The sequence below is a fragment of the Kribbella catacumbae DSM 19601 genome (genome assembly GCF_000372465.1).
Classification (GTDB): Bacteria; Actinomycetota; Actinomycetes; order Propionibacteriales; family Kribbellaceae; genus Kribbella; species Kribbella catacumbae.
In genome coordinates this window covers 1-115,343 of record NZ_AQUZ01000006.1, presented here as the reverse complement: position 1 = coordinate 115,343, position 115,343 = coordinate 1, and the positions used below count along the sequence as shown (strand labels likewise).

At 67.5% G+C, this 115,343-nt stretch carries 103 protein-coding genes; 64 read left to right on the top strand and 39 right to left on the bottom strand.

All coding sequences use genetic code 11. The annotated features are described in order from the left end of the window. Positions 1-58: 58 nt before the first annotated feature. Together glmS and A3ES_RS0108730 are read right to left on the bottom strand one after the other, a co-directional pair. On the bottom strand, positions 59-1,879 hold the full coding sequence (glmS, locus tag A3ES_RS0108735; RefSeq protein ID WP_020386417.1) for a glutamine--fructose-6-phosphate transaminase (isomerizing): 1,821 nt from the start codon (positions 1,877-1,879) through the stop codon (positions 59-61). A gap of 34 nt (positions 1,880-1,913) precedes the next feature. Beyond that, positions 1,914-2,189 carry an HU family DNA-binding protein gene (locus tag A3ES_RS0108730; protein ID WP_020386416.1) on the bottom strand — a complete coding sequence of 92 codons (276 nt, stop codon included), beginning with the start codon at positions 2,187-2,189 and terminating at the stop codon, positions 1,914-1,916. Between the two features lie 268 nt (positions 2,190-2,457). On the opposite strand from A3ES_RS0108730, the gene A3ES_RS51095 reads away from it, so the two are divergent. After that, entirely contained in the window at positions 2,458-4,344 is a 1,887-nt protein-coding gene (locus A3ES_RS51095; RefSeq protein WP_020386415.1) for a M4 family metallopeptidase, read from the top strand. Here A3ES_RS51095 and nucS read toward each other — a convergent pair whose 3' ends face one another. Then, positions 4,345-5,004, bottom strand: a complete 660-nt coding sequence (gene nucS, locus A3ES_RS0108720; protein WP_026162686.1) for an endonuclease NucS — start codon at positions 5,002-5,004, stop codon at positions 4,345-4,347. It abuts the gene before it with no gap. A 74-nt stretch (positions 5,005-5,078) separates the two neighbouring features. Here nucS and A3ES_RS0108715 point away from each other — a divergent pair, with 74 nt between their 5' ends. The 4 genes from A3ES_RS0108715 (at position 5,079) to A3ES_RS0108700 (ending at position 8,737) form a co-directional block, all read left to right on the top strand. After that, positions 5,079-5,402: a hypothetical protein gene (locus A3ES_RS0108715; protein ID WP_020386413.1), complete on the top strand. Its 324-nt coding sequence runs from the start codon at positions 5,079-5,081 to the stop codon at positions 5,400-5,402. A 5-nt stretch (positions 5,403-5,407) separates the two neighbouring features. Continuing rightward, complete coding sequence (locus A3ES_RS0108710) at positions 5,408-6,280, top strand: class I SAM-dependent methyltransferase (protein WP_237744899.1); 873 nt, start codon at positions 5,408-5,410, stop codon at positions 6,278-6,280. Continuing rightward, the gene (locus A3ES_RS46645) at positions 6,277-6,729 is read left to right on the top strand and encodes an NUDIX domain-containing protein (protein WP_020386411.1); all 453 of its coding nucleotides are present in this window, start codon (positions 6,277-6,279) and stop codon (positions 6,727-6,729) included. Before A3ES_RS0108710 ends, A3ES_RS46645 begins: the two co-directional genes overlap by 4 nt. A 229-nt stretch (positions 6,730-6,958) precedes the next feature. Further along, complete coding sequence (locus A3ES_RS0108700) at positions 6,959-8,737, top strand: 3-hydroxyacyl-CoA dehydrogenase family protein (RefSeq protein WP_020386410.1); 1,779 nt, start codon at positions 6,959-6,961, stop codon at positions 8,735-8,737. Positions 8,738-9,161: 424 nt separating this feature from the next. Here A3ES_RS0108700 and A3ES_RS0108695 read toward each other — a convergent pair whose 3' ends face one another. Continuing rightward, on the bottom strand, positions 9,162-9,950 hold the full coding sequence (locus tag A3ES_RS0108695; RefSeq protein WP_020386409.1) for a phytanoyl-CoA dioxygenase family protein: 789 nt from the start codon (positions 9,948-9,950) through the stop codon (positions 9,162-9,164). Positions 9,951-9,999: 49 nt separating this feature from the next. On the opposite strand from A3ES_RS0108695, the gene A3ES_RS0108690 reads away from it, so the two are divergent. The 4 genes from A3ES_RS0108690 to A3ES_RS0108675 are packed head-to-tail and all read left to right on the top strand — an operon-like array spanning position 10,000 to position 13,257. Further along, the gene (locus A3ES_RS0108690) at positions 10,000-10,824 is read left to right on the top strand and encodes a helix-turn-helix domain-containing protein (protein ID WP_020386408.1); all 825 of its coding nucleotides are present in this window, start codon (positions 10,000-10,002) and stop codon (positions 10,822-10,824) included. Then, on the top strand, positions 10,821-11,681 hold the full coding sequence (locus tag A3ES_RS0108685) for an ABC transporter substrate-binding protein (protein ID WP_026162684.1): 861 nt from the start codon (positions 10,821-10,823) through the stop codon (positions 11,679-11,681). The genes A3ES_RS0108690 and A3ES_RS0108685 overlap by 4 nt, the downstream gene beginning before the upstream one ends. A gap of 35 nt (positions 11,682-11,716) precedes the next feature. Continuing rightward, positions 11,717-12,529, top strand: a complete 813-nt coding sequence (locus A3ES_RS0108680) for an amino acid ABC transporter permease (RefSeq protein WP_020386406.1) — start codon at positions 11,717-11,719, stop codon at positions 12,527-12,529. Next, positions 12,526-13,257 (top strand): amino acid ABC transporter ATP-binding protein, encoded by a 732-nt coding sequence (locus A3ES_RS0108675; RefSeq protein ID WP_020386405.1) that lies wholly within the window; start codon positions 12,526-12,528, stop codon positions 13,255-13,257. Before A3ES_RS0108680 ends, A3ES_RS0108675 begins: the two co-directional genes overlap by 4 nt. 106 nt (positions 13,258-13,363) lie before the next feature. Here the strand turns inward: A3ES_RS0108675 and A3ES_RS0108670 are convergent, their stop codons facing one another. From A3ES_RS0108670 to A3ES_RS0108655, 4 genes are all read right to left on the bottom strand, one after another. Further along, positions 13,364-14,215: a DUF559 domain-containing protein gene (locus A3ES_RS0108670; protein ID WP_020386404.1), complete on the bottom strand. Its 852-nt coding sequence runs from the start codon at positions 14,213-14,215 to the stop codon at positions 13,364-13,366. A gap of 156 nt (positions 14,216-14,371) precedes the next feature. Then, positions 14,372-14,785: a YciI family protein gene (locus A3ES_RS0108665; RefSeq protein WP_020386403.1), complete on the bottom strand. Its 414-nt coding sequence runs from the start codon at positions 14,783-14,785 to the stop codon at positions 14,372-14,374. Between the two features lie 68 nt (positions 14,786-14,853). After that, positions 14,854-15,501, bottom strand: coding sequence for a response regulator (locus A3ES_RS0108660; RefSeq protein WP_020386402.1), 648 nt, complete (start codon positions 15,499-15,501; stop codon positions 14,854-14,856). Beyond that, positions 15,453-16,748: a sensor histidine kinase gene (locus tag A3ES_RS0108655; protein WP_020386401.1), complete on the bottom strand. Its 1,296-nt coding sequence runs from the start codon at positions 16,746-16,748 to the stop codon at positions 15,453-15,455. The genes A3ES_RS0108660 and A3ES_RS0108655 overlap by 49 nt, the downstream gene beginning before the upstream one ends. A gap of 236 nt (positions 16,749-16,984) precedes the next feature. On the opposite strand from A3ES_RS0108655, the gene A3ES_RS0108650 reads away from it, so the two are divergent. From A3ES_RS0108650 to A3ES_RS0108590, 14 genes are all read left to right on the top strand, one after another. Next, entirely contained in the window at positions 16,985-18,040 is a 1,056-nt protein-coding gene (locus A3ES_RS0108650; RefSeq protein ID WP_020386400.1) for a fatty acid desaturase family protein, read from the top strand. 84 nt (positions 18,041-18,124) lie between these two features. Then, positions 18,125-19,516 (top strand): M20/M25/M40 family metallo-hydrolase, encoded by a 1,392-nt coding sequence (locus A3ES_RS0108645; protein ID WP_040454267.1) that lies wholly within the window; start codon positions 18,125-18,127, stop codon positions 19,514-19,516. A gap of 31 nt (positions 19,517-19,547) precedes the next feature. Next, complete coding sequence (locus tag A3ES_RS0108640) at positions 19,548-19,847, top strand: hypothetical protein (RefSeq protein WP_020386398.1); 300 nt, start codon at positions 19,548-19,550, stop codon at positions 19,845-19,847. Between the two features lie 18 nt (positions 19,848-19,865). After that, positions 19,866-20,630, top strand: a complete 765-nt coding sequence (locus A3ES_RS0108635; RefSeq protein WP_020386397.1) for an alpha/beta fold hydrolase — start codon at positions 19,866-19,868, stop codon at positions 20,628-20,630. Positions 20,631-20,755: 125 nt separating this feature from the next. Continuing rightward, a complete protein-coding gene (locus A3ES_RS56685; protein WP_272944604.1) occupies positions 20,756-21,142 on the top strand; it encodes an exo-beta-N-acetylmuramidase NamZ domain-containing protein in 387 nt (128 codons plus the stop codon). Continuing rightward, positions 21,115-21,846 (top strand): exo-beta-N-acetylmuramidase NamZ family protein, encoded by a 732-nt coding sequence (locus tag A3ES_RS46640; protein ID WP_272944603.1) that lies wholly within the window; start codon positions 21,115-21,117, stop codon positions 21,844-21,846. The genes A3ES_RS56685 and A3ES_RS46640 overlap by 28 nt, the downstream gene beginning before the upstream one ends. Continuing rightward, complete coding sequence (locus A3ES_RS0108625; protein ID WP_020386396.1) at positions 21,843-22,805, top strand: GNAT family N-acetyltransferase; 963 nt, start codon at positions 21,843-21,845, stop codon at positions 22,803-22,805. Before A3ES_RS46640 ends, A3ES_RS0108625 begins: the two co-directional genes overlap by 4 nt. A 7-nt stretch (positions 22,806-22,812) precedes the next feature. Further along, positions 22,813-24,081, top strand: a complete 1,269-nt coding sequence (locus A3ES_RS0108620) for an ABC transporter substrate-binding protein (protein ID WP_020386395.1) — start codon at positions 22,813-22,815, stop codon at positions 24,079-24,081. Continuing rightward, entirely contained in the window at positions 24,078-25,022 is a 945-nt protein-coding gene (locus A3ES_RS0108615) for a carbohydrate ABC transporter permease (RefSeq protein WP_020386394.1), read from the top strand. The genes A3ES_RS0108620 and A3ES_RS0108615 overlap by 4 nt, the downstream gene beginning before the upstream one ends. After that, positions 25,019-25,888 carry a carbohydrate ABC transporter permease gene (locus tag A3ES_RS0108610; protein ID WP_020386393.1) on the top strand — a complete coding sequence of 290 codons (870 nt, stop codon included), beginning with the start codon at positions 25,019-25,021 and terminating at the stop codon, positions 25,886-25,888. Before A3ES_RS0108615 ends, A3ES_RS0108610 begins: the two co-directional genes overlap by 4 nt. Positions 25,889-25,916: 28 nt before the next feature. Further along, positions 25,917-26,609: a PIG-L deacetylase family protein gene (locus tag A3ES_RS0108605; protein ID WP_020386392.1), complete on the top strand. Its 693-nt coding sequence runs from the start codon at positions 25,917-25,919 to the stop codon at positions 26,607-26,609. A gap of 274 nt (positions 26,610-26,883) precedes the next feature. Continuing rightward, positions 26,884-27,012, top strand: coding sequence for an NUDIX hydrolase (locus tag A3ES_RS55435; RefSeq protein WP_202806465.1), 129 nt, complete (start codon positions 26,884-26,886; stop codon positions 27,010-27,012). 424 nt (positions 27,013-27,436) lie between these two features. Continuing rightward, positions 27,437-28,363 carry a GTP-binding protein LepA gene (locus A3ES_RS0108595; RefSeq protein ID WP_237744889.1) on the top strand — a complete coding sequence of 309 codons (927 nt, stop codon included), beginning with the start codon at positions 27,437-27,439 and terminating at the stop codon, positions 28,361-28,363. 148 nt (positions 28,364-28,511) lie between these two features. Beyond that, positions 28,512-30,356, top strand: coding sequence for a S8 family serine peptidase (locus tag A3ES_RS0108590; RefSeq protein ID WP_040454266.1), 1,845 nt, complete (start codon positions 28,512-28,514; stop codon positions 30,354-30,356). A 47-nt stretch (positions 30,357-30,403) separates the two neighbouring features. On the opposite strand, the gene A3ES_RS0108585 is transcribed toward A3ES_RS0108590, so the two are convergent. From A3ES_RS0108585 to mce, 5 genes are all read right to left on the bottom strand, one after another. Next, the gene (locus A3ES_RS0108585) at positions 30,404-31,750 is read right to left on the bottom strand and encodes an AI-2E family transporter (RefSeq protein ID WP_020386388.1); all 1,347 of its coding nucleotides are present in this window, start codon (positions 31,748-31,750) and stop codon (positions 30,404-30,406) included. Next, positions 31,747-33,414, bottom strand: a complete 1,668-nt coding sequence (locus A3ES_RS0108580; protein WP_020386387.1) for a coiled-coil domain-containing protein — start codon at positions 33,412-33,414, stop codon at positions 31,747-31,749. The genes A3ES_RS0108585 and A3ES_RS0108580 overlap by 4 nt, the downstream gene beginning before the upstream one ends. A 222-nt stretch (positions 33,415-33,636) precedes the next feature. Further along, positions 33,637-34,974 (bottom strand): crotonyl-CoA carboxylase/reductase, encoded by a 1,338-nt coding sequence (ccrA, locus tag A3ES_RS0108575; protein ID WP_020386386.1) that lies wholly within the window; start codon positions 34,972-34,974, stop codon positions 33,637-33,639. A 169-nt stretch (positions 34,975-35,143) separates the two neighbouring features. Beyond that, positions 35,144-36,106 (bottom strand): sensor histidine kinase, encoded by a 963-nt coding sequence (locus A3ES_RS0108570; RefSeq protein WP_157630401.1) that lies wholly within the window; start codon positions 36,104-36,106, stop codon positions 35,144-35,146. A 118-nt stretch (positions 36,107-36,224) separates the two neighbouring features. Beyond that, positions 36,225-36,659 carry a methylmalonyl-CoA epimerase gene (gene mce / locus A3ES_RS0108565; protein WP_020386384.1) on the bottom strand — a complete coding sequence of 145 codons (435 nt, stop codon included), beginning with the start codon at positions 36,657-36,659 and terminating at the stop codon, positions 36,225-36,227. A 93-nt stretch (positions 36,660-36,752) separates the two neighbouring features. Here mce and A3ES_RS0108560 point away from each other — a divergent pair, with 93 nt between their 5' ends. The 4 genes from A3ES_RS0108560 to A3ES_RS0108545 all read left to right on the top strand — a co-directional run bounded on the left by A3ES_RS0108560 (position 36,753) and on the right by A3ES_RS0108545 (position 40,228). After that, positions 36,753-37,970 (top strand): acetyl-CoA C-acetyltransferase, encoded by a 1,218-nt coding sequence (locus A3ES_RS0108560; protein ID WP_020386383.1) that lies wholly within the window; start codon positions 36,753-36,755, stop codon positions 37,968-37,970. 60 nt (positions 37,971-38,030) lie between these two features. Beyond that, complete coding sequence (gene meaB / locus A3ES_RS0108555) at positions 38,031-38,987, top strand: methylmalonyl Co-A mutase-associated GTPase MeaB (RefSeq protein WP_020386382.1); 957 nt, start codon at positions 38,031-38,033, stop codon at positions 38,985-38,987. Between the two features lie 252 nt (positions 38,988-39,239). Then, positions 39,240-39,398 (top strand): hypothetical protein, encoded by a 159-nt coding sequence (locus tag A3ES_RS54985; protein WP_020386381.1) that lies wholly within the window; start codon positions 39,240-39,242, stop codon positions 39,396-39,398. Positions 39,399-39,505: 107 nt separating this feature from the next. Beyond that, positions 39,506-40,228: a PH domain-containing protein gene (locus A3ES_RS0108545; RefSeq protein WP_020386380.1), complete on the top strand. Its 723-nt coding sequence runs from the start codon at positions 39,506-39,508 to the stop codon at positions 40,226-40,228. Between the two features lie 125 nt (positions 40,229-40,353). Here the strand turns inward: A3ES_RS0108545 and A3ES_RS46635 are convergent, their stop codons facing one another. Further along, positions 40,354-41,295 carry a type IV toxin-antitoxin system AbiEi family antitoxin domain-containing protein gene (locus A3ES_RS46635; protein WP_083933291.1) on the bottom strand — a complete coding sequence of 314 codons (942 nt, stop codon included), beginning with the start codon at positions 41,293-41,295 and terminating at the stop codon, positions 40,354-40,356. A 192-nt stretch (positions 41,296-41,487) separates the two neighbouring features. On the opposite strand from A3ES_RS46635, the gene A3ES_RS0108535 reads away from it, so the two are divergent. The 4 genes from A3ES_RS0108535 (at position 41,488) to A3ES_RS0108525 (ending at position 43,388) form a co-directional block, all read left to right on the top strand. Continuing rightward, complete coding sequence (locus A3ES_RS0108535; RefSeq protein ID WP_020386378.1) at positions 41,488-41,946, top strand: helix-turn-helix domain-containing protein; 459 nt, start codon at positions 41,488-41,490, stop codon at positions 41,944-41,946. Position 41,947: 1 nt separating this feature from the next. Further along, positions 41,948-42,499 (top strand): PIN domain-containing protein, encoded by a 552-nt coding sequence (locus A3ES_RS0108530; protein WP_020386377.1) that lies wholly within the window; start codon positions 41,948-41,950, stop codon positions 42,497-42,499. Positions 42,500-42,601: 102 nt separating this feature from the next. Beyond that, a complete protein-coding gene (locus A3ES_RS53880; protein WP_157630400.1) occupies positions 42,602-42,796 on the top strand; it encodes a hypothetical protein in 195 nt (64 codons plus the stop codon). A 244-nt stretch (positions 42,797-43,040) separates the two neighbouring features. After that, the gene (locus A3ES_RS0108525) at positions 43,041-43,388 is read left to right on the top strand and encodes a VOC family protein (RefSeq protein WP_020386376.1); all 348 of its coding nucleotides are present in this window, start codon (positions 43,041-43,043) and stop codon (positions 43,386-43,388) included. A 34-nt stretch (positions 43,389-43,422) separates the two neighbouring features. Here A3ES_RS0108525 and A3ES_RS0108520 read toward each other — a convergent pair whose 3' ends face one another. Then, the gene (locus A3ES_RS0108520; RefSeq protein WP_040454305.1) at positions 43,423-44,160 is read right to left on the bottom strand and encodes a maleylpyruvate isomerase family mycothiol-dependent enzyme; all 738 of its coding nucleotides are present in this window, start codon (positions 44,158-44,160) and stop codon (positions 43,423-43,425) included. A 120-nt stretch (positions 44,161-44,280) separates the two neighbouring features. On the opposite strand from A3ES_RS0108520, the gene A3ES_RS0108515 reads away from it, so the two are divergent. The 7 genes from A3ES_RS0108515 (at position 44,281) to A3ES_RS0108485 (ending at position 52,235) form a co-directional block, all read left to right on the top strand. Continuing rightward, positions 44,281-44,784, top strand: a complete 504-nt coding sequence (locus tag A3ES_RS0108515; protein WP_026162679.1) for a MarR family winged helix-turn-helix transcriptional regulator — start codon at positions 44,281-44,283, stop codon at positions 44,782-44,784. A gap of 99 nt (positions 44,785-44,883) precedes the next feature. Continuing rightward, a complete protein-coding gene (locus A3ES_RS0108510) occupies positions 44,884-46,557 on the top strand; it encodes a coenzyme B12-dependent isobutyryl-CoA mutase large subunit (protein ID WP_020386373.1) in 1,674 nt (557 codons plus the stop codon). Further along, positions 46,478-48,322: an NAD-binding protein gene (locus A3ES_RS0108505; protein ID WP_040454264.1), complete on the top strand. Its 1,845-nt coding sequence runs from the start codon at positions 46,478-46,480 to the stop codon at positions 48,320-48,322. The genes A3ES_RS0108510 and A3ES_RS0108505 overlap by 80 nt, the downstream gene beginning before the upstream one ends. A gap of 34 nt (positions 48,323-48,356) precedes the next feature. Beyond that, complete coding sequence (locus A3ES_RS0108500) at positions 48,357-49,322, top strand: tetratricopeptide repeat protein (RefSeq protein WP_020386371.1); 966 nt, start codon at positions 48,357-48,359, stop codon at positions 49,320-49,322. A gap of 162 nt (positions 49,323-49,484) precedes the next feature. Further along, on the top strand, positions 49,485-49,844 hold the full coding sequence (locus A3ES_RS0108495) for a YciI family protein (protein WP_020386370.1): 360 nt from the start codon (positions 49,485-49,487) through the stop codon (positions 49,842-49,844). Positions 49,845-49,906: 62 nt separating this feature from the next. Next, on the top strand, positions 49,907-50,794 hold the full coding sequence (locus A3ES_RS0108490) for a MurR/RpiR family transcriptional regulator (RefSeq protein WP_020386369.1): 888 nt from the start codon (positions 49,907-49,909) through the stop codon (positions 50,792-50,794). 256 nt (positions 50,795-51,050) lie between these two features. Further along, on the top strand, positions 51,051-52,235 hold the full coding sequence (locus A3ES_RS0108485) for a hypothetical protein (RefSeq protein WP_020386368.1): 1,185 nt from the start codon (positions 51,051-51,053) through the stop codon (positions 52,233-52,235). On the opposite strand, the gene A3ES_RS0108480 is transcribed toward A3ES_RS0108485, so the two are convergent. Further along, positions 52,228-53,385, bottom strand: a complete 1,158-nt coding sequence (locus A3ES_RS0108480; protein WP_020386367.1) for a citrate/2-methylcitrate synthase — start codon at positions 53,383-53,385, stop codon at positions 52,228-52,230. The genes A3ES_RS0108485 and A3ES_RS0108480 overlap by 8 nt on opposite strands. Positions 53,386-53,460: 75 nt before the next feature. On the opposite strand from A3ES_RS0108480, the gene A3ES_RS0108475 reads away from it, so the two are divergent. Further along, positions 53,461-54,624, top strand: coding sequence for a citrate/2-methylcitrate synthase (locus A3ES_RS0108475; RefSeq protein WP_020386366.1), 1,164 nt, complete (start codon positions 53,461-53,463; stop codon positions 54,622-54,624). Between the two features lie 58 nt (positions 54,625-54,682). Here A3ES_RS0108475 and A3ES_RS0108470 read toward each other — a convergent pair whose 3' ends face one another. Both A3ES_RS0108470 and A3ES_RS0108465 read right to left on the bottom strand, forming a co-directional pair. Further along, the gene (locus tag A3ES_RS0108470) at positions 54,683-55,594 is read right to left on the bottom strand and encodes an alpha/beta hydrolase (protein WP_020386365.1); all 912 of its coding nucleotides are present in this window, start codon (positions 55,592-55,594) and stop codon (positions 54,683-54,685) included. A gap of 18 nt (positions 55,595-55,612) precedes the next feature. After that, positions 55,613-57,106 (bottom strand): flavin-containing monooxygenase, encoded by a 1,494-nt coding sequence (locus A3ES_RS0108465; RefSeq protein WP_040454261.1) that lies wholly within the window; start codon positions 57,104-57,106, stop codon positions 55,613-55,615. Positions 57,107-57,210: 104 nt separating this feature from the next. Here A3ES_RS0108465 and A3ES_RS0108460 point away from each other — a divergent pair, with 104 nt between their 5' ends. Then, positions 57,211-57,588 carry a YciI family protein gene (locus A3ES_RS0108460; RefSeq protein ID WP_020386363.1) on the top strand — a complete coding sequence of 126 codons (378 nt, stop codon included), beginning with the start codon at positions 57,211-57,213 and terminating at the stop codon, positions 57,586-57,588. A gap of 186 nt (positions 57,589-57,774) precedes the next feature. Here A3ES_RS0108460 and A3ES_RS0108455 read toward each other — a convergent pair whose 3' ends face one another. Further along, positions 57,775-60,105, bottom strand: coding sequence for an ABC transporter permease (locus A3ES_RS0108455; RefSeq protein ID WP_020386362.1), 2,331 nt, complete (start codon positions 60,103-60,105; stop codon positions 57,775-57,777). Continuing rightward, a complete protein-coding gene (locus A3ES_RS0108450; protein WP_026162678.1) occupies positions 60,102-60,809 on the bottom strand; it encodes an ABC transporter ATP-binding protein in 708 nt (235 codons plus the stop codon). The genes A3ES_RS0108455 and A3ES_RS0108450 overlap by 4 nt, the downstream gene beginning before the upstream one ends. 139 nt (positions 60,810-60,948) lie before the next feature. Between A3ES_RS0108450 and A3ES_RS0108445 the strand changes: the two genes are divergently transcribed. From A3ES_RS0108445 to A3ES_RS0108425, 5 genes are all read left to right on the top strand, one after another. Then, positions 60,949-61,746, top strand: coding sequence for a sensor histidine kinase (locus A3ES_RS0108445; protein ID WP_202806464.1), 798 nt, complete (start codon positions 60,949-60,951; stop codon positions 61,744-61,746). Next, positions 61,743-62,399, top strand: coding sequence for a response regulator (locus tag A3ES_RS0108440; RefSeq protein ID WP_020386359.1), 657 nt, complete (start codon positions 61,743-61,745; stop codon positions 62,397-62,399). Before A3ES_RS0108445 ends, A3ES_RS0108440 begins: the two co-directional genes overlap by 4 nt. Before the next feature lie 271 nt (positions 62,400-62,670). Beyond that, positions 62,671-63,906: an RNA polymerase sigma factor gene (locus A3ES_RS0108435; RefSeq protein ID WP_083933308.1), complete on the top strand. Its 1,236-nt coding sequence runs from the start codon at positions 62,671-62,673 to the stop codon at positions 63,904-63,906. A gap of 144 nt (positions 63,907-64,050) precedes the next feature. Continuing rightward, the gene (locus tag A3ES_RS0108430) at positions 64,051-64,419 is read left to right on the top strand and encodes a DUF4870 domain-containing protein (protein WP_063745928.1); all 369 of its coding nucleotides are present in this window, start codon (positions 64,051-64,053) and stop codon (positions 64,417-64,419) included. A gap of 4 nt (positions 64,420-64,423) precedes the next feature. Continuing rightward, positions 64,424-65,317 (top strand): aminoglycoside phosphotransferase family protein, encoded by an 894-nt coding sequence (locus A3ES_RS0108425; protein ID WP_020386356.1) that lies wholly within the window; start codon positions 64,424-64,426, stop codon positions 65,315-65,317. Here A3ES_RS0108425 and A3ES_RS0108420 read toward each other — a convergent pair. Beyond that, a complete protein-coding gene (locus A3ES_RS0108420; protein WP_020386355.1) occupies positions 65,286-66,338 on the bottom strand; it encodes an NUDIX hydrolase in 1,053 nt (350 codons plus the stop codon). The two genes, A3ES_RS0108425 and A3ES_RS0108420, sit on opposite strands and share 32 nt — an antisense overlap. Positions 66,339-66,539: 201 nt before the next feature. After that, entirely contained in the window at positions 66,540-68,789 is a 2,250-nt protein-coding gene (gene glgB / locus A3ES_RS0108415) for a 1,4-alpha-glucan branching protein GlgB (protein WP_020386354.1), read from the bottom strand. A gap of 98 nt (positions 68,790-68,887) precedes the next feature. Here glgB and A3ES_RS46630 point away from each other — a divergent pair, with 98 nt between their 5' ends. Beyond that, positions 68,888-69,196: a ribbon-helix-helix domain-containing protein gene (locus A3ES_RS46630; RefSeq protein ID WP_202806463.1), complete on the top strand. Its 309-nt coding sequence runs from the start codon at positions 68,888-68,890 to the stop codon at positions 69,194-69,196. Here A3ES_RS46630 and A3ES_RS0108405 read toward each other — a convergent pair. The 6 genes from A3ES_RS0108405 to A3ES_RS51085 all read right to left on the bottom strand — a co-directional run bounded on the left by A3ES_RS0108405 (position 69,164) and on the right by A3ES_RS51085 (position 76,926). Continuing rightward, positions 69,164-72,079, bottom strand: coding sequence for an ATP-binding protein (locus tag A3ES_RS0108405; RefSeq protein ID WP_020386352.1), 2,916 nt, complete (start codon positions 72,077-72,079; stop codon positions 69,164-69,166). The genes A3ES_RS46630 and A3ES_RS0108405 overlap by 33 nt on opposite strands. A gap of 96 nt (positions 72,080-72,175) precedes the next feature. Continuing rightward, positions 72,176-73,588, bottom strand: a complete 1,413-nt coding sequence (locus tag A3ES_RS0108400) for a maltokinase N-terminal cap-like domain-containing protein (protein WP_020386351.1) — start codon at positions 73,586-73,588, stop codon at positions 72,176-72,178. Beyond that, positions 73,585-75,309, bottom strand: coding sequence for a maltose alpha-D-glucosyltransferase (gene treS / locus A3ES_RS0108395; protein WP_020386350.1), 1,725 nt, complete (start codon positions 75,307-75,309; stop codon positions 73,585-73,587). The genes A3ES_RS0108400 and treS overlap by 4 nt, the downstream gene beginning before the upstream one ends. A 346-nt stretch (positions 75,310-75,655) precedes the next feature. Then, positions 75,656-76,003: a type II toxin-antitoxin system HicA family toxin gene (locus A3ES_RS51090; protein ID WP_020386349.1), complete on the bottom strand. Its 348-nt coding sequence runs from the start codon at positions 76,001-76,003 to the stop codon at positions 75,656-75,658. Then, a complete protein-coding gene (locus A3ES_RS0108385) occupies positions 76,003-76,212 on the bottom strand; it encodes a hypothetical protein (RefSeq protein ID WP_020386348.1) in 210 nt (69 codons plus the stop codon). Before A3ES_RS0108385 ends, A3ES_RS51090 begins: the two co-directional genes overlap by 1 nt. 54 nt (positions 76,213-76,266) lie before the next feature. Beyond that, on the bottom strand, positions 76,267-76,926 hold the full coding sequence (locus A3ES_RS51085; RefSeq protein ID WP_020386347.1) for a sunset domain-containing protein: 660 nt from the start codon (positions 76,924-76,926) through the stop codon (positions 76,267-76,269). Between the two features lie 223 nt (positions 76,927-77,149). Between A3ES_RS51085 and A3ES_RS0108370 the strand changes: the two genes are divergently transcribed. Next, complete coding sequence (locus A3ES_RS0108370) at positions 77,150-78,343, top strand: RNA-guided endonuclease InsQ/TnpB family protein (RefSeq protein WP_026162673.1); 1,194 nt, start codon at positions 77,150-77,152, stop codon at positions 78,341-78,343. Between the two features lie 57 nt (positions 78,344-78,400). On the opposite strand, the gene arfA is transcribed toward A3ES_RS0108370, so the two are convergent. Continuing rightward, complete coding sequence (gene arfA, locus A3ES_RS0108365; protein WP_020386344.1) at positions 78,401-79,588, bottom strand: channel-forming protein ArfA/OmpATb; 1,188 nt, start codon at positions 79,586-79,588, stop codon at positions 78,401-78,403. Positions 79,589-79,780: 192 nt separating this feature from the next. Here arfA and A3ES_RS0108360 point away from each other — a divergent pair, with 192 nt between their 5' ends. The 3 genes from A3ES_RS0108360 (at position 79,781) to A3ES_RS53875 (ending at position 82,361) form a co-directional block, all read left to right on the top strand. Then, positions 79,781-81,058, top strand: coding sequence for a glycoside hydrolase family 18 protein (locus tag A3ES_RS0108360; protein ID WP_020386343.1), 1,278 nt, complete (start codon positions 79,781-79,783; stop codon positions 81,056-81,058). Positions 81,059-81,401: 343 nt separating this feature from the next. Beyond that, the gene (locus tag A3ES_RS0108355) at positions 81,402-81,956 is read left to right on the top strand and encodes a winged helix-turn-helix domain-containing protein (RefSeq protein ID WP_020386342.1); all 555 of its coding nucleotides are present in this window, start codon (positions 81,402-81,404) and stop codon (positions 81,954-81,956) included. Between the two features lie 231 nt (positions 81,957-82,187). Next, positions 82,188-82,361 carry a hypothetical protein gene (locus A3ES_RS53875; RefSeq protein WP_157630398.1) on the top strand — a complete coding sequence of 58 codons (174 nt, stop codon included), beginning with the start codon at positions 82,188-82,190 and terminating at the stop codon, positions 82,359-82,361. Between the two features lie 455 nt (positions 82,362-82,816). On the opposite strand, the gene A3ES_RS0108345 is transcribed toward A3ES_RS53875, so the two are convergent. Beyond that, positions 82,817-87,190: a S8 family serine peptidase gene (locus tag A3ES_RS0108345; RefSeq protein WP_020386340.1), complete on the bottom strand. Its 4,374-nt coding sequence runs from the start codon at positions 87,188-87,190 to the stop codon at positions 82,817-82,819. A 331-nt stretch (positions 87,191-87,521) separates the two neighbouring features. On the opposite strand from A3ES_RS0108345, the gene A3ES_RS0108340 reads away from it, so the two are divergent. Genes A3ES_RS0108340 through A3ES_RS46615 form a run of 3 tightly spaced genes read left to right on the top strand, consistent with a single transcriptional unit; the run spans position 87,522 to position 89,792 of the window. Continuing rightward, a complete protein-coding gene (locus tag A3ES_RS0108340; protein ID WP_020386339.1) occupies positions 87,522-88,154 on the top strand; it encodes a winged helix-turn-helix domain-containing protein in 633 nt (210 codons plus the stop codon). A 15-nt stretch (positions 88,155-88,169) separates the two neighbouring features. Further along, complete coding sequence (locus A3ES_RS0108335; RefSeq protein WP_040454260.1) at positions 88,170-88,598, top strand: MarR family winged helix-turn-helix transcriptional regulator; 429 nt, start codon at positions 88,170-88,172, stop codon at positions 88,596-88,598. An 18-nt stretch (positions 88,599-88,616) separates the two neighbouring features. Further along, positions 88,617-89,792 carry a threonine synthase gene (locus A3ES_RS46615; protein ID WP_040454259.1) on the top strand — a complete coding sequence of 392 codons (1,176 nt, stop codon included), beginning with the start codon at positions 88,617-88,619 and terminating at the stop codon, positions 89,790-89,792. Here A3ES_RS46615 and A3ES_RS0108325 read toward each other — a convergent pair. Both A3ES_RS0108325 and A3ES_RS0108320 read right to left on the bottom strand, forming a co-directional pair. Next, on the bottom strand, positions 89,789-90,172 hold the full coding sequence (locus A3ES_RS0108325; RefSeq protein ID WP_020386336.1) for a hypothetical protein: 384 nt from the start codon (positions 90,170-90,172) through the stop codon (positions 89,789-89,791). The two genes, A3ES_RS46615 and A3ES_RS0108325, sit on opposite strands and share 4 nt — an antisense overlap. A gap of 42 nt (positions 90,173-90,214) precedes the next feature. Continuing rightward, complete coding sequence (locus A3ES_RS0108320) at positions 90,215-92,203, bottom strand: alpha-1,4-glucan--maltose-1-phosphate maltosyltransferase (RefSeq protein ID WP_020386335.1); 1,989 nt, start codon at positions 92,201-92,203, stop codon at positions 90,215-90,217. 292 nt (positions 92,204-92,495) lie between these two features. On the opposite strand from A3ES_RS0108320, the gene glgP reads away from it, so the two are divergent. Further along, positions 92,496-95,093, top strand: a complete 2,598-nt coding sequence (gene glgP, locus A3ES_RS0108315; RefSeq protein ID WP_020386334.1) for an alpha-glucan family phosphorylase — start codon at positions 92,496-92,498, stop codon at positions 95,091-95,093. Positions 95,094-95,486: 393 nt separating this feature from the next. On the opposite strand, the gene A3ES_RS0108310 is transcribed toward glgP, so the two are convergent. The 3 genes from A3ES_RS0108310 to A3ES_RS0108300 all read right to left on the bottom strand — a co-directional run bounded on the left by A3ES_RS0108310 (position 95,487) and on the right by A3ES_RS0108300 (position 100,449). Beyond that, positions 95,487-95,831 carry a hypothetical protein gene (locus A3ES_RS0108310; RefSeq protein ID WP_020386333.1) on the bottom strand — a complete coding sequence of 115 codons (345 nt, stop codon included), beginning with the start codon at positions 95,829-95,831 and terminating at the stop codon, positions 95,487-95,489. Next, positions 95,828-96,313, bottom strand: coding sequence for a hypothetical protein (locus A3ES_RS0108305; RefSeq protein ID WP_020386332.1), 486 nt, complete (start codon positions 96,311-96,313; stop codon positions 95,828-95,830). Before A3ES_RS0108305 ends, A3ES_RS0108310 begins: the two co-directional genes overlap by 4 nt. A 1,391-nt stretch (positions 96,314-97,704) precedes the next feature. Then, positions 97,705-100,449 carry a glycoside hydrolase family 30 protein gene (locus A3ES_RS0108300; RefSeq protein ID WP_020386331.1) on the bottom strand — a complete coding sequence of 915 codons (2,745 nt, stop codon included), beginning with the start codon at positions 100,447-100,449 and terminating at the stop codon, positions 97,705-97,707. A 251-nt stretch (positions 100,450-100,700) separates the two neighbouring features. Between A3ES_RS0108300 and A3ES_RS0108295 the strand changes: the two genes are divergently transcribed. From A3ES_RS0108295 to A3ES_RS0108285, 3 genes are all read left to right on the top strand, one after another. Beyond that, positions 100,701-101,282 (top strand): dihydrofolate reductase family protein, encoded by a 582-nt coding sequence (locus A3ES_RS0108295; protein ID WP_020386330.1) that lies wholly within the window; start codon positions 100,701-100,703, stop codon positions 101,280-101,282. Positions 101,283-101,519: 237 nt separating this feature from the next. Next, positions 101,520-102,125: a transposase gene (locus A3ES_RS46610; RefSeq protein WP_020386329.1), complete on the top strand. Its 606-nt coding sequence runs from the start codon at positions 101,520-101,522 to the stop codon at positions 102,123-102,125. 87 nt (positions 102,126-102,212) lie between these two features. Next, complete coding sequence (locus A3ES_RS0108285) at positions 102,213-102,500, top strand: DMT family transporter (protein WP_020386328.1); 288 nt, start codon at positions 102,213-102,215, stop codon at positions 102,498-102,500. On the opposite strand, the gene A3ES_RS0108280 is transcribed toward A3ES_RS0108285, so the two are convergent. Continuing rightward, entirely contained in the window at positions 102,475-103,347 is an 873-nt protein-coding gene (locus A3ES_RS0108280) for a transglutaminase domain-containing protein (protein ID WP_020386327.1), read from the bottom strand. The genes A3ES_RS0108285 and A3ES_RS0108280 overlap by 26 nt on opposite strands. Beyond that, entirely contained in the window at positions 103,344-104,195 is an 852-nt protein-coding gene (locus A3ES_RS0108275) for a MerR family transcriptional regulator (protein WP_020386326.1), read from the bottom strand. The genes A3ES_RS0108280 and A3ES_RS0108275 overlap by 4 nt, the downstream gene beginning before the upstream one ends. Positions 104,196-104,483: 288 nt before the next feature. Between A3ES_RS0108275 and A3ES_RS46605 the strand changes: the two genes are divergently transcribed. After that, positions 104,484-104,903, top strand: coding sequence for a PadR family transcriptional regulator (locus A3ES_RS46605; RefSeq protein WP_020386325.1), 420 nt, complete (start codon positions 104,484-104,486; stop codon positions 104,901-104,903). Between the two features lie 575 nt (positions 104,904-105,478). Continuing rightward, on the top strand, positions 105,479-106,834 hold the full coding sequence (locus A3ES_RS46595; protein ID WP_157630397.1) for an aspartyl protease family protein: 1,356 nt from the start codon (positions 105,479-105,481) through the stop codon (positions 106,832-106,834). Here the strand turns inward: A3ES_RS46595 and A3ES_RS51080 are convergent. Next, positions 106,831-107,649, bottom strand: coding sequence for an SGNH/GDSL hydrolase family protein (locus tag A3ES_RS51080; RefSeq protein WP_020386323.1), 819 nt, complete (start codon positions 107,647-107,649; stop codon positions 106,831-106,833). The two genes, A3ES_RS46595 and A3ES_RS51080, sit on opposite strands and share 4 nt — an antisense overlap. Before the next feature lie 127 nt (positions 107,650-107,776). After that, entirely contained in the window at positions 107,777-109,873 is a 2,097-nt protein-coding gene (gene glgX, locus A3ES_RS0108255) for a glycogen debranching protein GlgX (protein ID WP_020386322.1), read from the bottom strand. A 182-nt stretch (positions 109,874-110,055) separates the two neighbouring features. Here glgX and A3ES_RS0108250 point away from each other — a divergent pair, with 182 nt between their 5' ends. From A3ES_RS0108250 to A3ES_RS0108230, 5 genes are read left to right on the top strand one after another with little or no spacing between them, the layout of a single operon-like run. Next, the gene (locus A3ES_RS0108250) at positions 110,056-111,348 is read left to right on the top strand and encodes an ABC transporter substrate-binding protein (protein ID WP_020386321.1); all 1,293 of its coding nucleotides are present in this window, start codon (positions 110,056-110,058) and stop codon (positions 111,346-111,348) included. Continuing rightward, positions 111,345-112,229, top strand: a complete 885-nt coding sequence (locus A3ES_RS0108245; RefSeq protein ID WP_020386320.1) for a carbohydrate ABC transporter permease — start codon at positions 111,345-111,347, stop codon at positions 112,227-112,229. The genes A3ES_RS0108250 and A3ES_RS0108245 overlap by 4 nt, the downstream gene beginning before the upstream one ends. Further along, entirely contained in the window at positions 112,222-113,061 is an 840-nt protein-coding gene (locus tag A3ES_RS0108240; protein WP_020386319.1) for a carbohydrate ABC transporter permease, read from the top strand. The genes A3ES_RS0108245 and A3ES_RS0108240 overlap by 8 nt, the downstream gene beginning before the upstream one ends. Positions 113,062-113,070: 9 nt before the next feature. After that, positions 113,071-114,120: a Gfo/Idh/MocA family protein gene (locus A3ES_RS0108235; RefSeq protein WP_020386318.1), complete on the top strand. Its 1,050-nt coding sequence runs from the start codon at positions 113,071-113,073 to the stop codon at positions 114,118-114,120. Continuing rightward, positions 114,117-115,160 (top strand): Gfo/Idh/MocA family protein, encoded by a 1,044-nt coding sequence (locus A3ES_RS0108230; RefSeq protein ID WP_020386317.1) that lies wholly within the window; start codon positions 114,117-114,119, stop codon positions 115,158-115,160. Before A3ES_RS0108235 ends, A3ES_RS0108230 begins: the two co-directional genes overlap by 4 nt. Positions 115,161-115,343: the final 183 nt, after the last annotated feature.

Genomic DNA, 115,343 nt, shown 5'->3' with positions numbered 1-115,343 from the left:
TCCGGGTCTCGATGTCTTCGCCCATCGAAACCCATCCCCCAAAACGCCAGGTGAACAGCTACTCGACGGTGACGGACTTCGCCAGGTTGCGGGGCTTGTCGACGTCGTGGCCGAGGGCGACGGCGGCGTAGTACGCGATGATCTGCAGCGGGATGGTGAGCAGGATCGGGTCGAGCTCCGGTTCGTTCTTCGGGACCTGGATCACCGCGGCGGCGCCGGCCGGGACGTCGACGCCGGGGTGGGTGATGACGTACAGCGGGCCCGAGCGGGCGGCGATCTCGTGCAGCGCGCCGATGTTGCGGTCCAGCAGTTCGTCCTGCGGAACGATCGCCACGCTCGGGACGTCCGGCGAGATGAGCGCCAGCGGGCCGTGCTTCAGCTCGGAGGTCTGGTACGCCTCGGCGTGCCGATAGGAGATCTCCTTGAGCTTCTGCGCGCCTTCGCGGGCCACCGGGTAGCCGCGGGTGCGGCCGACGTAGAAGACGCTCTCGTGCTGGGAGAGCCGGCCGGCGATCTTGCCCAGCTCCTCCTCCTGGTCCACGATCGTCTGGATCTGGGCCGGGATCTTCTTCAGGCCCTCGATCAGCCGGCGGCCGTCGGCGGGGGAGACGTCGCGGATCCGGCCGAGGTGGATGCCGAGCATCGCGAACGCGACGGCCATGTTGGTGAGCGCCTTGGTGGACGCGACCGAGACCTCCGGGCCGGCGTGCAGGTAGACGCCGCCGTCGACCTCACGGGCGATGCTGGAGCCGACCGCGTTCACCAGGCCGATCACCCGGCCGCCCTTGCGCTTCAGTTCCTGTACTGCGACCAGCGTGTCGAGCGTCTCGCCGGACTGGCTGACCGCGACGTACAGGGTGTCGCGCTCGACCACCGGGTTGCGGTAGCGGAACTCCGACGCGGGCTCGGCGTCGGCGGGGATCCGGGCCACCTCTTCGATGAACTGGGCGCCCATCTGGCCGGCGTAGTACGCCGAACCGCAGCCGAGGATCTTGACCCGCTTGATCTCGCGGGCCTCGCGGGCATCCATGTTCAGGCCGCCCAGGTGGACGGTGTGGAAGCGCTCGTCCAGGCGGCCGCGCAGGGCCCGCTGGACGGCTTCCGGCTGCTCGTGGATCTCCTTCATCATGAAGTGCTCGTGCAGGCCGCGCTCGTACTCGTCGGCGCTCCACTCGACCGTCTTGGGAGTGTTGGTGGTCGGCGAGGCGTCCTGGGTGAAGGTGCGGTAGCCGTCCGCCTTGACAGTGGCCAGCTCGCCGTCGGCCAAGTAGACGACCTGGCGGGTGTAGCGGATCAGCGCGGCCGCGTCGGAGGCGACATGCATCTCGCCGTCGCCGATGCCGAGGATCAGCGGGCTGCCGTTGCGGGCGACCACGATCCGGTCGGGGAAGTCCAGGTCGACCACGGCGATGCCGTAGGTGCCCTCGATCCGGCGCAGGGCGGCCATCACCTTCTCCTCGAGGGTGGCGCCGTCGGATTGCTCGATCAGGTGCGCGAGGACCTCGGTGTCGGTCTCGGAGCGCAGCTTGACGCCGGCGTCCTCCAACTGGCGGCGCAGTACGCCGGCGTTGTCGAAGATGCCGTTGTGGACGACCGCGATCCGCTCGTTGCCGCTGGCGTGCGGGTGCGCGTTGTCCTTGCTCGGGCCGCCGTGCGTGGCCCAGCGGGTGTGGCCGATGCCGAGCTTGCCGCCGAAGCGCTTGGGCAGCGAGGCCTCCAGCTCACGGACCCGGCCGGCGTCCTTGTGCACCTTCAGTTCACTCGACCCGAGGACGGCGACGCCGGCCGAGTCGTAGCCGCGGTATTCCAGCCTGGCCAGGCCGTCCACCAGGATCGGCGCGGCCGGTTTGGTGCCGACATATCCGACGATTCCGCACATGGGGAGGGTGTTCCTTTCGCGAGGTTTGGTGTGGTCAGCCGTAGACGATGCGCCGCAGCTGGCGGGCCGACAGCTCGGGTGAGCGCACCGGCCAGTGCCGGAGCTCGGTGCCGAGCCGGGCGAAGATCTCGTCGTTGCGGGCGCCGTAGGTCTGCAGTTCGCGGTGCCGGCGCCGGACGTACTGCTCGGTCGTCTCGGTGAAATAGGCCAGGACGTCGGCGACCACCCGGCGGGCGTCTTCCGGTGTCAGGCCGGTGGTGCGGCTGATCTGCTCAACGAGGTCCTCGCTGGGATCTGCCGCCTCACTCATCACGCAACAACTGTGCAGTGAAACCAGGGCCAAAGCCAAGAATCTGCCCGAAATCGGGCACGCTTCACGGTTTCTTGGCATGCCGAGGTAGACCAGTGGCGCGGCTGGACACTACTCCGATCGCTCCCCGCTGTCGAAACCGGCTCACCCCTTGCAGCGCGGGTTCGCCGGGCGTACGACTATTTTGTACGGGGCGACTCTCGGGGACCTGGAGGTCGGCCGGCCCGTTGCTTGTGGCCGTGCCGTCAACCCCGGAGAGGTCCCTGCCATGAATCGCCCAGCAGTCATCGCCGTACTCGCGGCCGCCGCGCTGGTTACCGCCAGCGGGTTCACCGCAAATGCGCAGCCGTCATCCCAGGCAGCCTCGATTTCGACCGGCTCGTTCGCTCGGGGTGGTTCCTTCACCCTGACCGGAGCCGATGCCCGCGCCTTCGCCGTACCGAAGGATGTGGTGAAGGTCTGGTCGGCCAAGCTCGCAGGAGGAGCCACGCAGACCCGTTATCAGCAGTTGGTCGCTGGGGCCAAGGTATTCGGTGGTCAGCTGACTGTGCTGGCCGACAAGTCCGGGCGTACCACGGCAGTGGTCGGCGCGTACTTCCCGGGTCTGAAGGCCAAGAACAGCACGGCCGTGACCCCCGCCGGAGCGCGCGGAGTGGCCGCCAAGCGGATCGGCAGTACCGGAAAGTGGTCTTCGAGCCTCCGCATCGATCCGCGGGACGGCCGGATGTTCCACGAGGTCCTCAACCAGCGACTCGATCACCGCTGGGTGCACTGGGTCGACGCCGGCAGCGGAGCCGTGAAGAAGCAGTACGACGCGGTCGCGCACGGCGATGGAACCGGCGTCAAGGGCGACACCAAGACGCTGGACACCACGCGGATCGGCAGCACGTTCTTCCTGCGCTCCAGGGATCTGCGGCAGGAGACGTACGACGCGAAGAACAAGGCCGTGCTGCCCGGCACGATCATGACCGATACCGACGACCACTGGAATACCAATCTGCCGAACCTGAAGTCTCCCAGCCAGGCGCCGGGTGTGGACGCGCACTACTACGCGAACGTGACCGACGACTTCTACGCCGACAGCTTCGGGCGCGACAGCCTCGACGACAACGGCATGCAGATGATCTCGACCGTGCACGTGCTGAACCGTTTCTGCAACGCGTTCTGGAACGGGGAGCAGATGGCCTACGGCGACGGCGACAGCAAGACCTGTATCTCGCTGTCCGGCGGCCTGGACGTGGTCGGGCACGAGCTCACCCACGGCGTCACGCAGTTCACCTCGAACCTGATCTACGAGAACGAGTCCGGTGCGCTGAACGAGGCGTTCAGCGACATGATGGGCAACACGATCGAGTTCTACGCCGCGGCCGGCGGGCTCGACCCGGCAGCGACTCCGGACTGGCTGATCGGTGAGGACATCATCCTGTCGCCCGACGTCGCACCGGGATTCCGGAACATGGGTGACCCGCAGGAGGATCTGGATCCCGACCACTACAGCGAGTTCATCGTCACCACCGCGGACAACGGCGGCGTGCACTCCAACAGCGGTATCCCGAACCACGCCTACTACCTCGCCGTCAACGGCGGCAAGAACGCCGGCTGCGACGCGGTCGGATCGAGTGGACACCAGCACACGCTCGACTGTGGCGTGACTGTTCCGGCACTGGGGCTGGCACAGGCGGCACAGGCCTTCTACACCGCTTTCACCAGCCTGCCGGAGTTTGCGAACATGTGTGACGCGCGAAACGCCACAGTGGTCGTCAATGCAGGCACGGCGGCGGCCTGGGACGCAGTAGGCATCCACTCCGGCTGTACTCCGGGCGTGCCGCCGCCTCCGCCGTGTGTCGGCGACCCGGATGCTCAGATCCCCTTCGAGTCGCCACATCCCTACGGCAACAACGGCGACTGCACGTGGATCTATGACAACGGCACAGGTGGCTTCGCGTTCCACTTCAGCCTGCTCGACACGGAGAAGGACTTCGACTACGTGATCGTGTCGGATGGGAACGGCAACGAGCTGATCCGGTACACGGGTCTGCAGCGCCGCGGCGCGACCTCGCCATGCATCGGCACCAGCACCGGCTCGGTCCGGCTGCTGACCGATTCATCGGTGGTCGCACAGGGCTTCATAGTCGACGCGGTGGTGCCCTGCTGATCAGAACAGGCGCAGTACGTCGGATTCCATGCCTCGGAGTGCGTCATAGTCGACTGTGACGCACTCCAGGCCACGATCGGTGGCGAGGAACTGGGCCTGGGGCTTGATCAGCTGCGCCGCGAAGATGCCGCGAACCGGCGAGAGCAGCGGGTCGCGGTTCAGCAGTTCGACGTACCGGGTGAGCTGTTCGACGCCGTCGATCTCACCGCGACGCTTGATCTCGACCGCGACGTGCTTGCCCTCGGCATCACGGCAGAGCAGGTCGACCGGCCCGATCGCGGTCGGGTACTCCCGCCGTACCAGCGTGAACCCGTCACCGAAGGTGTGCACGTGCTCGGCGAGCAACTCCTGCAGATGCGCCTCGACGCCGTCCTTGATCAGCCCGGGATCCAGCCCCAACTCGTACGACGAATCGCTGAGCACCTCCTCGAAGGTGATCCGCAGTTCTTCGCCTGCCTTGTTGGTGACGCTCCAGATGCCCTCCTCCTCCGTCAGCTTGCACGGCGGAGACATCCAGTTGAGCGGCTTGTACGACCCGCCATCGGCATGGATCAGCACGGACCCGTCCGCCTTCACCATCAACAACCGAGGCGCCATCGGAAGATGAGCAGTCAGCCGTCCGGAGTAGTCCACTGAACAACGAGCAATCACCAGGCGCACGACACAGCACCGTAGTGCACCCGGGATCCATCGTGCATGGCGCCTGGCGGTGTGGCGGTGAGAGGCTGGTCGGTATGAAGCCCAAGATCAGTTTGAAGACGCGGCTGGAGTATGACGCGGTCGCCAAGGGGCTGGCCGACGCCGGGGTGGTCGAGGGGAGCATGTTCGGCATGCCTTGCCTGAAGATCGAGAAGAAGATGCTGGCGGGGTTGTTCGGGGATGCGATGACGTTCAAGCTGCCGCCGGAGCCTCGGGAAGAGGCCTTGAAGCTGAGCGGTGCCGAGGCGTTCGATCCGGGGATGGGGCGGCCGATGAAGGAGTGGGTCCTGGTTCCGCTGGAGCACGCCGACACCTGGCCCCGGTACGCCGAGCAGGCGCTGGAGTTCGTCCGGCCGTGAACCTGATGTGCCCAGCCCGCCTGATCCTGCTGCCACCCGGTTCGCGCGACCGCCTGACGGGTGAGCGGGTCGCCATGGTCTACGCGAGCCCGGCCGTCGAGGAGGCGGCTGCGCGGCTGGCGGAGGAGCTGAGCGCCGGGCTGACCGTAGTACCGGAGTTGGCGGAAGCGGCTGTCCAGGAGATCGCCGATCAGCATCGGGGCGAGACGGTGGTGCTGGTCGCGCCGGAGCTCGGGATCGCGTTGCCGGCAGTCATCGAGCATGAGGGTGACGGCTGGACCGTGCAGCCGAGTCCCAACGAGGTCACGCTGGCCACCTACGAGGAAGCCGCCGAGCAGTTCCGTGACTCGATCCCGCGCGGCCCGAACGCCTTCCTGATCGAGTTGTTCGACCTGATCGACGACCATCTCCGCTCCGGCGGGTCGGTGCTCGAGCTGGGCAGCGGCACCGGGCGCGACGCGGTCGAGCTCGAACGGCGGGGTCATCGCGTACGGCGTACTGACGCCGCGCAGTCCTTCGTCGAGATGATCCGCGCCAACGGCTACGAAGCCGACCAGCTCAACGCGCTGACCGACGACCTCGGGGGACCGTACGACCTGGTCTTCGCGGATGCCGTCTTCCTGCACTTCACCCCCGACCAACTAGCCGCCGTACTCCGCAAGGCCCACGATGCGGCCGAGCTCATCGCCTTCACCACCAGTGAAGGCGACGGCGACGAGTGGTCGACGCGCTACCTCGACCTCCCACGCCACTTCACCCTGTGGCAGGAGCAACCCCTCCGCGACCTCCTCGCCCACTGCGGCTGGACCGTCCTCGCCTGGCAACGCGGCCAGGCGACGCGCGGCGGCTGGTACTACGTGCTGGCCCACCGCACGTGATCCGCGCAGGCATCGTCCTGCTCACCGACCTCGGGGTCGCTGCGATCGAGCGGGTGCGGGACGGCATCACGTACTACGTACTGCCGGGCGGCCAGGTCGACGAGGGGGAGTCGGTGGTCGAGGCCGCCGTGCGGGAAGCGCATGAGGAGCTCGGTGTGCTGGTGAAGATCCGAGGGCTGGTCGGGGTGGTGAATTTCGGACCCAGTGCTCAGCACTACTTCTGGGCCGACCCGGTCGGAGGCGAGTTCGGCACAGGCACTGGGGAGGAGATGTCGAGCCCGGCCGCCTCGGAGCGGGGGAGCTATCGGGCCGTTCACGTTGAGCGGCGGCAGCTCGCAGTACGGGATGTGCGGCCGCAGTCGATCGCTGTAGCGCTGGCGGCGGCTGCAGAGCCAGAGCGACTGCTGGAGGCCTGGTTGCAGACCCCGCTGGTGGTCGACGAGGTGTGAGGTTCCACTCGCGAGTGCCCCGTGTCGGCCGATCCGTTGCGCTACCGGCGCCCAGGCACGCACCTCGCGGCAGCGGAGAAACGGCCACGATGGAAAAACATCGAGGCCGCTCCTCCGCCACCACGAGGCACGCACCTGGACACCGCTATCGCTAACGGATCGGCCGACACGGGGCACTAGTGACACAGCTCATGTGCGGACCAGTGTGCTGACTGGCACACTTCGAGCCATGGCTCGCGAACTGAAGACGGTGGGAGTTGTCGGTCTCGGCACGATGGGTGCCGGTATCGCGGAGGTGTTCGCCCGGCACGGGCTGAGCGTCGTCGGCGTGGAGCGCGACGAGGAGGCGGTCGAGCGCGGCCGCGGGCACATCCAGCACTCGACCGACCGGGCGGTGAAGCGCGGCAAACTGTCCGTCGAGGACCAGCAGGCGCTGTTCGACCGGGTCACGTTCGCGACCGAGATCGAGGCGCTGGCCGACTGCGACCTGGTGATCGAGGCCGTGATCGAGCGGCTGGAGCTGAAGCGCGAGATCTTCTCCGCGCTCGACAAGGTGGTCCGCGAGGACGCCATCTTGGCCACGAACACGTCGAGCCTGTCCGTCACCGAGATCTCCGTCGCCACCCAGCGTCCGCGCCGGGTGGTCGGCATGCACTTCTTCAACCCCGCACCCGTGCAGGAGTTCGTCGAGGTGATCAAGACCGTCGTCACCGAGCCGGACGTGGTCGAGGACGTGCTCGCCCTCGCGCGCCGGCTCGACAAGGTCCCGGTGGTCGCGGCCGACCGCGCGGGCTTCATCGCCAACGCGCTGCTGTTCGGCTACCTGAACCACGCCGTCTCGATGGTCGAATCGCGCTACGCCACCCGCGAGGACGTCGACGCGGCGATGCGGCTGGGCTGCGGCTACCCGATGGGCCCGCTGGCGCTGCTCGACCTGATCGGCCTCGATACGACGTACGAGATCCTCGACACGATGTACAAGCAGGGCCGCAACCGGCTGCACGCGCCGGCGCCGATCCTCAAGCAGATGGTCACCGCCGGGCTGCTCGGCCGCAAGACGGGCCGTGGCTTCTACACCTACGAATCGCCCGACTCGCCGGTCGTCGTCGCCGACGGCCTGACCCCCTCGGCCGTGGACGGCGGGCCGGCCGTGCGGTCGGTCAAGCAGGTCGGCGTGGTCGGTTCCGGCACGATGGCCGTCGGCATCATCGAGGTCTGCGCCAAGGCCGGGTACGACGTCCTGTACGTCGCTCGCGGCACCGAGAAGGTCGACCGGGTCCGCGCGGCGCTCGAACGCTCGCTGGAGAAGGGCGTCCAGCGCGGCAAGCTCTCGTCGGAAGAGCGCGACGGAGCGCTTCAGCGGATCACCGGAACGGCGAAGCTCGACGACCTGGCCACCGCGGACCTGGTGATCGAGGCGGTCGTCGAGGAGCTCAGCGTCAAGCAGGCGCTGTTCGAGACGTTCGACGAGATCTGCAAGCCGGGCGCGATCCTGGCGACGACGACGTCCAGCCTGCCGGTGATCGACCTGGCGATGGCGACCAAGCGGCCCACGGACGTCGTCGGCCTGCACTTCTTCAACCCCGCGCCGGTGATGAAGCTGGTCGAGGTGGTCAGCACGGTGAGCACGTCGCCGGAGGTCGCCGACACGGTCGCCGCCGTGGCAGTTGCCGCCGGCAAGCACCCGGTGCGCTGCGGCGACCGGGCCGGGTTCATCGTCAACGCGCTGCTCTTCCCGTACCTGAACGACGCGGTCCGGATGCTCGAAGCGCACTACGCCGGCGTCGACGACATCGACGCCGCGATGAAGCTGGGCTGCCGCCTCCCGATGGGCCCGTTCGAGCTCCTCGACGTGGTCGGCCTGGACGTCTCCCTGGCGATCCAGCGGACCCTGTACCTGGAGTTCCGCGAGCCCGGCTTCGCACCGGCCCCGCTGCTCGAGCACCTAGTCACCGCCGGCTACCTCGGCCGCAAGACCGGCCGCGGCTTCCGCGACTACAGCAACTAACCCGGCCCCGGCGGGACAGGTACCTCCCTGCCCGGCTCCGTGCATCCCTGTGATCATTCGCCGCCTTTTCACCCCCGCGCCCCAGAACCCCAGGCCGGATCGGTCGCTTGGAGGGTGAAAAGGGGCGAATGATCACAAGGTGAGGGGCGGCCGTGGTGACGGGGCTGGCGCAGGTACCACCTCGGATAGCACTCCGCTGGATTCGGCTTTGGTGATGGCGGGTGGGGAGGATATTCGCCGGGCTTGGGGCGGATCTTGGCCCAGTTCGGGAGTATTTTCCTCCCCGGTCGGCGAGGATGGCCGGCTTTGTGCATGACGTGAGTGACCTGGGCGCCTTGGAATTTGCTCAGGTGGTGCACAAGGTCGCGAGACGGCCCGGTGGTGGGCGGCGCCCGGCCGGCCCGCCAGGTGGTACCGGCGCGGTTTACGGTTCGGCGGTGGCGTAGTCGCCGCAGGGGCCGCCGCCGATGGCCTCGCTGATGACGGTCGTCCTGCGGTCCGGGCGGACCAGCGGGTTGTAGAAGGCGGCGATCTCGGTGCTCTCTTCGGGGATGTAGTGGAAGATCAGCGAGCGGCGGAAGCGTTCCGCGCTGGTGTTCGGCCGGGAGCCGTGGACGACGCTGCCGTGGAAGAAGAGCACGTCGCCGGCCTTCATCCGGGTCTGCACCTTGCTGAGCCCGTCGGGAATCGGTACTTCGGCATTGGTGAACGACTCGCTCAGATCAGCCTGCTCGGGGCAGACGAGCTCGATCTCGTGCGAGCCGGGAACCACCGCGAGCCCGCCGTTCTCCGTGTCCACGTCATCGATCGCGATCCAGGCCGCGAGACAGGTCTCCGGGTGCGCCCGCAGGAACGTGTTGTCCTGGTGCATCGCCTGCCCACGTGCACCGGGCGGCTTGAAGTAGAACATCGACTGAGCCCCCAGCGCGGGGCCGATCAGGGTCTCGACGACATCGAGGATCCGGCTGTCGAGCATCAACTCCAAGGCCAGCCGGCCGGCCTCCACCTCGGTCCGCCGATGCGGGTGGACGAACCGCGGGTACCGCGCGAGCGGGTCCTCCGCGGGGACGTTGTCGTCGATCGCCAGGGAGTGGTCGACCGCGACCTGAGTCATGTAGGCAGCCTTGATCTGGTCGACCTCGGCCGGACTGAGCAACCCGGGGACCTGCACGATCCCGTCCCGGTCGTATACCTCTGCAACTGTGCTGGTCATGTCTCCAGGATCTGTCGGCTAGGGTGATCTGTGGATAACCTATCGAGCTGTGAACCTTCGAGATCCTGCTAGATCGGATTCCTTCACGCCGACCGTACGGCGACTGCTGGCCGGCGAGTTCGACGAAGGCCCGAGCTACACCACCTACCGCCGTCGCGGTACGACGGACTGGCTGCTGATCCATACCCTGGACGGTCTCGGCAGCCTCGGTGGCGGGATCCACGCCGGCCCAGCCGTGACCTCGTTGATCCGGCCCGGCACCTTGCAGGACTACGGGACGGCCGGCGACCGCTGGCATTTCCTCTTCGCCCACTTCCACCCGAGACCAGACTGGCTACCCCTCCTCGACTGGCCAGCCGTTGCCCCAGGCATCCTTCAGTTGCAGCCCAGCCCGAGCGCGGCCGACCGCATCACTCAGGCGCTCTCCGAGGCGGTCTGGCATCAGGACAGCGTCCTGCCGCAGGGAGAGCTGCTCAGCTTCAACGCGCTCGAAGCCGCGCTGCTCTGGTGCGACACCCAGAACCCCAAGGCCGCCCAGATCGACGACCGACTGCTCCGCGCCATCGAGTACGTCGACCGCAACCTGCGCGGCGACCTGTCGATCACGGTGCTGGCTCGCGCGAGCAACTTGTCGATCTCCCGCTTCGCTCATCTCTTCCGCGCCCAACTGGGCGTCACCCCGCAGCAATTCGTCGAACGCCGCCGCCTCGACGCCGCCAGCCGCTTGCTCGAACTCACCAGCCGCCCCGTCGCCTCGATCGCCGCGGACGTCGGTTTCACCAACCCGCTGTACTTCTCCACCCGCTTCCGCGTCCACACCGGCCACAGCCCCACGCAGTACAGGCAGCAGTTGGGCTCTACGCTGCTGCCATGACTGCTCGTTCAGCCCTGGTTGTGGTGGCCGCCCTTGCTGTTGTCGGGCTTGCTGCTTGCGCTCCCGAAGAAGACTCCGCCGGTACTGCGTCGTCGCCGTCCTCGGCGGACGCGTGCGGCAAGGACAAGCTGGCGTTGAAGACCGCCGGGACGTTCACGGTCGGCACCGACAAACCGGCGTACGAGCCGTGGTTCTCGGGTGATGACCCGGCCAACGGCAAGGGGTACGAGTCGGCCGTGACCTACGCCGTCGCCGAGAAGCTGGGGTTCGCCAAGGCCGAGGTGAAGTGGCTGACCGTGCAGTTCAACAACGCCTTCGCGCCCGGGCCGAAGAAGTTCGACCTGGACATCAACCAGGTGTCGATCTCCGAGGACCGCCGCAAGGCCGTCGACTTCTCCACCGGGTACTACGACGTCCGGCAGACCGTGATCACCACGGCCGGCAGCAAGATCGCGAACGTGACGTCGGTCGCCGGGCTGGTCGATGCGAAGCTCGGCGCGCAGGTCGGGACGACGAGCTACACCTCGCTGCGCGACGTGATCAAGCCGAAGCAGCAGCCGGCCGTGTTCGACTCCAACGACCTGGCCGTGCAGGCGCTGAAGAACAAGCAGATCGACGGGATCGTCGTCGACCTGCCGACCGGCTTCTACATGACCGCGGCGCAGCTCGACCAGGGCAAGATCGTCGGTCAGTTGCCGGCGACGGACAAGCCTGAACAGTTCGGCTTCGTGCTGGAGAAGGGCTCGAAGCTCACGTCGTGCGTGTCGCAGGCGGTCGACGCGCTGCGCGCCGACGGCACTCTGGCCAACCTCCAGAAGCAGTGGCTCACCGCGGAAGGCGCACCGGAACTCTCGTGAGCGACTGGCAACCCTCGGCACTTCAACAGGAAAGATTGAAGTATCGCCGGCAGCGGACGATTCGGTCCGGGCTGATCGCTGGTATCAGCACTGTGGTGCTGGTCGCTTTGGTGGTCTTCGGTGTCGGCTCGACGCCGGGCTGGCCGCGGGTGCGGGCGACGTTCTTCGACTTCGATCGCGGCTGGGAGGCGTTGCCGGTCGTTGCCCAGGGCCTCTGGCTGAACGTCCGGGTGATGCTCGTCTGCGCGGTACTGATCGTGCTCTTCGGCCTGACCCTGGCGATCATGCGCACGCTCCGCGGGCCGATCTTCTTCCCACTCCGGATGTTCGCCGCCGCCTACACCGACATCTTCCGCGGGCTGCCTCTGCTTCTGGTGATCTTCCTGCTCGGCTTCGGCGTACCGGCTCTGCAGTTGCGCGGTTTGCCCAACCAGGCAGTGATCTGGGGAGGCGCCGCGTTGGTGCTCACCTATTCGTCGTACGTGGCTGAGGTCTTCCGCGCCGGGATCGAGTCGATCCACCCGTCCCAGCGAGCCGCGGCACGGTCCCTCGGGCTGTCCCACCAGCAGACGCTGCGCTTCGTCGTACTGCCTCAGGCTGTACGCCGGGTCCTGCCGCCGCTGCTGAACGACTTCGTCTCGCTGCAGAAGGATTCGGGGTTGATCGCAGTACTGGGTGTCATCGACGCGATCCGCGCGGCGCAACTGGAGACGGCGGAGGACTTCAACTTCACCCCGTACGTCGTGGCCGGGTTGCTGTTCGTCGCGCTGACCATCCCGCTGACCCGGTTGACCGACTGGGTCGCCCGGCGGCAGGGCTGGTACGGCGCCGGGGGAGGTGTGGTGTGAGCCTGCTGTCCATCCGCGACGTGCGGAAATCGTTCGGGAGCAATCTCGTGCTCGACGACTTCAGCCTGGAGGTCGAGGCGGGGGAGTGCGTCGTCCTGATCGGCGCGTCCGGCTCCGGCAAGTCCACTCTGCTGCGCTGCGTGAACCTGCTGGAGACGGTCGACGACGGCGTGATCGAGCTGGACGGCACCGACATCACCGACCCACGCATCGACACCGACCGGGTCCGCTCCGGCATCGGCATCGTCTTCCAGGCCTACAACCTGTTCCCGCACCTCTCGGTACTGGACAACGTCACCCTCGCACCGATCCGCGTCCACGGGGTACGCCCGGCCGTCGCACGCACCCGGGCACTGGAGATGCTGGACCGAGTCGGCCTGGCAGCGAAGGCAACCGCCAAGCCCGACGAACTCTCCGGCGGCCAGCAACAACGAGCAGCCATCGCCCGCGCCCTGGTCAACTCCCCGAAACTCATGCTCCTCGACGAGATCACCTCAGCCCTAGACCCCGAACTAGTCGGCGAAGTCCTGGACCTCCTCGGCGACCTCAAGTCCGAAGGCATGACCATGCTCATCTGCACCCACGAAATGACCTTCGCCCGCTCAGTAGCCGACCAAGTCTGCTTCCTTCACAACGGCCGCCCCCTGGAAGTCGGCCCACCCTCCCAAGTCCTGGCCAACCCCCAGCAACCCCGCACCCAGGACTTCCTCCGCCGCATCCGCCTCTGATTTTGTCCCGACCGACAGGACATAGTCGTCGCCGAGCCTGCCCGCCACGCTCACGGAGGCGGCTGGAAAGCGCAGTCCGGGGACTATGTCCTGTCGGTCGGGACGGTTACCGCCTCTGCGCAAGCGCCTCCCTGATCGTGGCGATCACCCAGGCCGGCTCATTCAGCACCTGGTGGTAGGTGAACCTCAGCACCAGCCAGCCCTCCGCGACCAGTTCGTCGTAGCGGTGGCAATCGGCAGCGAAGTCCCTACTCGATCCGTGGAACTCGTACCCCTCCGCCTCCAGGGCTACCATCGCCTGTCGATGCCCTAGATCCACGCGCGCGCTGAACCAGCCTCGCTGAACCACGACCTGCGGCTCGAAACCCTCGATGTTGTTCGCTATCAGCAGCGCCCGCAGCATCGACTCGAGAAAACTCTCGCCTCCGCGAGTGGCGAGGGCGGCAACCTCACGTGCCTTGGTAGAGCCGATTCCGCGCATCGCCGCGGCGGCCGTGATCAGTTCCTGGCGTGTCAGCCCGTGGTGCAGACTCGAGTCGGCGACAGCGAGTGCCTCGCCGAAGGACAGGATCCGGACGCAGTCGGTCACCGTTCGGACCAATGAGGTCAGCCGGCGCGACTGGTCCTCCGCCGAGATCGCCGCCCAGTGCAGGACCGCGGGCGGTCCCGAGCGGGGACGACGCTTCTTCGGCACGGTGATGTGTGGCTTCTTCGGCGGCGCGACCAATGGCAGATCCCACGCGAGTGCCGCACTCAGGTGCGACACAACCCCGTCGTAGGCCACGGCAACGTGGTGATCGGTCGACGGACCAGGCAGGCCGTAGACCCCCTTCGCCAGTCGCTGGACGTCCCCAGCTCTCACAGCGGTCGCCAGTTCTCGTTTCGACGTGACCTGGGTCAGTTCGGCGAAGCTGGCTCGACCGCCCAAGCGGGCCAGCACTTCAGGCAAGGATTCCACCGCCAGATCCTGCCCCGTTGTGCCGCTCCCGCGCTGAAGTTTATCCACAGGCTGTCCCGACCGACAGGACATACTCGTCGCCGAGCCTGCCCGCCACGCTCACGGAGGCGGCTGGAAAGCGCAGTCCGGGGACTATGTCCTGTCGGTCGGGACGGGCTACCCGAGCGGGTTGAGCTCCTCGAAGTCTGCGTCGGTCATTACTCGGCGGACGCCGATTGGTTGTTGGAGGGGGACGCCGCCGGGGCCGGGGACCTGGGAGACCAGGGCGGCGATTTCGATGGCGCGCTCCAGGGAGTCCACGTCGACCAGCTGGAAGCCGGCCAGCATCTCCTTGGACTCGACGAACGGGCCGTCGGTGACGACTGCTGCCTTGCCGTCCGACGTGACGGTCTTGGCCTCGTCCGGCCAGCTCAACGCCAGGTGCTCGACCAGTTCTCCACTGGCCCGCAGTTCCTCGTTCAGTGCCGTGTAGTAGGCCATGTGCGCCTTGACGTCCTCGGCCGCCCACTCGGTCATCGGCGTGTCGACCACACCGGGGCTGTAGTCCACGACAATCAGAAACTTCGTCATCTCGAAAACTCCCGTCGATTCATGTGCTGCTGACACCCAGGGACGAAGCCGGCCCGACGTCCTCTACATCACCGGGAAGACAAATAAGTGAGAACCGCCATCACGCGGCGGTTGTCGTCTTCCGACGGCGGCAGGTCGAGCTTGGCGAAGATGTTGTTGGTGTGCTTCGACACGGCCTTCTCGGTGACGAAGAGGGCGCTGGCGATGGCGGCGTTGGAGCGCCCCTCGGCCATCAGCCCCAGTACTTCGGACTCACGCGGGGTCAGCCGGCCGATCGGCTCGTCACGCGTGTTGCGCGCCAGCAACTGGCCGATCACGTCGGGGTCCATCGCCGTACCGCCGGCCGCGACCCGGCGTACCGAGTCGAGGAACTCGGCCACGTTCGACACCCGGTCCTTGAGCAAATACCCGACCGCGCCACCGCCCCCGGTCAGGAGCTCCCGGGCATACAGCTGTTCGACGTACTGCGAAAGCACCAGCACCGGCAACCCGGGCACCTGCTGGCGGGCCTCGATGGCCGCCTTCAGACCCTCATCGGTGAACGTCGGTGGCAGCCGGACGTCGACAACGGCCACGTCCGGCCGGTGCTCGACGAGCGCCGGTACCAGCCGGGGGCCGTTGTCGACGGCTTCGAGTACTTCGAAGTCGTGGGCTTCCAGTAGCCGGATCAGGCCTTCCCGGAGGAGGGCGTGATCTTCAGCGATGACGACTCGCAAGGCAACTCCATGATCACAGTGGTCGGCCCGCCGGTCGGGCTGGCCACGGTCAACGTACCGTCGAAGGCGGCCAGCCGCCTTTCGATACCGTACAGACCGCCGCCGGGTCGCACCGTCGCGCCACCGACCCCGTCGTCGCCGACCAGGATGTGCAGCCGCTCGTGCTCGTGGGTGATCTGGACCCACGCCGTCGTCGCCGCCGCGTGCTTGAGCGCGTTGGCCAGCGCCTCGGCCACCGCGAAGTACGCCGCCGACTCCACCGGCGCGGCCGGCCGGCCGGGCATCTCGATCGTCACGTCGACCTTGAAGGGCAGGCTCATCGCGAGCGCCTTGACCGCCCCTTCCAGCCCTCGGTCGGCCAGCACCGGCGGGTGGATGCCACGGACCAGGTCGCGCAGCTCCGACAACGCCGTACTCGCGGACTCGCGCGCCTCGGTGAGCAGTGCCGCTGCCTGGGCCGGGTCGCGGTTGACCATCTCCTCGGCCATCCCGAGGTTCATGCTCAGCGCCGCCAGCCGGGCCTGGGCGCCGTCGTGCAGGTCGCGCTCGATCCGGCGCAGCTCGGCCGCCTGGGTGTCGACGGTCTCCGCGCGGGACTCGGCCAGCTCGCGGACCCGGATCGCCAGTTGCGCGCTCTCGGTCGGGCCGAGCAGCGACCTGGCCATGAACGCGTTCGCCTTCAGCAGCCGCTCACCCGCGCCGAGCCAGATCATGAACGCGAGCAGGCCGAACGGGATCATCACGAAACTGGTGGCCACGTTCACCCGGAAGACGCCGAACGGCTGGTCGAAGACGCCGTCCGGAGTGACCCAAACCAGGAACGGGTAGATCAGGTAGAAGAGCGAGGCGAGGAACAGCACCGCCGACAGCAGCGACAGGGTGAAGCCGAGCACCGCGTTCACCAGCAGCCAGGCGACGTCCCGCCAGGTCGCGGGGTCCGACAGCGTCGTCCGCAGCCACATCAGGATGCCGGGCATCGGGGGCTTCTTGTACGGCTTGGGGATCACGCTGCCGGTGAAGCCGGCGTACAGGACGCGGTGGCAGTTCGCGAACCAGCGGGTGCACGGGACGAACACCAGCAGCATCGGGATCCCGACCCAGACCGCGATCAGCGGCACCGCCACCACGTTCAGGACGAAGAAGGCGATCCCGATCTCGGCGAGGATCGCCATCCCGAGCGCGATGAAGGGCTGTGCCAGCCGGGGGAATCGCATCGGCGCCTTCGGTGCCTGCTGCGTGATCGTCATTGCTGTGTCTCCCGTGACATTTGGTGTGGACCAGATCGGTCCGGCAGTACCCATCATGACGGAGAGTCAGGCCGGGCTCAGTGGTGCTAGCCCTACTGTCGTGCACGCTCCTGCACCCCGGGGTGCCCGGGTAGTAGCACTCATGTTTTCGAGGGCTTCAGGGCACAGGCTGAATGCATTACGCTGGCCCGCGGCTGAACGCCTAGGCCTCCCACCGCTCTGAGATGAGGACACCGATGGCGCAGCCCATTGCCCTTGCCCCTGACCGCGAACGTCCGGCCACGAAGGGCAGCGACTTCGCGCCGCTGCTTCGCGAAGTCAAGGAAGCAGGACTGCTGGAGCGCCGTACTGCGTCCTATGTGATCGCGATCACCTTGAACGTGGCGCTGCTGGCGGCGACCTGGGCCGGCGTCGTCCTGCTCGGTAACTCCTGGTTACAGCTGCTGCTGACGATCCCGCTCGCGATCTTCACCACCCGCGCGGCGTTCTTCGGTCATGACGCCGGTCATCAGCAGGTGGGCAGCTCCCGCAAACTACACGACGTCCTGGGCATGCTGCACGGCAATTTCGTCTGCGGGATGAGCTACGGCTGGTGGAACGACAAGCACAACCGCCACCACGCGAACCCGAACCACACCGACAAGGACCCGGACGTCGGCGAGGGCGTGCTGGTCTGGACGCTGGAGCAGGCCGAGGGCCGGACCGGCCTGTACGGCTGGCTGACCCGCCACCAGGCGAAGATCTTCTTCCCGCTGCTCACCCTCGAAGGCCTGAACCTGAAGGTGTCCAGCGTGCTGTTCCTGGTCGGCCGCCGCGCCAGGCGTGAGGCCCGGATCGAGCTCGGCCTGATGGCCGCGCACCTGATCCTGTACTTCGGCGCGCTGTTCCTGATCATGTCGCCCGGCAAGGCGATCGCGTTCGCGGCGTTGCACCACGCACTGTTCGGCCTGCACCTGGGCAGCGTCTTCGCCCCGAACCACAAGGGCATGGAGATGCCGGACGCCGACACGAACTGGGGTCACCTGGAAAAGCAGGTGCTGACCTCGCGCAACGTGAAGGGCGGCCTGGTCACCGACTGGATGATGGGCGGCCTGAACTACCAGATCGAGCACCACCTGTTCCCGAGCATGCCGCGCGCCAACCTGCGCTTCGCCCAGCCGATCGTCCAGTCGTACTGCGAACGCATCGGGATGCCGTACCTGAACACCGGCGTGATCGAGTCGTACCGGATGGGCCTCGGCCACATGCACGAAGTAGGCAGTGACCTCCGCGACCAGAGCAAAGTGGCTTAGCCACTCCGCGTAGAGCAGCGGCCCCGGACGGTATCGGCTACGGTCGATCGTCTCGGGGCCGCTTGCGTGTGAGGAGACCCAGCCATGTCCGAAACGTCCCGCATGAGTCGTCGAGGCCTGCTCGGCGCCGTCGCCGGTGTCACTGCCGCCACGGCCCTACCCGCCGCCCCCGCTTGGGCCGTTGACGACCAGCGGCCGGGCGCAGTACGGCCGCCGACGCTGGACCGGGATGACCGGCACATCGTGTCGCGGTTGTCGTCGGAGCGTGCCCTGCGCCACCTCCAGGTACTGACCGAGGACATCGGCCCGCGAATCGGCGGTACTGCGAGCGAGAAGCGCGCAGCCGACTACCTCGCCGGGCAACTCCGGAGTTACGGCTACCAGACGCGGTACGAGCCGTTCCCGGTGACCGACAAGTTCCTGGCCCAGATCGGTGACCCGCGCAACCTGCTGCCCGACGACATCTGCTGGCAGGCCGGTGCTGCGCCTGGCGGCAAGCTCGACGTCAGCGTGACCGGCCCGGCTCGCGATGTCGGCCCGGCGACGGCGCCTGTCTGGCCGGCTGATGTCGCAGGTGCCGTGGTGCTCGCGGACGACAACCTGGCCGCGCGTCCTGGGTTTGTGGCCGAGGCGGCTGCTCGCGGCGCGGTCGCCGTCGTACTGCTGCCGGCTGATCTGGTCTTCCCGCGCCGCGCATCGGCGTACGCGCCTAGTGGTTTGACTGCGGCGCCGATCCCGGTGATCGGAGTCGCGCAGGTGCAGAAGCGGTTGCTGCGTGAGGCGCTGGCTGTCGTCACGTCGTTGCCTCTGACAATCAGTACTGCGGCGCATCGCGGCCTGGTCTCCAACAACGTGATCGGCGAACGTCCAGGCAAGGGCGCCAACCCGCCGATCGTGATGGTGAGCGGCCACTACGACACGGTGACTGGCGCACCGGGTGCCAACGACGACGGGTCGGGCACGGTGCTGACGCTCGAGATCGCCCGGGTGCTGAGCAAGTATCCGACCGAGGCGACGCTGCGGTTCGCGTTCTGGGGCGCGGAGGAGCAGGGGCTCGTCGGGTCGCGCTATCACGTCAGGCAGTTGGCGCAGGACCAGCGCGATCGCTACCGGGCCGTCTTCCAGAACGACATGGTGGCGACGAGCTGGGACCCGGCGATCGTCTATTGGCTGCTGTCCTTCGACGGTCTCGCGAACGCGGCGACGAACGCAGTACGGGCTTCTGGTCAGCGTCTTGGCTACGACCCCCAGATGGTCGGGCCAGTACTCCGTGGCGCCAGCGACCACCAGTCGTTCCAGGAAGTCGGCATCGCCGCCGCCAACTTCTCCTGGCGCGGCGAGGCGTCCCCGGCACTACTCGAACCGCCGTACCACTCACCCGAAGACACCATCGCCAAGAACGTCAGCCTCGAACGCCTCCAAGTCTCGATGGAACTCATCGGCACAGCGGCTTACGCCCTCGCCCGGCGGATCTGAGAGTTTGGCAGGCCGATACGCTTGGCCTGCCATGGTGTCCCGTAAGAAGAAGCCTTCCAAGCACACGCGGCCGGTCAGTGACCGGCCGTTGCTGGGTGGGCATCAGGTGCGGGAATCGCGATCCGATGGCTCCTGGATGGTTCGGCAGGTCAGTGGGTCCGCGGCGGGCAAGTCGTACCGGTGTCCGGGGTGCGACCAGACGATCCTGCCGGCGATGCCGCACGTGGTCGTCTGGCCGGAGACGCCGAGCCTGCTCGCCGCGATCGGCGGTGGGCAGTCGCTGGACGAGCGCCGCCACTGGCACACCACCTGCTGGCAACGCCGCCGCTGAGCCCTGCGAAAGGTCTTGATGAAGCTTCCAGTCACGTCGTACGGCGAGAGCGGTTCGCCGGTCGTCGTCATGCACGGGTTGTTCGGGTCGGGGCGGAACTGGATGACGGCGGCGCGGCGGCTGGCGTCGGCGCATCGGGTGTACGCGTTCGACCTGCGCAACCACGGCAGCTCGCCGCACACCGACACGATGAGCTATCCCGAGATGGCGCAGGACGTTGTCGAGACGATCTCCGACCTCGGCGTGGGCCCGGTCGGGCTGGTCGGGCACTCGATGGGCGGCAAGACCGCGATGCTGACCGCGCTGCGTCATCCCGAGGTGGTCGACCGTCTCGTAGTGGTCGACGCAGCGCCGGTCAGCTACCCGCCGGCCTTCGTCGCCTACGCCCAGGCGATGCGCACCGCGGACCTCTCCAACATCCAGCGTCGGGCCGAGGTCGACGCGCAACTAGCCGGCGCGGTCGAGTCGCCCGGCACCCGGGCATTCCTCTTGCAGAACCTGATCCTCGACGACCAGGGCGCCCGCTGGCGCCCGAACCTCCCAGTCATCGAGGCCGCCCTGCCAGCCATCTCCGGCTGGCCTGCCGACGAGAACGGCTCGTACGCCGGCCCGACGCTGTTCGTGTTCGGCGGCAAGTCCGACTACGTCCGGCTGGAACACCGCGACGCGATCTCGCGCTACTTCCCGCAGGTCCAGTACGCCGAGATCCCCGAAGCCGGCCATTGGGTCCACGCCGAGCGTCTGGACGACTTCCTCGCCGCGGTCACGCCGTTCCTCGCCTGAAAGCTGCGCGAACCTGCTCAGACAAACGTTTGCCGGTAACCTGTTGACCTTCACGCAAACACATCGGTAAGTTTTCTACCCAGTTCCTACATGATCCATGATCCGGCACTGGGCGGAGGCGGACGATGGTGCGCACGGGCGCGGAGCGACTGGCCGAAGACCCCGGTCTGGCCGGCGCTGGCCAGTTCGGACTGGTCACCAACTTCACCGGCGTACTCGGCGACCTGCGACCGACGACCTCGGCCTTCCTCGCCGCCGGTCTCCGGTTGACCGCGTTGTTCGGGCCCGAGCACGGCCTCAACGGCACCGCGCAAGCCGGCGAAAGCGAGCCCGCGACCACCGACCCCGAGACCGGGCTGCCGGTCTTCGACACCTATCGCCGCCAAGGCGCCGGCCTCGAGGCGCTCATCGAGGAGTCGGGGGTCGAGGCACTGATCTCGACATCCAGGACATCGGTACGCGGTTCTACACCTACATCTGGACCATGTACGACTGCCTTCAGGCGTCTTTAGGAACCGGCCGGCGGTTCATCGTCCTGGACCGGCCGAACCCCCTCGGGGGTCAGGTCGAAGGCCCGATGCTGCAGCCCGGCTTCGAGAGCTTTGTCGGCCGGGCCCCGATCCCAATCCGCCACGGCCTGACCGTTGGCGAACTGGCGCGGCATTTCTCACCCCAGGCCGAGGTCATCCCGATGACTGGCTGGACACGTGCTCTCGACTGGCCATGGGTGCCGCCGTCGCCCAACATGCCGACCCTGGACACGGCGCTCGTCTACCCCGGGATGGGCCTGTTCGAAGGCACCAACGTCAGCGAGGGCCGGGGCACCACAAGACCGTTCGAGACCATCGGTGCTCCCTTCTTCGATCGGCGACTCGTCCCCGCACTGCGCGTCTGCGATCTCCCCGGTGTGGCCTTCCGCAGTACTTGGTTCCAGCCGGTCTTCAGCAAGTACGCCGGCCAGGTGCTGCCCGGCGTACAGCTGCATGTGCTCGATCGCCAAGCCTTCGAGCCGGTTCGTACCGCCCTGGTGATCCTCCGGACCCTGCGCGATCTGTACTCCGGCGAGCTCGCGTTCCGCCCGGAGCTGGATCGCCTCTGGGGCTCGGATTCGTTGCGCAAGGCCCTCATCGCCGGCGACGACCCGCTGCAGCTGCTGACGGACCCAGGGGAGTGGCTCGACCCAGCCGTGCTGCTCTACGAAGGAGTCAATGGATGATCCGCACCTTCGCCGTCGGGGACGGGCCGCGCTTGGCTCAAGCCTGGACCGCCGCCGCGCCCGCCGACCCGATCGGTTACGACCGCTTCCGCGATCTGATCCTGCTCGACCGCAACTTCGATCCGGCCGGACTGCAGGTTGCCGAGGACAACGGTCAGGTCGTCGGCGCCGCCTACGCGGTACGTCGCCTGATCGCCGCGACCGGTGGTGACCTCGAACCGGATACCGGCTGGATCCCCTTCTTCTTCGTGCATCCCGATCACCAGGGTCGCGGCATCGGTCGTGAACTGTTGTCGGCGGCAATGGACTGGCTCGCGAGCGAACGGCGTACCGAGGTCTTCTTCTCGTCCTACACCCCGAACTACTTCCTGCCCGGCCTGGACGCCCAGCGCAACCCGGCGGCCCGCGCGCTGACGGAGGAGCTCGGCTTCCAGACGCAGTACGAGGCGGTCGCGATGGATCGCAGCCTGGTCGGCTACCAGATTCCCGGCGACGTCCGCGAACGCATCGCTCGGCTGGAGACGGACGGCTTCCGCTTCGGTACTCCGACCGGCGACGAGCTCACGGAACTCATCACGGTCGCGGCCGGCTTCAACCCCGACTGGGCCCGAGCGATTCGCGAGGCGGTGCTGGCCGGGCTGCCGCTGGACCGCATCGTCGTCGCCTTCGCGCCCGACCGGACCGTGCTCGGCTGGGCGATGCACGGCACGTATGAAGGCGTGCCGGAGCGCTTCGGGCCGTTCGGCGTACTGCCGGCCAGCCGTGGCACAGGTCTCGGCAAGGTCCTGCTCCACCTGACCCTGCAACGGATGACCGGCCTTGGCGCCCACAGCGCCTGGTTCCTTTGGACCGGCGAGCAGTCCGCCGCGGGACAGCTCTACCTGAAGACCGGCTTCACGATCACCCGCAAGTTCGCGATTCTCCGGGCCCCGCTGGTCCCGGCCGACGGGAAGGATTGATATGCGAATGACTCAAGGCATCCGGCTGGCCGTCGTACTGGGACTGCTGGCGTCCGGTACTGCGTGCTCAGGTGGTGAGGGGGCGAGTGGAGACGGCAAGGTCCAGCTCACCCTGCTCAGCCACTACGGCTCCCACCCGGCCAAGGACGGGCTGGACAAGATGCTCGAGCAATGGAACAAGGAGAACCCGGACATCCAGGTGAAGTCCGAGGTGGTCAAGTTCGACGACCTGCTCACCACCTTGACGGTTCGGCAGACCGGCGGTCGCGGTGCCGACATCGTCAGCGCCTACGGTCTGTGGGGCGGTCAGTTGCAGAAGGCGAACGTCCTCGCCAAGGTGCCGGATGACGTTGCCAAGGGCATCAACTCGAAATACAGCCCGGCCGCGCTGGGAGCTGTCACGACTGGTGGCACCCTGCTTGGCTACCCGACCGAGCTGAACACGTATGGACTCTTCTACAACAAGAAGATCCTGGCCGCGGCCGGCGTCACCAAGCCGCCCGCGACCTGGGCCGAACTGCAGGAGACCGCGAAGAAGGTCGCCAAGCGCGATGCCAAGGGCAACGTTCAGGTCGAAGGCCTGAGCCTGATCCAGGACGGCGACAACAAGTCGGCCCATCCGTTCCTGTCGCTCCTCGACTCGGCCGGCGGTACCTTCCTCGGGCCGGACGGCAAGGCGCAGTTCGACAACGCGCAGGGCAAGTCGGCGCTGCGGCTGGAGGCCGACCTGGCGGCGGCGAAGGCGACCGATCCGTCGATCTCACCGGTGAAGCAGTTCCGCAGTGGCGGTGTCGCGATGGCGATCCAGGCGGGCTGGTGGGTCGGCAGCCTGAAGACGCAGATGGCCGGCAAGTACTCCGACGTCGGCGTCGCGCCGATCCCCGGCCCGACCGCCGGCAGCAAGGGGTCGCTCGCGTACGGGTTCTTCATGGGCGTCAACCAGCGCAGCAAGCATTCCGAGGAAGCATGGAAGTTTCTTGCCTGGCTCAACGATCACCAGACCGACAGCGGTGTCACGGGGATGGGTCAGTACCTCGCGGACATGGGCCTGATCCCGCCGCGCACCGCTGACGCCGCGACGCTCAAGAAGTCTCTGAAGGACCCGAACCTGGTACCGATCTACGACGCCGCGGAGTACGCGATGCCGGAGCCGAACATGCCAGGTGCGTACGAAGCCAAGACGGCCCTGCATAACTCGATCATGACGGTTCTGTCCGATGGCAAGAGCCCCGACGAGGCGCTCGCCCAAGCGGCCAAGGCCGTCAAACCACAGTGACGACCGCCGAGAGCACCCTACGGGCGGAGGCGCCTCGGGCGACCGCCTCCGCCCGTCAGGGCTTCCACCGCGAAGGGCGGGCGGCGTACCTGTTCCTCGCGCCGTCGCTGCTCTTCTTCTGCATCTTCCTGATCCTCCCGTTCCTGTTCGCCGTCGTACTGGCGTTCTCCGACTGGGGTGGCTTCGACCTCGGGACGATCGAGTGGGCCGGGCTGAAAAACTTCTCCGACGTGCTCCGCTTCGACGGGACCTTCGTCAAGCCGATCCTGGTCAACACGCTGTTGTTCGCCTTCGGCTCGGTGGCCTTGGCAACCATCGGCTCCGTACTGGTTGCCTACTGCATCGACAGGCTGAGCTTCCAGGGCTTCTGGCGGGTCCTGTACTTCCTGCCGGTGGTCGCGACGGTGGTGGCCATCGGCAACGTCTGGAAGATGATGTACCAGCCGGCCGGCCTGATCAACGGCATCCTGAACAAACTCGGCGCGAACAGCATCGGCTTCCTGTCCGACGCCAACTACGCCCTCCCAGCGGTGACAGTCGTCCATGCCTGGGCCTCGATCGGTGGCGCCGTCCTGATCCTCACTGCCGGCCTCAAGTCCATCCCCGAGATGTACTACGAGGCCGCCGAGGTCGACGGCGCGAACACCTGGCGGATGTTCTGGCAGATCACCTTGCCGCTGCTCAGGCCGTCGCTGCTGTTCGTGTTGATCACCCAGTTCATCGGCGGACTGCAGTCGTTCGCGCTGATCATCGTGATGACAACCGACGGCGGGCCGGTCAACGCGACCAACGTCGCGGCGTTCGAGATGTACCAGCAGGCGTTCAAGTTCGGCGCATGGGGAACTGCGAGCGCGATGGCGATGGTGTTGTTCGTCGTCATCCTGGTGATCACCCTGCTCCAGCTGTACGTCGCCCGCCGGCGCGGGGAGGAGACCTCATGAGACGCCGGTTCCCCTGGTTCGCCTACCTGGTGGTCATTCTGGGTGGCGTCGCGATGGTGATGCCCTTCCTCGACATGGTGATGAGTTCCTTCAAGGGCGCGGGGGAATACGGCGTTCTCCCGTACAAGCTGCTGCCCGAATCGTTCAGCCTCGACAACTACCGGGCCGCCTTCGAGCAGCTCGAACTCGTCCGGCTGTTCCGCAACAGCGTGATCGTCACGATCAGCGTCACCGTGAGCGTGCTGGTCACCTCCAGCATGGCCGGCTACGCACTGGCCAAGCTGCGCTTCCGCGGTCGCGCCGTGATCTTCCGGTTCATCCTCGCCACGATGATGCTGCCGCCGTTCCTGCTGCTGATCCCGACCTTCCTGATTATGCTCAACTGGCCGCTGGCCGGCGGCAACGACCTGCTCGGCCGCGGCGGCGACGGCGGGCTGACTACCAGCCTGCTGGCGCTGATCCTGCCGTTCACCGTCAGCGGCTTCGGCATCTTCCTGATGCGCCAGTTCATGGTCTCGCTGCCCGACGAGATGCTCGAGGCGGCCAGGATCGACGGGGCGAACCAGTGGCAGATCTGGCGGCTGATCGTGCTGCCGCAGACCAAACCGGTGGCGATCACCCTCGGGCTGATCACCTTCATCGGCATGTGGAACGAGTACATCTGGACCTTGCTCATCTCGTCGTCCGACCCCGATCTGCAGACGCTGCCGGTCGGCATCCAGTTGCTGCAGAGCTTCCTCGACCCGGACCGGACGATGCCGATCGTGATGGCCGGCCTGGTGATCAGCACGCTGCCCGTGCTGGCCGTCTTCCTGGTCTTCCAGAAGTACTACGTCCGCGGCGTCGTGCTCAGCGGCCTGAAATAGCCCCAACCCCGGCAAGGAGATCCCTGCAATGAACAGATCGGTGGTCGCCTTCGGCGGACACATCGGCGACATGGACCTGACCGCGGGACCGACCCTGGCCAAGCTCGTGCTCGAGGGCGCGAACGCGACCATCGTCGCCCTCACCTATGGCGAGCGCGGCCACCCCCGGCTCTCGCCGGCGGAGTACAAGGTGCAGAAGCTGGCCGAAGGCGAGGCGTTCGCGACGGCGATCGGCGCCGACTTCATCGCCCTCGACCACAGCGACGGCTTCCTGCCGGACACCGACGAGGTCGCCTTCGAACTGGCCTCGATCATCCGGGAGAAGCAGCCGGACACACTCATCACACACTGGAAGCACAGCATCCACCGCGACCACGAGTACACCGCGAAACTCGCCGAGAGGGCGCGCTTCCTGGCGGCGCTGCCGATGGAGCAGGACCTGCCGCGGCATTCGGTGAAGACGTTCTTGCATGCGGAGAACTGGGAGGACATGGAGGGCTTCGAGCCGTCCATCTACGTGCCGATCCCGGACGAAGCGTTCTACCGCTGGGTGAGCGCCATCCGCCACCAGGCTTTCGCGCGGGGCGAGACTTACGGCTTCCGGTACATCGACTACTACACAGCCCTGATGACAATGCGAGGCTGCCTCTCCGGCTATCCCCGAGCCTGCGCTTTCGCGAACCCCCGCACACCCGAGGTCACCAAGCTCGCCGGCCCCTAGTACTACACCCACGCGCACTCAGAACCCAGTTGGCCCACCATCTCAGACCGGCTGGCTGTCCCGACCGACAGGACATAGTCGCCGAATCGTGGGGTTTGGCGGGTAGCTCAGGCGGGCGGAGGGATATACGTAGACGACTATGTCCTGTCGATCGGGACAGCCCACCCGATCGCGAGCGTCAGAACCGACGTCGCAGCTGACCCACGCCCGATCGACCAGGCGCCGACTGTCGACACCGCCTCCGCCCACCAGCTCTTCGAACTAAAGTGCCGGGATGAGTTTCCGGATGGCGGCGTATGCGGTGTGTATCGAAGGTGGGCGGGTGCTTCTCGCCCGGTATGTCTCGCCGAAGGGCGAGGGAAGCTGGTGGACTCTCCCCGGTGGCAAGGTCGAGCCGGGCTGATCGACGTCGGCCTCACGCTGGCACAGACCGCTCCGGCAACCGGCCACGTCGCGTCCATCCCAGTCGGCGGCCTGATCCGGCACTGAGGCCTCAGGCCCGTACTTCGGAGGTCTGCGCAGTCGGCAAACCAGGGATGGTTCAGTGGACTCCCGGACGTGAACCGGCCCCGGCATCTTCATACTGGTAGTCGTATCCAGCAACGGACCGAAGAGTCCCGAAGCCGGCTGCCGACGTGCGAGGGATCACGGCATCGTGCGCGAAAAGGTAGTGGGTGATGCTACCCCGGGGGAAGTAAGGTGAGACTTACTCAATGTCGGGGCCGACCGAAGTTGAACCGAGGGCCTGGGGCGGGGGAAATCGTCATCATGAGAGATTGCGGCAACTGGAGCCGGGGGCTGGGCTGGGCGTTCCGGGTGGCTTGGTCATGACTGCCTCCGGTACTTCGCCCTGGCGCCGGTTCAGGCGTGGGCGCCGGAGGCCGTTCACGGTCGAGGCGCGGCTGGCTGAGCATGTCGAGCGGCTGGCTGATGAGCATCCGCCGATCCCGGTGGACAGTGCCGACTACTCGATGGCGCGACCGGAGTTGCTCGCCGAGCGGTTCGGCCCGGTGCTCACCTATATGTCGAGGGTCGAGCTGGAAGTCGAGCGGAACGTGCTGGAGCTCAACTTGTTGCTGCCGGATCCGCCGCCCATCGATCGGCACTTCTACGCCGATGTGTGGCTGCCGCAGGAGATCCATCACGGGTTGCTGCTGGATCGGCTGCAGTCGCTGGCCGGCCTGCCGCCGTCGACGCCGGACCTTACCCATGTGTCGCTCAGCTTCCGGGTGCTCGGTGCGCTCGGGCGGTTGAGCGCCGTACAGGACGTGACCCGGATGATGTACTACCTCACCGGCGTCGCGACGGAGCAGTCGGCCATTCTCGCGTACAACAAGCTTCACCTGGGCCTGCTGGATCTCGGCGAGCGAGCTATTGCCTCGACCATCGTCGCGCCGATCAAGCGTCAGGAGCCGGGGCACTTCGCCTACTACAAGATCGCTGCTCAGGGTTTGTGGTCCGAGCTGACCCAGTGGCAGAAGTGGCTGGTCCGTACCTTGCGGCGGCACACGTTCGAACCCGTCGGCGCGTATACCAAGAAGCAGTGGGCCGAGTTCGGTGCGGTGATGCACCATCTCGGCATCACGACGGAAGGCGAGAAGGGGATCACCCGGTACGCCGAGCAGATCGGCCGGCTGGAGCTCGAACTGCTCTGGGCCCAACGGCAAGGACTGCGCGTGCCGACCTACGTCCTGGACTCCCTCAGGACCGCCGCCCGCCTAGACGCAACCGATCGCCGCGTCCCCAATCTCTGAAGCCGAAACTCTCTGAAGCCGAAAGCACCCGGATGGTCTCCCATCCGGGTGCTGCCGCCGCTACGTAGTACTTACTTAATGGGGTCCGGATTGTTTCGGTCCGCAGAGCCACCGACAGTGATGGTCCGCCCACACTTCGGAGGTAGCGATGCGAAAAAGAACGATACTGGGGGTCTTGGCCGCGGTCGCGCTGCTGCTGGCCGGTCAGAGCCCGGCCGCGGCGGCGCCGATCGGCCGGATCCTCAACGAAGGTGCCCCGGACACCATCCCCGGGCGCTACATCGTCGGCCTGTACGGCGGTACGTCGCTGACCGCGTCGGCGGAGTCGATGGTCGCGGGTGAGGCCCGCGGCCTGACTGATCGGTACGGCGGCAAGATCGGCTACGTGTACTCCGCAACGCTGCGCGGCTTCTCGGCCGCGATGTCGGAGGCGCAGGCCAAACGGCTCGCGGCCGACCCGAAGGTGGAGTTCGTCCAGCAGTCCCTTTGGGTGCATCGGGCAACGGTTCCGATGGCCAACGTGTACGGCGCGACTCGAAGTACGGCGGCCGGCCGGGCACTCGCAGGCGAGCAGCCGAATCCGCCGTCCTGGGGACTGGACCGGATCGACGGCGTGAAGGACCGGGCCTACAAGTACCCGAACACCGGTACCGGTGTCACCGTCTACAACACCGACTCCGAGCTGAACACCGACCACGTCGCCTTCGAGGGCCGGGCCAAGTCCGGCTACGACTTCGTCGACGAAGACCCGAACGTCAACGAGTGCAAGGGCCAGTTCGACCAGGGCCACGGCACCCACACGGCCGGTACGTCGAGCAGCGAGACGTACGGCGTGGCCAAGGACGTCACCGTGATCGGCGTGAAGGTGCTCGGCTGTGACGGCAACGCGCCCGACGCGGACGGGATCCAGGGTATCGAGTGGGTCACCAAGAACGCCGTGAAGCCCGCGGTCGCGAACGCGAGCTGGACCTCGGGCGGCGCCAACGCCGACCCCGAGGGAGTCAACCGCGCGGTGAAGGCCTCGATCGCGGCCGGCATCACCTGGGCAGTTGCTGCCGGCAACAACGGCGGCGATGCCTGTTCGGTGAGCCCGGCCAAGGTCGCCGAGGCGATCACGGTCGCGTCCACCGACGAGAACGACAACCGGTCGAGCTTCTCCAACCTCGGCTCCTGCGTCGATATCTTCGCGCCCGGCGGCAGCATCACGTCGGCCAGCAACTCGAGCAACACCGGCTCGAAGGGCATGTCCGGTACGTCGATGGCAGCACCGCACGTGACCGGCGCGGCGGCCCTGTACCTCGCGGCGAACCCGACCGCGACACCGCAGCAGGTCCGCGACGGGCTCGTCTCGCTGGCGATGAGCGGCGTGGTGAAGAACCCGGGCACGGGGTCTCCGAACAAGTTGCTCGACGTCAGCAAGATCGGTGGCTCGGGTCCGCCGCCGGTGGGTGTGCCGGTTGCCGCGTTCACCGCGAGCTGCACGGATTCGACGCTGGCGTGCGCCTTCGACGGGTCGGCTTCCAGCGACGAGGGCGGTTCGATCACGGCGTACCGGTGGGACTTCGGCGACGGCAGCACTGGCGAAGGGGTGAAGCCGGCGGCGCACAAGTACGCGAAGGCGGGCAGCTACAGCGTCAAGCTGACGGTCACCGACAACGACGGCAAGACCGATGACGAGGTGAAGTCGGTGCAGGTCGGGCAGAGCGCGGGCAGTCCGCCGGTGGCGGCCTTCTCGGTGAGTTGCTTCTACCAGAAGTGCGACTTCGACGCCGCGAGCTCACGCGACCCGGACAACGACATCGCCGGCTATGCGTGGAAGTTCGGCGATGCCCAGACCGGTACCGGGACGAAGGTCTCGCACAACTACCCGGCCGGGCAGGCGACCTACACCGCCGAGCTGACGGTGACGGATCGCGCGGGCAACTCCGCCTCGGCGACGAAGCGGATCCAGTGCTTCAGCGCCGGCGCACAGGCGCTCTGCTTCGCCAGCTAGAAGTTGGTACCTCGGACGCCCTGCGGTGTCCGAGGTACCGGCAACGACTAGGAAGCGTCGGCCTTGCGGACCCAGACCTCGCGGATGATCAGCAGGATGGCCGCGGCGGTCGGGATGGCGAGCAGAGCGCCGACGACGCCGAGCAGCGCGCCACCGAGCAGGGCCGCGATCACCGTGACGGCGCCGGGGATGTCGACCGCGCGGCGCATGATCCGCGGCGCGACGACGTAGTTCTCGATCTGCTGGTAGATGATGCCGTACACGAGGCAGGCGACACCGGTCCAGAGCCCGTCGGTGAAGCCGATCAGTGCGACCAGCACGACGCCGATCAGCCCACCGACCATCGGGATGAACGCGGTGAACATGACCACGATCGCCAGCGCAACGGCGTACTCGCCGAGGCCGACGATCTGCAGGAAGATGAACATGCAGAGCCCGGCACACGCCGCCACCAGGAACTGGCCGCTGACGTAGCCGCCGACCCGGCTGAGCACCTCGTCGCCGAGGATCGACACCCGGTTCCGCCGGGTGGCCGGAACCAGGCTGTACGCCGCGCGCTTGACCGTCGGCAGCGAGGCCAGGAAGTACAGGGTGAGGATCAGGATCGTGAACGCCGAGAACAGCGCGTTCGCGACCACCTTGCCGACGCCGAGGATGCCGCCGAACGCCTTCTGCGCCAGCGCCGGGTCCTGGATGTAGTCCTGCGCCTTCTTGATGAAGTCGTAGCGCACGTTGAGTTCGTTCAACGTCTTGGACTTGGTCAGCAGGTCGAGCCATTGCGGCGCGTTGGTGATCAGCCCGTCGATCTGGTCGGTGACGACCGGGACGATCGCGAGGCCGACGCCGGTGACCGCGAGGATCATCAGCAGGAAGACGACGCCGACCGCGAGCCCACGCTTCAGGCCGCGGCGCATGAACCACTCGACCAGCGGGTTCAGGCCGACCGCGATGAACATCGACACGATCAGCAGGATGAGGACCGACTTGGCCTGGCCGAGCGCGTTCCACAGACCCCAGGCGACGAGTACGCCGAGGGCCGCGAAGAAGCCGAACACGAACGGGTTCGATCGGTGCAGCGGGCGACCGGGCTGGCCCATCCCCTCCGAGGGATGCCGCTCGTCGATCAGCAGCTCGCCCACCAGACTCTGCTCGTCCTCCCTCGCCGCCTGGGCCTGCTCGGCGGCTTGGGCGGAATGCTTGGCGGCGATCTCGGCGTGATCCGCCGCGTCCTCCGACTCCTCCGCCGAGTTCTCGGCGTTCTCGGCGGACTGTTCCGCGTCGTCAGCAGCCGCCTCGGCCTCGACCGCGGCGGCCTTCGCCTCGCGGGTGGCTTCCTCGAGTTCTGTGATCTCAGTGGCCTTGCCGGTCGAGTTCTGGTCGCCGGAAGGCGTCACTTCTCATCCTTCGTGGCCGGGAGGTCGTCATCCGCCTTCGCCTTGACGTCGTTCGCCTTGGGCACCTTGACGTTCGCCTTGGCATCGTCAGCCTCGGCGTCGGCCGCCTTGGAGTCGTCGGCCGGCTTGTCGGCCTTCGAGTCGGTGCTCAGGCCGGGCAGCCGGAACTCGTCGATCCGGGTCTCGTCCCGCGGCGGCTCGGCGTCCCGGAGGTCGTCGACGCTGCTCGCGTCCACCCGCAGGTTGGTGTCGATGCGGGTCTCGTCCACCCGCGCATCGCCGGCGTCAGCACCGACAAACGGGCTGCCACCCGCGAACGGGTTCCCACCACGCCCGAGATCAGCCTCTTCCGGCTCCACCTCGGCAGCCGCGTAGGTCGCGGCGGGCCTGTCGGAGCCGGTCGTGTACGTCGCTGGGGCGTCGTCGCCGTACGACGGTGCGGCGAACGGGCTACCCGAGGAACTGCTCGGCGCATCGAGACCCGACGCGGGAGCCCCGAACGGGCTGCCCGAGGAACTGCTCGGTGCGTCGGCACCCTTTGCGAACTGGCTGCTCGGCGGGGCGGCCGGGGGAGCTGCCGGCGCGGCGAACGGGTTGCTGTACGGAGTGGCCGTTTCGGAGTCGAGCTCGGCGGCCTGGCGCGCGATGTTGCTGGCGATGTCGTTCAGGCCGGCGATCTGTGCCAGGATGCCGTCGCGGCGCTTGGCGAGCCGCTCGGTCTCGCGGGCGATGATCGTGCGCGACCGCTCCGCCTCGTCGGCGGCGCTGGCCAGCTCGGCCTCGGACCGGGTGCGCGCGGTGGTGAGCTGCTGCTCGGCCTCGCGGCGGGCGCGGGCCAGCGTGCGCTCGGCGGAGTCGTCCGCTTCCGCGCGGATCTTGCGCGCCTGCTCGGTGGCCTCGGCGACCCGGCGCTCCGAGGCCTCGGCGGCCTCGCGCATCTGGGTGGTCAGGTTCTCGGTGTCGGCGGCGATCTTGGAGTGCTTGTCGGCCAGTTCCTTGGCCTGCTGCTCGCGCTCGTCGGCCAGTCGCGCCCGCAGGGCGGCGGACTCACGCTGGATCGCGGTGCGGATCTTCTCCGCCTCGTGCAGCGCGCCGTTCTTCATCGTGCTGGACTCGGACTCGGCCGTCAGCTGCAGCGTCTCCGCCTTGCGACGGGCAGCGGCGAGTACTTCGGCGGCCTCGGTGTCGGCGGTCCGGCGGATCTCGGCCGCGTCGCCTTCCGCAGTACGGCGCATGCTGTCGGACTCGTTCAGCGCGACGGTGCGGATGTCCTGGGCCTCGCGCTCACCGGTCGCCCGCGCGGCGGTAGCTTCCTTGGCGGCGGTGGTGCGGAGCTCGTCGGCCTCACGACGGGCCTCTTCGAGGGCCTCGGAGGCCTGGTCCTGGGCGAGCCGCAGGATCTGCGCGGCCCGGTCACCGAGCCCGGCGTACGACGGGTTGGCGCTGGCATCGAGCTGGCGCTTGGCCTCCTCGAGTTGCCGTTGCAGGGGAGCGGAGTTGGCCTGCGCCTCCTCCAGCCGGCCGCGGGCGTCGGCGAGCTGCATCTCCAGCGCGCGGACGTAGTCGTCCACGGCCTGTTTGTCGTACCCGCGACGCCCGACGGGGAACCCCCCGGCAGCGGTCGCCGTACGATCGAAAAACGGCAGGCTCGACTCGTCAGCCATCCCAAAGAGTCCCTTCTGGCGGCTCGGTTGAATCCCTCACCCTAAAGCCTGTCAGAGCCCCCACCCACCACGCCAACCGGGTCACCACCCGAACACCAACCGCGACCCCCGGGCGGCCGGACGTCCACCACTCATGAAGTCGCGGCGCGGGCCCGGCCCCACGCTCACGCCCACCGGAATCTGCCGCGATCCCGGGGCTTTGTGAGTGGTGGCGGTCCGGGGCTACCGGTCGCGGAAGCGGTTGATCTGGGTGAGGTGCTGTTCGCGCAGCTCGGGATTCTTGACGCCGAGGCCTTCGCCGGGGGCGAGGGTGAGGACGCCGACCTTGCCCTGGTGGAGATTGCGGTGCACGTCGTAGGCCGCCTGGCCGGTCTCCTCGAGCGGGTAGACCCGGCTCAGCGTGGGATGCACCATGCCCTTGGCGATCAGCCGGTTCGCCTCCCACGCCTCGCGGTAGTTGGCGAAGTGCGAGCCGATGATCCGCTTGAGGTTCATCCACAGATAGCGGTTGTCGTACTCGTGCATATAGCCCGACGTCGACGCACACGTCACGATCGTCCCGCCCCGCCGCGCGACGTACGTGGACGCCCCGAACGTCTCCCGCCCAGGATGCTCGAAGACGATGTCCGGATCGTCCCCACCCGTCAGCTCCCGGATCTTCGCGCCGAACCGCTTCCACTCGCGAGCATCCTGGGTGTGCTCGTCCGACCAGAACTTGTACCCCTCGGCCGACCGGTCGATGATCAGCTCCGCGCCCATCGCCCGGCAGATCTCCGCCTTCTCCGGCGAGGACACCACGCAGACCGGGATCGCCCCGCCGTTCAGCGCGAACTGCGTCGCATAAGAGCCGAGCCCACCCGACGCGCCCCAGATCAGCACGACGTCGCCCTGCTTCATGTTCGCGCCGTTCGCCGACACCAGTTGCCGGTACGCCGTACTGTTCACCAGCCCGGGCGAAGCGGCCTCCTCCCAGGTCAGGTGGGCCGGCTTCGGCATCAACTGGTTCGACTTCACCAGCGCGAGCTCGGCCAGCCCGCCGAAGTTGGTCTCGAATCCCCAGATCCGCTGCTCCGAGTCCATCATCGTGTCGTTGTGCCCGTCCGGCGATTCGAGCTCGACCGACAGGCAGTGCGCGACGACCTCGTCGCCCGGCTTCCACGCGTTCACGCCGGGCCCGGTCCGCAGTACGACGCCGGCCAGGTCCGAGCCGACCACGTGGTACGGCAGGTCGTGGCGGGCGGTCAGCGGTGACAGTTTCCCGTACCGCTTGAGGAAGCTGAAGGTGGAGACCGGCTCGAAGATCGAGGTCCACACGGTGTTGTAGTTGATCGCGCTCGCCATCACCGCGACCAGCGCCTCGCCCGGCCCGAGCTCCGGCGTCGGTACGTCGTCCAGGTGCAGGCTCTTGCGCGGGTCCTTCTCGTTGGCCGCCAGGCCCTCGAACATCCCGGTCTCGTCCGCGTGCACGGTGATACCGCGATAGTGCGCCGGTACTTCGAGCCGGCTGAATTCCTCCGCGGGCGTGTCGCCGGCCAGGATCGCGTCGAGGATCTGCTTCACGTCGTACCTCCGGGTGGGTGGAGCGTGTGAAAGCGGAATCTACCGACGAGTATGCCCCGCTTTGAAGGGTTCTGTGATGGAGGTCGCAGCCGTTGAGACGACCGTCACTTTTCCAGTCCACTGCGTTTAGTGGTCTTACTCGGGCAAGTGCTTTCGATGGCAGCCTTGCCTACCCCGCCCCTCCGCCCCGGTCAAGCCTGCTGTGCAGCCGGACCTGGGTGCCGGTCCCGCTGGACCTGAGCTGGACCAGGTCGCAGAGCTGGTTCGCCATCCAGGTGCCCCGCCCACCGAGCCCTTCGATCGGTGGCAGCACCCGCCCGACCAGCAGGTCGTCGATCCGGCCGCGATCCGCGACGTCGAGGATCAGTGTCCGGTGCTGCGCCCACAGCGACAACGTCCCCTGCCCGCCACCGAACCGCACGCTGTTGGTGCAGATCTCATGCAATGCCAGCGCCAGATCGTCCACCTGATCCCGCGACAGCCCTTGCGACCGCGCCCACTCGGCCGCCCATCGCCGTACTGCGGTCAGCTCGGCCAGCCCGAACTCGCGCCGCTGCGCCCACCCCGGTACTGCGGGCAGCGACGCGCCGAAGAGCTCCAGCGCGACCTTGCCCCAGTCGAGGGAGCAGCCGTTCCGCGACCCGATCACGACCGGATGGGTCTCGGCCGGCTCGAGCTCGGGGGAGAGGGCCGCAGCGGAGTACGGGCAGCGCAGCCGGAACGGGCCGGAGTGCTCGAAGGCCACGTTGAGCAACGCCTCGTGGAGCTTGGCCTCCGTGAACTCGGCAGCGGTCCTGCCCGGGTATGCGGGCTCACCGAGACCGCGAATCGAGCGCCCGGGATGGCGGCGCATCAGGTCGGCCCAGAGCGGGATGATCCGCGCCGGGTTGCGGCCGGCGACGGTCATGTCGATGAAGGTGATCTGCCCGGCGAGGTCGCCGAGTTCCTTGCGCAGTAAGGAGATCCGCTCCGGCGGGAGGGCTGCGAGCACCACCTCGCCGGCGCTCAGGCCGTCGCGGAGGAACGGAGTTGCCCGGCGCACGAAGTCGTCATCATCGATGTAGACGAAGGCGTCGTGCTGAAAACCGGCTGGACCACCGTTCACTGCTTCAGGGGCGCTGTCGATCAGCACCTCAACAGCGTAGTCCCGAACCGGCATTCCGGCCTGCTGAAATGCGGCTCGTCACCGACGGTTACCAGCGGTGACCGGCGGCGCTCATCCGTACGCCGCTGGGCGCGGTGCCGCTGATTCAGGAGGCGGGCTCGACCAGTTCGATCAGGACTCCGCCGGTGCCGCGCGGGTGCAGGAAGTTGACCCGCGAACCCGCAGTGCCGCGGCGCGGTTCGTCGTACAGGAGGACGGCGCCGCGTTCGCGCAAGGTGGCCGAGACGGCGTCGAGGTCGCGGACCCGGTACGCGAGTTGCTGGATGCCCGGGCCGCGCTGGGTCAGGAAGCGGGCGATCGGGGAGTCTTCCGACAATGGTGCGAGCAGCTGGATCGAGGAGCCGCTGCCGCCGACCGAGAGCATCGCCTCGCGGACGCCCTGCTCCTCGTTGATCTCCTCGTGCGCGACCGTCATGCCGAACGTCTCGGCGTAGAACCGGACCGCCTCGTCGAAGTCCGCCACGGCGATGCCGACATGGTCGATGGCTTCGAACAGGGTCTGGGTTCCGGTGACGTCCATGGCTTCAGATTGGCCTGCCTGTGCGCCGATTCCAATCGAGTGTGACCGGATCGACAGCTCCGTACCAGTGCGCTCGCAGGTATCGTGAGATGCATGTCTGACACCACTCGCAACCCGCAGAACACAACTGTCATAGTCGCCGGTGCGCGGACGCCCATCGGGCGGTTGCTGGGTGGCCTGAAGGGCTTCACCGGCGCCGAGCTCGGCGGCTTCGCGATCAAGGCCGCGCTGGCCAAGGCCGGCGTCGCACCCGAGCAGGTCGAGTACGTGATCATGGGCCAGGTACTGCAGGCCGGCGCGGGCCAGATCGCCGCCCGCCAGGCCGCGGTCAAGGGCGGCATCCCGATGTCGGTGCCCGCGATCACCATCAACAAGGTCTGCCTGTCCGGCCTGAACGCGATCGCGATGGCCGACCAGCTGATCCGCGCCGGCGAGTACGACGTGGTGGTGGCCGGCGGGATGGAGTCGATGACGAACGCGCCGCACCTGCTGAAGAAGTCGCGCGAGGGATTCAAGTACGGCGACACCGCGCTGGTCGACTCGATGTCGTTCGACGGGCTGTGGGACGCCTTCACCGACCAGGGCATGGGCCCGCTCACCGATCAGGTGAACAACGACGGCCTGCAGGTGACCCGCGAGGAGCAGGACGAGTTCAGCGTCCGGTCGCACCAGCTGGCTGCGGAGGGCTGGAAGAACGGCGTCTTCGCCGACGAGGTGGTGCCGGTCGAGGTCCCGCAGCGCAAGGGTGACCCGCTGGTGATCGACGCGGACGAGGGCATTCGCGCCGACACCTCGCTGGAGTCGCTCAGCCGGTTGCGGCCGGCGTTCGGCAAGGACGGCACGATCACCGCCGGCTCGGCCTCGCAGATCTCCGACGGTGGCTGTGCCGTCGTCGTGATGAGCAAGGCGAAGGCCGAGGAGCTCGGGCTGACCTGGCTGGCCGAGATCGGCGCGCACGGTTCGGTCGCCGGGCCGGACTCGTCGCTGCAGAGCCAGCCGGCCAACGCGATCGTCAAGGCCTGCTCGAAGGAAGGCATCGAGCCCGCCGCGCTCGACCTGATCGAGATCAACGAGGCCTTCGCGGCCGTCGGAATCGCCAGCGCCCGTGAGCTGAACGTCGACCTGGACAAGGTCAACGTGAACGGCGGCGCGATCGCGGTCGGCCACCCGATCGGCATGTCGGGCGCCCGGCTGGTGCTGCACCTGGCGCTGGAGCTTCAGCGCCGCGGCGGCGGTACCGGTGCCGCGGCCCTGTGCGGCGGTGGCGGCCAGGGTGATGCCCTCATCGTCCGGGTTCCGCAGAAGAGCTGACGCCGAGGGTTACGCTCTGCCCTTTGCCTTCCATTCGTACCCCGAGCTGACAGAGAGCCGATGCCACGACGGACTGCCCCGGTCGCCGAGCTGGTCGAGAGAGCCCGCGACGGCGACTCGCGGGCAGTCGCACGGCTCATCTCGCTCGTCGAGGACGAGTCGCCGCTGCTGCGCGAGGTGATGGCAGCGCTCGCGCCGCATGCCGGCCGGGCGCACATCATCGGCATCACCGGCTCGCCGGGGGTCGGCAAGTCGACCTCCACCTCGGCGCTCGTTTCGGCGTACCGGGCGACGGGGAAGCGGGTCGGAGTACTGGCCGTCGATCCGTCGTCGCCGTTCTCCGGTGGCGCGCTGCTCGGCGACCGGGTCCGGATGCAGGACCATGCGACCGATACCGGCGTGTTCATCCGCTCGATGGCCTCTCGCGGCCATCTGGGCGGCCTGGCCTGGACCACCCCGCAGGCGCTGCGGGTGCTCGACGCGGCCGGCTTCGACGTCGTCCTGGTCGAAACCGTCGGGGTCGGGCAGTCCGAGGTCGAGATCGCCGGGATGGCCGACACGACGATCATCCTGCTCGCGCCCGGGATGGGCGACGGCATCCAGGCCGCGAAGGCGGGCATCCTCGAGGTCGGCGACATCTACGTGGTGAACAAGGCCGACCGCGACGGCGTCCAGAACGTCACTCGCGACCTGCGCGCGATGCTCGCGCTGGCCGAGCGCGGCCCGGACGCCTGGACCCCGCCGATCCTGAAAACGGTTGCCTCCCGCAACGAAGGCGTCGACGAGGTGGTCACCGCGATCGAGGACCGGCTGACCTGGATGAGTGGCAACGGCGTACTGACCGAACGCCGCCGCACCCGGGCCCGCGACGAGATCGAGGCGATCGCGATGACCGCCCTGCGATCCCGGTTCGCGCACCTTCACGGCGACGCGCGACTCGACGTACTGGCCGCGAAGGTCGCCGACGGAAGTACCGATCCCTACTCCGCCGCCGACGAACTGATCGACGCACTCTGAGCTTCGTCACTGACACACTTGGCGACTCTCTGTCACATCCGAAAGCGGGCAGGGAAGTAGTGAATGTGCCCTGTCGGGCTACGTTCGTCTCATGGCGGCGCGCCGGTGGCTGCCATGGCCCCTGATCCGTTACAGAATGGATCTTGAAGCTGGTGGGCATTGTGCGGTGGGCTGTGTTCAGTCAGTGACAATCAGTGACTATCCGTGATACAACACAGTCGACCGAATTGGTTGCGAACGAGGAGTGGTGACATGCCGAAGAAGCTGCTGATCTGGCTGGTCATCGCCTTTGCGGCGTTCTATCTGTTCACACAGCCGGAGAACGCCGCAAATGCCGTAGGAGGTGCGTTCTCGGCCGTAGGCGATGCGTTCGGGAGCGTGATCACGTTCCTGTCCGCGCTGTTCAACTGAGCCTTCAGTCAAGTGTCCCGTATCGAGCATTCGTGCGGGACACTTGGCTGTAGTGACCTAGATGAGGGCCGCATGGCCGACAGCGGGGTGGACAGGGGAGTGAGTGGATGGCCGGAATAGGCCTCTTCAGGATCTTCGATCCCAAGGTCAGGCGGCATCTGATCTCGGACGAGGGTGAGGTCGTCATCGACGAGGTGCGGCACCACTGGGTGGTGTTCGCCGTGCCGATGCTCGAGGTCCTGCTGGCGACGGCACTGCTGGTGACGATGCTGTGGCTGCCGCTGACTGGCGCCGGCGTGCTGCTGGTGATCGTGCTGGTGCTGCTCGGCCACGCGTTCTGGCAGTTCCTCACCCAGCATCGCGACCGCTTCGTCGTCACGAACATGCGCGTGATGAGGATCCGCGGCGTCTTCTCGCAGACCGTCGCGACCACCCCGATCGCGCGAATCCTCGACATCACCCTGCAGAAACCGCTCATCGGCCGGATGTTCGGCTACGGCCACTTCGTCTTCGAGTCCGCCGCGCAGGACCAGGGCTTCCGCGAGATCAAATACGTCAGCCGTCCCGACGACCGCGACCTGACGATCCAGCGAGTCATCCAGCGCACCGGCCTGCGAGCCTCCGCCAGCGTCGACGTCGTCCAGGGAGACGACGACGATTCCGATGACGACGGCACCGGCCCGATCGGCATGAACACCGCCGCCGAGGTCACCACGACCACCACGACGGCCCCCAGTCACCAGACGACAACCCGCACGGCGGGCACGTCCAGCAAATCAATCTTCAACTCAGAACGAGCCAACTGGACCGACGACCCAGACCACGACTAGCTCGTACTACGACCCGCCTCGCGCCTCCTCCGTCGGCGCTCCATCCCACCACCCCCAGGCGCCGCTCCTGCATCGCGGTTTCGGGTGCACGGCAGAGCGGCTGCTGAATGGAGTGGTTGAACTGATCAGCCAGCAGCGGTCGTCGCGGACGGAGGTGCGGTGAGAAGAGCCTTGGTAATGGCCTCCCGGAGCGCACCATCCGTCGGCGGCACCTGGCGAATGATGGACTGGATGAGCTCCTTGGTGAACGGTGCCCACTGCGCGGCGATCAGCTCCGTCACCTCGGCCACGTTCGGCGCCATCTTTTGCACGAGCTGCTCGATCAGCTCAGCACGGGCCTCGGCGCTGACATTCATCAGGCCGGCAGCATTCTTTGTCAGAAGGTCAACGGCCTGGCGAGTTGTCAGAAGGTCAACGGCTTGGCGAGTTGCCTTCGGAATGCCGGCCTCTTCGAGGAACCTGGCGACCAGCCCTGTCCCGTCACCGAGCTTCACGCCGTACCGGTGGGCGTGCGGCCGAAGTACCTCAGTGATCACGTCGGCATCGATGCCCTGGGCGGTGATTGCGTCCCGAACGACCCCGGCGAGGTGGCCGCCGTCGGTGTTCACCGATGCCAGGTCAGCGATCGTCTTGGGGATCGTGGTTGTCGGCAGGCCGTTGACCGGCCGCCAGTCACGCTCGGCAAGGTGTCCGCGATGGAACCGGATATCGGTCCGGCGCGAGGTGCGACGCCGATCGACCGTGAACTCATGCCGGTCCGCCTCGAGATCCCCGAGCCCGTGGACGCGAGCAGCAGAGCGGTACGAGACGACGTCATCGGGATGCCGGAGCCGATCGCTCGCGGTCAGCCTCGGCGCCAGGCCGAGCCAGGCGCCGCGGAGCTCATCGAGCTCATCGCCGGGAGCACCAGTCAGGCGATAGACCCCATGAGCAAGCCGCTCCAGCGCTCCAGCGTGATGGAGGTGAGCAAGCGACTGGTTGGACACTCCATGCTCAGCTGCCTGCGCTGCGGTCAGAAGACCCCATTGCTCAGCAGCAAGCTCGGCAAGGACAACTTGATGACTCACAGCACACCTCCCGACAGATGCAGCAATACTATCACTCTGCTTTAGTTTCGCTGCACGAGAGCATTGTGCATCGACGACCTTCTTGCCGTGGCCTATCTGTTGGCCGCGCCAGGTCTTGCGTTTGCTTCGTTTATTGCGGATACTTCATTTGTTGATCGCTGATCTTCGCCGGCGATCTGAGGAGGAGTAGCTATGGGTTCCGCCGAACTTGCGTCCGCGCAGCCGGATCCGGCTGCGATCCACACCGCCGATGTCGCCATGCGGCGGGTCAAGCGTTACCTGGCTGACCATGCCGAGGAGCGCGACATCCGCCTGGTGGTCGGTGGAGATCCCGACGACACCTTGTCTGTTCCGAGGAGCGCGGTAGAACTCCTGGCGCGGATCCTTGCCCACATGGCTGCAGGTCGAGCGGTATCGGTTGTGCCCGCCCATGCCGAGCTGACGACCCAGCAAGCGGCCGACCTGCTGAATGTCTCCAGGCCCTATCTCATTGGTCTCCTGGACGACGGAAAGATCGAGTACCGCAAGGTGGGGAAGCACCGTCGGGTGCGCGCCGACTCACTGATGGACTACAAGCGCGAGGACGACCACGACCGCCGTAATGTGGCGGACGAGCTGACAGAGCTCAACCGGGAGATGGGTCTGTACTGACGTGCCGTTCATCGTCGTCTACGACGCCAACGTCCTCTACCCCAACAGCCTGCGGGATCTGCTCATCCGAGTAGCGCAGGCTGGTCTCGTCCAGGCGAAGTGGACCGACAAGATCCTCGACGAGACCTTCGGCAACCTCAAGCAGAAAAGGCCGGACCTCGACCCGGCCAAGCTGGACCGCACTCGGCAGCTGATGAACAGAGCGATCGCAGATGTTCTCGTTGCCGGCTACGAACCATTGATCGACGTCCTGGATCTCCCCGATCTCGACGACCGGCATGTTCTCGCTGCGGCGATCAAAGCCAATGCCCAACTGATCGTCACTGAGAACACCAAGGATTTCCCTCCGGCGACGCTCTCCGCGTGGAACATCGAGGCGCGGAACGCCGACGACTTCATGCTCGACCTGATCGATCTCAATCAGCAGACGGTTTATGCCCAGGTCCAGCGCATGGCTGACGCCCGGCAGAATCCGCCAGGCACAGTCGAAGATGTCCTCGACTCTCTTGAACACGTCGGCCTGCTCGGCAGCGTCGCCGAGCTGCGGCGGTAGGTCCGCTGTTGGTGCTCGGATCTGCCGGCAGGTAATGCGGGCCGGCGCACTGTGGTTAGACCGGCTGGACAGATGCACCCCACGAGTCCCGATGGGCGCTGCTTGAAGCAACCGGCCGGCCGCCGCGATGGGTCCTGGCTTGCGCTGCCGATTGGACCGAATGCTCCCGACAACGACGAGCTCCTGCATCGCGGTACGTCCGGCTCGCCCGTACCGCCTGGCTCGCCCGTACTGCCCGTACCGCCAGGACTGCCCGTACCGTCCGCACTGCCCGGACCGCCCGGCCGGCTCGGCTAGCCCGGCTACGCCCGGGCCAGCACGATGCACCCGGCAAGGCACGGCCAGCACCGTGCCTTCCCTTAAGCCGCGACGCAGGAGCGGCGCACCGGGGTGGGTGGGTGGAGCGCCGACGGAGGAGGTGTGAGGCGGGCGCAGTACCCAGTAACCGGTCAGGAATCGAGAAGCAGGGGTGTGCCGTGCGGAACTAGCGTGAGGGACACGAAGACAGCAGGCCCTCGGGCCCTTACCGCAGGAGTAGAAAATGACTGAGACCCAGGGAATTCAGACCGTGCTGCACCCGGTGTCGGATCTGGCGAAGGCGACCGAGGTGTACGCCGCTCTGCTCGGCGTGAAGCCGACGGTCGAGTCGGCGTACTACGTCGGGTTCGACACGGCCGGGCAGCACATCGGGCTGGTGCCGAAGGGGCCGCAGGGCCCGGAGTCGCCGACGGCGTACTGGCATGTAGCGGACATCGAGGCGAAGTTGGCCGAGGTGACCGCCGCTGGTGGCACCGTGAAGGACTCCCCTCGCGATGTCGGTGAAGGTCGCCTGGTGGCCTCCTTCACCGACCTCGACGGCAACGTCCTCGGCCTGGTCCAGGACCAGTAGTCCACCCCGCGGCCTGAAGGCGCGAGGCGGGCGGTCAAGTGGTGCACTCCGCGACCCGGGCGCGGAACTCCCGTACTGCGTTGTCGTCGCCGGCGGACTGTTCCATGCTCAGGTCGTGGCGGCCCCACAACCAGAGAAAGAGGTCGTCGGGGTCGCCGAAGACCTCGGCGTCGACATCGCCCTCGGCGGTCGGGGTGACCGTCGCGCTGGTGGCGTCGAGTCGGATGGTCCAGGAGCGGCCGTCCGAGGTGATGCGGATGGTGGCGTCCACCGGGTGCTCGGTGTCGCCTTCCTCCCACCACGGGCCGCCGAGCATCAGGGTCAGGACTTCGTCAATGCCGTCCAGGGCCAGGTCGCTGTTGACCGGGGTGGCGGCGCCGTGGGCGAGCTCGGCGTCGATGCGGTGGACGGCAGTCTCCAGGGCCATTCGGCGGTACCAAAAGGCCGAGGTCTTGTCGGTGGGGGAGAAGGTCCAGGTCGGCAGCTCGGTCCCGGACTGCTCCAGCGCGACGACGATCGCGGCCCGCGTTTCGTCGTACAGATCGAGGGCGTCGCGGTCGTCGAGGTACGGCGGCCAGGGGTCGGGTTTTGCTGCCAGGCGGAGGATCTCGACCTTGTGGAGGTAGACCTGCGCCACGTGGCGCAGTACGGACTCGACCGTCCAGCCGGGGCAGCTCGGGACCGCCTCGGTCAGGCCGAGGCGGCCGACCTCGGCGAGCCGGGTGGAGTCGGCCTGGAGACAAGCGAGATAGAACTCGGGCGGCAAAGTCATGCGAGAGAGCATGGCAGCACCCACCGACAGTTTCACCTCACCACCCACCGGCTGCAAAAGGTTGTTGCCGGTGAAGGAGATCAGCCAGGCGAAGGGCAGCGGAGCGGTTAACCTTCCGGCATGGCGAGGAAGAGACCGTTGCCGTTCGACCCGATCGACGAGGCCTCGCGGCAGTGGGGACGCCGCTGGGGTGCCGTCGAGCAGATGCGCGCGGTCACGTCGTTGATGCGGGCCCAGCAGATCGTCATCGGCGAACTCGACGAGATCCTCAAGAAGCACGGTCTGACGTTCGCCCGGTTCGAGGCGCTCGTGCTGCTCACCTTCTCCCGGCGCGGATCGCTGCCGCTGGGCAAGATGGGCGAACGCCTGCAGGTGCACCCGACATCGGTGACCTCGATCGTCAGAAGGCTGGAGACGGCCGGCCTGGTCACCCGTACGCCGCACCCCGACGACGGCCGCGCGATCCTGTGCGAGATCACCGCCGAGGGCCGCGACCTGGTGGAGCGTGCCACCGATGACCTGGTCGCAGCCGACTTCGCCCTGCGGGGTCTGACCGACGACCAGCTCAAGATGCTCTGGTCGGTCCTGCTCCCCCTCCGCCAGGCCGCCGGCGACTTCAACTGACACCCAGAGCCACCGCCAGCCAGCGGGCAAACCGCAAGAAGTGGTTTTTAGTAGGACGTCCTAGTAGTTTGGGGAGGTGACCAACCCCAGGAGGACGTGATGGATGCCGAGCGGATCGCTGCCGGGCAGAGCCGGTGGCAGCAGCGGTACGACGCCTCGCGGCGCCGCGAGGCCGATTTCACCACCCTGTCGGGCACCGAGGTGGAGCCCGTCTACGGGCCGCCGGAGGGCTATGACGACCCCCGGATGGAGCGGATCGGCTGGCCGGGCGAGTTCCCGTTCACCCGTGGTCTGTACGCGACGGGGTACCGCGGCCGGACCTGGACGATCCGCCAGTTCGCCGGCTTCGGCAACGCGGAGGACACCAACGCGCGGTACAAGATGATCCTCAACTCCGGCGGTGGCGGCCTGTCCGTCGCGTTCGACATGCCGACGTTGATGGGCCGCGACTCCGACGACCCGAAGTCGCTCGGCGAGGTCGGTCACTGCGGCGTCGCGATCGACAGCGCGACCGACATGGACCGGCTGTTCAAGGACATCCCGCTGCAGGACGTCACCACCTCGATGACGATCTCCGGGCCCGCCGTGCCGGCCTTCGTGATGTACCTGGTCGCCGCCGAGCGGCAGGGTGCCGACATCACCAAGCTCAACGGCACGCTGCAGACGGACATCTTCAAGGAGTACATCGCGCAGAAGGAGTGGCTCTTCCCGCCGGAGCCGCATCTACGCCTGATCGGCGACCTGATGGAGTACTGCGCCGCCAACATCCCGGCGTACAAGCCGCTGTCGGTCTCCGGCTATCACATCCGCGAGGCGGGTTCGACGGCCGCGCAGGAGCTGGCCTACACACTCGCGGACGGCTTCGGGTACGTCGAGCTGGGGCTCAGCCGTGGTCTCGACATCGACACCTTCGCACCCGGCCTGTCGTTCTTCTTCGACAGCCACCTGGACTTCTTCGAGGAGATCGCCAAGTTCCGTGCCAGCCGCCGGATCTGGGCCCGCTGGCTGCGTGATGTCTACGGCTCGAAGTCCGACAAGGCCCAGTGGCTGCGGTTCCACACCCAGACGGCCGGCGTCTCGCTGACCGCCCAGCAGCCGACGCTCAACGTCGTCCGTACCGCGGTCGAGGCGCTCGCCGCGATCCTCGGCGGCACCAACTCGCTGCACACCAACGCCCTCGACGAGACGCTCGCGCTGCCGACCGACCAGTCGGCCGAGATCGCACTGCGGACCCAGTCGGTGCTGATGGAGGAGATCGGTGTCACCAACGTCGCCGACCCGCTCGGCGGTTCCTGGTACGTCGAGGCGCTGACCGACAAGCTCGAGGCCGAGGCCGAGGAGATCTTTGCCCGGATCAAGGAGATGAGCCCGGACGGCACGATGACCGGCGGGATCCTGCGCGGGATCGAGGACGGCTGGTTCATGGCCGAGATCGCCGACGCGGCCTTCGAGTACCAGCAGAAGCTGGAGAAGGGCGAGAAGAAGATCGTCGGCGTGAACACCCAGACCGACACCGTCGCCGGCGAGCTGGAGATCCTCCGGGTCAGCCACGAGGTGGAGATCGAGCAGTGCCGGGTGCTGGCGGCGCGCAAGGCAGAACGCGACGAGGACCTGGTGGGTCGTAGGCTGTCGGCGCTGGTCGAGGCATCCAGAGGGGCCGGCAACCTGATCGAGCCCATGCTGGAGGCGGCGCGTGCGGAGGCCACGATGGGGGAGATCTGTAACGTTCTTCGGATCGAATGGGGCGAATACCGAGAGCCCGCCCGATTCTGAACCGACGACAGAGATCCCGGAGGCGGACCAGCCGCCGGCCGGCCGGCGGCGCGGGCGGGCCCAGCAACGGTCCGCCCAGCCGCCCGACGACCGCGGGATAGTTGTCTGCGGCTCCGACCGGACCATGCTCCGGGTGGTCACCGAGCTGGTGAGTTCCGGCGAGTACGTGACGGCGATCGTCAACCCGGCCTCCCGGCACTTCGAGCGGATCGGCGAGCTCGGCGCCCAGGTGATGGGCGTCCGGGTGGTCAGCGAGTCCGTACTGCGCCGCGCTGGAATCGATGCCGCCGACGACCAGGCATCCAGCGCGCGAGCCCTGGTTCTGCTGGATGCCGACGACGTCCGCAACGTGCACACCGCACTGACCGCGCGGGACATGGACCCGAACCTGCGCATCGTCATCCAGATGGTCAACCCGCGGCTGGGCGGCCAGTTGCACGAGCTGCTCGGCGACTGCGTCGTCATCTCTGGACCGTCGCTCGCGGCACCCGCCTTCGTCGCCGACGCCCTGGAGGACGACGAGCTCACCTGGGTCGACCTTGGCGGCCGGCGGATGGTCGCGGGACCGGCCGACCTGATCCGCGATCCGCACCTGACTGTGCTGGCCGACACCACTTCGTCGGCGACACCGGAGCTCCTGCCGACCGAGAGCCCCGATCCCACCGGCGACATCGTGCTCGGTACCGGCATCCGCCCGGTCTGGCGGACCAAGGACGTCCGCCGGGCCGGCTGGCTGATGGCGACTCGCGACATTTTCGACCGGCGAGTCCGGACGATCGCCGCGGTGATGGCCGGCCTGGTGCTGATCGGTACGGCGCTGACGCACTGGATCGCCAATATCGACTGGCTCCGCGCGCTCTACCTGGCGGCGGGGGCGGTCACCTCGGCGGGGATCGAGGACGACACCTTCTCCAACGCCGAGCCCTATGCCAAAGTGGCGGCGGTCATCGTCCAGTTGACCGGCATCGTGCTGATGGCGCTGCTCACCGCCGTGATCGTCGACTCGCTGATCGGCGCCCGGCTGTCGCGGGTGATCGGCGGCGTTCGGGGCCGGCCGCGCAACCACGTCGTCGTCTGCGGCCTCGGTACGGTCGGGGCCCGCGTGCTGGAGATCCTGGTCGAGCGTGGCGTCGCCGTGGTCGGGGTCGAACAGGACGAGGACGCTCCCGGTGTACAGACCGCGCATCGACTACGGGTCCCCGTGATCATCGGCGATAGCAGCAATGAGGAGACGCTGCGGTCGGCAGGCGTGCAGCGCTGCCAGTCGGTGCTCGCGATCACCAACGGGGACATCACCAATCTCGAGTCCGCGATGGTCGTCCACGAACTGAACCCGGACGCCCGGATCACGATGCGGATGTTCGACCACGACCTGGCTCAGCGGGTCGAGCGGCAGCTCGGCCTCGGCCACAGCCGGTCGGTATCGATGCTGGTGGCACCGGCCATCGCCGCGGCGGTCGCGAACCGTCGCAGCCAGACGACCGTCCCGGCCGGCCGGCGCGTTCTGCTGCTCACCGAGGTCGCCGTCGAGCAGGACTCGGTCGCGGTCGGCAAGCGGCTCGGTGAACTGGACGAGGCGGGCGGCCTGCGGGTGCTCGCCCGGCTGGAAGACGGCATCCCCTGGGACTGGTCGCCGGCCTTCGACCAGACGGTCAGTCCGGGCACCCGGATCGCCGTCGCGGGCACCCGGAGCGGGCTGGCCAGACTGCTGCTGGCGACCCGCGCGCCACACCGTTCGGGGCCGTCGGAGAGGATGGACCCATGAACGTACGCAGTGAGCACGGAATGCGAGGACAACGGTGAGCCAGCCGAACTTCTCCCGCCCGGGAGCCATCGACCTGTCGTCCCTGCGCAAGCCACCCGCACCGCGCCCCGGCAGCGCGCCCGGCAGCGCGCCCGGTGGAGCGCCTGGTGGTGCACCCGCGGGCGCCTCGGCCGGCGGTGCGTATGTGCTGAACGTGACCGAGCAGACCTTCCAGGCGGACGTGATCGAGCGGTCGCTCCAGGTCCCGGTGGTGGTCGAGTTCTGGTCGCCGCGCTCGGAGGCGTCGACAGCGCTCAGCCCGATCCTGATCCAGCTCTCGACCGAGTACGCCGGCAAGTTCCTGCTGACCCGGATCGACATCGACGCGAACCCGCAGCTGGCCCAGGCGGTCGGCGTACAGACGATCCCGCTGGTGATCGCAGTACTGCGCGGTCAGGTCGTCCCGCTGTTCCAGGGTGCCGTCTCCGACGCCGAGGCCCGCCAGTACGTCGAGCAGCTGCTCACCGTTGCGGTCGCCAACGGCATCACCGGCCGTACTGACCCGGTCGGCCCGGCAGTCGCGGGCGAGCCTGAGCAGGCCGAGCCCGAGCCGGATCCGCGGTACGAGGCCGCGGAGAACGCAGTCGGCGCTGGCGACCTGGACGGTGCGATCGCGGCGTACGAGGCGCTCTTGAAGGAGACCCCGAGCGACGCGGAGGCGAAGTCCGGGCTGGCCCGGGTGCAGCTGGTGAAGCGGACCCGCGACGTACCGGCCGAGGTGCGGACCCGCGCGGCGGAGGATGCGGCCGACATCGAGGCGCAGATGCTCGTGGCCGACGTCGATCTGATGGGCGGTCACGTCGACGACGCGTTCGCGCGGCTGATCAAGACGATCCAGGTGACCGCGGGCGACGAGCGCGACGCCGTCCGCCTCCACCTGCTCGAGCTGTTCGAGGTGGTGGGCGCGGACGACGAGCGCGTCGTCAAGGCCCGCCGTCGCCTGATGGCCGCGCTCTTCTAGTACGACCGAGTCCCGCCCCGTACTCACCCCGGCACCTGGCCAGTAGGCCAGGTGCCGGTTTCGTGAGAAATGCTGCCGGTAGCCTGTCGGATCCTTGGTGAGCCGTTCGTAGCAGGGGTGAGAGGTGGCCAGTGGGAGGCTGCCCGGATAAGGAGTAGTGAGATGACGCGGTACCTGATCTCGTTCGAAAAGGGCGCGATGGACCACATCCCCCAGGAGGAGATCGCCGAGGTGGGCAAGGCCGCCCACGCGGTGATCCAGGAGGCCAAGGACGCGGGCGTGTTCCTCTTCGCGGGTGGACTGCAATACGACAACGACGACGTGGAGCACGCGGTGGTGGCCACCGACGGGCTGGTCACCGACGGTCCCTACCCGGAGAGCAAAGAGGTCATCGGCGGCGTGGCGATCGTCGACGTCCCCACCCGCGAGGAAGCCCTGGAGTGGGCCGCGAAGATCGCGGTCGCCTGCCGCTGCGCGCAGGACGTCCGCAAGTTCATGGACGACCCGGACCTGATCGACTGACCTCACACGGTTTCGGTGTTAACTATTGACACCATGCGGTTGAGGTTCTGAGAATCATTCACGTGAGTGTTCTGGAGTCGCCACCGCCGAGTCTTGAAGCGCGGATCCACGGCCTGCTGCCGGGTTTGAGCCCGGCGCAGGTCCGGGTCGCGCACGAGGTACTGCGTGATCCCGCGGCGGTGGCGTCGTCGACGATCGGCGAGTTGGCCGCCCGATGCGGGACGTCGCTGCCGAGCGTGACGCGGTTCTGCCTGGCCCTCGGCCTCAGCGGGTACGCCGAACTGCGGTTGGCGCTGGCGGCCGAGAGCGGGCGAAGCAGTACGAGCTGGGAGCGGGGGACAGGCGCCGAGGTCGGGCCGGACGACAGTCTCGGCGAAGTCCTGCGCACCTTGCTCAGGGCCGACGCGCGAGCGCTCGAAGACACCGTCGCCGAGATCGATGTCACCGCACTCGGCGAGGCGGTGCGTACGATCTCCAACGCCCGCCGAATCGACCTGTACGCCGTGAGCGGGTCCGCCTGTGTCGCGGAGGACCTGCGACTGCGCTTGCACCGGATCGGGCGTGGCGCCAGCAGTTGGAGTGACGTCCACAACGCACTCACGAGCGCGGCACTGCTCGGCGTGGGAGATGTTGCCGTCGGCATCTCGCACAGCGGCGAGACCATCGAAGTACTCGAACCCCTGCAGCGGGCCGGGCGGCAAGGCGCGCGAACTGTTGCCATCACCAACTACCCGCGCTCGCCGCTCGCCCGTGCCGCCGACATCGTCCTGCTCACGGCCGCCCGCGATGTCACCTTCCGCACCGGCGGACTCTCCGGCCGGCACGCCCAGATGCTCGTCCTGGACGCCCTGTACATCGGCGTAGCCCAACGCGACTACACCCTCTCAGAACAAGCCTTCGACGCCACAGCCGAGGCAGTCTCCACCCACCGAACCCGACGGCCCGGCTGACCCTCGTTCCTCAACCGCCATAGAGGAGACCCGCATGCCAGACCCGGACGAATCCACCACACCCTCAATCCACCAACACCTGGCCCGTTCAGCCTCCGAGCCAAGTCGACGGCGGCTGCTGCTCGGTGCCACTGCGGCGGCCATCGCTGCAGGCATGACCACTACGCCCTCAACTGCAGCTGCCAGCTCGGCGACTTCCAACGTTGCGATTCCCTCGCCCGACACCTTGCCGTTGACCGGGGGAGCGGAGTTTCCGGTGGGGTTGTTCTGGCCACCGCATCCGTACGCGAGTACTGCGGAGCGGTTCGCCGAGATCGCCGAGGCCGGCTTCGACTTCGTCATCTCCGGCAACTACGCGGGCGACGGCAACATCTTCCAACACCAACTGGCGCTTGCACGGGACGCCGGTCTGCAGATGCTGATCTCCGACGACATCCAGATCCGCAACATGGCCCGCTGGTTCTCCATCTCCGACAACCCGGCCGACTTCCTCAGCATCACCCCGGCCGAGGCGCGCGAGTTCTACACCCGCGCCCGCGACGCCTACGGACCCTACTCATCCCTGGCCGGCTTCAACTTCTACGACGAGCCCGGCCCAGGCTGGTTCGGCACGTTGGCAAAGGCATTGGCCGTATCCCGCGAGCTCGCGCCGCAGTTGTTGCCCTACATCAACCTCTTCCCCTCAGACGACCCGGCGTACTACCGCGACTTCGTGGACATCGTGAAGCCATCCCTCGTCTCGTTCGACCGCTACCCATTGCTCTCCGAAGGCCGGGAGGACGCGAACTACTTCCACAACTGGGCGATCGTCCGCGACGCCGCCCTGCGCGGCGACGTACCGGCGTGGGTTTTCATCCAGACGCTCGCCTACAACGGGCATCGCGAGCCGACCGCGGCCGAGCTGCTCTGGCAGGTCAACATCAGCCTCGCGTACGGCGCCAAGGGCATTCAGTACTTCACCTACTGGACCCCCGAGGCCGCCCGCGGTGAGGGCTTCGGGCCGGCATTGATCACCGTCGACGGCAAGCGGACGAGTCGCTACAGCGCTGCGAAGAAGATCAACACCACTTGGCTTCATCAGGTCGGTCGCGAGCTGAAACCGCTCGTCTCGGAGTCCGTCGTCCACGCCAACGAGACGCCGTTGCCCAACGGGACGGTGGGATTCACGCCGACCGACCTGGTCACCGGAATCACCGGCCAGGCTGTTGTCGTCGGCACCTTCCGGAGCCGCGACTCGACGGTGAAGGACCGCTGGCTGCTCGTCTCGAACCGCTCGCACAGCGCGTCCACTCGGGCGACCGTGGTCGTGGACCCGGCCAAGGTCTACGGAGTCGACGTGTTCCAGCCGATCTCGAAGTCGTACGCCGGGTTGCGCGGCACCGGCGTACCGGTGAGTCTCGCGCCGGGTGCCGCAGCCCTGCTCAGGTTGAAGGTCAGGTGACCGCCGGGCCGGTGTAGTTGCCGAGGGCACGGAATCGGAGTCCTGGCTCGGCGTACTCCTCCAGTGCGTGGGCGGTCCAGCCGACGATGCGGGCGATCGCGAAGAGCGCCTCGCCCGCATCGGGGTGGAAACCGTAGGCGTGCATCATCACGGCCAGTGCCAGATCGCTGTTCGGGAAGTTGCTCACTCTCGCGGTGATCTCATTCACTCGCGTCATCACCGGCTCGTCCGCCAGCAAGCCGAACAGCACCTCGGCGCGCGGATCGCGTTGCCGGTAGATGCGATGACCGAAGCCGGGTACGGGCTTACCTGAGCGCAGCTGGTCCGACAGAGCCTCGACCGGGTTCTGGAGTGCTTGATCGAGGAACTGGTACGCCAGAGTGGGCGCCCCGCCGTGGTAGTGGCCATCGAGGGCGCCGAGGCCCGCCGACACCACGGAGTACAGGTTGGCCCGGGCGCTGGCGGCGACGCGTGCGGCGACGGTCGAGACGGCGAGACCGTGGTCGGCCAGCAAGACGAGTGCGGCGTTCAAGACCTCTGGTCGTGGCGGTGCCGCGGACAGCTTGGGCCAGAGCCGCGCTGCGAACCCACCCTTGGCAGTTTCTCCGGGCAAAGCCTCGACCAGCACGCCCAGCAGCCGTCGCGCAGTCTCCAGCACGGACCCCGGTGCCAGGTCGAAGCGCAGTGGATCAGCAGCGCCGAGCACCGCGACGGCGATGCGTAGATGATCCGACAGCCGTGCCGTCTCTGGCGCGACGGTGATCGTCGCACGGGCCAGGTGAACCAGGTCGGCAGGAGCTGGGAAGGTCTGGGTGGGTGCCAGCTCGCCGGTCCACAGCAGTTCGGCGACGGACTCGAAGGTCTGGGTGGCGGCGAGGTCGCGGACGCGGTGGCCGCGGTAGTAGAGCTCGTCGTCCTGCTGCAGGGACAGCTCGGTCTCGATGCGCTCGACCACCCCTGGGTGCTCGACAGTGCGGCTGGCGAGCTGTTCGACGTCGGCGGCGGTGAACAGGCTGCCGCGACGGCCCCGGGCGCGGATGCTGGTGAGCTGGCCGCGGCTCACGTACGCGTAGATCGTCTCCGGCTTCACGTTCAGCCGGCGGGCGACCTCGGCTGTGGTCAGGTAATTCTCGTCACCCTCTTGCGACATCTCGCGCTCCTGGAGCCGTATCTATTGACTGGATCAACATTGACAATACTTGATTCCGGATCAAATCTGAATTCCATGTCAATCACAGTTGAAGGACCGATCGAAGTACCCCCTGGGCTGCGGAACGTCGTCGTGACCGAGACCCGGCTCGGCGACGTCCGTGGTGACGAGGGGTTCTACCACTACCGGCAGTACTCGGCGATCGACCTGGCCCGATCGAAGACGGTCGAGGATGTCTGGTTCCTGATGTACGAGGGCCGGCTGCCGACCGCCGCCGAGCGCGATGCCTTCAGCGCCGGGCTGGCACCGCTACGGGTGCTGCCGCCCGAAGTACAGGCTGCGCTGCCGGCCATCGCCGCTGCGGGCTCATCCTTCAACCCACTCGCGGGACTCCGTACTGCGCTGTCGCTACTGACCGCCGCCCGTGAGCTCCCGCCACTGTGGGACGCAGATCCCGTACGGCGTAAAGCGGACGCGATGCTCGTGTGCGCCGTCACCCCGACGATCCTCGCGGCCCTGTATCGCCTGCGCGAAGGCCTCGAGCCACTAGAACCTCGGGCGGACCTCTCCGCCGCCGCCAACTGGCTCTACTTGGTGACGGGCGAGGAGCCGACGGAAGCCAAGGCGCGCGCGATCGAGCACTACCTGATCTCGACCATCGACCACGGCTTCAACGCGTCGACCTTCACCGCCCGGGTGATTGCCTCCACCGGTGCCGACGTGGTGTCGGCCGTCGCTGGTGCCATCGGTGCCTTCTCGGGACCGCTGCACGGCGGGGCGCCGGACCGGGCGTTGGCCAGCCTCGACGAGATCGGTACGCCGGACCGCATCGACGCCTGGGTGCGCGCGAAGGTGTCGGCGGGCGACCGGATCATGGGCTTCGGCCACGCCGTCTACCGCACCGAGGATCCACGCTCGATCATGCTTCGCGACATCGCCCGCGGCATCGGCGGCGACCTGGTCGACTTCGCCACCACGGTCGAGCAGCGCATCGTCGAAGTACTGGCCGAGCTCAAACCCGGTCGCAATCTCTACGCCAACGTCGAGTTCTACGCCGGCGTTGTGATGTCCCGGTGCGACCTGCCGCGCGCCATGTTCACTCCGACCTTCGCCGTCAGCCGCGTGATCGGCTGGACCGCCAACATCCTGGAGCAATCCACCGACTCCAAGATCATCCGCCCCGCAGCTCGCTATGTGGGTCCGCCGGCCCCCGAGCCTGTCCCGACCGACAGGACATAGTGCCCATCTGGCCGGGCTGCGTAGGTTTCCTGAGCCTGCCAGCGGCGTACGAGACCGACTATGTCCTGTCGGTCGGGACGTCGAGAAGGTTGCTCAGCCGGTCGCCGAGGTCTGGGGGAGCGGTGTGACCGAGGCCGGGGATGCGGACTATCTCGAACCCTGAGCTGGTCAGCTGGTCGGCGGCCCGCTCGACGGCGGCCAGCACGTGATCCTCGGTGCCGACCAGGATCGTTGCCGGCGACAACCGCCTGGCCGGTGTCTGCGGGAGGTCGCCTAGCGAGGGCGTCAGGAGCATGACGCCGCTGACCGCTACCGGCTCGGCGGTGAGGGCCCAGTCGAGTGCGGCGCGCCCGCCGCTGGAGAAGCCGGCCGCGATCACGGGTAGGCCGCGGAGTTCGTCCGGCAGGTCGGCCAGGGCGTCGGCCATATCCCGGATCACGAGATCGCGCTCGCGCCAGTTCCGGAACTGCGGTGAGTCCAGTTGCGACGAATCGACGCAGACCAGCGCAAAGCCGAGCTTCACCACCGGCGCCCAGACCCGGGCGGCCCGCGACGCGCGCTGCCCGGTGCCGTGGAGAGCGACCACGACACCGGACACTGGTCGCCCGGCGTCGGGGAGGTCGATCGTCCAAGATGCCTGTCCGTTGACCTTGCGGCCGCGCGAGAGCTCGACCAACTGGTTCAACTCGGGGCGGTCCCGGAGAGCCGCGAGGTCGTCGTCCTCCAGCAGGAGCGAGTCGTACCACCAGGCTCCGGCCTCACTCGCCCGCCGGAGTACGGCCAGTGCTGAGTCCGCATCTCCCAGCGAGCCGTACATGCACGCCTCGAAGTGGGCGAGTTCCGCCGACCAGGGTGCGAGGTCCGGGTGGGGTGGATCCAGCAGTCCCAGTGCTTCGCGCTGCCTGCCCTCGCGGTACAGGCTCAGCAGGCGATCGGTCAGCTGTTCGTAGCGAGCCTCGGGCGTCTCCATCGGCCCATCCTGGGGGTCCTAGCGCCCTGCCGTCGACAAGTTTCCAGCAGGCTTGAACTGCATGGCGCCGTCGGCGAGGCGGGCGTAGCGAAGGGTGACGAGGTCGCGGGGGTAGTTCTGACGCAGGCGCCAGGGGCCGTACGAGCCTTGGCGGGGGAGGATGGCGGCCGCGCGGCGGATGTAGCCGGAGGAGAGATCGACCACGGGACGCGCGGGAGCGTCGTACTCGGCTGGGTCGATCTCTGGGACGCAGATGGTTGTGCGGGTGGCATCCAGGTGGTTGAGGAGCCTGCAGACGTACTGCGAGGTCAGGTCGGAGCGGAGCGTCCAGGAGTTGTTCGTGTAGCCGATGCACCAGGCGAGGTTGGGGACTCCGCTCAGCATCATGCCCTTGTAGACGAAGGTGTCGTGCGGATGGACTGGACGGCCGTCGACGGTCAACTCGATCTTGCCCAGCGCGACCATCTGCAGGCCGGTGGCGGTCACCACGAGGTCGGCCTTTAGCTCCTCGCCCGAGCGCAGCCGGATGCCGTCAGGGGTGAAGGTGTCGATCTCCTCCGTCACCACCGACGCCGTACCGTCGTGCAGGGCCTCGAAGAGGTCAGCGTCGGGCACTAGGCAGAGACGCTGGTCCCAGGGTTTGTACTGCGGGGTGAAATGCGGGTCCGCCGGCACTGACTCGGGTAGCTGTTTCGCGACCGTGCGGTTGAGTAGCCAGGCCGCATGGGCAGGCCAGCGGCGAAAGGCGGCATACACGGCACTGCTGAAGGCGACGTTCTTACCGCGGATGAGGTGGTGGGCCAGGCTCTCCGGTAGTACAGCGCGGAGACGGTCCGAGAAGGTGTCTGATGCCGGGCGGGAGGCGACGTAGCTGGGGGAGCGCTGCAGCATGGTCACGTGTGCAGCGGTCGGTGCCATAGCCGGGACTAGCGTGACGGCGGTTGCGCCGCTTCCGATCACCACTACTCGCTTGTCTGCATAGTCGAGGTTCTCTGGCCAGTGCTGTGGGTGCACGACCTGTCCCTGGAAGTCCTTGATGCCGGGGAAGTCCACGACGTACCCGCTGTCGTAGTTGTAGTAGCCGCTGCATACGTAGAGGAACGAGCAGGTGTAGGAGTCGCCGCTCGTCTCGACTGTCCATAGGGCGTCCTCTGACGACCAGGACGCGCGTAGTACGCGCTGGCCGAAGCGGATGTGTTTGTCGATGCCGTACGTCGCTGCGGTCTCGTGCAGGTACTCGAGGATGGACGGGCCGTCCGCGATCGCTTTGGCCGCTTTCCAGGGGTGGAAGGGGAAGCCGAGCGTGAACATGTCGCTGTCGGAGCGGATGCCGGGGTAGCGGAAGAGGTCCCAGGTGCCGCCGAGGTGGTCGCGGCCTTCGAGGACGGCGTAGGAGTGGCTGGGGGCCTGGGTCTGGAGGCGGTAGGCGGCACCGATTCCGGAGAGGCCGGCGCCGACGATCAGTACGTCCAGGTGCTCCACGAGTTCCTCCTGGGTTCCTGTTGAGTACATAGTCAACGGTAGGCGAAAAGTTCATCCTGGGTGTGTTGTCGATTCCAACGGGGGTCGTTCGTCAGCAAGATGTCCAAGAGAAACCCACAACGAGGGAGCCAGCGATGGCGCAGTACGCGTTCCTACTGTTCGACACCGAAGAGTTCTACGACAACGTCACGCCCGAGGCGTGGCAGGAGGCGATGAAGTTGCACACCGCGTTCTCCGAGGCGGTGGTGGCGGCGGGCGCGAGCATTCTCGGCGGTGAGGCGCTGGAGCGGTCGAGTACGGCGAGCACGGTGAAGCAGACCGGCGGCGATCCGATCGTCACCGACGGCCCGTTCATCGAGACGAAGGAGGCACTCGGCGGCTTCTACTTGATCGAGTGCAAAGACCTCGACCAGGCACTCGCCCTGGCCAAGATCTGCCCATCAGGCAACGTCGAGGTCCGCCCGGTGATGAACACCTCCGCCGACGCAGCCCCGCCAGGCCAACCCGCCTGACCGCCGAGCAAGCGCCGGACCACCCGGCCCAGCGTTTGACAGCCGAGCAAGCGCCGGACCACTCGGCCCGGCGCTGCCGGCTCCGGCTCGGGCGACTCCGGCGGCTGCCGCCCGACGCTGCCCGCCCGCCGCCTGCCGCCCCGGCGCTGCGCCCGGCGCCTGCAGCCAGGCGCTGCTGCGCTGCAGTTATTCGTTGTGGAGGACTTCGGCGATCGTGGTGTGGGCGGCGGAGCGGGCTGGGATGTAGGCGCCGGCGGCGGAGATGACGATGCCGGCGAAGACCAGGATGGCCAGGAGGTAGAGGGGAAAGACGTTGAGCATGAAGGCGGGGATCTCCACCTGGGCGCCGTTGGCCATGGCGGGGACAACGAGCCGGTGCGCCAGGATTCCCAACGGGATGCCCAGCAAGCCGCCGATCGCGCCGAGGGCGGTCATCGAGCTCACCACCATGACGGTGACCTGACTCGGAGTCATGCCGATGGACTTCAGCATGCCGAGATCACGCCGGCGTTCTCGCGTGTTCAGGATGACCGTGTTGAACACACCGAGCGCCGCCACGGTCCCCAGCATCAGCGTGAGCAGGATGACGGTCGCCAGGACGATCGCGACGAACGTTCCCGCATCCTGACCCTCTGTCTCCTGCAGACCTGGGTCCTTGGCCTGCACCGCCTTGACGAAGGCGTCCAGATCCGTGCCGGGCTTGACGTTGATCTCGTACAGGCTCGCCCGCCGCTCGGGTGCGATCAGCGCCAGCGTCTGCCAGTTCGACAGCACCTCCTCGCCTGAGTTGTAGAGCGCCTTGCCAACGATCCGCGTCTGGATGGTCTTGCCCTGCGCCTGCAAGGTGATCGTGTCACCGACCGCCAGTCCACGCTGGCGCAGGAACCGCTCGGAGACCACCACCTGCCCCGGACCGTCGAACCACTTCCCCTCGAGGATCCGATAGCCCAACTGCTCGTAGTCCCCCCGATAGAACGACCCCCGAAGCACTGTCTGCGTCCCCGACAACCGCAGTTGGAGGTCAGTGCTCGCCGCCACCGACACTGCTCCCGGAGTGGAGCGCAGCAGCGCCTCATCCTCCGCATCGGTCAGTTTGGGGGCGGGTGGCGCACCCGGGTCGGCAGGTTCCGGCCCGTCGTCCGCAGGACGCCCGAACATGGTCAGGTCAATCGCATCGACCCGGCTCGCGGCAGTCTGATAGGTCGTCAACGACTTCCCGAGCCCCACCGCCAGCGTCACGCTCGTGACACCCAGTACGACGGCTGCCAGGGTCAGCGCCGTCCGCGCGGGTCTGGCAAACGGCAGCCCGAATCCAAGACTCAATGACCGCGGCAACCGAGTGCCACTCAGCCACCGCTGCACCTTCAACCCGCGCCCGGCCCGAGGCGCACTGCCCGCACTGATCGCCTGGGCCGCCGACAGACTCCGTGCTCGCATCGCAGGCAGCAGAGCGGACAGCGCCACCAACGCCGGTACGCCGAGCAGCGCGGCCACGTCCACCCAGATCGGTACGCCGACCCCGCCCGCGCCGTAGTTCTCGAAAGCCCTTGTCAGCAAGGACGTTGCGAGCACATTGCCCAGGACCGTACCGATCGCGCACCCCACGATCGCTGGGAGCGACACCATCGCGACGTAGACCGTCATCACCTGCGACGGAGTGAACCCCAGCGCCTTGAGTACGCCGATGTGCTTGAAGCCGGCCACCACAGCACCACTGACCACGTTGCCGACGATCAGCACGGCCACCGCGAGCCCGAGCCAGCCGAACACCATCAGGAACGGTACAAACGTGTTCGGCTCGCCACTGGCAAGTGCTCGCAGCGCAAGGTAGGACTGCGTGCCCACCAGCGCACCGGAGGGCAGACCGGCGGTCACTTCGGACTGTCCGGCGGACACCTGCTCGTTGGTCGCGGCCTGGTCGAAGCGGTAGAGCATCTGCGTCGAGGTCGGCTTCAAGGCAGTCATCTGGGCCGGCGTCAACCAAGCATCGGCCGACTGGCTCACGCTGTACGCGAACCCGACGATGGTGAGCTGCTGACCCGCCACGGTGATCGTCGTATCCAGCCCCGGCGCACCACGCCCCTCGGTGTCGGTGGGGTTCCGGTTGAGCACGATCTCGCCTGGCTTGTCCGCCCAGCGCCCCTTCCACACATTGAGGCGATCGACCGGCCCACCCGGGTCCGCACGGCCCACAGTGAGCATGGACAGCGGGCCTCCCATCATCCGCATCGAGGTGACGTCGAGCGTCGCCTGACCGAACGGCCCGGCCACAGCCGAGGCACTCTGGGCCGCTTTGGTGAGCTGGGCGTCGCTGACCTTGCTCCGGTCGTACGACGCCGCCAGGTGCGCACCGCTCTGTTTTGCGTACGCCTGGTCGAAGGGTCCGCTCGAAGCCGCCAGCAACCCCAGTGCGACGACGATCATCGTGGTTGACAACATGACGACCACGCCGATCACCAAAGTCTGGACCCGGCGTCGTCGTACCGCTGCTCGCGACACCGGCCACACGGCGCTCACGACGTACGCTCCAGACTGCGCTCACCGGCGATCTGGCCGTCGACGAAGTCGATCACCCGGCTGGCGCAGCGGGTCGCGAGCTGTTGGTCGTGGGTCACCAGGAGCAGCGTCTGGCCGATCTGGTTCAGGTCCAGCAGCAGGTCCATGACCTGCTCGCCGGCGCGGGTATCCAGCGCGCCGGTCGGTTCGTCGGCCAGCAGGAGGGCCGGGCGGTTCATCAGCGCACGGGCGACCGCGACCCGCTGCCGCTCGCCGCCACTCAGCTGGGCCGGGTAGACGTTCCGGCGGCCGGCGATGCCGAGTTCGTCGAAGAGCTCGAGTGCACGGTTCCGGGCGTGCGAGGCCGACGTACCGGTCAGCTGCGCGGCCAGGGCGACGTTGTCGAGGGCGGACAGGTCGTCGAGCAGGTTGAAGAACTGGAAGATCATGCCGATCCGCCGGCGCCGGTACAACGCGAGGCCCTTCTCGTCCAGTGCGCCCAGGTCGTCGCCGTGCACGACCACGGAACCAGACGTCGGCCGGTCCAGTCCGGCCACCATGCTGAGTAGGGTGGACTTGCCACTGCCGGACGGTCCCATCACCGCGACTGCCTCACCGGCGTGGATCTCCAGCGACACTCCGTCGAGTGCGACGGATTCGCCATACTCCTTGCGTACGTCGGTGACCCGTACGACTGCCTGTCCGTTGCCTTCGCCATCCATCATGTCGTTCACGCTAAGGCCGGTCGTGCGCGCCGGGCGTCAGCCTGCCGGAGTACTGTCCGCCCGCGGTCATCCTGGAGATGTACGGCGTGCCCCGAGCGGATGATGCGGAATCCGGACCGCCCCTGGGACAGTGGTTGTCGTGGACACGATCTGGCTGCTCGTCGCCCTGGCGGCCTGCCTTGCCGCGGTAGGGCTAGCAGTGGCCCTGGGCCGGCAGCGGCAGGCGCACACCCGGGCGCTGGAGGAACGCGGCTGGTTGCTCGAGCGCGAGCGGGAGACCGCCGCCAGCAACGCGGTCGACGCCGAGCGCGCCCGGATCGCCCACGACCTGCACGACATCGTCAGCCATAACGTCAGCGTCATGGTGATCCAGGCCGGTGCGGCACGGCACGTGCTCGAAACCGAGCCGGACCAGGCTGAGGCGGCCTTGCTCGCGGTCGAGGCGGCCGGGCGCGACACCATGGCCGAACTGCGGCATCTGCTCGGTCTGCTCGCGCCGCAGGCCACAGGCGAGGAGGACGAGCAGCTGGCCCCGCAGCCGAGTCTGAGCCGGCTCAGCCCGCTGATCGACCGGATCGCGTTCGCCGGGTTGCCTGTGGACGTGCGGATCTCCGGGGAGCCGCGACCACTTCCGGCCGGTGTCGACGTCACGGCGTACCGGATCATTCAGGAGGCGCTGACCAATGCGCTCAAGCATGGCGACGGGGTGAAGGCTGAAGTGACAGTCCGGTACGCCGACCACGCGCTGCGGGTGGAGATCCTCAACACCGGTCCGAGCGTGCTGACCGGTGGGCGCTCCGCGGGCGCTGGTGGCGAGGGGCGTGGGCTGCTGGGGTTGCGGCAGCGAGTGGCGGTGTACGGCGGTGATCTGGACGCCAGGCGCCGGCTGGGTGGGGGCTTCCGGGTGCGCGCGAAGATCCCGCTGGAGCGCCCGTGACCCGGGTGGTGATCGCCGACGACCAGGCCCTCGTGCGGACCGGATTCCGGATGATCCTGACCGCGCGGGGCATCGAGGTCGTCGGGGAGGCCGCTGATGGGGTCGAGGCCGTCGAAGCGGTCCGCCGGTTGCGGCCGGACGTCGTACTCATGGACATCCGGATGCCGACGATGGACGGCCTCGAGGCGACTCGCCGCATCCTGGCCGAGCCGACGAGTTGCCGGGTCCTGATGCTCACGACCTTCGACCTGGACCGCTACGTGTACGCCGCGCTGTCCGCCGGCGCCAGCGGGTTCCTGCTGAAGGACGTCACCCCGGAGCACCTTGCGGCGGCGGTCCGGCTGGTCACCACCGGCGACGCCCTGCTCGCACCCTCGATCACGCGTCGCCTGGTGGAGCGGTTCGCGGTGCCCGCACCGTCGCAGCCCGCGGTACATCGCGATCTCGCCGCGCTGACGCCCCGGGAGCTGGAGGTCCTCATCTTGATGGGGCATGGGCTGTCCAACGCTGAACTCGCGGCCGAGCTGACACTGAGTGAGGCGACGGTCAAGACCCACGTCGCCCGGATCTTCGCGAAGCTGACCCTTCGTGATCGCGCGCAGGCCGTTGTCCTCGCCTACGAGACCGGGCTGGTGTCGCCGGGTGACCGCTGACGGAGCGACCGGCCGGCACGTCGATCTTCGGGAGCCCGGACGACCAGCCGAACCGCCGGCGTACGGCGAGGAAGGTCAGCCGGGGGTTTGCGGCGCGCAGGTTGAACGCCAGCTGGTCGGCGTACATTCGCCACGCCTGCGGACGGTCAGTTGATTGGCGCGCAAACCGTCTCTCGCACCGTGTGAAGGATAGTTGTCATGGAGCGGCTAAAACCCTTCACGCCGTGCGGGAGCATGTGGTTGAAGCTGGCGAATGCGTTGGGAGGTGCGGATGGAAGAGGGAGTGCGTACTGCGCGCGAGGTGGCGCGGTTGGTGGATCAGGCGCATCGGGAGTGCTGGTCGACGGTGCTCGCCTCGACGGTGCGGTTGACGCGGGATCTGGATCTGGCGGAGGACTGTACGCAGGACGCGTTCGTACGGGCGTTGCGCACGTGGCCGGACGGCGTACCGGACAATCCGGGCGGATGGTTGACGACGGTCGCGCGGCGGTTGGCGCTGGATCGGCTGCGGCGGGAGACGACGCTTCGGCGGAAGTTGCCGTTGTTGATCGAGGAGCCGGTCGCTCCGGGCGATAGGGAGCAGCCGACTGACCCGCTGCGGCTCGTGTTCACCTGCTGCCACCCTGCTCTTGCGCGGGATTCGCAGATCGCGCTGACCTTGCGGCTGATCTGCGGTTTGACGACGAGGGAGGTTGCGGCCGGGCTGCTGATCAGCGAGGCGACGGCGGCTGCCCGGATCACCCGCGCGAAGAAGAAGATCGCGGCTGCCAGCATCCCGTACCGAATCCCCGCGGACGACGAGCTCTCCGAGCGGCTGGACGTCGTACTGACGGTCGTGCAACTCGTCTACACGGCCGGCCATGTGGCTTCCGGACCGGAACTCACCCGGACCGACCTCACCGGGCGCGCCCTGGAGCTTGCGCATTTGCTGGTGCGGTTGATGCCGGACGAACCGGAGCCAGAGGCGTTGCTCGGGCTGTTGCAGATGACGCAGGCGCGGGGGCACGCCCGGGTCGGCGAGGACGGCGAACTCATCCTGCTCGCGGATCAGGATCGGCGACGCTGGGACGTGAAGCTGCTCGCCGAAGGCGTCTCCCGGGCGACGGCCGCACTGCAGCGGGGGAGAGGACGGTTCGCGCTGCAGGCAGCGATCGCTGGGGTGCACGTGACCGCGCCGTCCTGGGAGAAGACTGATTGGCACCAGGTCGTCCGGATGTACGACGCGATGCTGCTCGGCTGGCCGTCGCCGATCGTCGCCCTGAACCGCGCGGCCGCACACAGTCTGGTCCCGGGCGCCGACCTGACCGCCGTCCTCGCCGAACTAGATGCCCTAGGCAACGAGCCGGCCCTGAAGACCTACGCCTACCTCCCAGCCGCCCGAGCCGACGTCCTAGCCCGCCTGAACCGCCCCACCGAAGCCGTCCAGGCCTACGACACCGCCATCGCCCTAACCACCAACGGCACCGAACGCCGCTTCCTGGAACGCCGCCGAGCCACCCTCCGCTAACGCCCAACCGCACCGAACGCCGCTCGGCTCGAGGTAGCGCGACTTTGGGCACCCGGAAGGCAGGCTCTCGCCGACGGAGCGACTGGCCGGTGCCCAAGGTGGCCAAGAGAGGCTATGGGGGTGGGTTCGTGCTTGACTGGGGAAATGAGTTCGCCGTTGGCGCCTTCGGATGAGCGGACGTGGGCTATTGCGGCTCACGCCGGGACTTTCGTGGCCGCGTGGTTCGCGATGGGGTTTCTCTGTCCGCTGGTGATCTGGCTGGTCTTTCGTGAGCGCTCCGACTTCGTTCGGCGGCATGCACTGGAGTCGCTGAACTTCCAGTTGTCGCTGCTCATCTACACGCTGGTCGGCATCGTTCTTGTGGTGGTGACGTTTGGGCTGGGGGTGCTGATCGCGTTCCCGCTTCTGCTGATCGGCGCCGTCGCCGCCGTGATCGTCATCATCCTTGCCTCGGTGGCAGCCTCCAACGGCCAGAGCTACCGGTACCCGCTCACCCTCCGGCTGGTCCGGTAGTCCCTTGGAGCCACCGATCGAGTACTTCGAGCAGCACGCCGCCGGCCCGGTGGCGCTGATCGGCCAGGGGATGGAAGGCGCCGTCTACGACCTCGGCAACGGTTTGGTCGGCAAAGTCTGGTTCAACCGCACTGCCGCCGAAGTACTGCCGGTGCAGGCGTTCCTCGCGGAGCTCAACCAGCAAGACCTGCCGTTCCGTACTCCGGACATCACCGTCGTGGACACCGTGGACGGCCAGGCCGTCAGCATCGAGCGGAAGCTGACCGGTACGCCGCTGAGCGAAGCGCTCGAGACCGGCGCCGTGACTCAAGAGCAAGGGCTCGACCTCTTCGTCGACGTGGTCACCGCGCTGAGCAAGACGACGGCCGGCCCGGCCAGTAAAGCCCTCCCGCTCCTCGGCGAAACCTCAGCGCAAGGCGAGTGGGGCGACGCACTCGCGGAACTCGTCCGGCAACGCGCCCTCAAATCCTGCGAGTACCTGGCCGCCGACGTCGACGGCTTCGACAACCTCCTGCAGCAAGTACTCGCCAACCTGTCCGCGGTGAGGCTGGAGCGACCCCAGATCGTCCACGGCGACATCTGCACCCCGAACCTCCTGGTCGACGACGACCAGGTCGCCCTGCTGGACTGGGGCTTCGTCACCACAGCGGGCGACAACACCTTCGACGCCTCGACCGCGGCGGCCTTCTACGACATGTACAGCCCAGCGGCCCGCGCCATCGACGACCAGCTCGTCGACCGCTTCGAGGTGATCGGTCACTCCCGCGACCGCATGTACCTGTACCGCGCCGCCTACGCCATCGCCACGGCGACCATCTACAGCCCGACCGCGGCCGACGGGCACTACACCTGGTGCGTCGAGAACCTCAGGCGTAAGGAGCTGCGGGCGGCGCTGTGATCGGGTGGCCGTCGCGCAGGTTGTGAAGGATGGTGGGTGCGCCCAGTACGAGCGGCAGCCGGCGGGCGTTGAGCGGGGAGACCAGCTCGGCGAGTTCGGCCGCGGAGTACCAGGAGACGCCGAGGATCTCGCGACCGTCCGGGGTGAGGGACTCCAGCAGCGAAGGGTCGTGGACGCCGCCGTCGTACAGGATCTCGATGGCGTCGCCCCAACCCTGCCAGCGCGGGAGCCAGTCGATCGCGAGCACGCCGACCAGCGGGAGCTCGAAGCCGAGTTCCTCCTGCATCTCGCGGAGGGCGCCCGTCGCCGGGTCCTCGTCGGGCTCGACGACGCCGCCGGGGAGTTCGAGGTCCTGTTTGTAGCTGACCTTGCAGAGCAGGACGCGACCGCCGGTGTCGCGGATCACGACGTGGGCGATCACCCGCTTCTTCGGCAGCACCGAATCCATCAGCGCGGTCCAGCCGGGCAAGGTGTCGGCCCGCGGATCGTCCCGGCGCAACCCGTAGACGGCGACATCGCGGCGCTCACCTTGCAGAACGGCGCCTCCCCGCAGCAACCCCTCGCGCCGGAAGCCTGAGCGGATCGCGACGCGGGCGGAAGCACGGTTCTCGGGATCGACCTCGACCTGCAACCGGTCCAGGCCCAGCTCGCCGAAGGCGTAGACCACCAGCATCCGTACTGCGCGCTGCGCGACGCGCCGGCCACGATATGGCTTGTAGGTCGTCCAGGAGATGCTCCCGGCGCCTGTCGAGGTTCGACGGACCTCCACGGTGCCGACCGGACCCGCCTCGCCGGCTAGCTCGATGATGAAGTTCACCACCGCGCGATCGTCCGCGTACTGCGCGCGCCAGCGCTCGACCGCCTCGACCAGCCCGGAGCGCGGCGGAATGCCCGGGAAGTCGAACCACCGGACCATCTCGTCGTCAGCCAGCCCGTGCGCGACGTCGATGTCATCGTCCCGCCACGGCCGGAGCATCACTTCACCATCGGTCAGGGTCGGTTGCGGAGGCACGCCAGTCACCCCGCGAACGCTACCCGCAAACGGCGGCCAGGCAACCTGGAGCCCGTGTCCAGGGCGGTGGCCCAAAAATTCTTCGGCCGGAGGCTAACTTTTTCGGTGTCTCGCGCGTCTATCAGGGGGAAGGCGGGTGAGAGCGCGTCGGGGCGGACGCGAGCTCACCCGCCTTCCTCATGGTGCAGCCTCGTGGTGCGAGGCTGAAAATCAGCCCTCGTACCGGAACCAGACCGTGCCGAGCGGCGGCACCGAGATCTCCGCGCTGCTGGCCATGCCGTGCCAGCCCGGGCCGTCGGCCTCGAAACCGCCGAAGTTGCCCACGCCTGAGCCGCCGTAGACCTCGGCGTCAGTGTTGACCGCCTCCTGCCAGCGCCCCGCGAACGGCAGGCCGAGCCGGTAGCCGTGATGCGGGATCGCCGAGAAGTTGGCGACACAGGCAAGCGTCGGCTGGCCCTCGTCGCCGTACCGGACGAAGGAGAAGACGTTGTTGCCGGCGTCGTTCGCGTCGATCCAGGAGAACCGCTCGGGCAGATGGTCGTTGCCCCAGAGCGCCTTGGTGTCCTTGTAGTTCCAGTTCAGGTCCTTGACCAGCTGTTGCAGACCGCGGTGATCGGCGTGGTCCAGCAGCCACCAGTCGAGCTCGCCCTTCTCGGACCACTCCGACTCCTGGCCGAACTCGCAGCCCATGAAGAGCAGCTGCTTGCCCGGGTGCGCCCACATCATTGCCAGGTAGGCTCGCAGGTTCGCCAGCTGCTGCCAGCGGTCGCCCGGCATCTTGCGCAGCAGCGAGCCCTTCCCGTGCACGACCTCGTCGTGCGACAGGGGCAGCACGAAGTTCTCGGAGTACGCGTACATCATCGAGAAAGTCAGCTCGTGGTGGTGGTACTGCCGGTGGATCGGCTCGTGCTCCAGGTAGCTGAGCGAGTCGTTCATCCAGCCCATGTTCCACTTGAAGCCGAAGCCGAGGCCGCCCAGATGCGTCGCGCGGGTGACACCGGGCCACGACGTCGACTCCTCGGCGACGGTGATCACGCCGGGTACGCGCTTGTAGAGCGTCGCGTTCATCTCCTGCAGGAACGACACCGCTTCGAGATTCTCGCGGCCGCCGTACTGGTTCGGGACCCACTGGCCCTCTTCGCGGGAGTAGTCCAGGTAGAGCATCGAGGCGACCGCGTCGACGCGCAGTCCGTCGATGTGGAACTCCTCGGCCCAGTAGACCGCGTTCGCGACCAGGAAGTTGCGCACCTGTGGCCGGCCGAAGTCGAAGACCAGCGTGCCCCAGTCGGGCTGCTCGCCGCGGCGCGGGTCCGGGTGCTCGTACAGCGGAGTTCCGTCGAACCGGGCCAGCGCCCAGGCGTCCTTCGGGAAGTGCGCCGGCACCCAGTCGACGAGTACGCCGATGTTTGCCTGGTGCAACGAGTCGACGAGGTACCGGAAGTCGTCCGGATCGCCGAAGCGCGACGTCGGCGCGAAGTACGAGGTGACCTGGTAGCCCCAGGAGCCGCCGAACGGGTGCTCCATCACCGGCATCAGCTCGACGTGCGTGAAGCCCAGCTCGGTGACGTAACCGACCAGCTCGTCGGCTAGTTCGCGGTATGACTTGCCCTTGCGCCATGAGCCGAGATGCACCTCGTAAACGCTCATCGGCTCGGCGTACGCCTGCGAAGCGGCGCGGTGACTGAGCCAGTCCGCGTCGTTCCACTCGTACGCCGATTCGTGCACGACCGACGCGTTGGCCGGGGGCGTCTCGGCCAGGTTCGCCATCGGGTCGGCCTTCTGCCGCCAGACACCGTCGCGGCCGCAGATGTCGAACTTGTACCGCGTGCCCGGGCCGATGCCCGGCACGAACAGTTCCCAGACGCCGGACGATCCCATCGTGCGCATTGGATGCGCGCGGCCGTCCCAGAAGTTGAAGTCGGCGGTCAGCCGGATGCCTTGCGCGTTGGGCGCCCAGACGGCGAACGAAGTACCGGTGACGAGGCCATTCGGTCCGTCGTACCGGCGGACGTGGGCGCCGAGCACGGTCCACAGCTGCTCGTGCCGGCCTTCGCCGATCAGGTGCAGGTCCATTTCGCCGAGGGACGGCAGGTACCGGTACGGGTCGTCGACCTCGAGCGCCGGGCCGTCGGTGTAGGTCACCTCGAGCCGGTAGTCGGGCACCTTGTCGACATCGAGTACGCCGACCCAGATCCCCTCGAACTCGTGCTGCAGCTCGACACTCGCGTTGTCGTACACCGCGGCCACCGATTGCGCGAAGGGGCGCAGCACGCGCAACGTCACCACGCCGTCGCCAAGATGCGGCCCGAGCACCTGATGCGGGTCGTGATACGTCCCACTGACCAGCCGTTCGAGCACCCCACGCTCCACCGGAACCGCCTTGTCCAACAGGCTTCCAGGCACCGCCTGGTCAGCCGCGGAGCCCGGCGTCGTCACCTGGTCGCTCTTGCTCGAATCCATACACCCCATCCTGCCCGATCGAAGCCCGAACTACTGCACCCCGTACCCCTCTGCCGACCACGTACACAATCGAGCCTTCGCCAGGCATGCTTACACCTATGAAGCGAAGGATGGTGATGTTGCCCGACGAGCTCGTCGCCGACCTCCGGGATGAGGCGGAGCGGCGCGGAATCACGATCTCGGAGCTCACCCGGGAAGCCATCGAATCGCATCTCGGCATCCATCTCGGACGCAGGCGCACGTTTCTAGCTGCCGGTGTCAGCAGGAGCGGACAGTCTGACGTGTCCGAGCGGATCGAGGAGATCTTCCGGGTGCGGGCCGAGCGGCTGGAGGCTATAACCCCTGGGTGGGACAGCCAGCACTGCCAACAGGCTCTACGTGTCGATGCGTTCGAGTTGTTGCCGTAGTGCGTTGAGGCGGGTGGTGTAGCGGGGCCAGGCGAAGGCTGAGGTTGTGTAGGCGGTGGTGGTTTCGGTTAGGAGGGTGCGGGCTTGGGGGAAGTCGCCTTGGGCCAGGGCTAGGGCTGTGGCGACTGCTCGGGCGGCTAGCCAGGGGGTGCTGTTGGTGGGGGCTTCGGCGAAGACTGCGTCGAGTAGGTCGGAGGCTTCTTCCAGTTCGCCTTCGAGGATCAGTACGTCGGCCAGGTCGATGTGGGCCATCGTGACGCCGGTGTTGTCCGCGACGGCGTACTCGGCGGCTGACCGAAGGTGCTTCTCGGCGTCGCCGATCAAACCTTTCGCCAGCGCGACCGAGCCGCGGATGACGTCGTTCAGCGGCAGGATCTGGCGATCGTCGAGCCGCCGGGCGTAGTGGTCCGACTCGGTCGCTGCCTCCAGTGCTTCGGGCAGCCGGCCACATGCGACGAGTGCGCCGGCCAGGTTGCTGAGGCCGCGGGACAGACCGTGTTCGTCGCCGAAGGTCCGGTCGGCGGCGATGCAGCTGGTGTACTGCTCGACAGCCTCCTCGGCGCGCCCGGTGTAGAGGTACAACGTCCCCAGCGCGTCCGTGAAGGCCGACAGCCTGCGGTCCTGGCCGGGCGTGACTGCGGCCAGCTCTTTGCCCGCCAGCAGGGGGACCAGCGCACTCTGCAGTTGTCCGCGTTCGATCTCCACGATGCTGCGGTAATAGAGAACCGTCAGCGTCAGGGTGTCATCGCCCTGCTGTTTGGCGAGTTGCTCGGCCACGGTCAGCAGGTCGGCCGCCTGCTCGAAACGTCCGAGCATCGTCAGTACGAAGGCGTGGTTGCTCAGCGCTGTGACCCGCTCGGGTTGCGTCGCGCCCTCCGCGTCGGACAACGCGGCGAAGTGCCGCGCGGCTTCGGCGTACCAGCCTCTGATCAGCCACGGGGTGTGCAAAGCGAGCGCCAGTCGCAGGCCGCTGACCGCGCGTGCGGTGCCGGCTGCCTGGTCGAGCGCGTCCAGCAGGTTGGGCCATTCGCCGAATACCTCGGCGATCGAATCGGCGGTCGCGAAGTCGTCGTTGTCCTGCCCGATCGTCTGGACCCGGTTGATCGCCCAGTCGAGTTCGGCGGCCCGCGCCGCGTCGGTTTCGCCGGCCGCTTCGAGCTTCGCCAACGCGTAGTCGCGCACCGTCTCCAGCAGCCGGAACCGCCGCCCGTTCACGGCTTCCACCGTCAGCAGGCTCCGGTCGGCCAGTTCGGTCAACGCCGGCGCGACATCCCGCGGATCGAGCGCGACCTGCTCCGCCGCCTCCAGGGTGAACCCACCGGCGAAGATCGCCACGCGACGCAGTACTGCGCGCTCCGAGTCGCCGAGCAACTGGTGACTCCAGTCCAGCGCGGCCACCAGGCTCGCGTGCCTCGCCTGCGCTTCGCGCGACGCGGACACCAGCAACCGCATCCGCTGCTCGAGCCGCGCGGCCAGCTGCGGCACGGTCAGCGTGCGGGTCAGACCGGCGGCAAGCTCGATGCCCAGCGGCAACCGGTCGACGGCTGAACAGATCGCCGCCACCTGCTCGGGGTCGGCGCCCTGGGCGTCAGCGGCACAACGCTCGGTGAAGAGCTGCGCCGCCGCGATCGCGTCCAGCGGATCCATCGGGAGCTGTTCCTCGATCGCGAGCTGTAACGGCCGCTGCGACGTCACCAGCACGGTCAGGCCACGCGTCCGCTTCAGCAGTTCGGCGACGATGTCCGCGACTTGTTCGACGACGTGCTCGGCGTTGTCGAGCACCAGCACTGTCCCGTCCAGCTCCGCCGCCGCGGCAGCCAGTGGATCGTTGCCCCCTGCTTCGTCTCCGGTGATGGCTTCCAGTACTGCGCTCTCACGGTGCAGCGGAGCGAGTTCCACGAAGCGGACAACGCGACCCGCAGCAGCGACCAGCCGTGCCGCCTCGGAGGCGAGCCGGGACTTGCCGCTCCCCGGACCGCCGGTCAGCGTGATCAACCCGGGCCTGGCGATTCGGCGTACAAGGGAGTTCAGCTCGCCCTGTCGGCCGACGAAGCTCGTCAGGGGAGAGGGGAGCTGGACGGGCAGCGACGGCTGAACAGCGGGCACCACCGCAGGCTCCGGCGGCGCGAGGAGCAGTGTCGGATCCTGGCGCAGCAGCCGCAGCTCCATCGCTGCGGTGTCCGGCGCCGGATCCACACCGAGCTCCTGTGACAGCCTGGAACGCAGCTTGGCGAGCCGGTTCAACGCGTCCGCCTGCCGACCGGTTCGATACAACGCGAGCGCGAGCAGACACCACAGCCGCTCGTGCAGGGGATGCTCGGCCGCCAACGCCTCCAGCTCGCGACCAGCTTCCGCGGCGGCACCGAGCGCGAGGTCGGCATCCAGCCGCTCCACCTGGAGGTCGACTCGCCAGGAGTCGAGTTGCTCGCCCTCGACAGCGGCGTACGGGATGGTCCTGAGGTCGGCCAGCGACTGGCCGCGCCACTGGCTGAGCGCTTCGTCGGCAGCCGCGCGGACGGCCTGGTGATCACCAAGCCGTACTGCGGCGTGCATCCGCTCCGCCGCGGCACGAGCAGCGATGAGGTCGGTCAGCTGCGCGGACAGTGCATAGCCGCCGCTGGCGCGTGTCAGGGACGCGGGGGAGTCGATCGCGGCACGCAGCCGGGAAGCGAGCACGCGCAGCCGCTCGGTCGGGCGGGCCAGCTCGACGGCACCCCACAGGTCCGCCGCCAGCCGGTGATCCGGCACAGGCATCCCGTCGGCCAGCGCGAGCCGCACCAGCAGAGCGCGTTCCAGTGGCCGGTCCACCGAGCGCGGTACGCCACCGAGCCGGACTGCGAGCGGTCCGAGCACGCGGATCTCAAGCTGCTGCTCGGCGGGCATGTCAGCAAGTATTACAGCGACCGCTTCTGCACGCAGCGTAATTCTTCGCTAGATGAGATTAGTTGGCAGAAACTTGCCCCTAATAGGCTGCAACAGCTAGGTGGCGCTTAGTTGTGCTGCCGCGGCCAGCGGGATGGGCAGCCAGGTCGGCCGGTTACGAGCTTCGTAGAGCGTCTCGTAGATGACCTTGTCGGCCAGGAACGCACTCAGCAGCACCTTCTGGTCGCGCGGATCCGCGCCCGCGATCTCCGCATAGCCGTCGCAGAAAGCGTGCCGGTTCCGGTCGGCCCACTCGGCCGCGCGGTAGGCGATCTGCTGGTCGCCCTGATGGTCGGCCAGCAGCGATCGGGCCGCGTAGTCGAACGACCGCAGCATCCCGGCGATGTCCTTGATCGGGGTGTCCAGCGCGCGCCGCTCGACCAGCGACTTGGCCGGCTCACCCTCGAAGTCGATCAGCTTCCAGCCGTCGATCGTGCGCAGTACCTGGCCGAGGTGGAAGTCCCCGTGGATCCGCTGCACGGTCACCGGTACGCCGTACTCCGAGAGCGCCTCGAACGCCCGCGCCAGCCCCGGCGCGAACTCGCCCAGGTCGGGCACCGCGGCGACCGCCCTGTCGAGCCGGCGCGTCATCGCGGCGGCGTGCTCGACCATCAGGGACGGCTCCCAGACGTCCGTGCCGAGCGCCTTGGCCAGCTCGGCGTGCACCTGCGCGGTGGCCGCACCGAGCCGATGGGACTCACCGGCGAAGTCGCCACCGACCTCTTCGGCGTGCAGGTCGGCTTCGGCGTACAGGTCCCGGACCGAGGTGGTCGCGTACGACCAGCCGTCGGTCGCGTTCTTCTGGAACGCCGTCATCATCGCCAGCTCGCCGGAGTCCGTGCCGCCGCCGGCGTGCGGCCAGGAACCCCGCGCCGAACCCAGCACCTCGGGCACCAGGTCCGAGCCGGACTCGGTGAGCGCCGACTCGATCTCGACCCCGGGATTGCTCCCGGGCTCGAGCCGGCGGAAGACCTTCAGCAAAGCGGTGTCGCCGAAGACCAGCGACGTGTTGCTCTGTTCGACCGTGAGGACGAGCGACTGCGCGTCCTCCGGTACGACCAGCGTGCGCTCCGGCGCGTGCACCGGATGGAACTCGAGTCCCTCCAGCGTCCGGCCGTGCGTGAGCGCGTCCAGCCAGTACGGCGTCGCTGCCTTGTCGTGCAGCGCGTCGTACACCCAGACCCTCGTGTCGTCGAGGTCCTGCTCCGCCCAGTCACCGATCAGGGCATGGCCGAGGTTGTCGGCCGGTGCCTGGTGGTAGCTGAGCGGAAGCTGGTAGACCCGGATTGCGTTCTCCGCGCCGGGCGGGCCGGCGCAGTAGACGAATCCGATCCGGACCGCGGGCCAGGCGCCCTCGTCCGACAGCCACACAGAGGTGGCCATCGCATCGACGTGGACGTCGTGTCCCTTCTCGCTGAACCATCGCTGGTTGGCGCAGAAGGACTGGACCTGGTCCAGATGGGAATTCACGAAGAGCTCTCCTCACGATCAGCAGTCTTGTTGACCGGCAGCCGGAACCAGTAGAAACCGTGCGCACCCAGAGTGAGCAGATACGGCAGCTCACCGATGGTCGGGAAGTGAACCCCACCGAGCAGCTCGATCGGTTCCACGCCCTGCCACTGGCGCAGGTCCAGCTCGATCGGCTGCGGAAAACGCGACAGGTTGTTGACGCACAGCACCACGTCGTCACCGAACTCGCGGATGTACGACAGCACGCTCGGGTTGGAACCGCCTAGGTCAGTGAAAGTACCCATTCCGAAACATGGGTGCTGCTTGCGGGTCTGGATCATCCGCCGGGTCCAGTGCAGCAGCGACGACGCGTTCTCCATCTCCGCCTCGACGTTCACCGCCTGGAATCCGTAGACCGGATCCATGATGACCGGCAGGCCGAGCTTGCCCGGGGTCGCCGTGGAGAACGACGCGTTCCGGTCGGGCGACCACTGCATCGGAGTACGGACTCCGTCGCGGTCACCGAGCCAGATGTTGTCGCCCATGCCGATCTCGTCGCCGTAGTACAGGATCGGCGAGCCGGGCAGCGACAACAGCATCGCGGTGAACAGCTCCATCCGGTTCACGTCGTTGTCGAGCAACGGCGCGAGCCGGCGGCGGATACCGATGTTGGCCTTCATCCGCGGATCCTGGGCGTACTCGCCCCACATGTAGTCGCGCTCTTCGTCCGTCACCATCTCGAGCGTCAGCTCGTCGTGGTTGCGCAAGAAGATGCCCCACTGACAGGTGTCGGGGATCTGCGGGGTCTGGGCCAGGATCTCCGAGATCGGGAACCGCGACTCGCGCCGCACCCCCATGAAGATCCGCGGCATCACCGGGAAGTGGAACGCCATCTGGCACTCGTCGCCGCCGGACTCGCGGTCACCGAAGTACTCGACGACGTCGCCCGGCCACTGGTTCGCCTCGCAGAGCAGGACACGGTCGGTGTAGTTCGCGTCCACCTCCTTGCGGACCCGGCGCAGGAAGTCGTGCGTCCTGGGCAGGTTCTCGCAGTTGGTGCCCTCTTCTTCGAACAGGTACGGCACCGCGTCCAGCCGGAAGCCGTCGACGCCGAGGTCGAGCCAGAACTTCAGCGCCTCGATCATCGCGTCGCCGACGGCGGGGTTCTCGAAGTTCAGGTCGGGCTGGTTGGAGTAGAACCGGTGCCAGAAGTACTGGCCGCGGACCGGGTCCCAGGTCCAGTTGGACACCTCGGTGTCGACGAAGATGATCCGCGCGTCGGAGTACGCCTCGTCGTTGTCGGACCAGACGTAGAAGTCGCCGTACGGGCCGTCGGGGTTGTTCCGGGACTCCTGGAACCAGGGGTGCTGGTCCGAGGTGTGGTTCATCACGAAGTCGACGATGACGCGCATACCGCGCGTGTGGGCCGCGTCCATGAACGCGGCGAAGTCGGAGATCGTGCCGACCTCGGGCATCACGTTCGTGTAGTCGGAGATGTCGTAACCGCCGTCACGCAGAGGTGAGGGGTAGAACGGCGGTAACCAGAGACAATCCACGCCGAGCCACTCGAGGTAGTCGAGTTTCTCGGTCAGGCCTTGCAAGTCGCCGATGCCGTCGGCGTTCGAGTCCTTGAAGGACCGCACGAGGACTTCGTAGAAGACAGCCCGCTTGAACCACAGCGGGTCACTCTTCGTCAGTCCGTGGTGCTGCTCCGGCAGCATGTCGGTCACGCTCACCTCCATCAGGTGTCATCCCCTCGGTCCAAACCTAGCGCTACAGCAGGGGTGCGCCGCCGGGTCGATCCGGCGACGCGCGGGTGGACACTTTTTCGGCCTGCACTGGGTTCCCTTACCCGGTGGGCGGGTTCTCAAAAGGGGACGGCCAGGCCGCGGGGGGTGTCCGGTGTGATGTGTAACGACGCCGTGGGATGGCGGCCCGATCGACGTTCCGCTCAGTGTGACGGCCCTTTGCCAGTACAAGCAAATGGGGGCCTGATCGCCCTATTCCTGCTCCGAACCGTGACCTGGAAGCCGTTGCCTTCCAGGCTTTCGGTCGTTATTTTCCCCAACTCACGCAGCAACCCCGCCGTCAGTCCCCGCGACCTCGGCCGCGCCCGCGCCCGCCGTGTCGCCGGGTGGACTGCTGGTCCGAGCTCGTCCCGCGAGCCTGCCCGCCGGGCTTCGCGACGCCGTCGCTCGCCAGTCGCTGCGCCTGTTCGGCGTCGTCCGTCTTCTTTGCCGGCGTGCTCTTCAGGCCGGCCTGGCGCTGGATCGCGGACCAGGTCCCCGTCGGGATCTCGCCATGGGTCGGGACGGTGACCGTCTTGCCGGACTTGTCCTTCCAGACCTCGTGACTTCCCTTGCCTCGCTTGGAAGGCTGCTTCTCGAACCCGGCGGCCTTGAGTTCTTTCGCGGCGTCGCGATTCTTCTTGGGCATCAATCGACCTCGACGGTGACGACGAGTTGCTCAGGTACGCCGACCGACTCGGCCAGCACCTCGATGGCTTCCTTCAGGTCCTCGATGGCCGCTTCCCGGGTCGGACCCGAGCCGTTCGCGAACGCCTGCGGGGTGAGGGCGGCCTCGGTGATCCAGACACCGTCCTCGTCCTGGCTGATGACGAATGGGACGTGAATTTGGTGCTGCAACGTCGCCTCCAGTTTTCGTGGGTTTCGTCCGGCGATCGTAAAGCCCGCCCGGTGTCAGGCCCGCGGGTCCGCGGACTTGCGGGGGCGGCGGATGTACTTGGTGAAGCCGGCGCGTTCGGCGTCGGCTTCGGTGCGGAACCAGACCTCGGGCTTGGTGCGCCCGTAGTACGGCGAATCAGGGGTGTGGAACAGCATCGACTGCGCGTTCCCCTTGATGGTGAAACCGTCCGGTGGGCCTTGATGAGCCACCGCGTCCGCCGAGCCTTCGCCGTAGCGGCCGGCCGGAACCTCTTCGGCCGTCACCTGTACTTCGTTCGTGGTGGGCTCCACGTCGTCGAAGAGGGTCGGCTCGCCGGCATCCATCCGCTGCGAGAACGATGGTTGCATCGCGGCGGGCGCGGGCGCGGGCGCGGGCGCGGGCGCGGGGTCGGGCTCGGGTTCAGGGTCGGGCTTTCGCTCGGGCTTTGGCTTTGAGGCCGGGACGGGCTTTGGAGCTGGCTCGGGCTTTGCGGTTGGCGCTGGGGCGGCGGACGGAGTACCGGCTGCCGTTACGCCGGCGCCGACGAGGGTTTTCTCCTCGACAGTCTCCTCCTGCTCGGCCGGCACCTCGGCGGGCGGCTGTGGTCGGCGGTTGAGGAGCAGCCAGGTGATGATCGCGCCGACGAGGAACGCCAGCAGCGTCCACGGCCAGTTGTTGCGGAGTACCCAGGCCATCAGCGCGCACCCTTCGAGCCGGCGGGCAGCACCCGGTGCAGCAGCCAGGCAGCGGCGCTGCCGAGGATGAACGCGGCGAGCAGCAGGAACCAGACCTGCGCGATCAGCCAACTCATCAGATAGGTCGCGGGGAAAACCCGTCCTTCAGGGCGGGGAGAAACCGCGACTCCCTCCCTTCAAGGTCGTCGCCAAACTGTCGGCGGTGGCTGATTGGGTAGCAGGTATGTCCCGCTATCGCTTGTATCCCACACCGGCGCAGGAAATTGGGCTGCTGGGGCAATGCGGACATGCGCGGTACGTGTGGAACCTGGCCGTCGAGCAGTGGTCGATGTGGACGCGGGACAAGGGCCCCACGCCGGGTTTCGTTAAGCAGGCGCGGCAACTGACCGAGGCGCGAGCCGAGTTCGGCTGGTTGCGTGGTGGTTCCCAGACCGTCCAGCAGCAGGCGCTGCGGGACTTCGATCAAGCACGCCGGAACTACTTTGCCGGTAGCCACGGACGTCCTACGTGGCGCAAAGCTGGTCAGCATGAAGGGTTTCGTATCGTCGGCCCGCAGGCCGGACGGGTTGAGCAGGTGAGCCGCAAGTGGGCGCGGGTGTTGGTCCCCAAGGTCGGCTGGGTGCGGTTCCGGGTCAGCCGCGCGCTGCCGGACGCGAGGTCGTACCGGGTCACCCGTGACAGCCTGGATCGCTGGCATGTCGCGTTTGCTGCCGTACCGGATCCGATCCCGGCGCCCGGCAGCGGTGAGGTCGTCGGCATTGACCGTGGTGTGGCTGTGTCGGCTGCGCTGTCCACCGGGGAACTGCTCAAGTGCCCGGGATTGTCCGAGTCCGAGCAGCGGCGACTTGGGCACCTTCAGCGGCGACTCGCCAGAGCGCAGAGCGGCTCGAACCGCAGGAAGCGCGTCAAAGCCGCGGTAGCGAAACTGCACGCCCGCGCTACGGCTCGCCGCAAGGACTGGGTCGAGAAGACGTCGACAGATATTGCGCGCCGCTTCGACGTGATCCGCGTCGAAGATCTCCGGGTCGGACAGATGACGCGGCGGCCGAAGCCGCGGCCGGACCCGGCTCAGCAGGGTAGCTACCTGCCGAACCGGCGACGCGCCAAGGCCGGCCTGAACCGGGGCATCCTCGCAGCCGGCTGGGGTCTGCTGGTCCAGCGGCTCGAGCAAAAAGCCACCGGCCGGGTCGAGAGGGTCAACCCGGCGTACACGAGTCAGACGTGTTCGCGTTGTGGGCACTGTGCACCAGGGAACCGCGATAGCCAAGCGTTCCGGTGCCAATCCTGCGGCCACACCGACCATGCCGATCTGAATGCTGCTATCAATATCGCCGCCGGACGGGCGGTTAGTGCGCGCGGAGATAGGCCTGGACGGCTGTCCGTGAAGCGTGAACCTCAATTCACTACCTCCGCGTAGTGGTTAGAATCCCGTCGGTTACGGCGGGAGGACGTCAAGAAATTCCCCTAAGGAGCTCTAGAGAACTCGGATCTCGACCCGCCGATTGGCGATCCGGCCGGCGGACGTGGTGTTGGGCGCCACCGGACGGGTCTCACCGTAGCCGCGGCTGGTGATCCGCCCGGCGGGTACGCCGAGCTTGATCAGGGCAATCTTGACGGCATCGGCGCGCTGCTGTGACAGCGGCAGGCTGGTGGACGTGCTGCCGAGGTTGTCGGTGTGACCGCCCACCTCGACGTCGAACGTGTCGCAACTGTTGAGCAACGCCGCGGCCCGGACCACCGACGTCTTCGAGGCGTCGTTCAGGGTGGCTGTGCCGGACAGGAAGACGAGCTTGTTCTCCGCCGTCAGCCGGGTGAGCCGCGCCTCGAACGTCTGGCACGCCTCACTGACCGGCGGCTTCTCGATGGCCGGCACCTGAAGCTCGTTGGCAACCACAGCACCCGGTACTGCGGCCGCTGCCGCGCGGGCCGCCGTCGCCTTGGTCGCCTGGTCGGCGACCTTGCCACTCAGCGTGATCTTGGTGCCGTCGTACTTGACCGAAGCATCACCGGTCGCGGTCGACAGCGCGTGCAGCAGGGCCGGCAACGCGTCCGGGTTCGGCAGTGCGGTCCTTTCGTCGACGGTGACCTGGTCGACGAAGTCGGTGTCCTCGTCGAGCAACGCCTGCACCTCGGCGACGAGCTTGTCCTTCGCCGCCTGATCCCGCACGACGGCCTTGATGGTGAACGAGTCATCGGTCCGGCTGAGCTCGAACGGCGCGAGCTCGACCTCGGCGGAGGGCGCGTCAGTCGGCGTACCGGTGGACTCCTCGGCGGGCCCGGTGGATGGTGCTCCGGTCGGGTTCGCCGCGAGTTGGGTGTTGCCGCCCTTGGTGTGTGCGGCGCGAACGCCGTCGACGGCCGCGACCACCTTCTGCGCCTCGCCCGCATCAGCCCCGGCCGGTACGACGACTGTCGCGTCCCGCCCGGAGAAATCGACCTGTACGCCGGTGATGCCGCGCGCGTCGAGCGCGGCCAGCGAACGCTGACGGAGGTCGTCCTCGGTCGGCCCGGCCCTGAGCCCGATCACCACCGCGGTGAGCAGGACGGGAACGAGCACGGCCGCTAGCAGCCAGACGAAACCAGGCCGCCGCCGTACGAGTCCCGGACTCGTCGCGGCTGCCGCGGTGGGATCGGACCGGGAGTCGTCCGAGGATCCGGGCACTGTTCCTCCGTCAAGAGCGGCCATAGGTGACCGTGCGCGAGGACACTACTCCGTACCGCGCCCGCGCCGTATACCACCCCCGGAAAGCTTTACGTGATCGCATGACCACATTTATTCGGCTTACTTCTTTTCTTAACTCCCAGTACTCGGTATGGTGCGCTCAGTCCCTCTCCGCCCCCCTTGGAGGAACAGATGAAGCTCCGCCCCCTGCCCACTCTGCTCGCCGCGATGGCGATGCTCACCGCCGGCGTCGTACCGGCCGCGGTCGCCGCCGAACCACCCGAGCAGCCGGCCGCGGCACCGATGCAGGCTCCGATGCAGGTACCGATGCAGGACGGCAGCCAGGTAGTTGCCGCTGGCAAGAGAGTTGTCGGCTACTTCACCGAGTGGGGTGTCTACGACCGCAACTACCACGTGAAGAACATCAAGACGAGCGGGTCGGCCGCGAAGCTGACCAACATCGTCTACGCCTTCGGCAACACCACCGGCGGCCGCTGCACGATGGGTGACGCGTATGCCGCGAACGACAAGTTCTACGACGCGGCGAGCTCGGTCGACGGCGTCGCCGACACCTGGGACACCGGTGCGCTGCGCGGCAACTTCAACCAGCTGCGCAAGCTGAAGAAGCAGTACCCGAACATCAAGGTGGTCTGGTCGTTCGGCGGCTGGACCTGGTCCGGCGGCTTCACCGAGGCGGCCAAGAACCCGGCCGCGTTCGCGAACTCCTGCTACAGCCTGGTCGAGGACCCGCGCTGGGCCGACGTCTTCGACGGCATCGACATCGACTGGGAGTACCCGAACGCCTGCGGCCTGAGCTGCGACGCGTCCGGCCCGAACGCCTTCAACAACGTCATCTCGGCGCTGCGCACCCGGTTCGGTTCGTCGGCGCTGGTCACCGCGGCGATCACCGCCGACGGCACCAACGGCGGCAAGATCGACGCGACCAACTACGCCCTGGCGGCGCAGAAGCTCGACTGGATCATGCCGATGACGTACGACTACTTCGGCGCCTTCAACGCCCAGGGCCCGACGGCGCCGCACTCGCCGCTGACGTCGTACTCCGGGATCCCGACGGCCGGCTTCCACAGCGACGCCGCGATCCAGAAACTGAAGTCCAAGGGCATCCCGTCCGCGAAGATCCTGCTCGGCATCGGCTTCTACGGCCGCGGCTGGACCGGCGTCACCCAAGCCGCTCCGGGCGGCCGGGCGACGGGCGCCGCGCCGGGCAAGTACGAGGCGGGCATCGAGGACTACAAGCTCATCTCGACCCGTTGCCCGTCCAACGGCACGGCCGGCGGTACGGCGTACGCGTTCTGCAACGGGCAGTGGTGGGGTTATGACACTCCCGCGACGATCCGCAGCAAGATGGCGTACGCCAACGGCCAGGGTCTCGGCGGCGCCTTCTTCTGGGAGCTGTCGGGTGACACCAGTTCGGGTGCGCTGATCACGGCGGTCAAGACCATCGGCTGAATCCGGCAGCCGATTCCCGGCGTCCGGGACCTCCCGCACCGTCCTGCGGAGGTCCTGGACGCTTCACCATGCCCGGTACTCCGGTCCGCGTTGCCCCGGTACTCCGGTCCGAATGGCGTCGGGATGCCCGGTACTCCGGTCCGCGTGGTCGCGACTGTGTGCGACGGGGGAAGGCCTATTCCGTGGCGCTGCGTAGAGCGTTTCGGTCCGCGCGTGGCCGGGTTCGGACAGGTCGCATATGTGCCATCCGCAGGCGCCGGGAATCCCTTGACTTAGCCCTCGCGGTTCGAAGTACTGGGTCCCTGCGTCTGACCCCGGCACGCGTTTTGAACGGAGGGGCTCCATGGAGAGGCTGCCGGATTCGTCGTTGATCATCGGGGTGGCCACGACCACGGCCGAGCGGGTCCAACTCGCTCGGCTGCTCGGGGGTGCCGACGCGCTGCTGCTCGTGTCCAGCGCGGAACAGGCTCGCGCCTTCCTCGCGCTGACCACGCCGGCCGAGTCGGCGCCCGTAGTACTGACACCTGACGTCGTACCGACCGTAGTTGCTGCCCAGATCGAGGCAGCTCTGCCTACGTCTGCTCCGCTGGTTGTCGCGCCTGTGTCCGACGCCGCCCTGAAGCTCGACGAGGAACGCCGCATCGTCCGCTGGAAGGACCGCGAAATGCGGCTGACCCGGCTGGAGCACGACTTCCTGCACTGCCTGGTAGAGGAACCAGGCAAGGTCTGGACCTACCAGCGCCTGCACCACGCCGTCTGGGGCAACGAACACCTAGGCCACGGCTCCCACATCCACTCGGTCGTCAAACGCCTCCGCCAGAAGCTGGCAAGCCTCGGAGCCGCCGTGACGATCCACGCCGTGCGGGGCGTCGGCTTCCATCTGCTACCCGCCGCCTGAAGTCCCACCTGCTGCCCCGCTGCCTAAAGCGGGCGGACGTCAAGCAGCCTGAAGGGGCGGAGGCCCATCCCATCAATGGGTCGCCCGTGCCCCCACGCCGACGCTCGCCTCAGCGGGCGGCCGCGGTCGGACGGGAGGGTTTGATGGGATGGGTCTCCGCCGATCCATGACGCTCGGTGTACCACGCCATCCATTCGAGTGACCTTCTCGCAGTTCGCGCGTTAGACGTATATGGCTGATCCCGTGGTGTCGGAGGTTGCTGGGGTAGTACTCCCGACGTTCGATCTGCGCGAGCTAGTGCGCAAGATCGCCCACCGCCTGGAGGTCGACGAAGACACCGCCTCCCTGATCCTCGACCGCGAGTACGACGACCAGCCCGAGGATCTGCAACTCGAGACTGCCTGAGCCTTCGGCGGTTGGTCGCCTTCGGTGGAGTGGTCACCGCGTTTGGGGAAGCCGTGCCGGTTGGCGGGTTGGTCTGCGAGCTTTCCGGCATGGTGACCCGCACGCGCTGAGGGGGCTTAACCCCTCTGCGGGTGGTCCGCCCCTTGGTCTGCCAGGGAGCGAACCCCGCGAAGGGGAGTTGGCCCCACGCTTTGTGCCCACGAGGTCCGGCCAAAGCCATCTGGTACGCCGTGCTGAGGGCACCCGTGCCAAGCGGGTGACGAAGGTGCCCACGCCGCTTGGTGCGTTGTGCCGAAGGGAGTCCGTGCCGAGCGAGGCGACGAAGGAGCCCCACGCCAAATTGTGCGCTGTGCCGAGGGGCACTCGTGTCGTGCGGGAGCCGGCGTGGGAAGTAGGACCGGCCCCGGACAGGAACTCCTGTCCGGGGCCGGCGTACCAGCTATTCAGTTAGCGGACTACCGCGTCGCCTTCAGAGCGAAGTCCTCGACGACAACTTCTCCACTGACCAGCCTGGTCGTCCTGGTTTGCGGCTTGTAGCCGTCCTTGGCTGCGATCATGGTCAGCGGGTTGTTGCGGCGGTCCAGCCAGTAGGCGTAGCCGCCGTCCTTGTCGGTGATGAAGGTGTACTCCTGGGCCCACGAGTCGACCTGGACAGTGGCGCCCGGGAGAGGAGCAGTGGTGCCGGAGATGGCGACCCCGGTGACCGTGCCCGCGAGCTTGCTCCACGTGGTCGGCGGCGTGACGTTCATCTTCACGTCGACCGGTGCCACGCTGTACGGGGTGTTCTCGCCGATGGTGACCGTACCGGTGTAGGTGCCCGGCTGGTCGACAGCGGCGCTCAGGCCCACCTTGACGATGACCTGCTCGCCCGGGGCCAGGGTGGCCTCGGTCTTGTCGAGCGTCATCCAGCTGACGTCGGCCGACGACTCGGAGCAGTTCTCGAGGCCGGGGAGGGCCTCACTGTTCACGGTCGCGGTGAAGCCGCCGGACGAGCCACCGACCTTGTAGAAGCCACAAGCCGCACCACCGCGGTAGCGGGGCTGGTTGGCGTTCGGCAGTGCGGCCCAGGTGCCGGCCGCCGGGTCGAAAGCGAAACCGGCGTTGGTGACGGCACCGGTCTGGACACCGCCGACGACGAGCAGCTTGCCACCGGCGACGGCGAAGGCCGCTGCCCAGTGGTCGGCCGGGGAGTCGGCGATCGGGGTCCAGGAGTTCGCTCCCGGGTCGTAGACGTAGCCGGCCTTCTGAGCCACGGCGCCGTCGTTGCCGCCGGAGCAGTAGAGCTTGCCGTCGATGGCGCCGCAGGATGCGAACGCGACCGACTTCGGGTAGTTGGCAAGCGTGGACCAGCTGTTCGCCGCCGCGTCGTAGGCGACGACGGAGTTCGACATCGGAGTACAGGCGGCCGTGGTGCAGCCACCGATGGCGTACAGCTTGCCGTCGAGGACAGCCTGCCCGGCGGCCGCACGCGGAGCCGGGTTGGCGGCTACTGCGGACCAGGCGTTGGTGGCCGGGTCGTACGACCAGGTACCGGCGTCAGGACCGGACGGTCCCCAGCCAGAGCTGGCGATGATCTTGCCGTTGACCGCACCGACGGTGACGGCGTTGCGAGCACCCGGCAGCGGGGCGATCGCGGTCCAGGCCAAGGTGGCCGGGTCGTACACGTAGCTGTTGGCAGTGGATGCGCTGCCGTTGCCACCCGCGATCGAGTAGACCTTGCCGTCGAGGTTGACCACCCGGTTGTCCATCACGGTCGCCGGGTAGTTGGCGATGTCCGTCCACGGAGCCGCAAGCGGGTTCCGTACGGCGGGCGGGCCGGCCATCTTGCCGGACTGCTTGCTGCCGAACGAAGTCTCCACCTGCAGACGCTGCAGCGGGGCCCCGGTGCTGTTCAGGACCTGGGACTGCGTGGTCTTGGTCCCGTTGGCGTTGTTCAGCGTGAAGCCGCCGTCGCGCTCCCCGAACTTCAGGTCGACGTCCGCGCCACCGGTGTTGGTGACGGTGAACGACTTGGTGACCTTGCCGCCGGGCAGCCTCAGGTTCGCCTCGAGCGCGCTCGGCGCGACCGAGATCCGGCCGGCCGCGAGGCTGTAGTCGGCCTGGGTGACCCAGTCCGCCTCGACGGTGACCGACTGCTGCGAGCTGGTGTAGTTGCCTGCCTTGGCGGTGTAGCCGTGCGAGCCGTCGTCAGCGGAGTAGAGCCAGTAGAAGCCGTCGGCCAGGCCGGCGTCTTCGGGGGTGGCGACGGTGGTCGCGGTCTCGGCCGGCTTGTCGTCACGGCTGACGACGGCGCCGTTCACGAAGCCGTTGGTGTTGGCGTCCTTGACGTTGCCGACGACGAGACCGCCGCCGGTCGGCACGCAGTTGACCTGGCTGCCGATCAGGACGTTGTCGACCTCCCACCACCACTCGTACGAAGCGAGGTAGTAGTGGAAGCGGACCTGTACTGCGGACTGTCCAGCCGCCTGCGGGATCGCGATCTCCTTGACGCCACGGACGTCCGCGGCCTGGGTGAGAACGTTGGTCCAGGTGGTACCGCCGTCGATGGACAGGTCGACCTCGGCCTTCTCTCCTCCGAGGTAGTTGAAGTCCTGGTTGAACTTGATCTTCGGAGCGGTGACCGCGCTCAGGTCCACGACCGGACTGACCAGCGAGGTGTCCTGCGACCCGCCGGAGCCGTACTTGTCGCTGTCGATGATCGCGAAGCCGCCGGTCGAGCCGGTCAGGTTGCCGCGGTTGCCGACGTCCTCGAACTTCCAGACCTGGCCGTTGCCCTTGTTGTCGACGACGGTCCAGCCGCTCGGCGCGGTCTTGGCGTCGAACGTCTCGTAGACGCCGTCGGAGCCGTACTTGTACCCCGGCGCCGTGTTGCACGCGTCGGTCCGGACCGGCACCGCCACGTTCTTGGTCAGGTTGCCCGCGCCGACCGTGATCGGCTGGCTGACGGTCTGGTAACCGGGCAGCTGGGTCACTACCTTCAGCGTGTACTCCGCGCTGGAGGGCACCTTGAAGGAGTAGCGGCCGTTGGTCGGGGTGGTGTAGTCGAACACGCCACCGGGACCCTCGACGCTGACCTTCGCGTACAGCGGCCAGCCGTGGCCGGAGCCGTCCGTGATGGTGCCGCCGACGCTCACCGTCGGAGCGGCCTCCAGGGCGAAGTTCTTCGTCGTCGTGGTGTTCACCGTGACGGTCGCCGTACCGGTCTGGCTCTTGTAGCCGAAGGCGGCCACGGTGAGCGAGTAGTCACCGGCGGGCAGTACGGCCGAGAAGCTGCCGTCCGTCGAGGTGGTCAGCTGCTTGTCCGGCGTACCGGTCTGCTTGACCGTCACTGCGGCACCGGCGATGGCGGCGCCACCCGTGGCGGTCACCTTGCCGTTCAGCGTGCCGGTGTCGCCGACAGGCGCCGCGTTCATCAGCGCGAGGGCGTCGAGCCGGCCCTCACCGAACACGTTGTTGTCGTCGGTCGTGCCGCCACACTGGGTGCTGGCTGCGTCGGTCGCAGTGTCGTCGAGCAGCGCGCGGGTCGCCGCGACGTCGCCCTTCAGGCTCGGCGCACCAGCCCACAGCAGCGCGACGACGCCCGCGAGGTGCGGAGCTGACATCGAGGTGCCGTTGAAGCTCGCATAGCCGTTTCCGGGAACGCTGGAGCGGACGTTGACGCCCGGGCCCGAGATGTTCGGCTTGATCGTGCCGTTCTGCCCGGCACCACGGCCGGAGAACGAGGCGATGTTGTTGTTGATGTCGTAGGCGCCGACGGAGTAGTTGCTGGTCGAGCTGCCGGGGGAGCCGCTGGTGTTACAAGCGGAGCCGCTGTTGCCGTTCGAGAAGACACCGAAGATGCCGGACGCGGCCCAGGCGAGGGTGACGTCCTCCATGAACGGATCGTTGGACGGCAGCCTGCTGCCCCACGAGTTGTTGACGATGTTCGGCCGCTTGCTCGCGTCCGGGTTCGTCCCGGCGAGGTTGGTCGGCTCGAGCATCCACTCGCCGGACGAGATCAGTGCCTCGTCGCTCGGGCAGCAGCCGTTGGCGGCGATCCACTTGACGGCCGGTGCGACGCCGATCTGGTTGGCGGCGCCGTCGTCGCCGGCCATGGTGCCCATCGTGTGGGTGCCGTGGCCGTTGGTGTCACAGGGCGCGGCCGCACAGGTGCCGGCGGCGTTGAACCAGTTGTAGTTGTGGTCGAAGGTGCCGTTGGGCAGCTTGCCGCGGTACTGGTTCACCAGTGACGGGTGGTCGTACTGCACGCCGGTGTCGATGTTGGCGATGACGATGCCCGCACCCTTGTCGCCGTACTGCGACCAGACCTGGTCGGCCTTGACGTTGGCGATGCCCCACTCGACCGCGTTGATCTCGTTCTGGTTGGTGCCCTGGCTGGTCTCCGGCACCTCGTACTTGACCGGGTTGTAGATCCCCTCGACCTCTGCGTGGCCGGCCAGGCTCTGCGCCAGCTCCAGCGATCCGCCCTTGACGACGATCGCGTTGGTGCCCCAGAAGGTCTTGTACTGCGCGTGCTGAGTATCGAGCTCGGCCTTGACTCCTGCCTGGCTCTCCGCGGCGGTCTTGCGCAGCGCGGCGGCGACGGCGGTGCCGCGCTCGGTCCAGTCCGTGATGGCGGAGGCCTTGCTCAGGTCGGCCTTGGCGCTGAACCGGACCCAGAAGTCGGTCGCCTCCTTGGCGTCCGCGCCTTCCAGTTTCGACAGCAGGTCAGGCTTGATCTTTGAGGCCGGCGCGGGCGTCGCGCCAGGCTTGCTGGGTGGTGCCGCTTGGGCCAGGCCGGAGGCGGCCAGCCCAGTGCTGATGACGGCCACCGCCGCCAGGGCACTCACCAGCGATCTGGCAAGTCCCCTCTTACGTGGATGTGACATCTCTGCAGCCCCTCACTTGTACGACCCCGAGTCGACTCCCCCGAGTCATGGTGCAGAGGTGCATGGCGCCGCAGGCAGGTGTGTGGTGAACCGGTTCTGCGAACGCTCCGTGCCCCCCAGGTCGCGACGTGTTACGCCGAGAGCCTGACGAGGACACTATGTGTCATGCAAAGGTCTGAACAAGCACACTTGGTGAGCAACATGTCACTGCCGGTTGGCTGCATCGAGGCAAGTTTCGCCAATGCTTGTCAATGCGTTGACGATTAAAGGCAAGCGTTGACATCGTGATCAGATGGTCACCGCCCGTGTCCCCGCCCCGAACGACGGCGCCCTCGATCTGACCGGTTCCGCCCAGGAGCCGTTTCCACTGCTGATCGCGGTGGCGGCGTCGCTGGAGGAACGGGTCCGGCTCGCTGAGCTCGTCGACGATGTCGCGCCACTGCTGCTCGTCTCCAGCCTGGATGAGCTGCGCAAGCTGATCGCTCCCGCGCAGCAACCGCCGCCGGTACCGCCGGAGCAGCCCGAGCCGCCCGAACCCGAGTCGGAGGCCGATCCGCCGGCCCGGACGGTGGCCCGCCGGCGTACCGAAGGGGACAGCCCGGAGGCCGACGTGCTGACGATCGACTCGGCGCGGTCGGTGGCCAAGTGGTGTGGCCGGGAGGTTCCGCTGACCGACCTCGAGCACGACCTGCTCACCTGGCTGATGACCGAACCGCTGCGGGTGTGGACCTATGAGGCTCTGCATCAGGCGGTCTGGCGGAACCGCCACCTGCGCGGTACTGCGGACGTCCACTCGCTGGTGAAGCGGGTCCGCCGCAAGCTCGACGAGCTGGGCACCACGGTCACCATCGACGCCGTCCGCGGTACCGGCTTCCGGCTCACCGACCACCAGCGTCCGTCGGTCACGGGGCTGCGCGCTGGTTGACAGTAGGCTGTCAAGGTGACAAGGGCTGAGAGTTACCGGTTGCTGATCGCGGACGTCTACGAGCTGGCCGGGCTGTCCCGGCGTAGCAGCGAGCAGACGGCGGCTGAGCACGGGCAGACGGTGGCTCGCTGGCACCTGATGAGTGTGCTGTCGGACCAGCCGTACACGGTGCCGGCGATCGCACGGCGGCTTGGACTGGTCCGGCAGAGCGTCCAGCGGGTGGCCGACGAGTTGGTTGCCGAAGGCATGGTCGAGAGGTCGGAAAACCCGGACCACCTGCGATCCCCGATGCACTCGCTCACCGACGCCGGTCGTCAGACGCTGCACGCGATCATCGCCGACTCGGACGCCGATCGCTCCCAGCGCATGACCCGCGCAGGCGTCACCATCGCCGACCTCGACCAGGCCCGCGACACTCTCCGCAAACTGCTGGCAGTTCTGTAGCGGGTAGCGTCTGGAAGCGTGCGCTTCTCCAGCTTGAGTCACCTCGACTGTCCCAAGTGCGGCCTTACCCATGACGCCGATCAGGTGATCGGGTTGTGCTCCTGCGGGTCGCCGCTGCTGGCCCGGTACGACCTCGAGGAGGTGCGAGCCGGGTTGCGCAAAGAGGAGCTCGCGTCGCGGCCGGCGGATCTGTGGCGGTACCACGAGTTGCTGCCGGTGCGGTCGGCGGAGAACGTGATCAGCCTGGGGGAGGGGATGACGCCGCTGCTCGCCTTGCCTGCTTATGGGCGTGAGTTGGGGGTCGAACGGCTGTTGATGAAGGACGAAGGGCTGATCCCGACCGGGACGTTCAAGGCGCGAGGCGCTGCCGTCGGGGTGTCGCGGGCGCGGGAGGTCGGCGTACGGAAGATCGCGATGCCGACGAATGGGAACGCCGGGTCGGCGTGGGCGACGTACGCGGCGCGCGCTGGGATGGATGCGCTGATCGCGATGCCGATCGCGGCGCCGGAGATCTGCCGGCGCGAGGTGACGGTGGTCGGTGCGGAACTGAAGCTGATCGACGGGCTGATCGGTGACGCGGGCGCGTGGGTGCGCGAGCAGTTGGCGACGCGCGGCGGGTACCAGGATGTGTCGACGTTGAAGGAGCCCTATCGGATCGAGGGCAAGAAGACGATGGGGCTGGAGATCGCGGAGCAACTCGGCTGGAAGTTGCCGGACGTGATCCTCTATCCGACCGGTGGGGGAGTCGGGCTGATCGGGATCTGGAAGGCGCTCGCGGAGCTGGCGTCGCTGGGCTGGGTCGACGAGCCGATGCCGCGGCTGGTCGCAGTACAGGCGACTGGGTGCGCGCCGATCGTGCAGGCGTTCGAGAAGGGGTTGCTCGAGAGCGAGCCTTGGCCGGATGCGAAGACTGTTGCCTTTGGCATCACTGTGCCGAAGGCGCTCGGTGATTTCCTTGTCCTGCAAGCGATTGCGGAGACCGACGGCTGCGCCGTTGCCGTCGACGACGAAGACATCCTCGCCGCTGAACGTCGAGTCGCCGAACTTGAAGGCGCCTTCATCTGTCCTGAGGGCGCGGCCAACTTTGCCGCGATCCGGCAACTAAGAACCTCCGGCTGGATCAAGGCCGACGAGCAAGTAGTTGCCCTCAACACCGGTACCGGCCTGAAGTACCCGGAGACCGTCCCGCTCTAGTCCTCGGCGCGTAATTGCTGCCAGCGAGTGGTGAGCACCAGGCCCGCGACGAGGCCGAGCGGGAACAGATAGAAGTAGTCAGGCCCGCGGCTGACCATCTCGCCGAACGGCAGCATAGACAGCACGACAACCAGCACAAGCAAACCGGCCGGAACGGAGAGCCGCTCGGCGAGATCGCGAGGGCTGTACCACTGCCACAGCACCCCGGTCAGGATTCCGATCAGCGTAAACACGCCCATGCCGACCTGGTCCGTGCGGCTGATCACCTTCTCCACGCCGCCGGTGGTGAACTCCGACAGCACGAAACTCGCGATCGCCGGAAACAGCCAGCCCGTCTTCAGACGTGTCTCCGGTGAGACCCGTTCACGAATCTTCATCATCGCCCCCCACCTCACTCGTGTGAGGGCGATGATCTCACCTGATCAGGCCTGGCCGCGCCGTACCGCGAGGATGTGGGCGGGATCGCCGTTCGGGTCGAGCTTCACGTAGTTCTGCTGGCCCCAGCGCCAAGTCGCACCCGTGACCTCGTCGTACACGGTGAAGGTGTCCTCGGGGCGCATGCCAAGCGCGGCCATGTCGAGGTGGACGACGGACTCGCGGACCGAGTGCGGGTCGGTGTTCACCACGACGATGACCGTGTCACTGTGGCCGTCGGGTCCGGTGACGCGCTTGGAGAAGCACATGATCGCTTCGTCGTCGACCGAGTGCAGGCTCAGGTTGCGCAACTGCTGCAGCGCGGGGTGCCTGCGACGGATGTTGTTGAGCAGCGTCAGGTACGGCGCCAGCGTGCGGTTCTCCGCCGCGGCAGCCTCCCAGTCGCGCGGGCGCAGCTGGAACTTCTCGGTGTCCAGGTACTCCTCGGAGCCCGGCCGCAGCGCGACGTGCTCATACAACTCGAAGCCCGCGTAGACGCCCCACGCCGGTGACGACGTGGCCGCGATCGCCGCACGGATCTTGAACGCGCCCGGACCGCCGTACTGCAGGTACGCCGTCAGGATGTCGGGCGTGTTCACGAAGAAGTTCGGCCGCAGGAAGTGGCCCGTCTCCTTCGTCAGTTCCTGCAGGTACTCCTCCAGCTCCCACTTCTCGTTGCGCCAGGTGAAGTACGTGTACGACTGGTGGAAACCGACCTTCGCCAGCTCGCGCATCATCGGCCGGCGGGTGAACGCCTCGGACAGGAAGATCACGTCCGGGTCGGTCTTCCGGATCTCGCCGAGCAGCCACTCCCAGAAGTTGACCGGCTTGGTGTGCGGGTTGTCGACCCGGAACACGGTGACACCGTGCGCGATCCACAGCTTCAACACCCGCAGGATCTCGGCGTAGATGCCTTCGGGATCGTTGTCGAAGTTGATCGGGTAGATGTCCTGGTACTTCTTCGGCGGGTTCTCGGCGTACGCGATCGAGCCGTCGGCGCGGACGTTGAACCATTTCGGGTGCTCGGTCACCCAGGGGTGGTCCGGCGAGGCCTGCAGGGCGAAGTCGATGGCGACTTCGAGGCCGAGCTCGCGCGCCCGGGCGACGAACGCGTCGAAGTCCTCGAAGGTGCCGAGCTCGGGATGGATCGCGTCGTGGCCGCCGTCGGCACTGCCGATCGCCCACGGTGATCCCGGGTCGCCCGGCTTCGGGTCGAGGGTGTTGTTCGGGCCCTTGCGGTACGACTGGCCGATCGGGTGGACCGGCGGCACGTAGAGCACGTCGAAGCCCATCGCGGCGACGGCGTCGAGGCGCTCGGCCGCAGTACGGAAGGTGCCGGAGATCCACTCCTGCTTCTCTTCGTCGTACGTCGCGCCCTCGGAGCGCGGGAAGAACTCGTACCAGCTGCCGTACAAGGCGAGTTGGCGATCGACCCACACCGGATACGTCTCCGACGAGGTGATCAGCTCGCGGACCGGGTAACGACCGAGCGCCGAGCGCACCTGCGGCGAGATCCCCGCGGCCAGTCGCGCCTCGGCCGGCAACGCGCCGTTCGCCAGCGCCTGCGCGGCATCGCTCAACGTCGACCGATCAACCCGTACTGCGGGCGGCACGCCGGCCGCGGCGCGATCGAAGAAGGCCGCGCCCTCGGCGAACATCAGGTCGGTGTCGATCCCGGCCGGGATCTTGATCTCGGCGTTGTGCCGCCACGTCCCGTACGGGTCGCTCCAGCCCTCGACCGCGAAGGTCCACGCGCCCTGCTCCTGCAGGGTGACGTCGACCGTCCAGCGGTCCGTGCCCTGCCCGACCGGCGTCATCAGCATCCGTCTGGTCTGTCCCGTCGGCGACGTCAGTACGACGTTCGCGTTCACCGCGTCGTGTCCCTCGCGGAACACGGTGGCCGCGATGGTGAAGGTCTCTCCGACTGACGACTTGGCCGGATACGCTCCGGCGTCGACGGTCGGGCTGACGTCGGTGATCGGGATGCGCCCAGTCATGGAGTTAACGAACCTTCGCTTTCCGACTCGCGGGGACAGAGAAGTACAGCACTGACGGTATCGGTTCCCAAGCCCGGCGCGCGCCATGCACCCTTCGATCATTCGTCGCCTTTTTACCCGCCGTCTCGAAGTGCGGTCGGCTACCGGTGCCCCAGCGGGTAAAAAGGCGACGAATGATCGAAGGGTTTGGGGGGTGGTGGTGATGGGGTTCGTTCTGCAAGATCTTGCTCGCGTTGCAAAATCGATGCATCCCGGGCGTGCTCCGAGCTGCTGAGGCCGGTACGGTGTCCCGGTGCGAGCGATACGACGATTCTCCGTCCGCCCTGTCCTGCCCGAGCCGCTGACCGGTCTCGGCACCCTGGTGAACAACTTGCGCTGGGCCTGGCACCCCGAGACGCAAGACGTTTTCGAGGCTGTCGACCCGCAGTTGTGGCGCAGTACCGGTGGTGACCCGGTCCGGCTCCTCGGTGAGGTCCCGGCGGCCCGGCTCGACGAGCTGGCCAACGACCAAGCCTTCCTGCGCCGGCTCGAACTGGCCGTAGCCGACCTGACCGGCTACGTGACCGACGACCGCTGGTTCCAGGCCGAAGCCGGTACGCCGGTCAACTCGGTGGCCTACTTCTCCCCGGAGTACGGCATCACCCACGTGCTGCCGCAGTACTCCGGTGGGCTCGGCATCCTGGCGGGTGACCACCTGAAGGCCGCGAGCGACCTCGGTGTCCCGCTGATCGGTGTCGGCCTGCTCTACCGGCACGGCTACTTCGGTCAGTCGCTGAACCGCGAGGGCTGGCAGCAAGAGCGGTACCCGCTCGTCGACCCGGACGGGCTGCCGATCAGCCTGCTCCGCGACGGCGACGCTCCGGCCACCATCAACGTGACGCTGCCCGGCGGCCGCAAGCTGTGCGCGCAGATCTGGGTCGCCCAGGTCGGCCGGGTGCCGCTGCTGATGCTCGACTCCGACATGGAGGACAACGAGGCCGCCGAGCGCGAGGTCACCGACCGCCTGTACGGCGGTACGACCGAGCACCGGCTGCTGCAGGAGCTCCTGCTGGGTGTCGGCGGTGTCCGCGCGGTGCGCGAGTACTGCCGGATCACCGGGCATGCGGCCCCTGAGGTGTTCCACACCAACGAAGGCCACGCCGGTTTCCTCGGCATCGAGCGGATCCGCGAGCTCGCCGCCGACCAGGGCCTCGACTTCGACACCGCGCTCGAGGTGGCCCGCGGCGGCACCGTCTTCACCACCCACACGCCGGTCCCGGCCGGTATCGACCGCTTCCCGGTCGAGCTGATCCAGCAGCACTTCTCGCCGGACGCGTTCGGCGACGGCGTACCGATCGACCGGATCCTCGCGCTCGGCGCCGAGGACTTCGAAGGCGGCGACCCGGGCGTCTTCAACATGGCGATCATGGGTCTGCGACTGGCCCAGCGCGCCAACGGCGTCTCCAAGCTGCACGGTGTCGTCAGCCGGGGCATGTTCGCCGGCCTGTGGCCGAGCTTCGACCCGGCCGACGTACCGATCACCTCGATCACCAACGGCGTACACGCGCCGACCTGGGTGGCCCGGGAGATCTCCGGCCTGACCTACGCGGCCGCCGACCAGGGTGATTCCGAGGAGATGTTCGAGGGTCTGGACAAGACCACCGACGCTCAGCTGTGGGAGACGAAGCGGATGCTGCGGCAGCGCTTCATCGACGACACCCGCGCCCGCGTCCGCGCCTCCTGGGTGAACCGCGGCGCCAGCGAGGCCGAGCTCGGCTGGGTCGACTCGATCCTCGACCCCGACGTCCTGACGATGGGCTTCGCCCGCCGCGTACCGTCGTACAAGCGGCTGACGCTGATGCTGCGCGACCCCGCCCGGCTGAAGGCGATGCTGCTGCACCCGACCCGGCCGATCCAGATCGTGATCGCGGGCAAGGCGCACCCGGCCGACGAGGGCGGCAAGAAGCTGATCCAGGAAATGGTCCGCTTCGCCGACGACCCAGAGGTCCGGCACCGGATCGTCTTCGTGCCCGACTACGACATCGCGCTCGCGCAGCCGATGTACCCGGGCTGCGACGTCTGGCTGAACAACCCGCTGCGGCCCTACGAGGCGTGCGGTACCTCGGGCATGAAGGCGGCACTGAACGGTGCTCTGAACTTGTCCATCCGCGACGGCTGGTGGGACGAGTGGTACGACGACGAGTTCGGCTGGGCGATCCCGTCTGCTGAAGGTATCGAGGACACGGATCGTCGTGATGACCTCGAGGCGCACGCTTTGTATGACCTGATCGAGAAGCAGGTCGCGCCGCGCTTCTACGACGGCGAGGTCCCCGGCCGCTGGATCGAGATGCTCCGGCACACGATCAAGGAACTCGGCCCGAAGGTGCTCGCCACCCGGATGGTTCGGGACTATGTCGAGCAGCTCTATGTCCCGGCGGCGCACTCGTCGCGGAAGCTCAACTCGACGTACGAGGGTGCCCGCCAGCTCGCCACCTGGAAGAAGCAGGTGCGGGCCGCTTGGTCGCAGATCCGCGTCGACCACGTGGAGTTGCAGGGGCTGGGGGATGTGCCGCAGCTTGGTACTACGGTCGGCATCCGGGCGTTCGTGACGCTGGGCGATCTGACGCCATCGGACATCGACGTCGAGGCGCTGCACGGGCGGGTGAACTCGGAGGACGAGATCACCGACCCGGTGCGGGTGTCGCTGTCGCTGGCCGAGACGTACGAAGGCAACCGCCACCGCTTTGAGGGCGAACTGAAGCTGGATCGAACCGGGCCTTTCGGCTACACGGTCCGCGTCCTGCCGAAGCACCCGATGCTCGCGAGCAACGCGGAACTCGGCCTGGCGGCTGGGCCGTCGGATCCTGAGGACCCGGAAACCCCGGACCTCCCAGCAGGCTCCGAATTCTGAGTCACTGAACGCGGGCCCCGCCTACCTCACTAGGCGGGGCCCGCGTTCTGTCGTTCTCCCCACGCCGGCGCCTCGCACGCTCCTGCGTCGCTCTCTCGGCGCCTAGCTCCCGCCCACCCCGGATCGCGGGCTCCTCCGTCGCCCGCTTGGTGAAGGCGAGTTGAGTGGTGCGCCGTCGCTGGGTGTCCCGCGCTGGCGCCATGCTCGCTCCTGCATCGCCCGCTTGAGTGAGTTGATGTGGTGCCCGGTGCCCGGTGCCCGGTGCCCGGTCGTGCGGTTGTCGCCGAGGTGTTCACGCGGTAGCAATTGTTGCTGTGAGCCCCTATTGGGCAGAAGGGTCAGGCCGCTCGGGAGTGGCGCGACAGACGCCCGACCGCGGCCGTGTCGGACGAGCTAATCCGTGGCCTTCGGATGTCCTGTTCCTGCCCACCTGATCCACACCGTCTTGCTGTCGGGATCGACCACGTACCAGATTCGCCCGCCGGCGGTCACCTCGTACTGCCACTGCTCGAGCCCGCAGATCGTGCCGAGGCTGCCCTTCAGTCGATGGTGCCGGGTGGTAGTCGGAAACGGTGTCGGATCGGTCCGGATCGTCTCGTACGCCGTCCAGAGGTTGGCGCCAGCCTGCCGGGCCAAGTCTTCCCAGCCCTTGGCGGCCTCGGTGGTTCCGAACTTCAGGAGCCAACAACCGGGTTCTGCCGGCGGCGCGACCCGATCGTTCTTCTTGCCGGGGCTCACGAGGTCGCGTCGGGGGCGGAGACCGGTCCGGCGTCCTCGATGACCTCCGACCGCAGAACCTTCAGCAGTTCAGGGTCGGCGTACACCTGTGCGGTGTTCCGCCACTCGGTGATCAGCTGAAGGACAGGAGCCGGAGAGTCGACGTCGTGACTGGCGTCCCACACCGCGATCAGTTCCCGAACGAATTCGATCCGGTCGCCGGCCGGGAGGAACCGGAGCCACGGGAACACCTGAGGTAGAAGATCCAAGAGATGACTTGATCGCACGACGGGATCGCTCATGATCGCCCGCAGGAGGCGGGTCGCGACCTCCACCAGTTGGTCGTCCTGGGCCGACCGGGAAGCGGTCGTCAGGACGAGATCGTCCTCAGTGCCGCGGCGGTGCACACGCAGGGCCCGTCGCCGGCTCGACTTCAGCTTCTCGACGGTCTCGGTCGGGCGCTGCAACAGATCGGTGAACGTCACTTCCTGCATCTCGGCCATACCTCAAAGGTAGATGCTAGGTCGGGTTCTTGCAAAGCTCTTTGTGGCTGTCAGCGGGACCGCACCCCTCGGCCGCAGCTATCGTCGCCTGACGCAGTCGATCTGAGCGATGAGATCGAGTCTTGTCGGCAACTGACGGCCGCGCGAGCCGTTGGGGCCGAGTAGCCCGCGTTCTGATTCTCCCCACCCCGGCGCCTCGCTCGCTCCTGCCTCGTTCCTGGGCGCCTAGCTCCCGCCCACCCGGGCGCGGGCTCAGCCGGTACGTCGTTGGCGGCGGTCGTCGAGTGCGGGGTTGACCCCCCGCATCAGCCGTGCTTGGCAATGGAATCCCCTGTGGGAAGAACCGACGCGTGTGATAGCTGATGTCGCCACCACACAGGAACGTCGCTCGCCATGCCCAAGGTGTAGGCGATCGCCGCCGGGCTCGGCAGCGACTTCGCGGACAGCATCGGTGGGTGACGGCCCTGTGGCTGACTCCATAGCGTGAAAGTGGGCCGTACTGGCCGGTGCTCGTTGCCGTGAGACATGTTTGCAATGGCGGTGAGATTGCCTTGCCTCACGCTTGGCGAGTGCCCGGTCGATGAGCTGAGAGCAGGCGCGGTTCGCGCGCACCGAGGCCGTCTAGCAAGGAGAATCCGATGAAGACTTCGACACTGCTCCACGCCGTATGCCGTTCCCTGATGGTTACCGTGATGGGAGTAGCCATGGCTGTGGGGGTGAACCTTGCGCACGCTTCGGCTGCGCCACTTGAGCCGTGTGGCGGTGACCTATGTCGGATCGTGAGTCAGCCGGTAGCCAGGGCTATGGATGCGCACAACTGCGGTTCGGGGGAGTGTCTGACTGTAGTTGGGCTCCGGTTTATGGCCGCCCCGCCTGGCGGTTGTGGCAGCGATGGCTGCCGGTCCGCGGGTGAGGCGGCGAAACCGGAGTCCCGCGGGTGCGGTTCAGATCTATGCCTCGCTGTGGCTCAGGCAGGTTGGATCGCTGTGCCACCCGACCCCTGCGGTGGTGATGGGTGCATGGTCGCCGATGGGTCTCTGGTCGATGCGCCGGAGTTTTACCCGTGCACGGGAGGAGGGTGCTTGCCTGTCGCCCAGTTCAGCGAGGCGAAGGTTCCGGCGGGACCCTGCGGCAGCGACGCATGTCGACTCGGGGCAGCGGCTCCGCAGATAGCTTGAGGGCGGCGTCTTCAGCTTTCGCTCGGACGCATCGCAGCGGGCGTTTAGCAGGGTGGTCGGGGTGCCGGTGGCCGCGGGCTCATGCGAAGGCGGACCGCCACCACTACTGAACTCGGCGGCAATCGATTGCCATCGGGTATTTCGGGGTGTCGGCACCCGGTTCAGTAGTGCTGGCGGTCCGGCCTCTCCCGGGGCCGATCAGGCTGCCTGGTGTTACCCCGGCCCGGCCAGGACGTCGACGCCGTCGGTGGTGAATGTTCCTGTCACGACGGTGACTTTCAGCGTGTGCGAATTGTTCGCTGTCAGTCCGCGGAGCCAGTACGACGTCTGGCGGATGCCGGTCGGCCCGACCGCGATCCGCTGGGCGGGGCCACCGTCGACAGACACATCCACCGTGGCGCGTGCAGTTGCCCCGAAGATATTGAGCCCCGTGCCGCGGAACGGCACCGTCAACGACGCACCCGGGCTGAGCACATGCAGCGTTCTGTTGTAGTTCGCGAAGCCCACCTGCTGGAACTGCGCCGCACCGGAGTACATGAGGCCGGATGCTGTGTCGTCCAGCTTGTCCGAACGCCAGGCGTGCCCCTCGACCGGTACGACGGAAAGGTTGTCCCAGCTGTTCTGGTAGTAGCCGGACGTCAACGCGATGCGACCTGCCATCACCGGGTTCGGTGCCGCGTCGGTCCAGGTCGTCAGTTCGGAACCATCGACCGCCGGGACGAGCTGATTTTCCTTTGCCTCCAGCGAGATGCGGTGCCAGGCGTCCGAGTCGAAGTCCGCAATGGTGCCCGAAGCAACGACCGTGTCGAGCTTACGCAGTTGCCAGCCGCCCGCTGGGGATAGGCGCAGCGCGTAGGCCGCGAGATCCGATCCCTGGGTGACCACTTGCCGTACCCCGAGCCCGGCGAAGTTGGGAAGGGCAGGGTTGCGGACGCGCCCGTCGAAGCGTACGTCGATCGACGCGCGATAGTTCGCCCATGTGTGGTCGCCGAGAATCGTCGCCGGTGTGGCTGTCGAGAGACGGTTCTGGGAACCGTCGCCCCAGGCGTTCCAGGTATAGCCGCGGTTGTCCGCGTGAATCCGTTGCTGGAGGACGTTGCCGCCGCCGGATTCGACCACCTCGAAGGCGCCGTTCTGGTCGGCCGTGTAGCGCGGGGTTCCGCCACGCCGCTCCAGGTAGCTCAGGTCGACGCCGTTGACGTTCTCGGTCAGGTAGCCGGCGTACTCGAAGTCGTCGGAGTACGGGAGCCCAAGCGGTGAGTTCCCGGCCTTCGGCGCGTACTCGCCGGCGACGTACTCCTTGGCCGAGCGGTGGATTCCGCGGGCCAGTGACGACATGGTCAGGATCGAGTACGGCTCGACCTTGATGCGGTACACGGAGTACCGGCTGCCGTTGTCGCCGGTCTCCGTGCGCACCGGCGTGACGTACCCGAGGTTCTGGAAGTGGTTCACATCGACCGGTTGCGTGGCGGCGTTGTCCGGTCCTTTGGTCTGCCACAGGTGCAGCGGCGTCGCAGCTTTGGTACCGAGATCGGTCACCTTGACCTCGAAGTACCTGGCCTTGCCGGTGTTGTTGGCGTGGACCTGGGTGAAGTCGGTGCCAGGACCGTTGGCCCGCTTGGCCGGCTCCCGCAGGGTCAGGTACGTCCGGGTGCTCGAGTCGACCGCGGTACCACCGTCGGCGAACGTCCCGTCCCCATAACTGGCGCCCTCGATGTACTCCCACCCCTCGTCGATGAACTGCATGAAGTGCCGCACGAGGTTGATCCCGACGCCACCCTCGTAATAGCCGGACCACGGGTCGGAGGCCCGGATCAGGTGCTTAGGCGAGTACGACGATCCCTCGTACAGGGCGCTAACGGCCGGCTGAAAGAGGAAGGAGGTCATGTGCGCCGGGTTGTCACCGGAGCCGGACCACCGGTAGCCGTTGATGAACCGGTCCGCGATGTCGACCGCACCGACGGTTCCGCCGATCCCGCCCCGCTCGGGCTGGGCGTTGATGCGGTACTCCGGGTCGATCATCGGCGCGACACCCTCGGAGTACAGGACCTCCTTGCCGTACTCCTTGTTGAGCCGGGTGAGATTCGGTCCACCCCCGATCGTGTAATGGATGCCGATGGCATCGATCTGACCGAGCGCCTCGGGACTCTTCAAGATGGCCGCGGCGACCGTCTCGCCGTTGCGGTAGGAGTCCATCGCGACGACCTTGATCTTGGAGTAGTCGTAGCGGGCGTCGCCGGCCCGCGCATCCGCTTCGAGTCGTTTCCCGAAGTCGACCACCCAGCCGAGTTCGGAGCCGAGGTGATTCATGTTCAGCTCGTTCTGCGACGGGCTGAGGTAGTCGAACTTGACGCCGTACGTGTCGTACGCGGCGTCGATCGTCTCCTTGTACCACCGGTACCGGTCGGCCGGCCGGTTGCCCGTCCACGACGGCTCGCCCCAGCGCAGCGCCTCCACCTTGAGCTGCGGGTTGATCTTCTTCGCATCCGCGATCAGCCGGAAGCCCGCGCCACGAAGTACGTTCGCCGGCTCGTCCGCGCTGCGCTTCGTCGCGGGTTCGGCGCCTGACGAGGTGTCGGTGTCCGAGCCGAGCTCCACCTTGATGTGGTTGAGACCCGCACCGGTCCGCCGGTTGAACAGCAGATTGAGGATCCGCCAGTACGCCGCCGGGTTCTCCTCGCGGTAGTCGAGCAGCAGCCGCGACGTGTTGTTGCAGGAGACCGAACCGAAGCCACCGAAGACGTTGTACGCCGTACCGTCGTCGTCTCGCTCCACGTCGTCGCCGTCGACGACGATGTCACTCCAAGCGGTGGTGTCGTCCCCGAAGGACAGCCCGGGGGCCTTTCCCGCCTGATCGGAATCACTCACCGACGCGGCGACGTAGGGCGCGCTGGCCCAGATGGACGCGACCACCAGCGCCACGGATGCCGCCCGTCGCCACCGGATGTTGTGAAGCATGCTGCCTCCCACTGCCGAGTTGCCCAGGTCCTCTCCTCCGTTCCGGACGAGAGGCGCAGAGACCAAGGTCATCCGCCGCGGGCGGCAGCAACAAGACTGCGAAAGCATTCGATCAAAGACGACCACAACCACTCACCCGGCGTACTCCGGCCAGAACCTCGGCGCCGGCCCGTTGTCGAAATCGGGAGCCGCTCTTCGTTTGGAGGTAAACCGCGGATCCGCCCGCGCCGGACAAGCCAAGGAGACGACCGATGGCCAGCTCTGTTCTCTACATGTCGATGTCCCTCGATGGGTTCATCGCAGGTCCGAACGACACCCCGGAGAACCCGGGCGGTGACGAGTTCATGCGGTTGCACGACTGGTTTCTTACGCCAGATGGCGAGTTCGGCCGCCCGAATGGCCCGGCTGGAGAGGTGTACGACGAGATGGAGGGATACGGCGCCATCGTCGCGGGCCGCAACACCGTGGAGCAGGTCGACCACTGGAGTGGGGAGCGGCGCGGCGTACAGATCTTCGTTCCCAGCCATCGACCGCCCGGCCCGTCGGCTGCGAAGTACCCCAAGGTCACCTACGTCAACGGCGGGATCGCCAGCGCGATGGCCCAGGCGAAGGAAGCAGCCGGAGATCGCCACGTGCTGGTCCACGGCGCCTACACAGCACAAAGCGCCCTCGAGGCCGGAGTACTGGACGAACTCCAGATCCACCAGATCCCCGTGCTCTTCGGCAACGGCCGCCGCCTCTTCGACGTACTACCGTCGCGCATCGAGCTAGAGATCGTTCGCGTCGTCGACACCCCGGAAGCCACCCACCTCCGCTACCGCGTACGCCGCTGAATACAAATCCCTTGGCAAGGTGAGGCCACCCACTCTGTGCACCGCCTGAGCGTTCTACTCGGGAGTAGCTGACCGGGCGGTGCACAAAGATGACATGCATCGGCTGCCGCGGTAGCGGCTGGGGTTTTGGTGCGCTGTTGAGGAGACCTCCTCAGCTCAGACGCATCATCATCGGTTGTATCTATCCGTTTGCGTTGCGGGCGCTGGTGCGCCCGTTGGGAGCTTGAGGAGGTCCCGATGTCCATCGTAGGAGGGTTCGACATCCACCGGAAGCAGATCACGTTCGACTATCTCGATGTCGAGACCGGGCAGGTGCGGTGTGGCCAGATCGCGCCAGCCGATCGGGGGCAGCTGGCCGGGTGGCTGGCGGAGCGGTTCGGCGGGCGGGGTGATGTCGAGTTCGCGCTGGAGGGGTGTACGGGATGGCGGTATGTGGCCGAGGAACTCGCCCGCGCAGGGCTGGTGGCGCATCTGGCCGAGCCCGCCGACACGGCCGCGTTGCGGGGCCGCAAGCGGCACCCCAAGACCGACAAGACCGACAAGACCGACTCGCGGCACCTGCGGCAGACGTTGGCCGACGGGCGGCTGCCGGAGTGCTGGATCCCGCCGGGCCACGTCCTGGAGTGCCGGGCGCTGCTGGAGACCTACCGGGCATTGCGGGTCGAGCACACCGCCTGGGTGCAGCGCATCCACGCGGTCCTGTTCCACCAGGGTGCCTCGCAGTCGGGCGACCTGCGCACCGCGCAGGGCCGTGAGATGTTGCGGACGGTCGCGGCGACCCAGCTGTCCCCGGCCGGGCAGGTGCAGATCGCCACCGCGTTGGACGCTCGCCGCGCTCGATGAACAACTGGACGGGCTGCACCGCCGGCTGCTGGACGCCGCCAGGCATCTGACCGGCGCGAAAGTGCTCACCGAACGATCGAGTTCGCCTTGCGCGGCGGACCGCCCGGCTCGCTCCCGGCAGAACCTTGGCTGTACTGCGGCGGCTTCGTTGGTGTCGGCGTGATCGCCATCGCCGTCTCGGCGGTCCGCCGCGTCGGAGTACTCGCCTTCGGCCTGGCCAGCGTCGCCGGTCAGTTGCTGGGCGCAGTACTCCTCGACACCCTCGGCGCGCGCCGGCCACCCGCGACGACGTGGATCGCGATCCTGATCACGCTCGCCGCCGTCGCGGTGACTCTGCTTCCGATGCGATCTAGACGGCTGCCGCGCGAGTCTTGAGATCGATGGTCACCGGGGGATGACCGGCGGGGGAGAGCTGCTCGATCCGGTCACCCGGGTGCAGGTTCGGGTCCTCGGCGTACCGCGCGGCCAGTACTTCGGTCGCCGCGGCGTCTCCGTTGTCGGAGGCAACGAGCAGGGTGGCGATCTGGTCGGTCAGGTCGAGATCGCCGTCGAGGTCGCCCGACATCGCGCCCCAGCCGTCCCAGAGCAGCAGCTCGTCGCCTTGCAGGTGGGCCAGCTGGAAGAACACGTAGTTGCGGATGAACCACCCGCCGCGGATAGGCAGCGCCGGGTCCACGCCGAAGGCGTCGCCGTCCAGCTCGCCGGCCCGGTACCCGAGCCACACTTCGGCCGCTGACCTGAACCACCCGGGCTCCATGTCCTGCGGATCGAACTTCCAGGGCGGACCGGGCTCGAGCTGCGCGTCGACCATCACCCAGCGCTCGCCGTTCCAGTACTCCGCCACGACGTGATCGTGGTTGAACCCCTCGGCGAAGTAGTTCGAGAAACCGATCCGGCTGCGGGCCGGGATGCCCTTGTGGCGTAGCGCCGAGACGGTCAGCAGGGTGTAGTCGCGGCAGCAGCCGACGATCCGGTCGAACGGTTGGCGCGGGGCCGCCAGCGGCGTACCGTTGCGTTGCTGGTCGGTGGTCAGCATCGCCTCGACCCAGCGATGGTTGATCTCCTCGTAGCGGTCACCGGTGAACTCGATGCCGCCACCGCGGTAGTGGATCACCAGGTTGCGGATCACGGCGGTCAGGCCGGGGATGTCCGACGGCAGTGCGTCGAACAGAGCCGCGTACGCGCCCGGGTCGCTGTAGATGGTCTGGTCGGCGTAGTTCATGAAGCTGTTCCTTCGATCGGTTGGGCGATGTCGACGGCCGGCTCGGAGCCGGCGAGGTGCTGGAAGCCGGGGTGGTAGATCTCGCGGACGGGACCGGTCGTCGGCCGTCCGGCGCGCCGGACCCAGTCGTCGACCAGGTCGTAGGCGAGCATGATTCGCGGGTAGGCGCACTCGTCCTTGGTGATCGTGCAATAGGCCTCGGCGTGCGCGGGCTCGACCCGGATCGCGATCTGCCCGGCCGGATCCACCAGTATGGTGAGCGGCACACACACCTCGACGGTCGCCTCGCTCTCCGGCGTCACCGCTCCGTGGTAGATCACCCACGAGCCGCCGGGCAGGTCAGCACCGGCCTGGCCGAGGTGCGCTCGGATCTCCATCGTCGACGAGACGATGACGCCGATCAGCGACTGCTGGTCCGTGTCGGCCCGGATGGACGCCACCTTCGTCTCCGGTACTTCGCGAGTCAGTACCGGCCGTGGGGGCAGCCCGGGGCTGGTCGGCCGGAGCAGCCGGTCCCGCAGGTACTCCAGCGTCGCCTTCCGCGCGTCGTTGGTCGCCTGCTCGGCCGCCCACCAGCGGTCCAGCCGGATCAGGCCCTCGTCGTCGGTGCCGGCCAGTACTTCGCCGATGGTGCTCAGCGGTATGTCGAGCTGACGCATGACGCTGATCCGGCGGGCGCGTTCGAGCTGGCTCACGGAGTACAGGCGGTAGCCGTTGATCGGGTCGACCCGCGCGGGGGCGAGCAGGCCCGATACGTCGTACAGGCGCAGCGCCTTGTGGGAGAGACCGGCCCGGCGGCCGAACTCGCTGATCGTGAGCTCGCTGTCGGTGTCCCGTCCGCCCGTCATGGGCCTCAGTGAACACCCTGCCCCAGGGGCAAGGTGAAGGTTTTGCACGAGGGCTTGCTTTCATGACGCTAACGATATATCTTTAGTGTCATGAACAATATCGAGGAGGATTCCATGAACACCCCCAACGAACGAGAAGGCCGCCGACGCGGCCACCGACACCCCCATCGCGGCGGACCGCGGATGGGAGAAGGCATGCCGATGCACCGCGGTCGCGGTGGTCGAGGCCCCGGACGTGGCTCAGGCCGCGGTCGAGCCCCGCGCGGCGATGTCCGAACGGCCGTACTGATGCTGCTCACCGAGGAGCCGATGCACGGCTACCAGTTGATGCAGGCCATCGCCGACCGCAGCGGCGGGCGCTGGACCCCCAGCCCCGGCGCGATCTATCCGACCATCAACCAACTGGAGGACGAGGGCCTGGTGACCGTCACGGCGGAGTCCGGCCGCAAGCTCGTCACCCTGACCGATTCCGGTCGCGAGTACGTCGAGGGGCGGCGCGAGACCGCGACCGATCCCTTCGCCGGCTTTGCGAGCGCCGAGCCTGCCAGCGATCTGCGCGGCCTGGTCGAAGAGCTGCATTCAGCCACTCGACAGGTTGCCCGCAGTGGCTCGGAGGAGCAGCGCGCCGCGGCCGCCAAGATCCTGACCGACGCCCGCCGCTCGATGTACCTGCTGCTGGCCGACGGCCCGCAGACGCCCGAAGCCTGAGCCCTGCGTCACGTAGGGAACGTTTCGGCCGAACGGCTCCTCTTCCCGGATGTTCACCACATCTGAGGAGGGGTGGGGATGGGGACTAGAAACTCGCCGCAGGCACACACATCCTGCTCGCGGCGGTGCACATCTACTGGGCGACGGGCGTGACCTGGCCCGCCATCGACGAGCGGTCACTCTCGCTAGCGGTCCTCGGCCGCGAGGTGTCCTTCGCTCCACAGATCGTGCTGCCCTTGGCAGCGCTGCATCTGTTACTCGCCTTCAGGTGCGGCAGGTCCGCACTCGCCAGACTTGTCGTAGTCGGCCTAGTACGACAGCCGGAGTTCGTGATGTTGGGCGGCAGGCCCGGACCTCCGCCACTCACAAACCTCCCGTTTCCGCCCGGGAGCATGCCTGTGCACGCCTGGCGGGGTGCGATCGGTTGAGGTTTGTGAGTGGCGGCGGTCCGGCCCAACGCGACGACCCGCGATGAACGACCTGCTCGACTCGATCGCCTGGCCGCCAAGCTCTGAGGAAGCCAAGGAGCCCAGAGGAAACGGAGGGGAAACAGCCCACTCGATTGAGTGGCCGACATGAACAACTTCGACCGACGAATGTTCCTGCGGACAACTGGCCAGGTCGCCGCTGGCGCGGCCCTCGGCCTCGGCGCCCTGCCGACAACCGGGCGCGCAGCCGCGGCCGGTGCCGGCACCGCGAGTGCGAGTGCGGGTGCGGGTGCGAGTGCGAGTGTGAGTGCGAGTGCTGGCGCGGGTGCGACGGGTGCCGGTGCTGGTGCGGCCGGGGCTGCGGGGGCAGCGCTCAGTCCTGATGAGTTGTTTGTTGCGGGGCGGTTCAGTGACGCTGACCGGGGGTTTGCTGCGATCCTTCGTCGCAACCCTCGGGACGCTCACGCACTGGGACAGCGTGGGCGGATCGCCTTGTTTTCCAACAGGTTCGCGGCCGCCGAGCGGTTGCTCTCCCGCGCGATCGAGCTCGCGCCGGGCGACGTGAGGTCGAAGCGGGAACTGGCGGACTGCTTCGTCCGGCAGGATCAGGTTGCCCGCGCGGTGCCGTTGCTGCGGAGTACTGGCGATCAGTTCGACGCTGCGTTTGCGACGCAGTACGGGAGTATGAGTGGGCCTTCTTATCAGCTCAGTGGTGCGCGGGAGACTCGCGTTCCGTTTGTCTGTGTCGATCCACTGCCGGCCGTTCCGGCTACGGCGAACGGGGCCAAAGGCAACTTCCTGATCGACACCGGCGCGACGCTCGCGCTGACGACCGAGACCGCCGAACGCGCGGGTCTTCGAGCGCTGGCGACCAGCATCAGTCACCCCGCCGGGCAGACTTTAACCACCTACCACGGAGTCATGGAGTCGTTCCGGGTCGGCGACATCGTGATGAGGAACGTCCCGGTCGTCTGGTACGACCTGCGGATGCCGCTGTTGCCCGACGGCACCAAGCCGGCCGGCGTTATCGGCACGACGCTGCTCTACCACTTCCTCGCCACGATGGACTACCGCAACCAAGCGCTGATCCTCCGCCGCAAAACCCAGCGGCCGCACCATCGCGGCCAGGGCCTTCCACTGTGGCTGGCCGCAGACCACATTCCCTTCACCCTCGGCAGCCTGAACGACTACGGCCCGAGGGTCGCGTCGCTCGACACCGGCGGCATCGGCCTCGGCATCCTGGCGACCGAGGAGAACGCGAAACGAGCCGGCATCGAGATCGACTACGACCACCCGATCCCCGGCGGCTTCTACCCGATCAAGCCTGCCCGCGTCAGCCTCGGCCGCGTCGTCGGCCGCAACCTCCCCGGCCTCGTCGGCCCCTGGCCCTGGCGACGGCTCTTCGGCTTCGAGACCATCGGCAACTTCAGCCACGAGTTCTTCAAGCCCTACGCCATCACCTTCGACTACACCGCGATGACCTTCACGATCTCAACGAGCTAAATGCGCTGGGTCCGAAGACCGCTAGTACTGCGCGCCGGCAGCGCGGCCAACAGGGCGTTGGTCTGCTGCTGATACCCGAAATCGTTCGGGTGAAAGAGATCCGGAGCCAGCTTGCCCCGCCACGGCGGCCGGACGTGGCGGGAGAGCTCGGCCACCGGAAGCCCACGCTCAGCCGCGGTCGCATGGATCGTGCGGTTGATCCCAGCGACGTACGGACTGCAGAGACCCCCGACTGCCCAGAAGCGATCCGGCAGCAGTAGGTCCATCACAACGGACGACGACGGCAGGCGACGAATCAGCTGGCGCATGTTGCTGTGAAATGTCCGAGGAGCCGTACCGAGGATGTCGTTGCTGCCGATCCCGCAGGTCACCAGTTCAGGCTCAACGTCCAGTTGGTCAAGCAGCGCGAGCTGATCGTGCAGCACGTGGGCAGCCTGAGCACCGGCACGGGAGAGATTCAGCACCCGCCACGGACGATCGGACCGGCTGTTCAACGTGTCCAAGGCCTGCCCGACATAGCCATGCATCGGTGACGTGGCGCCGAGCCCCTGAGCCGTCGAGTCACCGAGCACGACCCAGAGCGGGCCGTCACCAATGCGAGCGGTCTCGTTCTGCCGGGTCCAGAATTCGGCGAAAGTCCGAGCCTGGACATCAACGAAAGCGACGCCGTCACACCATCGCCGAAAGGCCCGCCGGGACGTCGTCCGCTCGGCATCACCCCAGCGCACCACCATCTGGTGCAGGACCCCGATCGGCGTCGTGTGGTCGTGCGCACTGCGTTCGTAGTGCCGTTCGGCCGTTCCTAGTAAAGCCATCCAGGCCCCCTCCGGACATCACCTCAACGCCGGAGTACCAGAGGTGACCCGGACATGAACGGTTGGTGACGATCGAAGGTACAGCACCTTGGTTAACAGACCAGTTCCGTCAGCAACCCATGACCTTTCAGAGCGCGCGGAGGAGTACCAGGCAGCGAGGAGCCAAGGGGACCACGGCGTTGGCTCCCACCTCGGTCGCGCCGCTGCCGCTCGTGTCCAGTACGACCTCGTACGCCGGTGCCCACGACGCGTCCGGTACGACGACGTCGCGCGGCTCGGCGGTTGCGTTGAGGGCGAGGAGGAAGGAGTTGTCGACCTGAACGTTGCCCTCGGCATCGGTACCGCGCAACGCGTCGCCGGCCAGGAACATGCCGAGCGTGCGGAGGTGGCCGTCGTGCCAGTCGGCCTCGGTCATCTCGCCGCCGTGCGGGGCGATCCACGACAGGTCCTTGCGGCCACCCGGCACGACCGGCTGACCGGAGAAGTAGTGCCACTGGCGCAAGGTCGGATGAGCAGCGCGCAGGGCCAGCAGCTTCTTCGTCAAGGCCAGATGATCCGACCAAGCCGCAGGCAGCGACCAGTCGAACCACGAGGTCTCGTTGTCCTGGCAGTACGGGTTGTTGTTGCCGTGCTGGGTCCGGCCGCACTCGTCGCCGGCGGTGATCATCGGTACGCCGGTGGACAGCACCAGCGTCGCCATCAGGTTCGCCATCTGGCGTTTGCGCAGCGCGATGACGGCGGCGTCAGCGGTCTCGCCCTCGACGCCGCAGTTCCACGAGCGGTTGTCGTCGGTCCCGTCGCGGTTGTCCTCGCGGTTCAGCTCGTTGTGCTTGTGGTTGTAGCTGACCAGGTCGCGCAGGGTGAACCCGTCATGCGCGGTGATGAAGTTGATCGACGCATACGGATAACGCCCGTCGTCGCCGTACAGGTCGCTCGATCCGGACAGCCGGTAGGCGAGATCCTGTACGCCGTACGACGAGGTGCGCCAGATGTCTCGCACCGAGTCGCGGTACTTGCCGTTCCACTCCGACCACGGCGTGCCGAAGTTGCCGACCTGATAGCCGAAGTTGCCGACGTCCCACGGCTCGGAGATCAGCTTGACCCGGCCGAGCACCGGATCCGCGGCGACCTCGGCGAGGAACGGGTGGCCGACCGTGTCGACCTCGTGCCGCTCGTTGCGGATCAGCGTCACCGCCAGGTCGAACCGGAACCCGTCGACGCCCATCTCCTCGACCCAGTACCGCAGCGAGTCCATCACCAGCCGGCGAACCTGCGGGTGTGACGTGTCGACCGAGTTGCCCGTGCCGGTGACGTCGTACATCGCGCCGCCCTGCGTGAGCCGGTAGTACGCGCGGTTGTCGAGCCCGCGGAAGCTCAGCGTCGGCCCGTCGAAGCCGCCCTCGGCGGTGTGGTTGTAGACGACGTCGAGGATCACCTCGATGCCCGCGGCATGGAAGGCGGCGACCATGGCCTTGAACTCCGCGACCTGCTCACCGGTAGAACCCGAGGACGAGAACGGGCCATGCGGCGCGAAGTAGTTGAGCGAGTTGTAGCCCCAGTAGTTGGCTACGCCGCGTGCGGCGATCGCGGGCTCGGTCAGGAAGTGGTGGATGGGCAACAGTTCGACCGAGGTGACGCCGAGATCGGTCAGATAGTTGATCACGGACGGATGCGCCAGGCCGGCGTACGTGCCGCGCTGGTGCTCCGGTACGTCGGGGTGCAGTTTGGTGAAGCCCCTGGTGTGGAGCTCGTAGATCACGGTCTCGGTCCAGGGGACCGGTCGGCTTATCGGTGGCGGCGGCTCCGACGACGCGACGACCACTCCGACCGGTACGTGCCCGGCCGAGTCGCCCTCGGAGGAGTCGTAGATCAGCGGGCTGCCGTAGTCGAGCTCGCCGTCGACCGCCCGCGCGTACGGGTCGAGCAGCAGCTTCGACGGGTTGAACCGCAGCCCGTGAGCCGGGTCGAACGGCCCGTGCACCCGGTACCCGTACCGCTGCCCGTGCCCGACCCCACTGACGAACCCGGTCCAGTACTCACCGGTGTGCGCGAGATCCAGGTTGCGCTGGCTCCCGTCAGGCCCGAGCAGCGCGAGCTCGACCCGCTCGGCGGCGGGCGCCCAGACGGTGAACGTCGTGCCATCGGGCTGGACCACCGCGCCCAACCGGGACTCCGGATCGGGTGATGGGCCGAGCGCGTTCGGGGCGGCGGTGGCTTCGGTCACCGGCACATTGTGCCCATGACAGGTCAAACACGCTTCAGGGAGTCGCTAGATGAGCGTTAACGATGTTGGTTATGTTCGCGGACAGGTAGTTGCGAGCAGGGACGCGCAGTGATAAACGTAGACACCGTTACTAAATTACTTGATGTGCTTCGGGCCGGTAATAGATTGCCAGAGGAGACACCATGCGAATTTCGTCCGTCGTGGCCGGGGTAGTCCTGGCCGCACTCGCTCTGACCGGCTGTGGAGGCAACTCCGGCAGTGCGGGTGACGCAGGAGTCCCCGACGACCCGGCCAAGGTGAAGGGTGACCTCACCTACGCGATCTGGGACGTCAACCAGCAGCCGGCGATGCAGGAGATCGTCAAGGCGTTCAACCAGAAGTACCCGGATGTGAAGGTGTCGATCTCGCTGGCGACCTTCGACCAGTACTTCACCAAGCTGAAGACGCAGGGCTCGTCGGACAACCTGCCCGACGTGTTCTGGATGAACGGCCCGAACTTCCAGCTGTTCGCCGCCAACAAGCAGCTCGGCACCCTCGAGGGCCTGACCGAGGCCAAGCAGGTCGACCCGGCGAACTACCCCAAGGCGCTCAACGAGCTCTACACGCTGGACGGCAAGCAGTACGGCGTACCGAAGGACTTCGACACGATCGCCCTTTGGTACAACAAGAAGTTGTTCGCCGACGCCAAGGTGGAGCCGCCGACCGCCGAGTGGACCTGGGCCGACTACAAGGCCGCGGCGGTGAAGCTCAAGGCCGCGCTCGGCCCGAAAGGGATCTGGGCCACCGGCGACTCTCTCGGTAACCAGGCCAACCTCTACCCGGCGATGCTGAGCAACGGCGGCTACGTGATCAAGGACGGCAAGTCCGGGTACGGCGATCCGAAGTCGGTCGAGGCGCTGCAGTTCTGGTCCGACCTGGTCAAGGGCGGCTTCACCCCGAACGCCGCGCAGAACGCCGAGACCCGGAGCCAGGAGCGGTTCTTCGACGGGAAGGCCGCGATGATGTGGAACGGCAACTGGGTCGTCTCGGCCGCGCTCAAGTCGCCGCACAAGAACGACCTCACCGTGGTGCCGCTCCCGAAGGCGCCGAACGGCGGGCGCAAGACGGTGATCCACGGCATCGCCAACGTGATGAGCGCCAAGTCGAAGAACCCGGAGGCGGCCGCGGCGTTCCTGGCCTTCCTCGGAGGCAAGGACGCCGCCCTCATCCAGGCCAAGGCGGGTGCGGCGAACCCGGCGTTCACGGGGACCCAGACGGACTTCGTCAACAGCGCCCCGCAGTACAACCTGAAGACCTACATCGAGGCCGCCGAGCAGTACGCCGAGCCGTACCCGGTCTCGAAGGACACCGGCGTCTGGAACAAGCTCGAGATCGACGAGCTGGTGCCCGCGCTCGGTGGCCCCAAGCCGATGTCCGAAGTGGCTCCGCAGATCGCGACCAAGATGGACGAGGCGCTGGGCAAAGAGAAGAAGTGAGCAAGTCCCGCTCCGTCGACGGCAAGTGGCCGTGGGTTTTCGTCCTGCCGACCTTCCTGGGCGTGCTGGCCTTCTACCTGTGGCCACTGCTGAAGACGATGTACGACAGCTTCACCGAGACTGGGCCGTTCGGCGGTGCCACCTGGGTCGGGGCGGCGAACTACAGTCAGCTGATCGGTGATTCCGAGGTCTACCGGGCGATCGTCAACACCGTGGTCTACACGGCGATCGTGCTGCTCGGGATCCCGATCGCGGTGCTGTTCGCGAGCCTGCTGAACCGGCCGGGGCTGAAGGGCGCGATGGTCTACCGCACGCTCTTCTTCCTCCCGTACGTCGCGATGCCGACGGCCATCTCGCTGGTCTGGCGGATCATCTACAACGGCGAGTACGGCGTACTGAACCAGGCGCTCGGCGTGATCGGCATCGACGGACCCTCGTGGATCACCGAGGAGTGGTTCGCGCTGGTCGCCGTCGCGCTGCTCGGGCTGTGGATGTCGATCGGGTTCAACATGATCGTGTTGTCGGCCGGGCTGAAGGGCATCCCGTCCGAGCTGTACGAGGCGGCCTCGCTGGATGGCGCCGGCTCGGCCCAGCAGTTCCGCTCGATCACCGTGCCGCTGCTGACTCCGTCGATCTTCTTCCTGTCGGTGATCACGACGATCGCCGGGTTCCAGCTGTTCGACCAGCTGTTCGCGCTGCTCGGGCCGACCAACCCGGTGATGCCCAAGACGCAGTCGCTCGTGTTCCTCTTCTACGACGCGGCGTTCGTCGGCAACGAGCGCGGGTACGCCGCCGCGGTCGCAGTACTGATCCTGGCCGTGGTCGGGCTACTGACCCTGTTCCAGTTCCGCTTCCAGCGCAGGTGGGTGACCTATGACTAAGCGGGCCGACCAGCAACGGCTGGGCAGCAACCGGCTGGCCCACGTGATCCTCGTCATCGGCAGCCTGGCGATGATGTTCCCGTTCCTGTGGCAGCTCAAGCTGGCGTTCTCCAGCAACGCCGAGATCCAGGCAGTGCCGCCGGATCTGCTGCCGAAGGGACTCGAGTGGACCAACTTCACCGAGGTGTTCGAGCGGCTGCCGTTCCTCGACCAGTTCTGGGTATCGGTCGCGGTCACGCTCGGCCGGACGGTCGGGCAACTCGTGCTCTGCTCGATGGCCGGCTACGCGTTCGCCCGGATGTCGTTCCGGTTCAAGGGCCTGATGCTCGCGCTGATCCTGTCCATCCTGATGGTGCCGAGTCAGGTGTACCTGATTCCGCAGTACCAGATCATCCAGCAGCTCGGCTGGCTGAACACGATCCAGGGCATCATCGCGCCGGGCGTCTTCAGCGCGTTCGGGACCTTCCTGATGATGCAGTTCTTCAAGACGATCCCGGCCGAGCTGGAGGAAGCCGCGCGGCTGGACGGCTGTAACCCGTGGCAGACCTTCTGGAAGGTCGTCCTGCCGGTGGCCAAGCCCGGGCTGATCTCGCTGGCGATCATCACCGTGCTCGCGTCGTGGGCCGACCTGCTCTGGCCGCTCGTGGTGACCTCGTCGCCGAATGAGATGCCCCTTGCGGTCGGCCTCGCCACCCTGAGTGGATATCAGGGCAGCATCTCGCCAGGAGTGATGATGGCCGCGGCGCTGATGGCGATGGCACCGATCCTGATCCTCTTCGTCGTACTGCAGCGTCGCGTCGTCGAAGGCATCGCGTTCTCCGGACTCAAGTAAAGGACATCCATGTCTGACTCTGACCTGACGGTCGGGCTGATCGGCGCGGGCAACATCGCTCACGTCCATGTGGCGGCCTGGAAGGCGCTCGGCGCGCGGGTGCTCGTGCACTCGGCCGCCGGAGCCGAGGAACTCGCGACGCGGTACGAGCTGGGGATCGCCCCGACGCTCGACGGCCTGCTCGCGGAGGTGGACTTCGTCGACATCGTCACGCCGTCCGCGACGCACAAGGAGATCGCGCTGGCCGCGATCAAGGCCGGCCGGGACGTGATCTGCGAGAAGCCGCTCACGTTGACGGCCGGCGACTCGCACGAGCTCTCCGCGGCGGCGGCCGCTGCCGGCGTACGGATCTATCCGGCGCATGTGGTTCGGTACTTCCCGGAGTACGTCGCGGCGCACTCCGCTGTGGTCGCCGGGAAGATCGGCAAGGTCGCGGTGGCGCGGTTCTTCCGGCAGGCGTCATCGCCGGCGGGTGCGGGCTGGTACCGCGATGTCGCGCGCTCCGGCGGCGTCATCATGGACCTGATGGTCCACGACCTCGACCAGGCGCGATGGATGTGCGGCGAGGTGACCAGCGTGTACGCCGTACAGAGCCCGCCGACCGTGGATGGGATCAGCCCGGTCAACGTGGCGGCGCACGTCACGCTGACGCATGAGGGTGGCGCGATCAGCAATCTCCGGGCGACCTGGGGTGCGACCGGGACGCCGTTCAAGACCGGGTTCTCGATCGCCGGCTCTGAGGGGGTGCTCGAATATGCGTCCGACAAGGACACCGGGTACGACGAGGAGTTGCAGGCTGGGGCGACCGGGGGAGACCTGTTGATCCCGTCGTCGACGTTGTACGAAAGCCCTTATCTGACGCAGCTTCGCGAGTTGGCCGCTGCTTTGAAGGGTGGTCCTGAGCCGCGGGTGGTTGCTGCTGATGGAGCGGCCGCTGTGTATCTCGCCGAGGCCGCACGTGAGTCGATGGCGACTGGTCGTGTTGTCGACATGACTCAATTTATACTTTCCCCGCCCCACCACCCCAGTCAGTTCAACCCGACTGGGGTGGCGGAATGACTTTGAAGGTAGCTCTCGCGTCGTTTGCGCACACTCATGCTTCGTCGTACGCGCGCCTGCTTGCGTCTCTGCCCGATGTCGAGGTGCTGTCGTCCGATCCCGATGGAGCCGCTGCGCCTGATGCAGGACCTCGTGGTGCGGAGTTCGCGGCTCAGCTTGGCGTGCCGTACGTCGACTCGTACGACGAACTGTTTGCCTGGGGCCCCGATGCCGTTGTGGTGACGTCGGAGAACGCATTGCATCGTGGACTCGTCGAGCGGGCTGCTTCTGTCGGTGCACATGTGTTGTGCGAGAAGCCGTTGGCGACCGAGGTGGCCGATGGCGAGGCCATGCTCGCTGCTTGCGAGGCGGCCGGCGTGATCCTGATGACGGCGTACCCGGTGCGCTTCGCGCCGTCGTACGGGCGGCTGCGGGCGTCGGTCGAGGCTGGGCGGCTCGGGGATGTCTTCGCGGTGGCGGGGACCAACAACGGGAAGATCCCGTATGCGCAGCGGCAGTGGTTCACCGATGCCGCGTTGGCCGGTGGGGGAGCGCTCGTCGACCACACTGTGCATTGCGCGGATCTGATCGACGGGCTGACGGGTGGAGTCGAGGCCGCGCGGGTGCACGCGGTCGCCAATCGTGTGCTGCATCAGGACAAAGGGGTGTCGGTCGAGACCGGCGGTCTGGTCACGATCACCTACGAAAACGGGCTGCTGGCAACGATCGACTGCTCCTGGAGCATGCCGGACAACGGTCCGACCTGGGGTGGCGTGACGCTGCAGGTGACCGGTACGAACGGCTCGGTGGAGATCGCGCCGTTCCAGTCGCACGTCGGCGGCACCGACGCGTCGGGCGAGGTCTTCCTCCCGGTCGGCGGCGACCTCGACGCTTTGATGCTCGCCGAGTTCCTCACCGCCGTCCGCGCCTCAGGCCCAGCAGTCCCCGGTACTGCGCCCGCAGTCGTCCCCCAACCCGACGGCACAGTCGGCCTCCGCACCCTCCGAATCGTCGACGCCGCCCGCCGCTCAGCTACCTCCGGCCAGCCGGTAGACGTGTAAACGGTGTGCTCACCCCCTCCTCCCGGGGTTCACCCCCTGGCAGAGCAGGGTGCGAACCCCCCAAGGAGGGCGAACCCCACCCCTGCTGGCGAACCCCCCAAGGAGGGGCGAACCCCACCCCTGCTGGCGAACCCCGCGAGGAGGGGCGAACCCGATGCCGGCCAACCAGTGGACGGGTAACGG

Coding starts and splice junctions, on each gene's coding strand:
- glmS (WP_020386417.1), bottom strand. CDS start 1,879: ATGTGCGGAATCGTCGGATATGTCGGCACCAAACCGGCCGCGCCGATC.
- A3ES_RS0108730 (WP_020386416.1), bottom strand. CDS start 2,189: ATGAGTGAGGCGGCAGATCCCAGCGAGGACCTCGTTGAGCAGATCAGC.
- A3ES_RS51095 (WP_020386415.1), top strand. CDS start 2,458: ATGAATCGCCCAGCAGTCATCGCCGTACTCGCGGCCGCCGCGCTGGTT.
- A3ES_RS0108715 (WP_020386413.1), top strand. CDS start 5,079: ATGAAGCCCAAGATCAGTTTGAAGACGCGGCTGGAGTATGACGCGGTC.
- A3ES_RS0108710 (WP_237744899.1), top strand. CDS start 5,408: ATGTGCCCAGCCCGCCTGATCCTGCTGCCACCCGGTTCGCGCGACCGC.
- A3ES_RS0108700 (WP_020386410.1), top strand. CDS start 6,959: ATGGCTCGCGAACTGAAGACGGTGGGAGTTGTCGGTCTCGGCACGATG.
- A3ES_RS0108695 (WP_020386409.1), bottom strand. CDS start 9,950: ATGACCAGCACAGTTGCAGAGGTATACGACCGGGACGGGATCGTGCAG.
- A3ES_RS0108685 (WP_026162684.1), top strand. CDS start 10,821: ATGACTGCTCGTTCAGCCCTGGTTGTGGTGGCCGCCCTTGCTGTTGTC.
- A3ES_RS0108665 (WP_020386403.1), bottom strand. CDS start 14,785: ATGACGAAGTTTCTGATTGTCGTGGACTACAGCCCCGGTGTGGTCGAC.
- A3ES_RS0108655 (WP_020386401.1), bottom strand. CDS start 16,748: ATGACGATCACGCAGCAGGCACCGAAGGCGCCGATGCGATTCCCCCGG.
- A3ES_RS0108650 (WP_020386400.1), top strand. CDS start 16,985: ATGGCGCAGCCCATTGCCCTTGCCCCTGACCGCGAACGTCCGGCCACG.
- A3ES_RS0108645 (WP_040454267.1), top strand. CDS start 18,125: ATGTCCGAAACGTCCCGCATGAGTCGTCGAGGCCTGCTCGGCGCCGTC.
- A3ES_RS0108640 (WP_020386398.1), top strand. CDS start 19,548: ATGGTGTCCCGTAAGAAGAAGCCTTCCAAGCACACGCGGCCGGTCAGT.
- A3ES_RS0108635 (WP_020386397.1), top strand. CDS start 19,866: ATGAAGCTTCCAGTCACGTCGTACGGCGAGAGCGGTTCGCCGGTCGTC.
- A3ES_RS56685 (WP_272944604.1), top strand. CDS start 20,756: ATGGTGCGCACGGGCGCGGAGCGACTGGCCGAAGACCCCGGTCTGGCC.
- A3ES_RS46640 (WP_272944603.1), top strand. CDS start 21,115: ATGTACGACTGCCTTCAGGCGTCTTTAGGAACCGGCCGGCGGTTCATC.
- A3ES_RS0108625 (WP_020386396.1), top strand. CDS start 21,843: ATGATCCGCACCTTCGCCGTCGGGGACGGGCCGCGCTTGGCTCAAGCC.
- A3ES_RS0108620 (WP_020386395.1), top strand. CDS start 22,813: ATGACTCAAGGCATCCGGCTGGCCGTCGTACTGGGACTGCTGGCGTCC.
- A3ES_RS0108610 (WP_020386393.1), top strand. CDS start 25,019: ATGAGACGCCGGTTCCCCTGGTTCGCCTACCTGGTGGTCATTCTGGGT.
- A3ES_RS0108605 (WP_020386392.1), top strand. CDS start 25,917: ATGAACAGATCGGTGGTCGCCTTCGGCGGACACATCGGCGACATGGAC.
- A3ES_RS55435 (WP_202806465.1), top strand. CDS start 26,884: ATGAGTTTCCGGATGGCGGCGTATGCGGTGTGTATCGAAGGTGGGCGG.
- A3ES_RS0108595 (WP_237744889.1), top strand. CDS start 27,437: ATGACTGCCTCCGGTACTTCGCCCTGGCGCCGGTTCAGGCGTGGGCGC.
- A3ES_RS0108590 (WP_040454266.1), top strand. CDS start 28,512: ATGCGAAAAAGAACGATACTGGGGGTCTTGGCCGCGGTCGCGCTGCTG.
- A3ES_RS0108580 (WP_020386387.1), bottom strand. CDS start 33,414: ATGGCTGACGAGTCGAGCCTGCCGTTTTTCGATCGTACGGCGACCGCT.
- mce (WP_020386384.1), bottom strand. CDS start 36,659: ATGGACGTCACCGGAACCCAGACCCTGTTCGAAGCCATCGACCATGTC.
- A3ES_RS0108560 (WP_020386383.1), top strand. CDS start 36,753: ATGTCTGACACCACTCGCAACCCGCAGAACACAACTGTCATAGTCGCC.
- meaB (WP_020386382.1), top strand. CDS start 38,031: ATGCCACGACGGACTGCCCCGGTCGCCGAGCTGGTCGAGAGAGCCCGC.
- A3ES_RS54985 (WP_020386381.1), top strand. CDS start 39,240: ATGCCGAAGAAGCTGCTGATCTGGCTGGTCATCGCCTTTGCGGCGTTC.
- A3ES_RS0108545 (WP_020386380.1), top strand. CDS start 39,506: ATGGCCGGAATAGGCCTCTTCAGGATCTTCGATCCCAAGGTCAGGCGG.
- A3ES_RS0108535 (WP_020386378.1), top strand. CDS start 41,488: ATGGGTTCCGCCGAACTTGCGTCCGCGCAGCCGGATCCGGCTGCGATC.
- A3ES_RS0108525 (WP_020386376.1), top strand. CDS start 43,041: ATGACTGAGACCCAGGGAATTCAGACCGTGCTGCACCCGGTGTCGGAT.
- A3ES_RS0108520 (WP_040454305.1), bottom strand. CDS start 44,160: ATGACTTTGCCGCCCGAGTTCTATCTCGCTTGTCTCCAGGCCGACTCC.
- A3ES_RS0108515 (WP_026162679.1), top strand. CDS start 44,281: ATGGCGAGGAAGAGACCGTTGCCGTTCGACCCGATCGACGAGGCCTCG.
- A3ES_RS0108510 (WP_020386373.1), top strand. CDS start 44,884: ATGGATGCCGAGCGGATCGCTGCCGGGCAGAGCCGGTGGCAGCAGCGG.
- A3ES_RS0108495 (WP_020386370.1), top strand. CDS start 49,485: ATGACGCGGTACCTGATCTCGTTCGAAAAGGGCGCGATGGACCACATC.
- A3ES_RS0108480 (WP_020386367.1), bottom strand. CDS start 53,385: ATGTCGCAAGAGGGTGACGAGAATTACCTGACCACAGCCGAGGTCGCC.
- A3ES_RS0108475 (WP_020386366.1), top strand. CDS start 53,461: ATGTCAATCACAGTTGAAGGACCGATCGAAGTACCCCCTGGGCTGCGG.
- A3ES_RS0108470 (WP_020386365.1), bottom strand. CDS start 55,594: ATGGAGACGCCCGAGGCTCGCTACGAACAGCTGACCGATCGCCTGCTG.
- A3ES_RS0108465 (WP_040454261.1), bottom strand. CDS start 57,106: ATGTACTCAACAGGAACCCAGGAGGAACTCGTGGAGCACCTGGACGTA.
- A3ES_RS0108460 (WP_020386363.1), top strand. CDS start 57,211: ATGGCGCAGTACGCGTTCCTACTGTTCGACACCGAAGAGTTCTACGAC.
- A3ES_RS0108450 (WP_026162678.1), bottom strand. CDS start 60,809: ATGATGGATGGCGAAGGCAACGGACAGGCAGTCGTACGGGTCACCGAC.
- A3ES_RS0108435 (WP_083933308.1), top strand. CDS start 62,671: ATGGAAGAGGGAGTGCGTACTGCGCGCGAGGTGGCGCGGTTGGTGGAT.
- A3ES_RS0108430 (WP_063745928.1), top strand. CDS start 64,051: ATGAGTTCGCCGTTGGCGCCTTCGGATGAGCGGACGTGGGCTATTGCG.
- glgB (WP_020386354.1), bottom strand. CDS start 68,789: ATGGATTCGAGCAAGAGCGACCAGGTGACGACGCCGGGCTCCGCGGCT.
- A3ES_RS46630 (WP_202806463.1), top strand. CDS start 68,888: ATGAAGCGAAGGATGGTGATGTTGCCCGACGAGCTCGTCGCCGACCTC.
- A3ES_RS0108405 (WP_020386352.1), bottom strand. CDS start 72,079: ATGCCCGCCGAGCAGCAGCTTGAGATCCGCGTGCTCGGACCGCTCGCA.
- treS (WP_020386350.1), bottom strand. CDS start 75,309: ATGGAGGTGAGCGTGACCGACATGCTGCCGGAGCAGCACCACGGACTG.
- A3ES_RS51090 (WP_020386349.1), bottom strand. CDS start 76,003: ATGCCCAAGAAGAATCGCGACGCCGCGAAAGAACTCAAGGCCGCCGGG.
- A3ES_RS51085 (WP_020386347.1), bottom strand. CDS start 76,926: ATGGCCTGGGTACTCCGCAACAACTGGCCGTGGACGCTGCTGGCGTTC.
- A3ES_RS0108370 (WP_026162673.1), top strand. CDS start 77,150: ATGTCCCGCTATCGCTTGTATCCCACACCGGCGCAGGAAATTGGGCTG.
- A3ES_RS0108360 (WP_020386343.1), top strand. CDS start 79,781: ATGAAGCTCCGCCCCCTGCCCACTCTGCTCGCCGCGATGGCGATGCTC.
- A3ES_RS0108355 (WP_020386342.1), top strand. CDS start 81,402: ATGGAGAGGCTGCCGGATTCGTCGTTGATCATCGGGGTGGCCACGACC.
- A3ES_RS53875 (WP_157630398.1), top strand. CDS start 82,188: ATGGCTGATCCCGTGGTGTCGGAGGTTGCTGGGGTAGTACTCCCGACG.
- A3ES_RS0108340 (WP_020386339.1), top strand. CDS start 87,522: ATGGTCACCGCCCGTGTCCCCGCCCCGAACGACGGCGCCCTCGATCTG.
- A3ES_RS0108325 (WP_020386336.1), bottom strand. CDS start 90,172: ATGATGAAGATTCGTGAACGGGTCTCACCGGAGACACGTCTGAAGACG.
- A3ES_RS0108320 (WP_020386335.1), bottom strand. CDS start 92,203: ATGACTGGGCGCATCCCGATCACCGACGTCAGCCCGACCGTCGACGCC.
- A3ES_RS0108305 (WP_020386332.1), bottom strand. CDS start 96,313: ATGGCCGAGATGCAGGAAGTGACGTTCACCGATCTGTTGCAGCGCCCG.
- A3ES_RS0108300 (WP_020386331.1), bottom strand. CDS start 100,449: ATGCTTCACAACATCCGGTGGCGACGGGCGGCATCCGTGGCGCTGGTG.
- A3ES_RS0108295 (WP_020386330.1), top strand. CDS start 100,701: ATGGCCAGCTCTGTTCTCTACATGTCGATGTCCCTCGATGGGTTCATC.
- A3ES_RS46610 (WP_020386329.1), top strand. CDS start 101,520: ATGTCCATCGTAGGAGGGTTCGACATCCACCGGAAGCAGATCACGTTC.
- A3ES_RS0108280 (WP_020386327.1), bottom strand. CDS start 103,347: ATGAACTACGCCGACCAGACCATCTACAGCGACCCGGGCGCGTACGCG.
- A3ES_RS0108275 (WP_020386326.1), bottom strand. CDS start 104,195: ATGACGGGCGGACGGGACACCGACAGCGAGCTCACGATCAGCGAGTTC.
- A3ES_RS46605 (WP_020386325.1), top strand. CDS start 104,484: ATGCTGCTCACCGAGGAGCCGATGCACGGCTACCAGTTGATGCAGGCC.
- A3ES_RS46595 (WP_157630397.1), top strand. CDS start 105,479: ATGAACAACTTCGACCGACGAATGTTCCTGCGGACAACTGGCCAGGTC.
- A3ES_RS51080 (WP_020386323.1), bottom strand. CDS start 107,649: ATGGCTTTACTAGGAACGGCCGAACGGCACTACGAACGCAGTGCGCAC.
- A3ES_RS0108250 (WP_020386321.1), top strand. CDS start 110,056: ATGCGAATTTCGTCCGTCGTGGCCGGGGTAGTCCTGGCCGCACTCGCT.
- A3ES_RS0108240 (WP_020386319.1), top strand. CDS start 112,222: ATGACTAAGCGGGCCGACCAGCAACGGCTGGGCAGCAACCGGCTGGCC.
- A3ES_RS0108235 (WP_020386318.1), top strand. CDS start 113,071: ATGTCTGACTCTGACCTGACGGTCGGGCTGATCGGCGCGGGCAACATC.
- A3ES_RS0108230 (WP_020386317.1), top strand. CDS start 114,117: ATGACTTTGAAGGTAGCTCTCGCGTCGTTTGCGCACACTCATGCTTCG.